The following is a 113,092-nucleotide window of genomic DNA, read 5'->3' as shown; positions in this document are numbered from 1 at the left end:
TATAAACTGTTGTTTCAGCACTAGCTGTATTTGCTACTTCTCCTTCCCAATTAACAAACTGCCAACCTGAAGCTGCTGTCGCTTTTAGATTAGCTGTTGTTTCTTTTTCCATTTCATGACTACCAACTGCTGGTATCACTGCTCCTTCTCCTATTTTTTCTACTGTTAAAGTCTGATATTCAAGATTGGGTTCTAGCTCTTCAAAAACAGCTTTGACTGTCTTATCACCGTCCATATAAACTGTTGTTTCAGCACTAGCTGTATTTGCTACTTCTCCTTCCCAATTAACAAACTGCCAACCTGAAGCTGCTGTCGCTTTTAGATTAGCTATTGTTTCTTTTTCCATTTCATGACTACCGACTACTGGTATCACTGCTCCTTCTCCTATTTTTTCTACTGTTAAAGTCTGGTATTTAGGACTAGATTTTACACTTCCACTACTTCCACAGGCAGAAAGAAGCAAAACAATAAAAATTAAGAGAGAAAAAAACAAATATCTTTTAAGTTTTTTCATAAAAGCATCTCCTTTATCAAGTGCTTGATTTCATTTTATTAATAGGTTGTTGAATAATTAAATTATTAAGTTAATTATACTACAATAATATCTTTTTTTTTTCTAAAACATCTCGTTTTAAACTCTTTTCTACAAAAAAATAAAAAACTCCACTAAATAGTGGAGTGAAATCAAGCTATAGATCAAAATCATCATCTTCTCTATAATTTTGATTAGAAATTTCTTTCCATTCTAACTGATGGTTTTTCCCCACCTCAGTTAGAAATAAAGAGTCTAAAATGCGATGAGAAATTTTAGATTTATTAGCTAGAGGTGTCCTAGCTAATAGAATATAAATAGTATGGTCATCCCATTTAGTAATTACATCTTCTCCTCTTAAACGACTGCTAATTCGAGTAATCAACTCTTCTAATAACTGATACGAAAAGACTTCTTCAAAAATTATTTTTAATAATAAAGACGGTGTATCTTGTCTAGAACTCTTACGTTTTTCTAATTTATAGATTTCTTTAAAAACACTAGATTCACACCTTAAAGCTCCCATTGTAGATAAATTCATTGGAGTATGAACATTACAACCTTGATTATCAATAATTCTATTGTATTCCTCTTTCAATCGCGATGAAGGTGAAATTCCTAGCTCTCTTTCCATAGCTTCTTTACACTTTTTATACAGAAAAGCAACTTTCCAACATCGATCTTCATGGTGCAAAATTTTCATTGCTAATAAATAAAAATCCTCCCGATAAGGCGCTTCCTCAATTCCAAATTCTAAATACTGCAGTACTTTATCATTATTATGTAATTTATAAGACATTTTAGCTAATAACATAATAATATTAAGCATAACTTCTCTATAGTGAATTCGAGGTAATTCAATCCACCGCTCGTACAGATCATTTTCCATAAAATCTCCTTGATAAAGATCAATAGCTGATTCAAGTTCTTCAACAGCTTGGTATAATTGCTTATCAGACAGACCATTAGTGAGATCAAAACTTTTATATTTATTATAAATTGAGGTAAATTCAGCCCAATCCAACCAATAATTTTTCTTATCATTCAAGCTATAACCTTGGGGAGATTTTAAAATATAACTTTCCTCTTGTCCATTATCAAGTACTTTACGCAGCTGATAAATAGTATCATAAACTCTCTTAACCCCTTTAGATAAACTTTGAGTAGGCCATATCTTTTCTACTATTTGCTCAGAATTAATTTCTTTCCCATGTTTAACTAATAATAATTTAAATAATTTAAGGGTCTTTTTTGATTTCCAATGTTTTTCTCTAATCTTTTTAGAATCTAACTTAATATAAAATGATCCTAAAGCATATACTTCTAGTCTATTATCAGCCATTGCACTCCCCCTCCCTAAATAAAAAGTCGAAAATTAAGCCTTTAATTACTTAATTCCCGACCAATGTCAAATAATCCTCTTTTATCTAGAAAATATTTACTTGATTAACTCTTTAAATTCCTCTTCATCTAAAATAGTTGTCCCTAATTCTTGCGCTTTATCATATTTAGAACCAGGATTAGCTCCTACAACTAAATAATCTGTAGCTCCACTAATTGAACTAGTCACACGCCCGCCTAATTTAGAAATCTCTGTTTTAGCTTCCTTACGGGTAAAATCATCTAAACTTCCTGTTAATACAAATTTAGTTCCTTCTAAAGTTGCTTCTCTTTCTTGATTTTCTGATTCAAAATTAATTCCAGCTTCTTTTAACTTAGCAATAATCTCTAAATTCTGTTCTTCAGCAAAGTAGGTGTCGATCATTTCAGCAATCTTAGGGCCAATTTCATCAATAGCTTCTAACTCTTCTTTGCTCGCAGCAATAACCTCATCGATATCAGCAAAATTCTGCGCCAATACCTGCGCTACCCGGCTACCTACATATCTAATACCTAAACCATACAGAACTTGATCTAAACTATTATCTTTACTATTTTCTAATGCATCCAATACATTCTGGCTCGACTTTTCTGCCATCCGATCTAAGGCCATCAACTCTTCTTTTTCTACATAATATAAATCAGCCACATCTTCTACTAATTCTTTTTCTAATAACTGATCTATTAGTGCTGGGCCAATTCCGTCAATATTCATTGCATCTCGCTGCACAAAATGTAGGATTTCTTCCCGTAATTTAGCTGGACAAGCCCCTCCTGTACATCTTTTAGCAGCTTCACCTTCCAAACGAACTGCTTTAGCTCCACAAACCGGGCACTGATCTGGTAAAGTAAACTTTTCTTCACTACCATCTCGCTTATCTGGCAGCACTTCAACTACTTCTGGGATAATATCACCAGCTTTCTGTACTATCGCCTGGTCACCAATTCTTACATCTTTGCGGTCTACTTCATCTTGATTGTGAAGGTTAGCCCGGCTAACAACGGAACCATCCAATAAAATTGGCTCTAAGACAGCAGTAGGCGTTAAAGATCCCGTTCTACCTACTGTTACTTCAATATCTTGAATAGTAGTTTCTTTCTGCTGAGCAGGAAACTTATAAGCTATAGCCCAGCGGGGATGTTTAGCTGTTGAACCTAATACTTCTCTCAAATCTAAGCGATTAACTTTAACTACAATTCCGTCAATTTCATAATTTAAATCTTCACGTTTTTCAGTCCAGCTTTCACAATAATCAATTACTGCTTCAATATCAGCTAAAACTTCTCGTTCTGGATTAACTTTAAAACCTAAATCTGCTAAATAATTTAACCGTTCACTATGTTTTTCAAATCCTCGACCAGCAATATAAGCACTATCATAAATAAAAATATCTAACGGACGATTAGCTGCTACTTTAGGATCTAACTGCCGCAAAGTTCCTGCTGCAGCATTACGAGGGTTAGCAAAGGTAGATTGCTCTTCGTCTTCACGTTGTTGGTTTAATTCCATAAACTTGTCTTTAGGTAAATAAACTTCGCCTCGAACTTCTAAATCAATATCTTGCCCTAAATTAAGCGGAATACTACGTACAGTCTTTAAATTGTGAGTTACATTTTCTCCTATTTCACCATTACCTCTAGTAGCCCCTTGCACTAACTTACCATTCTCATAGAGCAAAGAAGCTGATAAACCATCTATTTTTAGTTCTACAACATATTCAAACTCTTCTGTAATCTCCTTCTTTACCCGCTGGTCGAAATCTCTTAATTCCTCAGCCGAAAAAGACTTATCAAGACTCAATAATGGCACATCATGTTCCACCTTTTCAAACTCATCTATCGCTTCTCCCCCAACTCTTTGTGTAGGAGAGTCTTCTCTTTTTAATTCAGGATATTTTTCTTCTAACTCTACTAATTCCTGCATCAATTGATCATACTTACGGTCACTAATTTGCGGATCATCTTTAACAAAATAATAATAATTATGTTCCCTTAACTGTTCCCGTAATTCCGAAACTCTTTCTTTAACACTATCTTCAATATTACTCATTTATTTCACCTCTGTTTAAATTTTAATCTTCATTTATTATTTTATACTACCACTAATTAATTTAAAGATTAAAATTATAATTCCTCTCTAAACTTAAATATTATCTAGCTATAAAGTTTCACTTTTAGTGAAACTTTATAGCTAGAAGTAAGTAGCTAAGAGCTAGTAGTTAAAAACATAAAATCAAATTCAAAACCTAAAACATTAACCTAGTATTCAATAATTCAAAGCTATGAACTGTTTTTTTGGTTTTGAATTTACTACTAGCTACTAGCTTTTATCTACTAGCTAGTGGCAGATAGTTACACTTTATATAGAAAAAGCACTGGTGAGTCCCAGTACTTTAAACAATTTCTATAAAATTATTACTTTTATTATTTATATTACCCTACTTCAGACAAATTCTTCTTCATTCCTGAGCCCAGCATTTTCATCATTTCATCTGGGGAAATGCAATCAATTTGCTCTTTATCCCCTTGATTATCATTACAATAGCTAAGCTCTTTTAATTTTTCTTCAAATAGTTCTGTAATTACTTCTGCTGCCTCTTCTTCATCAGAGCCTTCTGCTTCTAATACTAATTTATCACCATCTCTTACTTTTAACCACAAAACACCTAAAATACTCTTTACATTTGCTACTTTATCACCTTTAATTAATTTAATAGTAGACGAAAATTCTTCAGCCTTTTGCACTAAAACTGAAGCAGGACGAGCATGTAAACCTAATTTATTATTGAGTCTTATTTCTTTATTTATCATTTTGATCATCCTTTCTAATTAATAATTGTTTTCAATTGGTATATCTATTATAAGTAATTATTACTGATTTGTCAACTATAAATCAGTGCTTATACACTTTCGACCACCTAATTAAAACTGATCTAATTTTTATTTTATTTTAATAAATACTAGATAAATAAAGGAAGATGACATTTTTTAACGAAATATGTAGATAGCATATAAATTTTATAAAACAAGGGGGATTCTATAATGAAAAGTTTAGCATTAATTTTAGCTGGAGGTAGAGGTACGAGGCTAGATATTCTATCAAAACATAGAGCTAAACCCAGTGTTCCATTTGCTGGTAAATTTAGATTAATCGATTTTGCACTTAGTAACTGTGTTAACTCAGGAATTTTTAATGTAGGAGTCATTACGCAATATTTACCATTATCTTTAAACAAACATATAGGTATCGGAAAACCATGGGATTTAGATAGAAAAATGGGTGGCGCAACAGTTTTGCAACCATTCACTGGAAAACCAGAAGCAGGTGGCTGGTATACTGGAACTGCTCATGCAGTTTACAAAAACATCAGTTATATTCGACGTCACAACCCAGACCAAGTAATTATTCTATCTGGTGATCATGTTTATGAAATGGACTATAGTAAAATGATTGACTATCATAGACAAAAAGATGCAAAATTAACAATAGCCGCTCAACCAGTAGATTATGAAGAAGCAAGCCGCTTTGGTATTTTAGACCATGATGATAATATGCAAATTACAGATTTTGTAGAAAAACCAGAAAATCCACCTAGTAATTTAGCTTCAATGGGCATCTATGTTTTTAATACTGAAGAACTTTTAGAAGCTTTAGAGAAACACTGTGATGAAGAGAATTCAGATTTTGGACACCATGTTATTCCTCCAATTATCGATAAAGGAGAAGCATTTGCCTATGAATTTGATGACTATTGGAAGGATGTTGGAACTTTAGAAGCATACTGGAAAACAAATCTAGAACTAACAAGAGCTATTCCAGAATTAAATTTATATGATGAAGATTGGAAGCTATTTACTCGCAGTGAAGAAAAGCCACCAGTAAAATTCGGTAACTCTGGTGATGCAGCACGTAGCTTAGTTTCTAATGGCTCAATTATTAATGGTCATGTTGAAAATTCAGTTATTAGCCCAGGAGTTTATATTGAAGAAGGCGCTATCGTTAGAGATTCAATCATCTTTAATGATACAGTTATTAGAAGTAATACTATCGTTGATCGCTCTATTATTGATAAAGAAGTGGAAATTGGTCATAATTGTAAGATTGGAACTGGTGATGACCTAACTCCTAATCAAGAAAAACCTGAATTGATGTCTAATGGATTAAATGTAATTGCTAAACGAGCTACAATACCAGATAATACTACTATTGGACGAAATTGTAGAATATTCTCTTATGTTAAAGAAGAGAATTTTAAAGATGATTTCATTCCAAGTGGTAGTACTATAACTTCTGAAAGTGGTATGCAAGTATTAGAAGGTGATGAAGAGAAAGTTAAAGATTTAAATATATAATTCTAAAAATTAAATACAATAATCAAGATAAATATAAAAGCCCACTCCAAAATTGGAGTGGGCTTTATATTACTTAAAAAGAAAATACTATTCCATTGGCGTTTATTCTTATTTGTTATTAGATAGACTTGGCACTGCCAAGTCTCTACTTTTCTTTTTTCCTTGTTTTTCTTTACTCATTACTTCTTATTCTTCACTTCTTACTCTTCACTTCTTACTCTTCACTTCTTAGCTCTCTACTGGTTACTAATTCTTATAAATCGGAACCCAGACTGACCATCCTTCAGATGCACTAGCTTTAACTTTAAAGTCGGCCTTTCCTTCACTGTCTGTTATAATAATTCCAGGAAGGTTACAAGTATAATCTACAAAAGCAGTATTAGGTTTATTGGTCTGCACTGTTTTAGTAATTATTTTTTTCTTGTCAGACTGATCATTTTCTTTACCTTCTACAACTAATAAACCATTTTTCCCACCGTAACCATCATCAACATATTCTTCGGCTTCTGGAGGTTCAATCCAGTTATCTCCATCAACTACATATTTATACGGCCATTCTCCTGGAGGTAATTCTAAACTCAACTTATAAATGCCATCATTATTTTCATCTTTCATCGGATTTGCTTCTTTATTCCAACCATTAAATCCACCGGCTAAAGTTACGCTATCTGAATTGCCTTCTGGTTCAAAAGTGAATTCAACTTCGACTGGCTGAGCTGTTTCCCCAGTTACATCCCGCTTAGTAATCAATTCTACTAAACCACTCTGCCAGACATTATCTTTCCCTTCACGTAAATATACAAATGTTTCTTCATCAGTACCAGCACAAACTTTACCGTCTCCATAGGCAAATTTCTGACGTAAAGTAAGCAACTTGTTAATTCCTTGTTTCATGTCCTCTGTATAATAATCTTTCCAATAAACTGTAGGAACGCCGTGCTCATGCATTAGTATATAGGTATAAGCTTGATAAGTCCTAGCAGAAACTGGTCTCGTATAGCCACCTTGTTTACGATCAGTATCATGATTATCCACAAAAGTTACTGCCTGTTCATGATATTGGCCCTGATTAACTAAACCACGCTCAGCTAATTCTCTCATATCTAAAGTACCATCACGTAGTTCTTCAAAAGCTTGTCTCAAAGGAAAATCAAAGACTTTTAAATCGGAATTACCTACAGAATCTAAATAGCTTTTTAGGCGATTAACATTTGTCTCCCAAGCTTCACCAACAAAGAATAAATCCTCCTGGGTATTAGCTTGTACATGTTCAATCCATTCACCAGTAAATTTAGAACTAATATGCTTACTAGCATCCATTCTAAAACCATTAAAGCCAACATCTTCACTGACCCAAGTTCCCCACTCTTTCATTTCATCAATTACCTTTTCATTTTGAAAGTCAACATCTGCAGCCATTAAGAAGTCTTTACCAAAAGATTCATCCCAATGTTTCCCTTTAAATAATATTGGCTCCATTTGACCAGTATCAGCATCATAATCTACTGCATCAAACTGCTTCCAATTCCAATCCCATTCTTTATCTTTACTATAATATTTTTCTCTCCCCTTCATATTAGGCAGATTAGTATAAGAATGAACCTTACTTCCACCCATCAGCGGACTATACTCTAAATTATCATTATCTGGAGCAAAACGATGATTGAATACTACATCATAATAGGCTTTCATTCCTGAATCATGAATTGTAGTTAAAGCCTCTTCTAATTCTTCATGAGTACCATATTTAGTTGCCTGACTTCCAGCTTGGTCAAACTCTCCTAAATCCCATAAATCATAAGGCTTATAACCAACTGATGTTGGCTCACTACATTTATTAGCTGGCGGCAGCCATAAAGAAGTAATTCCGTTTTCAGCTAATTCTGGAACATTATCAGCTAAGTAATTCCAAAAACTAGTCGGCGTCATTAAACTCCAATAAAAAGTCTGCATCATTGTTGGATTAGATTTACTAAGTTCTGCTTGTGTTTCAGTTACAAATTGTACCTGACTAGTAATTTGCTCTCCAGATGTATTTTTAGCTGTAAATTTAACATTATAAACTTTAAAATCTTTTAAGTTAAAATTAGAAACTTCCAGTTTATCTCCCAATTTAACTGCTTTAACATCTGCTAATCCTTTGCCATTTTCTTCGACTACTACTTCTGCTTCTGCTAGTTGTTGATTAAAGTCAAGCATCAAACTATCCATAGTTATTGGGACTTGACTGTTATTATACTGCTCTAAAGTAGATCCTTCCAATACAAATCCAGGTTTACTGAGCTTAGTTTTTTTATTTCCGCCTTTACAACCTACAATAGTTATTAAAAGGAGTACACTAATTACTAACAAAGCCACTATTTTTTTATTCTTTAATTTCAAATTTTTCCCCTCCTCATAATCAATTAAAAAAATAGAGAGCAGAGCATAAAACCCTACTCTCTATTTTATTAAAATATAAATTACTGAGTTATCTTAATTACAGTAGCAGTTAATGGAGCTAAAGTTACAATATCTGTATTTACTTCTACTCCAGAAACTGTAGTAACTGCTGAAACTCCTGCTTCATCATCATCTACAAGTACTGTACCAGCAGTTAAATCAGCTGCAACACTGAAATCTTGCTCTATGGTATCAGCATTAATAAATACATAATAAGCATTACCTGCACTCTGTGTCTTATAAGCTATAATATTATCTTTTACATACTCGCCTGGATAAACTAATTCTACATTACTATCTACTGCTGCTTTAGTTTCTAAAGTAAAGGCATCAGTAGACTTTCTTAATGCAATTAATCCTTTAGTATATTCCATTGTTTTCTTCTGAACCCCAGAATTAGTAACAGCATCCCAATCAAACATGTTGATTGCATCACTAGAATCATAAGAGTTGTGAATATAATAATCTCCAGTAGTATCTACATAAGTGTCTTCTCCTTCAGGACTACCAGAAGCTTTCCACTCTTTAGTTCGACCATATTCTTGCCCACCATGTAAAAAAGCAATTCCTTGACTAGTTAAAATCATTGTATTTCCTAATCTAATTCGCTTTTGAATTCTTTCTTCATCACTAGCAGTTGAAGGGTCTAATTTCATTGCCTTAGCAATTACATCATGTAAAGTTAAGTTATCATGAGCAGCAATATACTGTACCATATCACCAGGGTCATCAGCAGGAGTATTACCAGGCTGAGCTTTAATATTATCGAAGATTGTTGCAATACTCATTTCTCCACCTGTAATAAAGCGGGGGTCTCCTTCTGACTGACCAAATCCTGATTTTATCTTATTTCTCATTTCATCAGAAAAGACTGCTACATCATTAGTTTTATTCATCCAGTCTTGGTCTGCTCCTTGAGTTCCTGAAGGACCAGTATACATTCTCCATCCTTCCCCAATAAATAAAGTATCCGGATTAATATTAGAAACTTTATTATAAGCTTCAGCTATAGTTTGAGTATCAATTAAACCCATTAAATCAAATCTATAACCATCTACTTTATATTCTTCTGTCCAATAAACCAAAGAATCAACAATTAATTTCCGCATCATTTCATGAGTCGAAGCAGTATCATTTCCTACTCCTGAACCATTGGTTCCTCTAAAATAATAATCAGGGTGAATTCTATTTAAAATATCTGTACCGGCCATATGATTATATACTACATCAAGAGTAACTGCCATCCCCTGATCATGAATAGCTTTAATCAATGTCTTCAACTCATTAACCCTAGCCTTTGGATCTTTAGGGCTTTTAGAATACATACCCTCAGGAGCAAAATAACTATGTGGATCATAACCCCAATTATAATTGTTATCTTTAGCAGAATACTGTCCTTCTAGCTCATCTACCTTTCTTTCATCACCGAAGTAATAAGACATAACTGGCAGTAACTGAATATGAGTTACACCTAATTCCTTGATATATTCTAATTTTTCAGTAAATGCTTCATAAGTCCCAAATTGATTACTTAAACCTAAACCAGGCTGAGAAGTAAAGTCTCTCACGTGCATTTCCCAAATAATTGCATCTTCACGTGTTTCATATCCACTGACATTAGCAAAATCTAAATTAGGGCCAATAGAAGATGGGTCAATTATTGCAGCTTTACCAACTGCATCAACTGAACCTCTATTAGTAGCATCAGTATTTATCTTAAATTCTGCCATTGATTTAGCATAAGGATCTAATGCTTTGTTCTCTTTCCCATCAACTGTTACCCTATACTGATAAAAGTAGCCATCTAAATCTGAAATGCCAACATTAGAATCATCTAGCGTAACACTCCAGACTCCATTATCTCCTTTAGTTAAAGCAGTAGAAGCAACTTTACTACTTTGATCATCTTTATCATAAACATCAACCTCAACTGCAGTAGCATCAGGAGACCATAACTTTAATGTCGCACTACCATCACTATTATAAGTAGCTCCTAAATCATCTCCTTGATAAGCAGTTAAAGAATCTTCATATTTAGCTCCCGTATCTGCTTGAACTGTTTTTCCATCATAGCTAATCTTATATGGTGCTTCAGTTTCAACATCTAAGTTAGCGACTATTGTTCCGGCTCTACTATCCATTGCACTATAAGATTCAATAGTAATTTCATTACCATCTTTGTCCGTTAAAATTAAATCTGCTTTACTTATTTTTTCGGCATCAGTGAAAGATAATTTAATTTCAGTAGGAGAAACTACTTCTCCACTTAAGATACCTGAGGCAACTTCCTTATTAGGACTAATATAAACAGTATTATCACCTTCAAAGGTATAAACATTTTTATAGTCTTCTACAAAATTAAATATATGATCGTCACCATCTTTACTTGGATCACCAATTTCTTTATCAACTGGGACAAATCCTATTGTCTGAGCTCCATCTTTTAATGGAATATCATAATAAACTCCGAATTCATCTCTTCCAGCAAAATCTAAACCATTAGGCCAATCTGAGTCAGATGACCAAGTAGTATCTTTCCAAATCCAGAGAGTATAAGCACCATACTCATCATTATTTCTCTGATAATGAACTCTTAAATGACCAGCTGGTACATCAGTATTTCCAGTTGGTGAATATTCTCGACTTTGATCAATCATTAGCTCTTTTATTGTTATTATTTCATTCTCTTCAATAGTTACCGTCTTAGTTCCATAATATTCAATACCATCTTTAACTACTGAAACAGTTAATTCTTGTTCTCCCGCAGTAACTCCTGTAATCTCTTCATTTAATCCAGCAAATTGATTAGCAATTTTAACTTTTGCTGTACTCAGATCTAAATCACTTTCTGTAACACCTAAGTCACTACTAAAGCTAACTGCTCCTTCTTCAACAATTAAACTACCTACTTTTAGATTATCATCTTCATTACCTCCACCACCACTTCCACTTGAACATGCTATTAATCCGAAAGCCAATAGCAAAACCAATAATACACTAAATATTTTTTTCATTAAGATTCCTCCCTGAAATTTGTCAAAATCAAATTCACGCCTTTTCTTTGATAAGTGAATAAACTTAAAACTATGAAAATAAAAAACTATCCACTGATTACTATAATTATACTAAATACATAATTATACATTTATTTTCTAAATCCTTCTTTTTATTTTATTTTTTTATTTTTTATACTTATTTAACTAATAAAAATCTACTAGATAATCCATTAATTTGAATATCATAATTTTTAGAAGCATCAATTATTTCTCCAGTCATAAGATCTTCTAAAGTCAAAGCTTCAACATCTAAATTTGAAACAGTAGTTTGGTTAAGACCAGCATTTAAAATATAAATAATCTCTTCCCCGCTTTCAGGGTCTGTTTTTAATACAGAATAAATATCATCATTTAAGGTTAAAAATTTATAGTCTCCATTCCACAAGGCAGGATGATTCTTTCTTATAGTCATTACTTTACTTAGATAATTCTTTAAATCTTCTTCTTGGCTAGTGAAGCCAGCAACTTCTCCACCATCACGAGAGGCATGGTCATCATAAATCACTTCGCCGTTTACTGAATCTTGATCATTCACATAACCTTCTACTTCCTCTCCAATTTCATCTCCATAATAAAGAGTTATCGGACCCGTATAAGATGCCATAAAACTAAAGGCTGCCTTATGCCGTTTCCAATAGTCATAATTTTCAGGACCATATCCTAAATGAGGTGCTCTCTGGATTAAATCTCCAAAACGTACTAAATCATGATTAGTTAACATTAAATTAGGTTGTGCATAATCAGGATATTGTTGACGGTTATTAATCCCATAATCTCCCGCTAACTTACTGGCAGGTTGATTATAACCCCAACTCACGCTAGCATCTTCTTGGGTTGCTAATACTTGAGTTAAAGAATAACGCACCGGAAAATCAAAAGCAGACTGCAATCCATTTTGTCCGTATCCTTCATTAGCAATCTGATTTCCACTACCATCCCAAATTTCACCAACCATATAACCTAATGTACCCCATTGCTTACCATTCTGTTCCCGCTGCTGAGCAACTTCTTCTACAACTTGACGAATATCACTCCAATAATTATGACCATTTTGATATAATTGATAAGCTTGGTCTAAACGCCATCCGTCAATATTATATTCTTCAATCCAATACGTAGCTACTTCTTTAAAATAATTTAAACTCTCTGGATATTTAACTTTATATCCTAACAATCCTAAAGCATCACTATTGATTTCTTTTGCTGCAACTGTTTTATTTCCTTTAGGAGACACTAATTGTTCATTAGCATGACCATAATGACCAAACACACCATCTAATAAAACATATAACCCATGTTCATGAGCAGTCTCTACTAATTCTCGAAATTCTTCCTCAGTTCCAAACTTAGGGTCAATCGCAAAATAATCATCTGCATAATAACCTGTCGCATCTATTGCATCATTACCCTCAGAATTAAAAACCGGCGTTAACCAAATAGCATTCACATTTAAGGAAGCAATATAGGGCATAGCTTCAGTAATTCCCTTAATATCTCCTCGATGGTCACTAGTACCATAGCCTACACCATAATCAGCACTAGAATCACCATCTTGATATGCTTCAACCATTACTTCATAAATTCGCAATTTATTAAATCTTTTATTTTGACTTAAAGGGTCTGGAGCAGGAAAATCCACATCTAAGATTTTTCTTTGGGCCGGATCAATAGTTTTGTTTTTAATGTAAACTGCCTCTCCACTACTATTTTTAGCAATTAATCTAATCTCATAATCCATCCCATTAGTTAATTTAGCAAACTCAAAAGAAATATTTTGACCAGGATTAGTTACTTGTTTTTCTTGCGCAGATATATTAGAATTATTAGGAAATTGTACTTCTAATTGAGTTACTTCATTATATCCTGGAGCAGTTATATCTACAGTTAAACCCTGGAGCTGATCATCAGTAGTCAGTTTAACATCTAATTCTGTTGTATTAGCTACATCAACCTCTTTCGTAATCCCATAAATAGCTTCATCATTAGAGTTTTTAGCTAATATCTTTACTTCATAAGTTCTAGCAATTCTTAATTTTTTAAATTCAAATCCTATTTTTTCTCCTACTTCACTTACCGTGGCAATTTTAGATGAGATATCATCATGATGAGGAAAGGAAATATCCAATTTAGTTACAGCAGAATCATTAGGCGCAGTGACTTGGACTAATAAATTTTTAACTTTAGTCTCATCTTCACTACTACAACCTACTACAAGCAAAGTTAAAACTAAGCCTAATACTAACAGTTTACTTTTTCTTTTTAAGCACTTCATTTTTCTCCCCCTTGAAATATTCCCAAATTTCTTTAGCAAAATATTAATATATAATTTCAAATTAAATAATCATTCTAAGAGTAAATAAATAAGAGCCCTACCAAGCGGTAGGGCTCTTTCATTTCTTAAATTATTACCACCAAAGTTCAGTTTGAATTCCGTAAGTTATAACATCATCATTACCTTGCTCAAATCCAAAGTTTCCACCGTTATCATCGTTATTACCTTCTCCAGCACCACGATGAATCGGACCTCTCCAAGTATTATTACCATCATCAAAAGTACCATAAGTAGCAAATACTCTTATTTCTGGACGACCCCAGAAAGAATTGTCTAATTTAATAGTAGGTGCTACAGTAAACTTTTGTAAGCTAAGTGCCTCATCATGCCATCCAGCTTCTTGACTTTCATATCCATATTCGAACTGCATAGATAAATTATTACTTAAATATCTAACTGCTCGACCACCAATAGCAATTCTTTTTTCGGCATCTGCTCCACCATTATATTTACTATCGATATCTTCATATACTAATTGAGGCATAACATCCCAATTTTCATTAATATTAGCTAATCCATATGCAATTAAAGCATATCCATTAGCTTCTTCGCTAGTAAAACCAACTGGATTACCTAAATCAGCACCTAAGTCATCACCATATTGTAAAATTACATTACTAGAACCATTAGCAATACCATAAAAATCTGGTCGGCTATAAACAAAATCTAATTGATAACCTGATCTATCAGTAGTTTCATCCTGCCAAGCATATCTAGTTTCAACCTCTAACTGTCCACCTGGAACTTGAATTCCTTTAAATCTCAAGTCAATATTCTTCTGATTTTTTCCACCCTCAATATCAGTATCAACAACTTGAGATGCTCCATCTCCTTGAGAGTTTCTAACAATTAAAGCAGCATCCAATTTAGCAGCACCAAGATCAAGACCTTGAACTCCACCACCAAATCCATCTAATTCTCTCCAACGATTATCAGTGATATGAATATCACTACGTCCGTAGAATCTTTCTCCTGCCCAGAAAGTAACATTTGGAGCAAAGTCAAATCCACTTCCAATTACAAATGCTTCACGTACAGTACTTTCTTCATCATTTTGACTATTATACGTATGATAATCAGTCTTTTTGTTAGCTAATCTAATTTGAGCTTTCATCCAAGAACCATCATCTTGAGTGAATTTCTTTCCAAACACATTTTCTACATAAGTATCCTCTTCGTTACCTAATCTAAATCTAGAAAAGTGATTAGGGAAAAGACCAATATGCCCATTCATTGTTCCACCTTCAGTAGACATTAAAGCTCCAGCACGCATATAACCACTATAAGAGAACCCTTGGTTAACTGTTGCCATTTTTGATTCTAACTCTCTTACACGAGGAGTTAAGTCAACAGAAGTCTTAGCAATTAATACTGAGTTCTGCCCACCAAATCCATCAGCTTCAAAAGTAGCAGCATCTTCATCTTTGATCCACTTCAATTCTCCACCGCCATAAACAGTGAATTTATACTGATACTTTTCACCTTTGTCTAACTTCTTAGTAAGTGTCCAAACTCCATTTTCTTTCTTCATTCTCCAAAAAGGATGGTTTGGAGACCAATTATTAAATTGACCAGCAACAAATACAGCATTTGCACCTAAGTTTTCACCATAAGTAAAAGTAACCTCCACTTTGCCATCTTCATCAGCAGATTTTACTTCAGTTTTAGCAAAAGCAGGTACTGCAACCAACACAACAACTAACGCAACTAACATAGCAAAACTAAATTTTTTCTTCACTATTAATACCCCCTAAATATTTTAATTTAAATAATGATTAAAAGCTGCTAATATAAATCCAACTTAATCGGCTTTAATTGATTCTTAAACCACCTCCTTGATAAAGCCAGCAGTTTATTAGAAATTATAATATAAAAATAATAATTTTTATATTTAATGTATTTTTTGGAAACAAAGTTTAAAAAAATAAACATTCCTCAACATAAATATAACCTAAGTAATGTTATTAGTAATTGCTTATTACCTTTTATTTTATTTTTTTACCTATATTTTATATTATTGTTAAAATATAAAATACCTTCTTTGAAATATTATTTTTTAATTTAACTACCCCAATAAAGAAAAGATAAAATATGGACAGCTAACAAATTACAGACCTTATTTAAATTTATTTATTAATAATAAAAATATGTTTTAAATTTATATTTATCTAATTAAAATTTATCATCTCGAATTTCTATATTAACATCTCTAACTATTAAATTGATTGAACAAAATAAAACCAATCAATACAAATTGATTAGCAACCTTAAACAACTTTATGTTTAACCCTAGTAACAGGGATATATAAATATATCCCTGTTTAATATAAACTTATAATTATAAACTAACATTTATACTGTTAAAGAAAACCTTTAGGGGCAACATTTAATGATATAAAAATGAAAAATATATTTTAATTTAATAAATATTACAATTATGCATCTTTATTTAAATTATACAGCTTTAATCCTTTAATATCAATATAATTATGAATTATTTCTAATTTAAGTCATTTTAAGTCAGTAGATTCCAAAAAATTAGCACTAAAAAAAGAGCAGACAAAATGTCTGCTCTTAGCTAAATCCTTATTTATCATTATTGGCTAATCCATAATAGTGAACCCCTAAGCCAGAAATTTCATGATCAATATCTAAACCTGGAATACCTATTTTCCCATGAATAGCAACTGCTAAATGAACATCTTTTTTAACAATCCCAATTTTAATTCCAGCTCCAGAAATACCACTCATCGGACCATCTAAACCAGTTACTGCCCGTTCAACACAACGAGTTAAAACTCTTCGGTCTTGAATACCATCATTAATTACATTACCTTTCACTGCAGCACCTAGAGCATTACGTAATACCTTATTCTTTAATTCTTCACCTTTACCTCCTGCTCTAGTAATTACTGCATTATATCCTTCATTAATAAAAGTATCTACTATATCATCATCATGTTGGTCATCTACCATTGACAAAATAATAGCCATCTTCCCCAATTTACGTTCATCAGCTACCTTAATAACATCTTCCACTGTAAAATCACTTAATTCCACTTATTTTCACCTCATTATCCTTATTTTTATCCCGTTTGGGAATACTTATATTTATTTATTTAATTCATCTTTTAGCTTAGTAGTAAACTCATTTGCTGCATTATAACCCATATTCTTTAATCTATAATTCATAGCTGCAACTTCTAATACCATTGCTAAATTACGACCTGGCCGTACAGGAATAGTTACTAATGGCAACGTAACCCCTAAGATTTCACGCTGTTCCTCATTTAAACCTAAGCGGTCATATTCCGTCTCATCATCCCATTTTTCCAGTTCTACAATGAAGTCTATACTCTGTTCTTCTCTAACTGCTCCAGCACCAAATAAGGTCTGAACATTAATAATTCCTAAACCTCTTAATTCCATATAATGCTTAGAAATTTCGGGAGACCGCCCAACTAATGTATCCCGCATAGCCCGCCTAATAACAACTGCATCATCAGCAATTAACCGGTGACCTTTCTTAACTAATCCTAAAGCACTCTCACTTTTACCAATACCACTTTTACCTCTAATAAATAATCCAACACCATAAACTTCAACAAGCACTCCATGTTTAGTTACCTCTGGAGCAAACTCTGCTTCTAAATAACCACTCAATAGACTCATAAAATTAGTAGTAGAATAATCAGTGCTAAAAATAGGAACTCCACTATCTTTAGATAAATCAAGTACCGGTTGTGGCGGTTCCATATTCCGAGTAATAATAATACACGGAATATCATAGGAAAAGAACTTGTTTAATCTTTCTTCTAATAATTCTGGTGGTAACTCTTTCAAAAAAGATAGCTCTGTCCGACCCAAAAGTTGAACTCGTTCAGGAGTAAAATAATCAAAAAAGCCAGCTAATTCTAATCCTGGTCTTTTAATATCACTTACTTCTATAAAATTATTTATTTCTTCTTCATTTAACCGTTCTAAACCGAATTTATCAATTAAATTTGTAACTGGTATTTTTTCCATTATTTCACCTCTAAGTAAATTTAAAAAACATTAATTAGCCCTTTTGTAATTTGGAACAAAAGGGCTTCAAAATCAAACAATTTTATTTCTTAATCTATTCTTTGTGTAGTTCAATCATTTCTTCAATTAATGATATTTCAGTATTAGCAGACATTAAATGGTCCATAGCATGAGCTAATAACATATTAGTCATAACTCTCTGTTTTGGGTCATCTTTACTCATATTTTCAGACTGAATATCATGTCCTTTAGCATATTCTTCATGCGCTTCTTCTATTAATTCATCTGCTTTTTGATAATTTCCTTTTTTAGCTTCAGTTAAAGCGTCATGTGCTAACTCCTTAGCATTACCAGCATGTAAAGTGATCTTAAACGAAACTTGTTCCAAATTAACTTCTTTTGGTGCCATCTTTAATCCCTCCTATAGTTTTAATACCCACCTTTTACCTATAATTTTAAATTGTTACTGATAAATTGTCAATTATTTATTTTTTAATATGGGCCAATGCTGCAGCAATAGCCCCTACTACTCCAACATCTGAACCTAATTCTGCAGGAATAATTTCAACCTTCTCAGCCAAAGAATCCATCGCTCGCGCCTCAATAGTTTCCCAAACTTTATCTTCTAACAACGACCAAGAATTTGAAACTCCTCCACCAAAAACAATCCGACTTGGATTGAAAATATTAATTAAGCTAGCTAAACCAGTACCTAATCTTTCAGCTATAGTATTCATTAATTCTAAAGCCACTTCATCTTCTTTAGCAGCAGCTTTAGCAACTACTGCACCATCAACTTCACTAATTTCATCTACTAAATCATCTATCATAGTATCTTCTTCAGCCTTTAATGCCTCTTGACCTAAACGACTCAATGCTGTACCAGAAGCTAAAGCTTCCCAACAACCAAAATTACCGCACCCGCATTTAACAACACTATTAGGGTCTAGAGTCATATGACCAATTTCTCCTGCTCCATCACTAGTACCATGATAAATATCACCATTAATAATGACACCGCCACCAATACCAGTACTAACAGTAATATAAATCATATTTTCCGCGCCTTTACCAGAACCAAACCATTGTTCACCTAAAGCAGCAGCATTAGCATCATTTTCTAAAAAGATTGGCGTATTTAAATCACTTAATTCATCTTTAATATTTACATCATCTAAATTTAAATTAGGTGTATGATGAATTAATCCCTCTTCAATATCTAGCGGTCCAGGACAACCTAAACCAATCCCAGCCACCTGTTCTAAATCAACCTCTGTTTCTTCAATCACTTGCTCAATAGTTTCTTTGATTTTAGTAACTACAGTATCCTTATCCTTCACATCTCCAACTAGAACTCTTGACCTTTTTAAAATATTACCTTCTAAATCAGATAAAGCTGTTAAAATTTTAGTTCCGCCTAAATCAACACCAATTACATATTCTTTTTTCATAACAAACCCCCTCAATATAAATCAGTAAACAGAAATAAGTAAGAAGTAAGGAGTAAAGAGAAGTAAAGAGTAATGAGTAATGAGTAAAAGAATAAAACCAACAAAACTTAAATCTGCTTTTTTCTTGTTTCTTTTTACTATTTTTACTCATCACTATTTTTTCTCATCACTCTTTACTGATTACTACTTTTCTTTCTTTACTGCTCTTTTCTCATTACTCTTTACTGCTTTTTTCTCGTCACTCATCACTTGTTACTCATTACTATTTCCTAAAGCTTTGCGGTCCAGGAATATCATCAATGACATTATGTTTAACTAATAAATTCAAAGTAGAATTATTAGCTAGGATACAAATCCCTCCCATAAATAATGTAGGTAAAGTAATTATCAATCCTATATTCAACATTGCATAAATAATTAATTGAAAGTAAATGAATATAGTGAATGAAATATTCTTAACAGCTAATAACCCTGCATACTTAATTATGTTTTTAATTGAATCGTCCTCATCTAAATTATCCAATTCAATCATCAATGGATAAGCATAAAAACAAACTATACTAACAAAGACTAAACCATATAACCAAATTGCACTAGAAACTTTCATCCAATAACTCTCAGAAGTAGCAAAGAAGTTGAAGTCAAAATAGAGTATTCCCGCTATTATAAAAAATACAAAATTTAAAGCAAGTGACTTAAAGAAATATTCCTTTACTCCTTTAAAAAAATCAGTAATAGAAACATTCCCATATTTAACAATAATATTAGTTACATAACATGCCCCTGCTGTCGCTGGACCTACTACTATTAACTCTAATAAAAGAAAAGGAACAATCCAAATAGGCTGCCCAATTAAAATAGCATTAATAGCAATTAAATTCATTAATAAAACTAGACCAGCCGTTAAAAACCAACCTAGGCTAGCGATCAAGACAGCAGAAATGTTTTGATAAATTTCTTTATAACTCTTTTTAGCTATTTCCCATCCTGTCATACTCTCACCCTTCTTGTCTGTGACTATTTAAAAATAATAAACTTCACTTATTTAACTTCTACAATTATAATTCAACATCCTGCATTTTTACAATTTTCTTTTTAATCTTTTATTTTCAGTTGTACCAGGAATTCTGCCACGTTTAGCTACTGCCTGACCATCAATTTCTTTTAAATCCATAGTCATATTAATAGCACTAGCATTAGAGATATAACTTCCTACTCCATAACCATCAACTTCTAATTGATTTAGTTCTTCAATTCTCTCAGGTGTTAAACCACCAGATACAAAAATATTAACATGCTCATGCCCCGCTTGATCTAATCGAGCTCGCACTTCTTTTACTAGATCTAAAGTTACCCCACCTCGTTCTGAAGGAGTATCTAAACGAATTCCATCTAGGTCTTCCTCTAATTCATTTGCAATTCGCAATGATTCTTCAGCTTCATCTTTAAAAGTATCAACTAAAATAGTTCGCGGTGCTTCTTCAGGCATAATCTCGTGATATGCTTCAGCAACATCTAAAGTATCTCCTACAGTTAATATCAAAGCATGTGGCACTGTACCTGAAGGTTCCTGCCCTGCTAATTTAGCCCCTAAAATACAGCTAGCTCCATCAGCACCACCAATCACAGCTGCTCTTTCCATTACAGGAGCTACTGCAGGATGAATATGACGTGCTCCAAAACATAACATTGGTTTATTCTGAGCTGCCTCTTTACATTCTTTAGCAGCTGTAGCCCAACCACTAGAATTAGACATAGCTCCTAAAATGGCTGTTTCAAAAATGCCAAAATCTTCATAGGAACCTTTAATCTTCATTACTACTTCTTTTCTATCCATTGTACTTCCTTCATCTAAAGCCCAAACTTTTACATCTTTTTGCTCAAGTAAATTTAATGCTTCATCTACACCTGCAAATACTCCAGCTTGACTCGGGAAAATTTCTGCTGTAACTTCTGTATCAGCTAAATCCAATTCAGATAATATCTCTCTTGTCTTAATAAAGTATACATCAGTAGTAGCTCCTTGTTCAATTTCCTCATGCGTCGCAGAAAATAATTTTCTATCACCTTTAATCTTAACTTTCTTTAAATCAGATAATTCTTTTAATTCATCATTCATCTTTATTATCCATCCTTCCCCTTAAAAATCAATTTTTAATCCTCAGACTTCTTTAAATTTATAATATGAATTTCTCAATAACCTCAGCTACACCATCTTCATCATGAGCTTTAGTTATATAATCAGCACTTTCTTTTACTTTTGGCCAAGCATTATCTACTGCTACTCCCAATCCAGCGTATTCTAGCATTTCTTGGTCATTATAACTATCTCCAATAGTAATTACCTCATCAGCTGAAAAACCATATTGTTCTGCCAAATCAGCTACTGCTCGACCTTTATTCACTTCAGGATCCATTAATTCTACAAATACAGATTTTGAAGTTGTAATATGTAGTTGTTCAGCAAATTCCGCTTTCACATCTTCTAAAATACTTGGAATTTCTTCTTCATCATCGACAATGATTAACTTTGTTGACGGTTGATCTATAAAATCTTCTAAATCTTCATTAATTAATACAGCTTTAACCCCAGCTAATTTTTCATAATATCTAGCTTTTGGCCCATCATGATTAATATATAAGATATCATCCATATAAAGATTTAAATTCAAATCATGTTCTTCTACATATCTAGCAACCTGTTTCGTCAGGTCTAAACTAATCGGATTATGTTCCACAACTTCTCCACTACTTACATTTTTAATTAATGCTCCATTATAAGTAATAATTGGCCCATTAATTCCTAACTCTTGTGCATAGGGAAAAGCTGAAGCATGCATTCTACCAGTTGCAATTACAACTTCTACCCCTTTATCTTGAGCTTGCTGAATTACTTTTTTAGTTCGCTCACTAATTTGATTATCAGATCCTAATAAAGTATCATCTAAATCAATTGCTAGCAATTTATATTCCATTAAATTTCCTCCCTGAAATTTGAGATCTTTTCAATAACTTAAACTTTTCTTAATCTTATACTTATTCTTCATCCTCAAACTTAGACTTATACTTATCCTTATTAATTCACAACTTCCTGCATCTCAGCTCGATAATCTTTTTCCTTTTCTTCTCCTACTTTTCTAGCAATCAAAAATGATAGCGCAAATAACAATCCACCTAAAGCAATTCTAGTTACTTCCGTTTGCATTCCTAAATAACCTGCACCTATATATCCTACAATCAAAGCTAATAGCGGCAAGAAATAAACTAATACTGCAGCCCCTAAAATACTACTACCTTTCATTTCAATTGTAACTACATCACCTATATCCACATTTAAAGTATTATCCAAAGTTAAAACTAAATTGTCATCTGAACTACATTTACCACACTTACCACAAGCAGAATGTTTTTGCACCATCACCTTAACTTGCTCAGAATCAGGTTTAGAAATAACACGTGCATACTGTTTCATAATTGCCGCTCCTTTTACAATTAATTTAATTCTATACATAAAGAAATTATAATAAAAATTTAAGCTAATTTAAACATTTTTAATTATTAAAATAAATTTATCATCCTTCATTATATCATAAAATTATAATTTTTAAACAAAATAATGCAAAGATTCTTAAAAGACAATATATATATAAGTATTAACAACAACAAAACAGCAGCCCTAAGGACTGCTGTTCAAAATTATTACTGAGCATTAAGCATAGCTTTTAATTCTGCTGCTGTATATTTCTTTTTAATTTTGCATTCTGAACATTCAATAGTTGCCTCATCTGAGCCTGATAACTTTTTTAAGTCAGTTTTTAACCTCATTTTACGACCACATTCTGAACAGGGATAATTAATATAAGTGCCTGGTTTATAATCTGGGTTCATTTTTAATTATTCACCTCATTTATTTACAGTAATAATTGCTTTAATTACTTATATCATTTATATTTTTAAGTAGAGCAAGAGTTTCCTCTTACCCTTGAAAATCAATATTCACAATTAACAATCCCTTTTAATTCTGTCCTTGAATACTCTTTTTCTTGACTACAAGTTGGACATTCCAGAGTTACTTTAGTACTTTGACTAGTTTGATTCAAATCATCCTTTACCCGCATATGATGACCACATCCATTAACACAAGGATATCCTAGATAATCTCCTTTTTGAGGGGCCATTTTTTCACCTCGTTTGATTTAGATTATTACTTATTATAGTACAACAAGTTAATAATTCATAAAGAAATATTTAAAACAACTAGTTAATAATTACTATTTTACTTTAATTTATTACTAAAGCTCAATTTATAATCTAAGATATTACATTTATAGCAATATTTAATTTAATCATCATCTATAACGCCAGACATTAAACTATTAATAATACTTAATACTACAGATCCTATAATAGCAGCAAACATACCACTTACACTAAATCCCGCTACTAAATTAGCAGCTAATAAAAATAAGATCCCATTTAATATGAACAAAAACAATCCAAAAGTTAAAACAGTTAATGGAAAAGTAAAAATAGTTAATATTGGCTTTAAAAAAGTATTAACTAAACCTAGAATCAAAGCAGCCCACATCCCCGCAGAAATACTATCAATAGCAATTCCCGGCAGCAATTGAGCAGTTAAAAGTAGGGCCAACACAGTAATCGCAAACTTCAGCAATATTTTCATCATCTCACCACCTTTGCCCTTATTAAGGTCTTAAATTCATCTCTAGATACTCTTTTATTTTTTCTGCTAACTTAGGGCCAACTCCTTTTACCTCCGTCAAATCATCAGCACCTGCTTGTTTTATCTTTTGCAGTGAACCGAAGTGATTTAATAAATCCTTTCTTTTCTGCGGCCCCACACCAGAAATATCATCTAACATAGAATGAGTTAAACGGCGCGACCTTAATTTCCGATGATAATTAACAGCAAAACGATGTGCTTCATCCCTAACGCGTTGTACTAAATGCAGTGCTTCGGAATTTTTAGGCAGGACAATCGGCTCACTTTCCCCTGGCACAAAAACTTCTTCTTCTCGTTTAACTAAACTGATAATATTTTGGTCAAACCGACCTAAATCTTCTAAAATACTAAGCGCTGAACTCAACTGTCCTTTACCTCCGTCAATTAAAATCAAATCAGGAAATTCTCTTTCTTCTTCAATTAACTTAGAATAACGGCGAGTAATTACCTCTTTCATCGAAGCAAAATCATCTGGCTGGGATACACTTTCAATTTTGAAACGCCGATAATCACTCTTTTTAGGCTTACCTCCTTCAAAAACTACCAAAGAAGCAACTGTATCTGTGCCTTGAATATGCGATATATCAAAACCTTCAATTCGATACGGCAATTTATCTAAACCTAAATATTGTCCTAAACTTTCTACACCTGGGCCTTTATGCAAAAAATCCATTTTGCTCTGGAAATTATGCTCCTTCAAATTATAATAAGCATTTTTCGCTGCCATATCTACTAAATCTCGTTTGTTACCCTGCTTAGGAACTTTAATTTCAATTTTCTTTTCCTGCTGTTCCGCCAACCATTCTTCAATCACTGCTTGATCTTCAAGTTCAGATTCTAATAAAATCTCCTGCGGTACATAATAAGCAGCATCATAGTACTGCTGTAAAAAAGCAGTAATGGTCAATTCAATACTCTCTTCTTCTTTAAAAATAAAGTTTTCTTTACCAATCAATCTACCATTTCGCACAATCAACAACTGTAAACAAATCTGCTCTTCATTAGCTGTTGTAGCAATTACGTCTTGATTGACTAAATTTTCAGAAACAATCTTTTGCTTCTGAGTTAACTTATTAATAGCTTCAATTTGGTCACGATATTTAGCAGCAGCTTCATAATCTAAATTTTCTGATGCAATTTCCATTTTAGTCTTTAATTCTTGGATTAAGCTTTTCTCTTTACCCTCTAGTAACATAACTATCTCATCTATCATTTCATTATACTCATCTTGGCTAATTTCGTTAATACATGGACCAGCACATTTATCAATATGATAATTAAGACAAGCTCGTTCCTCTCTATCAGAAATTGCTTTTTTACATGTCCGCAGTGGGTATAAATCATGAATTAACTCTAACAGATTATTCACTGCTCGTACATCAGTATACGGGCCAAAGTAACGCGCCCCATCATTTTTTATAACTCGAGTTTTATAGACCCGAGGAAAGTTTTGATTAACACTAACCTTGATATAAGGATAAGTTTTATCATCTTTTAATTGAATATTATACTTTGGATTATGCTTCTTAATTAAATTATTTTCTAAAATCAATGCTTCTACTTCAGTATCTGTCACTATATATTCAAAATCAGAAATATGCTCGACTAAAACTTTAGTCTTAAAACGCTGATGTTTAGCATTTTGAAAATAAGAACTAACTCTATTTTTAAGCGATTTAGCCTTACCCACATAAATTATTGTTCCAGTTTCATCTTTCATTAAATAAACACCAGGTTCTTGAGGTAAGTTATTTGCTTTTTGATTTAAATCCATTTTTATCACCTACAATTGATCTATATACTTTAAGAAATATTATATCAATAATAATTACTTCTTACAAATAATAAACGGCTCCAAGCCGATCAAATGATCGAATTGAAGCCGTAAAAAAGTAACTATTATTCAAATAGAATAGAAATTACTGAACTATCAAATTATTACCTGCTCCATCACCAAAATCATTTCCATTCCATTCTGTACTGTCATAAATAAACTTAAACTCTGCTCCTGCTTCTACATCAGAAAATGTTCCAGTCCAAGTGCCATCATCTTGCTTAGTTAAAGCATAAGTTTTATCTGCTGGTTCCCAACTATTAAGGCTACCTACTAAATGAACTTCATCTTCTACTGTAACTCCATAAGTTTCTGGAACAAAAGTGAACTTCCAACCTCCATCTACTTTTTCTACTGCTTTAATAGTATTTTCATCATCATTATTATCTTCATTATCGTTGTCATCTTCGTTATCGTTGTTATCTTCATTATTTTCATTATCTTCAATTACAAAATTATCACCTTCAGTAGTCCCATCTGTACCAAAGTGCTGCATATCATCCCAAGTATCTGTATCATACATCACTTTAAATTCATCTCCAGCTGCTAAAGCAAAGGTGCCACTCCAAGTTACCCCATCATCACCTTTAGTCAAGGCATAACTCTTATCTGCTGGTGCCCAATCATTAATTGTTCCTACTAAATGCATCTCTCCAATATTTTGAGCTGCTTGGTTATCTTTTAATTTTAACTGTACTTGATATTGTCCATCATCAATTGTTGCTATATCTATTGTATCTAATTCTACTGTTCCTATTTGATCATCATTATCATCATTATCATCATTATCATCATTATCTTCAATTACAAAGTTATCTCCATCAGTAGTTCCATCTATACCAAAGTGCTGCATGTCATCCCAGTTATCTGTATCATACACTACTTTAAACTCATCTCCAGCTGCTAATTCGAATGTTCCTGTCCACGTTACACCATCATCACCTTTAGTTAGAGCATAACTCTTATCTGATGGTGCCCAATCTTGAAATGAACCAACTAAATGCATCTCTTCAATCCCTTGAGTAATTTCATTATCTTTTAGTTTTAACTGTACTTGATACTGACCATCATCAGTTGCTGAAAAATCTACACTTTCTATCTCTATTTCCCCTGGTTGTTCGTCATCTTCATTATCATCTTCATCATCGTCATTACTATCCTCACTTGTTACTGCTGGAGCAGACATTTCTCCGGCTAATCCTTCTTCATTATAAGATTCTACCCAGTAATAGTAAGTACCAGTAGCATTAAGATTATCATTATAATTAGTATTCTCTGCTGCTAAAGATTTCACTCTACTAGCTTCAGAGAAATCTTCTTTTTCAGCTCTATATACCATATAGAAAGCGGCATTATCTACAGCATCCCAAGATAAATTAACCACTCCAGAATCAGTTAAATTAGCTACTACACCTGTTACCTTCGCCGGACCATCTTCTAATTCTACTTTCATCTGTCCTTGATTACCTTCACTAATCATTAAATTATATTCATTAACTCTATCTGGCAATACATAGACTCCTTGTTTCTCTAGACTACTGCCCCCTACTTTAACTCTTATATCCCATTTACGTGCTGAAACTCCTTTTTGAATAAAAGTTGCACTACCATCACTTAAATCAATTTCTTCAACATAGCTTTCATCTCGAAAAGGATAACTAATTTTCACTTGAGAAATTTGAGAAGCAGTAGGCCGCCAATCTCCTTTGATATCAACCTTCACTTTTACAGTAGCAGTATTTAGATTAAGCAAAATTGTCTTTTGATTAACCTCTTCTGCTTTCACTTGTAAATCTGATTCCCCCTTATAGGCAACATATTTTTTATCTCCTACTTCTTCAATAGCCTGAGCTATTAATTTATATTGCCCCGGTTCTAACTTAAAACTAACTTGACTTTTATCTGTGCCAAAAGTTTTTTCCTCTATTACTTTTTCATCTTGTTTGATAATTATTTTATAGTGGTTTAAATTAATTTCTTCACCTATATTTTGAATATTAACTCCTGGTTCATCAACAGAAAAACCTAATTTTACAATTCCTTTCTGCCCTACATTAGTTTCTTCTTTCTGTTCACTACTACAACCAACCATTAAACTTAGACTTAAAATTAACACTAAAATTAACACTATAGCTCGAAAATTAAATTTTCTCATTAAATATGAATACCCCTTTCTAAATAATCCCTTTTTAATAATTAGTAAACAGATAGTTCCTGTCAACAAACCTTCCTTAACTTTTCTTTTTGAAATTACCTTTTTTACCCCTTTTCCCCTCCCTACATTTTGTATTTTTTACAATTATTTCTATTTATAGTATTATACATTATCTGGAAAATACCTTTATTTTATTTCAAAAAAAATAAAAAAGAGGCTGCTAAGCCTCTTTTTTTAGTTACTTCTATTATATTTTAGCCTTATCTTTCGTTAAATTTAGTTAAAAGTCAACTTTCAATCTAGAATAAACTCTATCTTTACTAAACCAAGTCATTGGGTCTCCTTCTTCTTCAGCACCAAGCCAAGTTAATCCCAATTGTAATTGAGAAGATTTATTTAATTGATAATTAAACTGTGGTTCTAATGAGAAGCCATTATTACTGATATCATACATACTAGTCAATATAAATTCGTGCTTATTATTAATTGGATATTCAAAAATCCAATTCAAAGTAATTAGTTCATCATCTCCTTTTAAAATAGGGGCAGCATAAGTTAGTTGATTGGTCAAATACAAATTATTAGCTAATTTCATATCATGACCTATTACATAATAGCCTCCATCTAAATACTCTTCTTCACCAAAAATACTATAATTCATATCTATCCAAACATTTTGTTTTCCTACTTGTCCAATTGCACTAAATCCAATATTAGTTATCTCAGGATAAACATACTTGATTGGAATTTCATAATTTTCAACTACATCTAAAGCTTTACCTAGCATACCTTTAGTTAAATAACCGTTTGTTTTATTTGTTAAATTAGTAAGTTCCTGCGGTAAAGTTTCTTGAAAAAATTTTTTATCTAAAACAATCGTCTTTTCTGTAGTTTGAGATAACATCACAGAATAATCAAAACCTTTAACACCTCGTTTAGTAAATCTTAATCCTACCTGAGGGTTATCTAAAGGTTTATCATATTCAGGAGCCATCCAATTCTGTACTGTATTTTCATCTATATTAATCCCATAATTGCTCCAAGCATCTAGCAAAGCTTTAAAATTTGGATCTTGTATTAGCTGCTGATAAGTTTGAACACCAAATTCAGCTGCAGTACGCTTAGCAACATCATTCTCTTTTTCTAATCCCATCTTCTGTACTTTGCTTTCAGGAGTAACTACCAATGAAATTTCAGAACGATTAGGCAAATAATAATTAGCTTTAACTGCATTAATAGCCATTTTATCAAAAAAAGCTTTATAACCAGTCATATCATTAGGGTTAAATACATCATTAGGTTTAAATCTATATCCTGTTCCCCATCTAATAATTTGTTTTCCTACTCTAAAGTCAACATTTTTTGTGTAATAATCTAAATAACCTTGATCAATTTTAGCAATATTTTCACCATTATATTTCTGCTCCAATTGAGCTTTAACATATATATTTCCACTAAAACCTAATTCCTTTTCTAAAATCAAATTAAAAATATTACCGTTGAGTAAATTATTTTGATCTGAATTATTAAAGTACTCTTTATCTCCAGTATTTTTTTTCTTCTTCTAGAATCAAATCATTAATAAACTCTCCATGAATTTCTAAGTCTCCAGCAAAAGAATGCACAGTAAATGTTAATAATACTGCTACAGTTAATACTACTACATTTATTTTTTTCAACATTTTCAACTCCTCCTCAAATCTTTTTTATCTTTTCAGATATCTAACACTAAACAACATATCATTTAATTCGAGATTATATTTTACATTCGTAAATGTAATTTCAGTTTCCCGATTATTATTTAAATTAAGCAATACGCTCTTTTCTGGATAATATACCCCTTCAGTTTGATTAAATTTTTCAACTTGCCAAACTTTATACTTTTGCTTGCCACGATAAAATTCAATTTTTTCAGGTAGATATTTGTTAGTAATATGTAATAACAAATAATCATACTGATTCAAATCATTTTTAGGTTCTAGCCTTAATACAAAGTCTTTATCACTTTTTGCCTCAATAGCTGCTTGGAATTTCTGCTCATAATGTCCCTCAAACATATCTAATATTTCAAAATAATTATATTCTGTCTGTAAAAAACTACCTTTCTTTTGATTAACTGCTACTTTTCGCGCACCAATAGCTTGAATATAAAAATATAATTCTTCTCTGCTATCTTTATTTAATGCTAAAACTGCTGTACCTTCTTCTTCATTAGGAGCTAATACCTTAAATAAAGTATTAGTCTGCCCTGCAGTCTCTTTGCTGAAATATTCAACAATTTTATCACTACTATCTGTTTTAATCTTCAAATCCATTTCAGCCGTCTTAGGATTAACTTTCTTGTCTAATTTATTTAAAATTTGCTCTACATTTAAAGCATAAGTTAGACTAGAACTAAATACTAATAAGGCAATTAAAAAAACCACTACTTTTTTCTTCATTTTTTCCCCTCCTAAAAATCAAAATTATTAATAGTTTTTTCTAATTTTTCAGCCATTATTGCTAAATCACTAGCTGAACTTTCCATTTTTTCTGAAATTTGATCCACTTTTTTAGATGTTTCTTTAATTTCTTCACTCTCATAGACCAAATCTTGACTAACCTCTGATGAATGCTGTATATTAACTGAAGTTTCTTCGATAGAATTACTGATTTCCACAAAAATCTCTCCAGTTTCTTTTGCTTCTTTTCTTCCTATTTCTGTTTTAGACTTTACTTCATCAATTGCTTCCAAACTATTCTTACTTTGCTTGTAAGTTTCTTCTACTAAATCTTCTATCTTTTCGGTTGCTCCAGTAGTATCTTCAGCCAAACTGCGAATTTCTTGAGCTACAACAGCAAAACCTTGTCCAGCTTCTCTAGCTTTAGCAGCTTCAATACTAGCATTTAAAGCTAATAAATTGGTCTGTTTTGCTATACTATTTATAATTTCTAAAATATTAGAAATTTCACCTGAAATATCATTTAAATTATTTATTTTACTTTGGCTTCTAATAACTGACTTATTTATTTCTTCCATTTTGCTAATAGTTCTATTAATATTCGCTTCCCCAACTTGAGTTTTCGAATTAGTTTCCTGCGCTAAAGCAGTTACTTCCTCATTATTAGAAGAAACTTCTTCTATCCCACTATACAAACTTTCTAAATTTTTTCGTGTATTTTCTACTATATGACCACTTTCTTGCGATACTACTGATAAGTCTTGACTATGATGAGATAACTCTTCAATTTGAGCATACAAGTCACTAACTATATTTTTTAAATCCTGTTTCATTTTATTTAAAGAACTTTCTAATTCTCCAATCTCATCATCACTTTCTTGAGTAATAGAATCAGTATTTAAATTTCCTTTAGCAAGCTCTTTAGCAAAATCAACTACTTTTAATATTCTCTCACTTATATAATTTGAAAGTAGCAAAGAAATAACTACTGCTAAAATAATTACACTGATAATAATTATAATCGAAAAAATCTGAGTCTTTCTTATGTTTTTATAGGCTACTTTGGTAGGCAAATGAACAGCAACTCCCCACCTTGTGTTATTAATTTTTTTATAGTTCACTAATTCAGTAGTTCCATCTATTTCTATCTCTTTGGTCTGTTCTTGCTTATTATTTACTTTAGTAAAAATAGGGTATTTAATATCTATCTTTTCTTCATTTAAATGCAACAATATATCACCCTGAGTTGAGATTAAATAATTCTCCCCATTTTGATTTACATTTTTAAAAATCGACTTAATAAAAGCTAAATTAACTTTAGCCCCCACATAGCCTACTACTTTTTCTTCTTGCCTAATTGGATAAGTCAAAATAGTTATTTGATTATTAAATTTATTATATTTTTTTCCACTGTTATTAAAATATTTGTTTTCTAATCTCCCTTTATTTTCGAGAGTTGAATATATCAGTTTATACTTTTGATTAGTAATAAAAATCTCATCAATACTTTGATAATTAGAAATAATATTTTTAAACATACCGTCCTGCCAAGCAATAGCATTAGGATTAACAGATTTAACAGTATCAATATTTCTAATAGTTTTTAAAATAGTTTCAACTCCATTTAAAGTTGTTTCAATTCTAGCCTTTACATTTTGGGCTATATTCTCATTCTTCTTATAAATATTCCCCCTAGTATTATCTAGAGAATTAGTTGTAAAAAAATAAGAGGCTATTAAAACAGGAATTACAATTGAAATGCCTATTACCAAGCTTAACTTTTTCCATAATTTCATATTTGTTTTCATAATGTTTAAATCCACAAGTCCAACCTCCTCAAGTTGATCATTAGTTCCATCTGCAAATATTTTCATTTTATTTTAAAATAATTTATTTAATATCATTTTCCACCATCAACAACCAAAAAAATTACTACCTTTAGGATAAAGTAGTAATTTTTTATCTTATTTCTAAATATATACTAATATTATATTAAAAAAATCAAAATATGTCAAATATAGTAACAAAAATAATTATTTTATAGTTACTAATGATAAAAAAGTGATTTCTAATTTCTGCATTATCAGACCTCCATTTATATTAAATTTTATTATTAACCTACTTCAAAATTACTATTTATTTATATTATACTAAAATTATACATTTTTATCATTTCTTTTGATTATATAGTGATATCTTCCTGATGTCAACTATTAATAAAAAAAGTCGCCGGGTATCCCAGCGACTTTTTTTAATCTATTTATTTAAAATTTTCTTTAAAAAGGTTCCAGTATATGATTTTTCTACCTCCGTTATTTCTTCAGGGGTTCCAGTAGCTACTACTTCGCCCCCATTATCGCCACCTTCTGGTCCTAAATCAATAATATGGTCGGCTGATTTAATCACATCCAGGTCATGTTCAATGACTAAGACTGTATTACCGCCTTCTTTTAGCTGCTGTAAAACACTTAATAGTTTATTCACATCTTCAAAATGAAGTCCAGTAGTCGGTTCATCTAAAATATAAATGGTATTGCCAGTACTTCTCTTACTCAATTCGGAAGCTAACTTAACTCGCTGAGCTTCTCCTCCTGATAAAGTAGTAGACGGCTGACCTAATTTCATATAACTTAACCCTACATCATATAGTGTCTGTAATCTTCTTTTAATCTTAGGAATATTCTCAAAGAATTCTAGTGCCTCTTCTACTGTCATATCCAATACATCAGCGATTGTTTCTCCTTTATATTTAACATCAAGAGTTTCTTGATTATAACGCTGACCATTACATGCTTCACACGGCACATAAACATCGGCTAAGAAATGCATCTCAATGGTAATCGTTCCTTGCCCTTTACATTCTTCACAGCGTCCCCCTTTAACGTTAAAACTAAAGCGTCCCTTTTGATAACCTCGTTCTCTAGCTAAAGGAGTTTCGGAAAACACTTCTCTAATATAGTCAAATACTTTAGTATAAGTCGCTGGATTAGAACGTGGTGTTTTACCAATCGGCGACTGGTCAATATTAACTATTTTATCTAGATTATCGAGCCCTACTATCTCATCATGCTCACCTGGTCTGCGATTTGAACTATAATATTCATTCATTAATCGCTGGCGTAAAGTCTCCTCAATTAAAGTACTTTTACCTGAACCAGATACTCCCGTCACACAAGTGAAAACACCTAAAGGAATCTTAACATCAATATCTTTAAGGTTATGCTCCCGAGCCCCTTTGATCTCTAAATATTCATCTTTAGGTTCTGTTCTTTCTTCCGGTACTTTAATTTTTTTCTCTCCCGATAGATATTTTCCAGTCAAAGATTCATCAGCGCTTTTAATATTATCTAAGTCACCTTGAGCTATTATTTTGCCACCATGGCGACCAGCTCTTGGGCCAATGTCAACAATATGGTCAGCTGATTTGATGGTCTCCTCATCATGTTCTACTACCAACACAGTATTACCTACATCTCTCAACTCTTCTAAAGTTGCAATTAATCGTTTATTATCACGCTGATGAAGACCAATACTTGGCTCATCAAGAATATAAATTACACCTACTAAGCTCGAACCAATCTGTGTTGCCAATCTAATCCGCTGTGATTCTCCTCCTGATAAGGTTCCAGCAGAACGATTCAAAGTTAAATAACTTAAACCCACATTTAATAGAAATTCAAGCCGCGACCTGATCTCTTTTAAAATCTCTTTTCCAATAATTTTCTTTTGACCTTCTAACTCTAAATCTACAAAAAACTGATGCGAATCTTCAATTGACATATCTACTATTTCAGAAATTGATTTATCTCCTACCGTAACAGCTAAACTTTTAGGGTTTAATCTATGCCCTCCACAATTAGGACAGTGGCGAATTGTCATATACTTTTCTAATTTCTTTTTGGTGCGATCTGAATTACTCTTCCGATAGCGGTCATTAAATATATTGACTAATCCTTCAAACTGTTTTTCATGCATCCTTGTCCGTCCCTTACGATTAGTATATCTGAATTCTACAGTTCCACGATCACCATACAATAAAGCTTCAACAAATTCAGAATCAACATCCTTAAGCGGCTGAGCAGGGTCAACATCATATTTATCTGCTAAACCTTGAACCATTGTTGGATAATACCTACTTTTAGAATTCTGCCAGGGGACAACTGCACCATCATTTAATGGTTTCTCCATATCTAGCAATAAATCGGGATCAAATTCACGTTTACTCCCTAAACCATCACAAGTATCACAAGCACCATAGGGACTATTAAATGAAAACATCCTTGGCGATAATTCTTCTAAGCTAACCCCACAATCTGGGCAAGCAAAATGTTCACTAAATAATAAATCATCTCCATCTATAATATCAACAATTACTAGACCATGCCCTAAGTCCAAAGCAGTTTGAATTGAATCCGCTAACCGAGAACGAATTCCATCTTTCATAATTAAACGGTCAACAACTACTTCTATAGTATGCTTTTTATTCTTATCTAAATTAATCTCTTCTTCAACATCCCTAATTTCTCCATCAATTTTAGCTCTAACATAACCTTCTTTTTGAATTTGAGCTAAAATATCTTCATGTTCTCCTTTACGCCCGCGCACCATCGGTGATAGTACTTGGAATTTAGTTCTTTCTTCTAATTCCAAAACCTGTTCAACTATATCTTGTACCTGCTGCGAGGTTATTTCTCGTCCACATTCAGGACAGTGTGGCGTTCCTACTCGTGCATATAACAAACGCAAATAGTCATATATCTCTGTGACTGTCCCTACTGTAGAACGAGGATTTTTACTCGTCGTTTTTTGGTCAATAGAAATAGAAGGCGATAATCCTTCTATATATTCTACTTTAGGTTTCTCCATTTGTCCTAAAAACTGCCGCGCATAAGAAGAAAGAGATTCTACATACCTCCGTTGTCCTTCTGCATAAATAGTATCAAAAGCTAAGGATGACTTTCCAGAACCACTAACTCCTGTAATTACAACCAATTCATCGCGGGGGATTTCAACATCTAGGTTTTGCAAATTATGCTCTTCAGCACCTTTTACTATAATTTTATCTTGCTTCATTTCAATGGTCACCTCTTATAATTTAAATAGTACTCTAAAATCATTATTAGATCCACGATCCTAAACTCAACTCTACACTTAATACAATGAAATTTCAATCACTAGATAAGCACTAGTTATTATATCAGTAACAATTATCAATTGCAACTACTTAGTATCAAGATCAGCAAATTCTAATTCTATCATTTCAAATAAATCTTCAGGCTGTTTATCTTTAACTTCTGATGTAGCAATTTTTGTAATTGGCAGTTCAATTATAAATTTACTACCTTCTCCAAGTGTACTCTCAACTCTTATTTGCCCCTCATGCATTTCTACTAAAGATTTAACAAGAGACAAGCCAATTCCACTACCTTCATGGCTTCTTGTAAAAGACTTATTGACCTGTCTAAATTGTTGGAAAATAGTTTCCTGTTGTGTTTCTGGAATACCTACTCCAGTATCTGCAACACTAATAATCATCTTATTATCTCTTTTCTTAAGACCAACTGTAATTCTATCTCCTTCATCAGTAAACTTAACTGCATTAGAAATCAAGTTTAACATAATCCGCTCTAAGCTGAAGAAATCACAAGCCATTATTTGAGTTTCTAATTCTGTATTAAAAGACAAGTGACGATTTTTATTCTCTACATAGTCCTGAACTGATAAAGTAATATTTCTTATCAAAGCTACTAGGTCATAATTATTATAATTCAGTTCAAAGGAATTAGCATTTATCCGCGTAAGATCTACTAAGTTATTAACTAATCTCAATAACCGATAACTATTTTGTTTAATCAGTTTAGTATATCTTTTTAAGTTCAAGTTGGAAGAGGATTGAGAATTATTCTCTTCAGCAAATTCTAGCATTTGCAAAGATGATAATATCAAATTTAACGGTGTCTTAAACTCATGCGATAGATTTGCAAAAAACTGTGTCTTTAGTTTATTATATTCTAATTCCTCTTGTAATAATCTTTGTTCTGTAATATCAGTTCCTGAATTAAGAATACCTTGCACTTTACCTTGGTCATCCTTTAGTACTGTACAATTCCAAATAATAATTCTTTCTTCACCTTGAGCATTAACTACAGTAGTTTCAAAATTACTTATTAATTCTTTTTCACCTGTTAATAATTGTTTAGCATGTTCTTTAGCCTCTTCTTTTTCTTCTTCAGAAACAAAATTATCTATTATATTTTGTCCTTTTATCTCTTTTTTGGCTAAACCTAATATTTGAGCTCCTTTATCATTAATTAATTTAACTTGATTATTCCTATCAATTACTACAAACATAACTTCCGTAATGTTTAAATATTTTTCTAATTTATTTTTTTCTTTTTCTAATTCTTTATTACTTTGGTTAATTTTTATTATCTTACTATGCAATTTATCTTTCATTTTATTTAAAGCAGTAGCTAATTGTCCAATTTCATCCTCAGATTCTACATTTAAATACGGAGTATTAAAATTTTCAGCCGCTAAATTTTGAGCAAAGATAGTAGCTTTGGGAATAGGCTTTAATGATTGATAAATCAAATAATAAAGAAAAAGTGATAATAAAATCACTGCTAAAATTCCTAAGCCAATCATATTTTTAGTTAAATCATTCACTTTCGCTAAAGCTTCTTGTTTATCAATGGACATTACAATCTGCCATTGCCCTGTGTCTACTGTCGCTGAAACCCAAAACTTATCGTTTCTTTGCCCTAATGAATTTCCTTGTTCAAAATCAAAGTCAACTGTTAACTGCTCACAATTATGCCCTAAAAATTTTTCTTGCTTCGAAGTAGCAATTATTCTATCATTAGGACTAATTAAATAAAATTCAGATGTAGAAAAAGAATTTAAACTATGCAAGTAATTTTGAATTTGCTCTAAACTACGGTCAATCGCTGCAATTCCTTTAAACTGATTGTCAATAATAATCGGCGCAGAATAGCTAACCATCATTGTCCCTTGATAATTAAAAGGATCAGTAATAGTTAGCTCTTTTGTTTTTTTAGGTTGCTGATAAAATTGCTTATCTAGCCCCATTACTTTAGTAAGTAATACTTCCTGCTGCCCAGTACTTTTACGCACTACATAGGGCATAAAACGCCCTGTGGAATTAAGAGCTTTCTTTATTTTTGCCATATCTTTATTATCTTGACCATCAGCATTCGGCTCATAACAATAAGCCGCTCCTAATACTTGCGAATGTTCATCTAAAATATCAAATAGATAATCTACACTTTCTTTTCGCTTGCCAAAACCAGCTAACTTTTGATAGTTAACCATCATCTGTAGCAATGAGACCATATGATGATTTTGAGCATCAATTTTAAAAGCAATATTATTAATGCTTTTATTCATCTGCTCTTTAACTTTAGTAATTTGAACTGTTCTAAAATTATAAATCAAAAAAGAAAAAATAATAAACAAAATCAATAAAATTGCGCCACCAGTTTTAATAGTTATCTCTCTTTTTATAGTTTTTTTCAATATTAAACACCAATCCTAATCTTTTTTTGTTTTTCCTTTAAATTATATAATCTTATTACTTATTATAAAGGTTAATTCGATTCTTGTCCAAAATTTTCTAACTGAGACATAAAAAAATAACCCGTTAAAAACGGGTTAAAATTTATGTAAGTATTTAATTTATATATTCACGGTACCAATTAAATAGTATCTCTATATCTTTCAAATTATTAGTTAAAATCTGATAAATGACTTTATCATCTACAGTTGCATAGTCATGAACAATCACATTTCTGAATTTAGACATTTTAATATATTGCTCTACATTTCTTTTTATTATATCATTCTCTGCTAAAATTCTGATAATATCTGCATTAGTATCTGCGGTACCTAATCTTTCATCGCTAATAATATGATTTCCAATATCAAGACAAGATTCTATAGCTAATTGTAATGTTCTTTCTACAAAACGTTTGATTAATTTATCATTTTGATATTTAACAAATTTAATGTTTTGATATTCCTTTAAATCATTAATATATTCCTCCAATTTCAATAATCTACTCCTAACCAAATCTTTATCAACCATTTAAAAACCCCTTTCCCAATTCTTCTTCATATTTATCATAAAAGTATTTCATATCCAAATATTCACTAACTGCTTTACTTTCTTCTCTAACTCTTAATTTATTATTTTTTCCTAAAATTAATTCACCTTTAATAATCTGATGTTTTAATCTCAAATCAGCATTAGAAAAAATAATAATATCAACTTCTCTATCTAATAATTCCTCTAAATCAACAGCAACTTCTAATTTTAAATTAAATTTTTCCATTTTATTTAATTCACGATTCACCATCAGTGATAAATCAATATCACTGTTTTTACTAAAAGTTCCTCGGGCTAAAGAACCAAATAAATAAACAGCTATTATATTCTTATTTTTAGCACAATATTCTTTAATAATTTTTTTGACATTACTTTTATCTATCATGAGCTATCACGTCCATAATAATTTAAGTTTAATTATATTATATCATTAAATAAAAAGCTATCCAAATCCAAAGTCACAAATTATAATCCGCTAAATGATAAAAAAGGTGTTAGCTAGAATTGATTCTAACTAACACCTTGCTATAATCACTCTATTTAAAGCTCATTAAGTGCCTCCGATTTTTGCTCACAAAACTCTTCGTGTCGTCCTAGACACTCTGCTTAGAGCTAATTAAGTGCGCAAGCTACATGCTTTGGTTTTCGCTTGGTTGCTGTGGTTCTATTCTAAGTGCTCACTATCTTTTGTCCCTCCGGGTTTTTAAAAGACGAAAAACCCTCCGTGTCGCCCTAGGCACTTATTTTATTGCACATTAAGTGCGCAATCTATATACTCTCATTATTGCTTGGTTGCTGTGGTTCTTCTCCATGCAGCAACTTACGGAAGAATCCGGATACTACTGCTGATAGGTCTTCCATAATATCATAAATAACTGGTACAATTACCAAAGTCAAGAATGTAGCAAGTAATAGACCACCGATTACTACAATCGCCATTGCCTGCTGCATTTCTGCTCCGGCTCCGATTCCTAATGCTAAAGGTACCATAGCAAGCATAGTAGTCGAAGCTGTCATCAATACGGGTCGTAATCGAATGGGACCCGCATTTAGAATTGCTTCTTCACGATCTTCAAACTCACGTCGGGTATTAATGTAATCCACTAATACAATACCATTATTTACAACGATACCGACTAACATAATGATACCAATGAACCCATTAATACTTAGTGGTATTCCAGTTACTACTAAGGCTGTAATTGCTCCGATTAATGAAATAGGTACTGTAAACATAATTACAAAAGGATGAACTAATGATTCAAACTGAGCAGCCATGACCATGTAAACTAATACTATTGCCATTATCATTGCTTGCCCTAGCTCTTGGAATGATTCTCTCATATCACCAGCATCACCTTTGTAATTAATACTATATCCTTCTGGTAAATCCATCTTACCTAGTTTTGTTTTAATATCTTCTAGTACAGCACCTAAACTACGCTGATAAGTATCTGTACCAATAGTAAATTTACGTTCTTGTTCTTCACGTTCAATAGCATTTGGCCCAGTAGCATATCTCATATCAGCTATTTGACTTAGAGGAACGACTCCTCCCTGTGGAGAATTGATTTTAATATTTAATAACTGATTGATGGAATTACTTTCTTCATCAAATAACTTCAATCTAATATCATACTCTTCTCCATCTTCTTTATATTTACTGACATCTGAACCATCAACTGCAGTATCAATAGTAGAGAATAACTGCTGTTTAGTAATCCCCATTTCTTTAGCTAAATTTTCGCGAGGAATAATCTCTAATTCTGGCTTACTAGCTTTAGGTGTAATCGCAATATTTCTTGTGCCCTCTGTATTTTCCACTTTAGTTTCAATTTCATTCGCTAAATTCAATAAAGTATCTAAATCAAGACCTTTAACATTAATAGTAATTGCTCCCCCACCTTTGCCTTGACGTCCCATCATTGAAGTTTGTGGCACAACATTAATCTTGGCCCCTGCTAAATCATTTAATTTAGTTCTAATAACCTCAGCTACTTTAGTGACTCCACGCTCTCTTTTAGCTAAATCTACTAAATCAACCTCTATTTCTCCTTCATAACTATTATTATTGGAACCTACTTCACTAGAAATATCTTTTATTTCAGGAATTTCATTAATATTATCTTTAGCGTTCATAACAAACTGATTAGTCTTATCTAATTGAGTTCCTTGGGCCAATTCAAAGTAGACATTTACTTTCCCCCGGTCTGACTTAGGGAAGAACTCTGTCTGCAGTGGAATATATCCTTTGATCAACCCAAATCCAAATAAGACTAAAATAACAATTAAAGAACCTGCTATTAAATAACGACGATTTAAACACCAACATAAAATACTTTTATAAGTTTTAGTTACTTTACCTTGTTTATTCTTCTCTTCATCAATTTCTACTCGCAGTAGTTTAGATGATAACATTGGAATAAATGTTAAAGCAACTAATAATGACGCTAATAAAGAAAAGGCTATTGTTTTAGACATTGGTGTGAATATTTCACCAGCAATACCATCAACAAAAATCATTGGTAAAAATACAATTACTGTTGTCATCGTCGAAGCAAAAATAGCCATTCCTACTTCTGCTGCTCCTTCTTTAGCAGCTTGGATCCGCCCCAGTCCTTCGTGATGATGACGATAAATATTCTCTAAAACTACCACCGAGTTATCGAGTAACATACCAATACCTAAACTTAATCCACCTAAGGTTAAGTTATTTAGACTTAAATCACCAAAATACATCATTCCTAAAGTAGCAATTACAGATGTCGGTATAGCAGTTGAAATAACTACTGTTGTTCTAACATTTCTTAAGAATAAGAATAAAATTATAACTGCTAAAATACCACCTGTCATAAAGTTTTGCTGCACACTAGCAATTGAATCTTTAATAAACTCTGATGAATCAGAGATCACTTTAACATCAATATTACCAGGGACATTTTGTTTTAATTCTTCAACACGTTTTTTAACTGCATCAGCAACTTCTACAGTATTAGCATCATTCTGCTTTTTAACCCCTAAAGTAATACTTCTTTTTCCATTCAAATAACTATACTGAGCAATTTCTGAATGAGTGTCTCTAACTACAGCTACATCAGATAAATTTATCTGTCTGCCGTTAGCAGTTATTAATTGAATATTTCTAATTTCTTCTACACTATCAAATTCTCCTTTTCCTTTGACAGTTAACTCTTTAACACCATCATTTATTTCTCCTACACTCATATCTAAATTAGAACTTTTAATGCCCGAAGAAATATCATTAAAAGTTAACCCATAAGCATTCATTTTTTCTTGCTTAACTCTAATTTGAATTTCACGACTTAGTTCACCTTTCATATCTACCGAAGCCACACCAGATATAGTTTCTAACTGAGTTTGAAATTTATCTTCAGCTAAATCTTTTAAATAGGTTAAATTAGGACCAGATAAAGCAATTTTAACGACTGGTCGATTAGCCGGGTCAAACTGCATAATTACTGGCTCATCTGCACCATCTGGCAGTGCATCTTTAACCATATCTATTTTATCTCTTACATCAGCTTTAGCATTATCTACATCAATATCCCAATTAAACTCTAAGAAAATTGTAGACATATTTTCTCTACTAGTCGAACTAATTGTATCTAAACCTTCTACAGTAGCAACTGTTTCCTCTAAAGTTTTAGTGACTGAATCCTCTACTTCTTCGGGGGTAGCACCATTATATTGCGTTTGGACTACTACAAATGGCAGTTCTAATTCTGGCATTAACTGCACTCCTAATTCTGTAAAACCTACTGCTCCAATTAATACCACCAATAGTACGAACATTGTAATAGCAATGGGCCGATCAACTGAAAAATCAGAGAGCTTCATTATTGCCCACCTCCTCCAACGACTCTTACATCATATCCATCTGTAACTCTTTCTGCACCAACAGTAATTACTTTATCTCCATTATCTAAACCTGATAAAATTTCTACTTCACTGGCTGTAGTTAATCCAGTAGTAACTTCTTCTTTCACTGCTTTATTAGCTTCTACTTTAAACACATAAGCACTACCATTCTCTCTAAGTAAGGATTGTTTAGGAATTACTAAATTACCGCTACTACGCTGAGTTTCTATTTTGATTTCAGCATACATCCCCGATTTAATTAGCTGTCCACTATTATTAACTTTAATCTTAATTGCAAATCCTTTTTCACGTTGATTTAAAGTCGGACTAATATTTTTAATTCGTCCCTTTAATTTATTAGCTAATGCATTGAAATCAACTTCTACTTGTTGTCCTAATTCTAATTTGTTTACATTGTTTTCACTAACATACGTTTGAATTTCAATTGTACTTAAATCTACAATAGACACTACTGGCTGTGTTCCCACCATTTCTCCTTCTTCAGTATTTACTTCAGCTACTAAACCGGAAAAAGGAGCCGTGATTTTAGTTTTAGCTAAATTTAATTTAGCTGTATCTAACTGTGCTTGAGCTTGCTTAACCTGGGCCCGCTGAGTTTTAATTTGCTCTTTAGTTGGCCCAGCTTGAGCCATTTTTAAAGATTCTTGAACAGATTTATAACTGTTTTTAGCACTAATATATTTAGTCTTAATACCTTCAAACTGCTGCTTAGAAATCACTTCTTTATCATATAATCTTTGATAGCGTTCATAATCACTCTCAGCTTGCTCGTAATTTGCTTTTGCCTGTTCAACTTGCGCTTTTAATTTATCAATTTCCTCTTCGCGTGCTCCTGCCATCATTTCTTCTAACCCTGCTTGAGCTGTTTCTAAACCTGCTCTAGCTACATTTATATTAGCTTTAATATCTTCCTGATCTAGCTGCACTAAAGTTGCTCCCTTTTGAACTCGGTCACCTGTATCTACTAAAACTTTATCTACTGTTTCTTGTAATTGCGGAGTTAATTGAGCTGATTTAATTGCTTCTGAAGTACCAGTTACAGTAATATGATTAACTATCTCTCCAGTATCAGCTTTAATAACTTCTACTGGAATCCCGTTATTTTCTTGCGTTTTTTCTTTTGAGGACTTACTTGCTTCTTCTCCTTTAGAGCCACAGCCTGTGAAAATACCAGCTGTTAATCCAATTACTAAAGCAATTACTATTATGTTCTTATAATATTTATTCATGCTATCTCCTCCCAAATTTTAATTTTTAATTTAGCTCTTCGATCTTTCCCATAGCTTTATTTAATTCAGCCACTGCTAAATTATAGTCATAAATCGCCTGATAATACTGCATCTTAACTTGCTGATAACTAGTCTGCACATTTAATAAATCCAGACTAGTAATTAAACCTTCTTTAAATTTGAATTCATTATCATCTAAATTTTCTTCAGCCTGCTTTAGATTCAATTTGCTTAATTTAATTCTATCTCTTGCTGCTCTAAGATTTAATAAAGAATTTTTTATTGCCAATTTAATATCATCTTTAGTCTGTTTTTCGTCTATTTTTACTTTTTCTAACTCTTTTTCTTTCTGCTTAATCTTATCTTGGTCTCGACCACCATTAAATATATTATAACTAATACTCAATGTAGTCTGCCAATTACCATCCACAGACAAGTGGTCATCTGTTGCTTCATAACCTGCTAGTAAGTTAACATCAGGATAGATATCTCGATTTTTCTTACTCTGTAAATCAAGCTCTGCAGTTTCTTTCTGTAATTTTAATAGTTTAAAAGCAACTTTATTATTCAAAGCATAATCATAAACTTCATCTAATTTGAATTTTTTCTGCTCCCAACTCAAACTATCAGTAATAGTTAAGTTTTTATCATCTGCTAAATTCAAAGTATTCTTCAAAGCTAATTTAGCAGTTTCTAAATTATTCTCTGCTACTAATTTTTCTTGTTGGGCTTGATTATAACTAACCTTAGCTTGCAAAAGATCTGTCTTAGTATGAGTCCCTACTTCCTTATTAGCTCTAGCAACTTCTACATAACGCTTGTTTTGCTTTAACTGTTGTTCTCGCACATTGAGCATCTTCTTAGCTTTTAATACATTATAATACTGCTTTAAAACTTGATAAGTAATTTCTTCCTTCTTTTGTTCTAAATTCAACTTAGTCATCTGTAACCTATTCTTCATCATCTGATAATTGATTCTCAACTCGCCACCTAAAAATAATGGCTGCTTCAAATCCAAACTAACATTATAGCTATCATTAGAAGAAACACCTGCTCCTAACTGACGTTTATTTTCAAAACGAGTATAGGAAGTCCCTAAATCTATAGTAGGATAAAAAGCTCCTTCTGCTTCTTCTAACTGAGCCTGGGTCTTCTCAATTTCTTTTCTCAGTTTTTGAATTTCAGAATTTTGTTTTAATGCTAGTTCAACTGCTTTTTCTTTATTGATTTCTTGATTAGCAAATCCAACAGTAGAAAAACTAATTATTAATATTACTAGCAAAGCATAAATCAATTTCCGCTTCATTAAAACTCCTCCTTTATTAAATTTATTTTACTCTAACTATGCCTTAATCCCATTACATAAAATATCTAATACCAAATCAACTTTTGCCTCTATATCTTTTAACTTATATGCATGAGGATTATAACTACCAAAAATAGAGCCTAAAATAAAGTTAGCTACTTCCTCTTGGTTTATATCTTCTTTAATTTCTCCATTTTTTTGTCCAACTTTAATTATCTCAGCTAAATAGTCAACTGCTTCATTCCTTAATTTATACATTTCATTATAAAAGTATTCACCAGGATTAACTGAACATTCTTGAATCATTTTAGCTGTTTCTTTTCCATTCTTAAAGAATTCTAAATATAATCTAATTACGGATTCAATCTTGTCTATACTACTTTGATGTTCCGCATTTAATTTCTTCTTTAATTGAGTATTAAGAGATTCTAATTCAGAAACTATAATTCCCCAAAACAACTGTTCCTTACTATCAAAGTACCAATAAACCGTGCCTTTGGCTACTTCAGCTTCATCAGCTATCTCAGAGACAGCAGTATCATGATACCCCTGTTCTGAAAATAATTTTATAGCAGCTTGAATAACCTTTTCTTTTTTGCTTTGATTTTTTTGCTCTGTTTTCTGCTCCATAGAAGAAAGCTCCTTTCTGCGCTTATTGTCTGACTAGTCAGTTTGACCGTGTAGTCAATATATTATCAAATCTTTACCTCAAAGTCAACAATTTTACTTTATAACTAGTTATTTTTGTTTACTATCCTAATTGACAGGGGTTTAGCAATCTTATATAATGAAAGTAGAATTAATATTAATGCTTAAATATCATTATAAATTCTCTCAATAAGAAAAGGGTGACCTCTATAAGATGAAACAAAAATTTATCTGTTTAGTAATTTTATTGGCATTAGTATTATTAAATTTTCAATCTGTTTTAGCGGCAGAAACTGTGCATCTCAATGATGAAGCATACTTAATTGAAGATTATCAGAGATTCCAATCTCTTGAATCTCCTACTGTTGCTGTTGCCTTAAGCGGAGGTGGAGCCAGAGCTTTAGTCAATATTGGTGTTCTTAAAGCATTAATTGAAGAACAAGTCCCTATTGATTTAGTGACTGGTACTAGCATGGGCTCTATCATTGGCACAATGTATGGTAGCGGTCTATCCATTGAACAAATTGAAGACATTGCTTCTAAAAATCCTTTTGCTAAATTATTTAATCTAAATTTCACTTCTAATAAGTCTTTATTAAAAACTGCTCAGGTAAATAAATTCATTGAAGAAATTGCTCCTTATAAAAAATTGGAAGATTTTCCTACGCCAACTGCTCTACTGAGTTTTGATTTAACTTCAGGGAATAAATACTTAACTACTACTGGTCAGATTTCAAAAGTAATTCAAAGTTCATATTCTATTCCTCATTATTTCCCTCCCTATCAAAAAGATAATCATTATTTAATTGACCCGGGAATTGTAGAAATGTCACCTGCTAAATCTGCTAAAATATTGGGAGCTGATTTTGTAATTGCTACTACTGCTTTCGATAAATTACCATATAAAAAATATAATACTCCAAGTCGCTCTATCGGCCGCTTTGTTAACTTAATGCAGCAGCAAAATGCTAACAAAATACTAAATCAGTATGCTGATATTGTGATTAATCATGATGTGAGCAACTATTCTTTTATGGATTTCACTCAAGCTCAAAAACTAATTGATATCGGTTATAAAACAACTATGGCTAAAATGCCAACTATTAAAAAGCAGTTGCACGCAAATAAAATCAAGATTAATTATCAAGAAAATCGCAAAATGATAGATTTAACAGACGAATTTGAGCTATTGCGTAATGATCGTTTAATAAATAATTCCTTAGTACTTAATCCTATCTTTCATACAGGAAAAGAGACTAATTTTTTAACTCACAACATATTAACAACTTATTTCAAACAAGCTGAATATGGATTTCAGTTAGAAGATGGTCAGTTAGAAAGCAAAGTCTTAACTACTAATAATGAAGCCCAAGATATTGACATTCAATTAAGATGGAAACAATTATCACCTAGTACCGACTTCTTTTTTAAATCAAAATTTGAAGTTAATAACAACAGTTATAGTGACTTTAGAACTGAAATTAAATACTATCAAAACAAGAATAATTATTCACTAGGGGTAGGAAACATCGGTCACAATCCTTTCTTATATGCAGGTAGTCAGTATGAGTTTGGACCACCACGCGAAAAAACTCAAGGAGAAGTAAATGCTGTGATTTCTAAAGAGAATGACTTAACAGCTATTTTTTCTCAAGAAACCATCTATAACCTTAGTGATATCTGGCAAATAAAACCTAAAGTAGTATTTAATAATACTAAAATAATTCCTTCACCTCTAATCTATCGTGGTGATTCAGTACAAGAAGATACTAAACTACAAGCAGGTATCGACTTTATTTATAATCATGATTTCATTGACCCTATTGAGTTAAATGTCTTACAGTTAACTAATATTCGCATTTATACCTTTATTGATTATAAAGATACATTTGAAAATTCTTATACTTATGGTTTAGGAAATAAAACAGACTTTAACTTATTAGGATTAAAACCAATTGATATCGAAGCATATATTGCTTATGATAATCACACTGAAAATATTAAATCTTTAGTTAAACTCGATTATCAATTTTAATCTATATAAAGTGGCACTATCGTGCCACTAGCTAGTAGATAAAAGCTAGTAGCTAGTAGTAAATTCAAAACTAAAAAACAGTTCATAGCTAGAAATTATTGAATACTAGGTTAATGTTTTAGGTTTTGAATTTAATTTTAGGTTTTTAACTATTAGCTCTTAGCTACTAGCTTCTAACTATGTAATTTAAAAAGAGCTCTTACGAAATCGTAAGAGCTCTTAGCTACAAAATATTATCTTTTAGAAGGCATCTCTCCTAACTCTATTGTGACTGGTGTTAGACTGCCATTTTTATTATTTAATACTAATAACTCAACCTTATCACCTATATCTTTAGAATCGATTATTTCTTTTAATTCCTTCATACTAGTTACTTCTTTATGTCCTGCTTCTACTATAATATCTCCTTTTTCTAAACCGGATTTGTGAGCTGGGCTATCAAGAATTGTTCTAACTATTAAGACACCTTTAGACTGCGGTATATTATAATAATTAGCTAATTTATCTGTTAATTTAGTACCATAAATTCCTAACCATGGTCGTTTAACTTTTCCATATTTAATTAAATCATCAATTACTGTTTTAGCTTTGTTAATTGGAATGGCAAATCCAATTCCTTGCGCATTCCCCATAATAGCAGTATTAATAGCAATTACTTCTCCTTGACTATTTAATAATGGTCCACCACTATTACCCGGATTGATTGAAACATCTGTTTGGATTAATCCCTCTAAAATCCTTTGATTTCCTGGCTGCTTACCAATATTAATACTTCTATTTAAAGCACTTACTACACCTGTAGTTACAGTATTTCTAAATTCTACATCATAAGGACTACCGATGGCTATTGCTAACTGACCAGGCTTTAATTCACTTGAATCTCCTAAGGGGGCTACAGGCAAATCTTCTGCTTCAACTTTTAAAACTGCTAAATCATTTCTCCAATCTTCCCCCATTACTTCTGCTTCTAATTCTCGTCCATCAGATAATAAAACTTTAATTTTATCAGCATTATTAACTACATGATGGTTAGTTAAAATATAACCTTCTTTATCAATAATAATTCCAGAACCTAATCCTTTACGTTGTTGAGGTACAGGGACAAAAAACTGTTGCTCAGAATTTATAACTTGCTTTGTAACTACACTTACTACTGCTGGTCCAACATCTTCTACAACATTTGTAACTGCTTGTTCTTGCGGAACAATTACTTGTTTTTTATTTTCCTTTCTCTGTTGCACTTCTTTATCCTGCTGCCAAAATGCACTAACTGTAGGATTAACCACTAAACTCTCTGCAGCTAAAATAGTCACTAATATCAAAATGCTAGTTAGTACTAATTTTTTCTTATTTCTCATTTTATCCCTCCTCAATTAATAGCAATTAAATAAATTAATCCTCTTATTATTAACTATAAACTATTAGCATTTATTTTTCAACTACCCACTATTAATCGGGTACCACTTTTACTGATCAAAACTATCTTTTGGTCGTTATAAGCCGACTGCCAATATTCAATTTTAAAGATCTGAGCATTTAATAGCTCAGATAAACTACAATTGAAGGGACGTATTTCTATATTAGCACCTTTAGCAATTAGTTTTTGCAAATCTTCTTGTATCTTAGCCTTTGAAATACTAAACTCTACATTTTCATCAAAAAACATACCTGGTTGAAAAAATTCTACTTTCATTTTATTTCCCTTCCTTTCTCATTCTTCAATTAAAATTATACTCTTGATTTGTGAGAAAAGTTTGAGAGAAAAATAAAATCTATATAAAGTGTAATTTCGAGATACCTGAGCAAGCATTTCTTCGTTCAAAAATTTAGAATGATTCGTCTAAAATTCATTCAAGCAAAATCAATTTATCTTAATTTAAATTTAAATTAAGATAACAAAATTATTTTGCATTCATTTCATTAAGACTCATTAACATTCTAAATTTAATGCCACTACGAAAAACTTGCTCAGGTATCTAATGACAGTTTTACTTTAATAGTGTAAGCAGGGACTGTCTTATCAAGTTAGTTTTGTTTTAATTACAAGATTTTAATTGTACTGACTCTTAACTATTACCTTCTAGCTATAATTTTGCGGTATTTTAAAGCTGATTCCTAAATCGATAAATACAGCTAAAATAGCTAAACTAATTAATGCTTCATAAATGTTAAGCCCATGGATTCCTGTTCCAGCTAATAATCTAATAATTCCTACTAATATAATTAATCCCCACGGTAATTTATTTTTAAAATTATAACCAATTATAATTCCTGTGGTGCCGAAAAAAATTAATGATGCTAAAATAGATACAGGTAAATAACTCTTCAATCGTGTAATTAAGATAAAAAAATCAGTTCCCAAACTTAATGCTACTGCTCCTAACAAAAAAACGATTGTCTTTTGCTGAGAACTTGAAAAATTCAGTTCAATCTCCTCCCCTATAATTTTAATATTAAACCTATTACTAACTGTATTATTTAATTACAATAATCGTTAATATATAATTTAATGTAAAATACTTACAATTAAATTATACTATAGATTTACATATAATGGAAGGAGAATTCTGTTTTTATTATAAGAAAACCGCCAGTTTTAATTAAAACTGGCGGTGGCAAAAATTAATATTTTTTTGGTAAATAAAACCCAAAGGTAGATCCTTCACCTAACTGACTATTAACAAATACTTTTCCTTGATGCTGCTCTATAATCTGTTTAACAATTGACAATCCCAAACCACTTCCTTTTTTCTTGCCGGGAGTTCTTGCTTTATCGACTTTATAAAATCTCTTCCAAATATCCTGCAATTCATCTTGAGGAATCCCAGGACCTTCATCACTAACCCAAATTTTAATGCTATCACTCTCTTCAGTAACCCCTAACGTCACCAAAGTATCTGGTGGTGAATACTTATAGGCATTATCTAATAGATTCAATAGTACTTGTTTAATCTTTTCGCGGTCTAAACTATAATTAAAATCAGTACTTAAAAATTCCAAATTCAACCGTTCATCTTCTTTCGAAAACTGCTTAGTGAAAATATTTTTTACTTCAATTAAAAATCCCTTTAAACTTACTTCTTCTCTATTTAAATTAACTCCATTAGTATTTAACTCTGCTAAATCAAGAATTTCTTCTACCATATTTGATAAGCGTTCTGTTTCATCTAAAATTATATCTAAATATTCATCTTCTCTTTCTTTATCTTGAACAACTCCATCTACTAAAACTTCAGCCGAACCTTTAATCGAAGATAAAGGAGATTTTAACTCATGAGACACATTAGCCACAAAATTTTGCTGCAGTTTTTCAAATCTCCATCTTTCGCTGATATCATTGAATAAAGCTACTACTGCCCATAATTGATCATTATCTAAATAGATTGGAGCATAATTAATTAGTATTCGACGCTCTAAACCATTATTAGTTACAGTAAATTCACCATGTTCTGCTTCTCCTGTCTGTAGTACTTTTTTAAATCCATCTTTAATTTCTTGATTTGGCACTGCTGCTGTCAATTTCTTTTCACTTAAGTTATTTTCTAAATTTAAAAGATTTTGTAAGGATTGATTAAATAAAATAATTTTTTCTTCTTCATCAACTACTAAGACTCCTTCTTCCATACCTGTTAAAACATATTTTAATTTATTACGTTCTTGGGTTAAGTCATCAATAGTCACTTTCAACTTTTTAGCTAAATAATTCATACTTTCAGATAAACTACCTATTTCACTGTCATCTTCTATATTAATTCGTTTATCAAAATTACCTTCACTCATCTGTATAGCAATATCACTCATCTTTTTTAACTTACTTGAAAGATCTTTGGCCCAGGTATAAGAAACTATTAACGCTAATATAATTGCTAATAATAAAGAATAAGCCATTATTTTTTGAATTTGAGCAATGGTCGAATTAATTCCTGAAACAGAGCTAAAAATTAATAACCCAGCTTCTACTTTATTAGAACCTGAATAATTCATTGGTAACCCTACTAACATCATTGCTTCATCAAAACGGGAGCTTTCTACTCGTTTAGAAATTGTATAGCCATTTAATACTTTTTCTACTTCAAAAGAAGTTATCTGTTCTTCTTTTGAAATTGAACTAGAAGGGTCAGATAAGATAACATAACCATTATTAGTTACTAACCAGGCATGACCTGAATTCAATTCGGCTATTAATTTAATCCATTTCTGGGTTGTCTTTAGATCACCTTGGGCCAAAGCTTGAGCTAAAGAACGAGCTAAAACCTGGCTCTCATTAATTATTTCTTGAGTCTTCTCTTTAAAATAAAAATTCTTAACAAAGTACGTTATTGCAAAGCCAGAAATGATTACAATAATTAACACAATCGCTAAAAACCTAAATAATAATCGATTAAATAGCACATTATCTCCTAAGTTAAACTTCAAATTTATAGCCTACCCCCCACACTGTCTCAATATAATTCCTTACAGGATCTCCCAACTTTTGACGCAGTGATTTAATGTGAGTATCTACTGTCCGATCATCACCATAATAATCATAACCCCACACTTTATTTAATAATTTTTCACGGGAAAAGACCTGCCGTGGAGATGAAGCAAGTGTTAATAGTAAATCAAATTCTTTAGGAGTTAGAGAAATTTCTTCTCCTTTAACTTCTACACTTCTATAACTTTTACTTATCTCTAATTCTGGAAAACTTAATATTTTTTGCTCACTACTCTCTTTTTCTTCTGAACTACTACGCCTTAAAACAGCTTTAACTCGCGATACAACTTCTTTAGGACTAAAGGGTTTAGTTACATAATCATCTGCTCCTAACTCCAAGCCCATAATCTTATCTGTATCTTTAGTTTTAGCACTCAGCATAATAATTGGTATATCATTTTCTGGTCTTAATTCTTGGCAAATTTCCCATCCATCCATCTCTGGTAACATAATATCTAAAATAATTAAATCAGGTACTTCGGATTCAATTTTCTTTAATCCATCTTGCCCACTATTAGCTGTTACAACATCAAAGTCTTCATAGACTAAATATTCTTTTAAAATTTTACAAATATTTTGATCATCATCTATAATCAATACTTTTCTACTAGCCATATTTTTCCTCCTAAAAAGTAATGAAATGAAGTTCACTCTTTATATTGTGTAAATTCTTTTACTTGTAGTATATCATACTTTTAAATTTTTCTACAACTAAAAAATTGGAGTACTAAATTTCTAGATAGACTATTTAAAAAATGATTCACTTGACAATATCGTAAATATACAATATAATTTAATTAAAGAATACCCCTAGGGGGTATAATGCAAGGAGGAGATAATTATGAAATTTCTTTATTTAACAGCTGGCATAGCATTAGTTTTATCAACAATTTTTGACTATAAAAAAACCATTAAAGCATTAAAGGTCGCTTGGAAAAAATTCAGTAAAATATTACCTGGCTATATCAAAATTCTAATTATAATTTCGATTGTATTATTGATTTCTGAAGATACTATTGTCTACTATTTAGGAGGAAATTCGCAATGGTTAGGATTGCTTTCAGGATTAATCTTAGGTTCAGTAACAATGATGCCTGGTTTCATTTCTTATCCTTTAGCTGGAATTTTAGTAGAGAAAGGTGTTAGTTACATGGTAGTAGCTGCTTTCGTAACCACTCTTATGATGGTTGGCGTAGCTACTTATCCTGTTGAGAAAGAATACTATGGACATAAAGCAACTATTATCAGAAATGTAGCTAGTTTTATTATCGCTGCTATAATTGCTATAGCTATGGGACTATTTTATGGGGAGGTTCTTTAAAAATGACTAATAAAAATAAAATTAATTTAGGAGTCTTTATAATCTTTACTCTATTTATTGCTAGTTCTTTTATTTTGGATATTTCAATTGGACTTAAGATGTGGGGTAATTTTAAAATCTTTGCCTGGGATATGATTAAATTACTACCTCCAGCTTTCATATTAATTGGACTATTCAATGTCTGGGTTAAAAGAGAGACTATAGAAGACAATTTTGGTCACAGTTCAGGCATAGAAAAATACTTTTGGTCAATTTTACTTGCTGCTACCACAGTCGGAGGTACTTTTGTAGCCTTCCCTGTTGGTAATGAATTATATCATAAAGGAGCACAGTATAAATCAATCTTTGCTTATGTAACTTCAGCTTCTTTAGTCATGATTCCGATGAGTATTATAGAAGCTTCAATTTTAGGTCTTAAATTTACCTTGATTAGATTAGGAGTTTCACTACCTTTAGTCATTATTAGTTCAGTTTTATTAGGTAATTATTTTGAAGGAATAGAGTATAAACTACCAAAACAAAAATAATCTATATAAAGTGTAGCTTTCGGATTGAGATAAAAATGGTTTCTTCGCTCCTAAATCTAGTTTGATTCGTCTAAATTCGTATAATAAAAAATGATTTAGTTTTGACGAACAGGAAGTTTTAATGTCCCGAATATCACAGGACGTGATTGTTATGAGGGACGAATTAAATTAGAAATTAAACTTTCAAAATTACAGCTTATTATACCTCATTAAGACTCATTGAAAAACTAGATTTAAAGACGCTGCGAAACAATTTTATCTCAATCCAAGGCAGTCTTACTTTAAGTGTGGGAGCAGGGATATACCATTTTGAGGTTGCTTATTTTTTGATTGTGCCTCTTGCTTTTGATTTTATGTTTTTAACTACTAGCTCCTAGCTATTTACTTCTAGCTATAAAGTTTCACTTTCAGTGAAACTTTATATAGATTAAGTGCAGGATAATATCTTTTCCTCTAGAATTACTATTAATTGGATACTATATTAGGAGGAGAGATTTTATGAACTCTATCAAAATTGTAACTGATAGTGGAGCAGATTTAAGCACAGAATTAATTAAACACTATAATATTGAATTAATTCCTATTCCGGTTGAAATAAATAATCAACAATATAAAGATTCCGTTGATATTACTCCGGATGAGTTTTATCAGAAATTAGACGATGTTTCTGACAAACCAACTACTTCTAGAATCACACCTCATCAATTTAATGATATTTTTTCAGATTTGCTTGAAAAATATGAAGAGGTAATTTATATTAGTTTTTCATCACAGCTAAGTGGAATCTATGAATCAGCAGTGATGGCTCAAAAAAAGATTGACTCAGATAACTTAACTATTATTGATTCTAAAGCTGCTTCATTGGGCCAAGGGCTGATAGCTATCAAAGCAGCTAAATTGGCACAAGAAGGAAAGAGGAAAAAAGAAATTATTAATTCTATCAATAATTTAATAACTACTATTGAACATATTTTTGCCGTAGGTTCATTAAAGATGCTTAAACAAGGCGGCCGCATTTCCTCTACTAAAGCCTTTATCGGAAAATTATTGAGTATTACGCCAATTGCTGAAATAACTCCAAAAGGCAAGATAGTTTCACTTAGTAAGGTGCGCGGAAAGAGAAAATTTATTCGCTTCATGATTAAAAAGATGAAAGAGCGAGGTAATGATTTATCAGAGCAAGTAATTGGTATTAGCCACGCTCAAAATCAAGAACTAGCTCAAACTTTGGAGCAAAAAATCAAAGATGAATTTCAAGTTGAAGATATTATTATTACAAAAATAGGGGCTGCCATCGGTAGTCATGCTGGACCAGGTACAGTAGCATTATTTTTTTATAATTGATAAAATAGGATAAACCTATTTAGTAACTAATAAACACTTTAATCACAAAGGAACCTGCCGTGAAGCAGGTTCCTTACTTTAGAGCAATCATCATTTAAAATAACAATAAACTAAGTGCCATAACTCCCATTCCAGCTATAAAACCATAAATAACTTGGTGTCCTTTCCCATATTTCCTCGATGTAGGTAATAATTCATCAATAGAAATAAAGACCATAATTCCTGCTACACTAGCAAATAAAATTCCAAAAGTTAAATCATTAAATACAGTTCGAAAAATAAAATATCCTACTAATGCTCCTAATGGTTCTGCTAAACCTGAAAGCATAGAATATAAAAATGCTTTTTTTCTATTTCCAGTTGCATGAAAGATAGGTACTGAAACTGAGATACCTTCTGGAATATTGTGAATTGCAATCGCAATTGCAATTGATAGCCCCACTGTCGGATCTCTTAAAGCTGAAGCAAAAGTAGCTAATCCCTCTGGAAAGTTATGAATAGCAATTGCTAAAGCAGAAAACATACCCATTCTTAATAGTTGAGATTTATCTTCAATTACTTCTTCATTATGTAACTCTTCTAATTCTGATTTATCTCTAGCTTCATGAGGATTTTCGAATTCTGGTACTAACTTATCAATAACTGCAATAAAGATAACTCCCCCAAAAAATGAAGCGACAGTAATCCACTCTCCTAACCCTGCTCCCAGAGCAGCAGTTAAAGATTCTCGTGCTTTAACTATAATCTCTACAAAAGAAACATAAATCATAACTCCTGCTGAAAATCCTAAGGCTGTAGCTAAAAATGAAGTATTAGTTCGTTTACTATAAAAAGCTATTGCACTTCCTATTCCTGTAGATAGACCAGCAAATAGAGTTAATAAAAATGCTATCACTAAATTACTCATAAATTTCACCTCTTTATTAATTATCATTACTATTTATAATAACATACTTTTATTTTCAAATAAAGATTTTTTAATATTTCCCTGTTCTTAATTAATCCCATAAAGAATAAATATCTATATAAAGTTTCACTAAAAGTGAAACTTTATAGTTAGAAGTAAATAGCTAGGAGCTAGTAGTTAAAAAATAAAAGCAAATTCAAAACCTAAAACATTAACCTAGTATTCAATAATTTCTAGCTATGAACTGTTTTTTGGTTTTGAATTTACTACTAGCTACTAGCTTTTATCTACTAGCTAGTGGCACGATAGTGCCACTTTATATAGATAAGGAGTAATAAAATATGTTGTCCCCTAGTTTAGAAGATTATTTAGAAGAAATTTATCGCTTTGCAAGTCAACAGCAAGTCGTTAGAACCACTGATATTGCTCAAAAGCTAAATGTATCTTTGCCTTCAGTTACTAAAGCAGTTAAGAAACTAAGTCAGAAAGGCTATTTGCAGTATGAACGCTATAAGAATATTGAATTAACTTCTCAAGGAAAACATCTAGGCAAATTTCTTGTCACTAGAAATCGGACTCTGCAAGAATTTCTAGCTGTAATTAATAGTAATTGTAATAAAGAAAATGAAGCAGAAGCTATGGAACATTATTTATCAGATACAACAGTAGAAGCCATTACTATATTAGTTGCCTTTTTTAAACGATATCCCCAATTACAACAAAAATTACTTGAATTTAAAAATAAAAAAACTAGCCCCTTATCTAAGGACTAGCAAATCAAATAAAACTAGCAATCATTCATAGTTAACGGCAAATAGTTGTGGCGGAATAATTTAAAATTTCTTAAGATTATTTATGACTCCTTTTAATAATATATTCTAAAAAAACAAATTAATACTTTGGGTAAATAAAAAGCAAACTACTACAGCTACTGCTAAAGGCATTAATCCAGCAAAAATAGTCCATTTTAAACTATCAGTTTCTTTTTTTATCGTTAATAATGTTGTACCACAAGGAAAATGTAATAGAGAAAATAGCATTGTTGAAAGAGCAGTAACCCAAGTCCAACCATTATCTACTAAAATAGTTTTAAGCGATTCACTGCTACTTGGTTCTAACATTGCTCCTGCCGATAAGTAACTCATTACTAATATCGGTAGCACAATTTCATTAGCCGGCAGTCCCAGAATAAACGCTAATAAAATAATTCCATCTAGGCCAATTAAAAGAGCAAAAGGATCTAAAATATTAGCTACATACTGAATCAAACTTAACTCACCAATACTCATATTGGCAAAAATCCAGACTATTAAACCAGCTGGAGCTGCTACAACTATTGCCCGCCATAATACAAACAATGTATGATCAATAAAAGAACGAAGTAATACTTCTTTGATTTTGGGTTTCCGGTAAGGTGGCAATTCTAAAGAAAATGAAGAAGGCACTCCCTTTAATAAAGTTTTAGATAGTAACCAAGAGATAAATAAAGTAACAGCTATCCCCACTAAAACTAAAGCAACTACTACTGCTGCAGCGATGAAAGAATTATAGACTCCACCTAAGATACTCCCCATAAAAAGACTTGCTAAGATAATCAAAGTCGGAAACCGCCCATTACACGGCACAAAATTATTAGTTAAAATAGCAATCAATTTTTCCCGCGGTGATTCAATTATCCGAGCAGCAATTACTCCGGCTGCATTACAGCCAAACCCCATACTCATTGTCAGCGACTGTTTACCATTGGCCCCCCGCTTTTTTAAAGAAATTATCAAGATTAAATGCTACCCGTGGTAATAAACCCAAATCTTCTAACAAAGTAAAAATAGGAAAAAAAATAGCCATCGGCGGTAGCATAACAGATATTACCCAAGCTAAAGTTCGATACACACCTTTAATTAACATCCCATGCAGCCATTCTGGAGCTTGAAGTGCTACAAACAAGTTACTCAAATGTCCTTCTATCCAAAATAAAAACTTAGCCAACATAGCCGAAGGATAATTAGCCCCTACAATAGTAACCCAAAATACTATCCCTAACATCAAGAGCATCATTGGAAATCCTAAGCACTTAGAAGTCAAAAGAGTATCAAACTTTTCTCCCCAACTTTCTTTTTCAACCTCACTGGAAGCAATATTTCTCTCTGCTATTTCTTCTGCTGTATCATAAATATCTTTAACCATTTCATCACGTATTTGCTCATGATTTATATCTAAATTATCTATTTTACTAAAAATTGTAGATTGTTGCTGCCTACTCATTTTTACTGCCTCCTTTCAACAACTTTTTTGTTTTTTAAATTAACATCATAACACTCCTCCAAAGTTTCAAAAATCGTTCTATCTCCTTCTAATAATCTTAAAGCTAGCCATCTTATATTAATATTCTTTCTTAAATTGGGAAATTGTTTATTTAATTCCGGGACAATTTTTTCCACCTTTTCTTCTATTTTAGATGAATATTTAATTTTAATTGGATCTAGTTGAACTTCTTGATTAACTATTTTATCTATAACCTTTTTTAAATCACTTAAACCCTTTTCATCCCTCGCTATAGTAGGTACAATCGGAACTTGCAAATCAGTTGCTAAACCATTTAAATCAATTTTGATATTTTTTCTTTCCGCCTCATCCATCAAATTTAAGCAAAGTACTACCCGTTCACTTAATTCTGTTACTTGTAAAAGCAAATTAAGATTTCTTTCTAAGTTTGTTGCATCTGCAATCACCACTGTTACTTCTGGCTGGGCAAAACAAATAAAATCACGAGCAATCTGCTCTTCAATAGAACTAGCTAATAAAGAGTATGTACCGGGTAAATCGACTACAGTGTATTCTTGCGACAAATAAGTATAGTACCCCTTAGCTTGAGTAACAGTTTTACCAGGCCAATTTCCAGTATGTTGCTTCAAACCAGTTAATCCGTTAAAAACAGTACTTTTGCCTGTGTTTGGATTTCCAGCTAAAGCGACTACTGGATTATTTTTGTCTCCATCAATATTGAAAGACTCTCTTAACAAATTAACACCACTAGATTGAGCTGTTAACCCCATCTAATCCCTCCCCTTTTTATTATTCTAATTTATTCTTACTTCTTAGCAACACTTGCAGCAAATGACTAATTCCACTTCTCTTTTTAATCCTTATTTTTTCATTTTTAAATTTTCATCTTTCACTTTTTTTCTACTTCTATTAAGTCAGTCTCTTCACTTCTTAAAGCAATAATAGTCCCCCTGATCAAAAACGCTGTAGGATCTCCCGAAGGACTTCTCCGTTTTGGGATAACCTCAGTCCCTTCAGTTAAACCCAAATCCAGCAGCCTTCTTTTTTTATTAGGGTCTGCCATAATATCAACCACTTCCCCTATTTTTTTTAAAGGTAATTCCGTCAATTTCAATTCCACCCCTCCTTTTGTTAACTTAACTAAAGTTAAGATTGTTAACCGCAGTTAACTTTTACCTATTATAAGATATTCAATTAAAAATAATCTGTGAAAATATTATGCGTTAAATTTAATTTATCTTCTAAAAAAGTACAAAAAAATAAATAAAGTCCTCAATTAATGAGGACTCAAAATAAAAAGCGTTATTTAAAAATTAGAATCTACAACCACTAAATCATTAGCTTCTAATAAATTAATATTGTGAGGATTATCTAATTTATTTCCCTGAGCATTCTCAATAACTTTAACTTCAGGTCGTTCAGGAAAATATTCATTATGTCCACTTACTAAAGCCTTACGCCCATTATTTAAAGTTACTTTAGTACCGATAGGATATAATGCTACTACATCCTTAAATGCTTTGACTACTTCGCGATCAAAAGTAACTCCTCCATGAGAAATAATAAAATCTAAAGCTTTATTATTCGGCCATCTCAATCTAAAAGGACGATCACTAGTTAAGGCATCAAAGACATCACACACAGAAACAATCTTAACAACCTGATGTAATTCTTCTTCTTTTCTTCCCTCAGGATATCCACTACCATCAGTTTTTTCATGATGAAATCTAACAATATATTTAGCTAAACTAGGTATATCAAACTCTTTTCTTAACCACTCATAACCATACTCCACATGTTTTTGAACTTCTTGATATTCTTTTTCGCTTAACTCGTCCTTCTTTTCTAGTACAGTAGAGCGAATATTCATTTTACCTACATCATGCAGCATAGTTCCTAAAGCTAATTCTTTAACTAACTTACGATTCATATTCATATTCAAAGCAGTTTTAACACTTAAAATAGTAGTATTCACACTATGAGCAAAAACATATTCATCATTATTTCTAACACTTTGCACATGAATAAGTTTATCTTTATTTATAACTATACTTTCAATGATTTTTTTAATCTGCTGTTTAAGTTTTGTTAAATCAATCCGCTGGCCTTCCTTTAAATCATCAGCTATAGTTTTCAACGAATTTTTAGTTTGATGTCTCAACTTCTGTTTTACAATATAATCAATATCAATATTTTCAGAAATTTCATCTCGGACATAAACATAATAAATACCCAATTTTTTAATATGATTCACATACTTATCTAAATTTTTAGTATTCTTCTTTAAAACTGGTATATCGTTTTTGTCATAAATAGTTTTAGCTAATTCCATATTTGGCTCTAGCTCATCAACACTAACTAGCCGCACAATAATCACTCCCACTTTTAATTTCACTGTGAAATTCAAATAAATAAATATAACTAATAATTATTTATTTCAACAAAAACAACAATTATCCTTTTTTATTATCAAAGTATAAGAAAAGAGACCTACTAAGGCCCCTTAGTCCTTTAAATTTTATTTATCCTTTTTTCTAATCCCTGCTTAATAACCTGATAGCAGCCGGCAAATTCAATTGCAGATTTTTTTATAATATCTACAATTTCTTTCTGCTTTTCACTAAATTTAATTGCAATCCCACAATCAGCAGAAATCTCTGGTGGAACTGGAACCACCTTAATTTGATAATCTTTATTCTTTAATTCTTCTTCTGCTGCTAAAGCATGATGTGTTGAATTAAATACTATTAGATTATATTTCTTTTTTTCTTCCATAGTCTATCCCTTTCCTTAAGTCACTTTAATCTGAGGTTCTCCTGCTACTACTTCTCCAACTACTGCAGCATCATCTACTCCTAATCCATATAACTCAATTAATAAATCAGACACCTGCTCTTGAGGAACAGAAATTAATAGACCACCTGAAGTTTGAGGGTCAAATAATATATCAATCATACTATCAGCAACTTCAGGGCCAAATTCAACATGTTGCTCTAAATACTGCTGATTATTATAAGCACCTCCCGGCACTAATCCCATTTCAGCATAATCAATCACGCCACCAAAAACCGGCACTTCTGCTGCAGAAATTTCAATTTTCTGATTACTACCTTCCGCCATCTCCCAGGCGTGTCCTAAGAGACCAAAACCAGTGATATCAGTACAAGCATTAACTCCATAATCATGCATCACCTTAACAGCTTGATTATTTAATCTAGCCATAGCTGATATAACTCTTTCTGCAACTTCCTCGTCAGCCATATCTCCTTTAATAGCAGTCGATACTATGCCCATGCCTAAGGGCTTAGTTAGAATTAATTTATCACCTGCTTGAGCATTATCATTAGTTAAAAGCTGACCGGGTTTAGTTTGTCCTGTGACAGATAAACCATATTTAGGTTCATCATCTTCAACTGTATGACCGCCTGCTATAATTGCTCCAGCTTCAGCAACTTTATCTGCTCCTCCCTGCAAAATTTCACTTAATATCTCTCCCTCAAGACAAGAAGGAAAGCCAACTACATTCATTGCAGTTAGCGGCTGACCGCCCATAGCATAAATATCACTTAATGCATTCGCAGCAGCAATCTGTCCAAACAAATAAGGATCATCTACAATTGGAGTGAAAAAATCTAAGGATTGAATCATTATCTGCTCGGGATTGATTTGATAAGCAATTGCATCATCAGCACTATCTAATCCCACTATTAAATTCTCGTCATCACAACTAAAATCAACTTGTCGCAAAACTTGCGACAGGGCATGAGGGCCCATTTTAGCTGCTCAGCCAGATGTCGAACTATATTGCGTTAGTTTAATTTTTTCTGTCATCATCTTCCTCCTTAATCATTCGATTTAAAATCAATTATCTCCTCTAAAGCATCTAAAAATTCTTCTACCTCGACTAGTGTATTAAAATAACTAAAGCTAACTCTAACCGTCCCTGTCTCATAACTGCCAATACTTTGGTGAGCCAAAGGCGCACAGTGAAGTCCCGTTCTAACAGCAATTTGATATTCACTATTCAATAATTGGCCCACGGTAACAGCATCAATGCCCTGCACTCTAAACGAAGTAACTCCTACTCGTTCTTCACTAATCTGAGAAGTCAATAATTCTATTTCAGAAATTTGCTGTAATCCTGCTGTTAATTTCTCTAATAATCTCATTTCATGTTTTCTAATCTGAGTTAAAGTAGTTTGATTAATAAAATCTATACCCGCACCTAATCCTGCAATGCCGGCCGTATTTAAAGTACCACTCTCATACTGATCGGGATATAAATCAGGATTTAATTTCTCTTTAGAACTACCACCAGTTCCTCCTTCTAATAGCGGTTCTAAATCAAAATCATCATTAAAATAAAAACCCCCTACACCTTGAGGACCAAACAAAGCTTTATGTCCAGTAAAGACAAGAAAATCGACTTTCAATTGCTCTATATCAATTGGAACTACCCCCGCCGTTTGAGCAGCATCAACTAATAAAGCAGTATCTTTATCTGCTAAAAGGTCTCCTACTTCTGCAACTGGTAGAATATTACCCGTCACATTAGAGGCATGAGTCAAAGCTACTAATTTAGTTTGAGGAGTAATTGCCTCTTTAATTCTCGTCAAAAATTCAGCTGAGCCCTGTTCTGTATCAACTACAGTTAAATCAATTACTCCTTCTTCCTCTAAACGATGTAAAGGACGAGTAATAGCATTATGTTCTAAACTACTAATAATTACATGATCACCTGAATTTAAGAATCCTTTAAAAATTAAATTACTAGACTCTGTTGCATTTTTAGTAAAGGCAAGTTGACTACTATCTTGAATATTAAAAAAATCAGCTAACTTCTTTCGCACCTTAAAAATAACCCGACTAGCATCTAAAGAAATTTGATGGCTACCGCGGCTGGGATTACCACTTTTATTACGCAGCACATCATCGACGGTTTGGTATACTTGTTCTGGCTTCTGCCAGGTAGTTGCTGCATTATCAAAATAAATCAAATCATTTTCACCTCTTTTTGACTACAATGTTTCAAAAATAAGTTTATCCTCATCTATTACACTCAATAACGAATCTTTTATATTATCTACATAAGAACATTTATCTTCTCTACAGCTTCCTTTAGTTAAACAAGAAGTCAAAATTATTTTTTCTGCACCTTCGTCAATTAAATTCTGAGCTCTAATACTAACTTTCTTTCCCGGACAATCACCACAAGTAATTAATCCTACTAATTCTATCTCTCCTAATTCTGAAAACTGATTCTTTCGCTGTTTAATTAATTCTAAACAAGGTTTAGCAATACAGGTCTCTTCTTTCTTGAAACAACGAATAATTGCTACTTTCATTATTTCTTCAACTCCTTAAATGAACACTGCTTTAAAATATCAACTACCTTTAAAGTTTAAATCCTTTAGTAAAAAATCTGTCTATATTATTTAAATTGGTAGTTTTAATCCGATCCACTAAAACCTCTTTAAAAGTCTCATAGTGAGTCCAGTCAATAATTTTAATATCTTCATCAACTGCTTTTATCTGCTGCTTAATCTTTTCAAAATTAGGACAAGTATAGTCAATAGGAGTCCCTAATTTAATGCAGGAACCCAAAATTACAGCATCAACATTACTCTCAACCATTAATTTTACTTTTTTCTCTACATTATCCCCAGGACAACCGCCGCAAGTGGTGACTCCTACTAATTCTATCTCTTCCTCAATCTCTTTAAAAGCACCTTCATTATTCTCTATAGTCTGAAAACAATGCCGCCCGCCGCATTCTCCTTCGGTTTCTAAGCATCTAATTAAGGCTACTTTCATTAAACTTCTACTACTTTTCCTGAATTTAAAGCAGATAAAATTTCATACATATTACTAATTTCACCAACTGCTAACTCTTCAGTGATCTCATAATAATCTAAACAAGTCCCACAGGATAAAATATTAACTCCCTGCTCTTCTAATTCTTTTAAATCATCTATAGCTTGCTGATTTAAAGTTGGTATTTTCACACCACTATTCATAAAAATTATCTTATCTGGTAGTGGTCTAACATCTAAAAGCGTACTAATAAATCCTTTGGTTAAAATAGTACCTAATTTCTCTTCCCCTTCACCTAGGGGATCACTAGTTAGAAAATAGACTTTACCTGACTGCTCTTCTTCAGTCCCTTCCTGCTCATCACCTTGCTGTTCAATCGTTAATTGATAATGGTCTTCTTGTTCTACAATAGCTACTTCAGCATTCAACTTTTTAGCTAATTTTGCTACATTATCTGCTTGAACTTGGTCATCCACACTAACTACTACTTTATCTGCTTCTCCTAAAGCCTGCTTTGTCTTAACTACAGGCTCGGGACAGTCTAAGCCTCGAGCATCTAATTCCTTCATTTTATCTCCCCCATTTTAGTCTTGAAACAAAATAATGTTTTTATATTTTTTTCTCTTCACTTCTTTATTTGTTTCTTTTTTACTTGTTACTGCTTTTACCTTACAACTAGTGACTTGGCAATGCCAAGTCACTACATACAACATTACCTTCCTGAAACTAAAATCACTATCTTACTTGTTTTTATTCTTATCACTACTTTTTCCTGTCTCCTCCGTGTTTTTAAAATTCGAAAAACACTCCGTACAGCCCTATTCGCTCTACTTTTCGCATTATTAGCTGCCCAATCTATATACAGCAATTATTGCTTAACTCACTACTAGTTACTGATTAAGCTCTAATATATCTTTAATCTCATCCTTAATATCACTACTAGTACAGTTTCTTTGATGTCTAATCTTTCTTTCATCTAACCCTTGTAATGCTCGATGTGCTTCCTGACCTGTTAAATCTTGTAGTTCTTCTAAAACAGCAAAGTCATCTTTATCCTCTCTTTTTTCTCCTGTCAAGGCCTCTAATACTGCTCGACTAAATTTATAAGGGTTAGCTGTAGAATCAATCACCGTTACTTCTTCTTCAGATAATTCCTCTAAAGCTTTACGATAAGATTCAACACCAACAGCAGTATGAGGATCTAATAAATAATCATTATTTTCATACACTTCTTTAATCGTCTCTTTGGTTTCTGCTTCAGTTGCATATGCTCCCGTAAATAAACTCTTAATCTTCTCTTTCGTTCTTTGATCAATCTCGAATTTACCTTCTTCCTGCAACTGCTGATACCATTCGTTTATCTTCTCAGCATCATGATCTGTCATCTCAAATAAGAAACGCTCCAAATTAGATGAAATCAAAATATCCATCGAAGGACTAATTGTCTTCTTAAATTCACGGTTAATATCATAGACTCCTGTGGCTAAGAAATCAGTCAATACTTTATTATCATTAGATGCGCAAACAAATTTATTGACTGGTAATCCCATTGAATGAGCATAATAGCCAGCTAAGATATTACCAAAATTACCTGTTGGCACTGAAATGTTGATCTCTTCGCCTGGCTCTATTTTATTATCTTTTAATAAATAAGCATAGGCAGCAAAATAATAAATAATCTGCGGTACTAAGCGCCCCCAATTAATTGAATTAGCTGAAGAAAAACGATAACCTGACTGCTCTAACAGTTCTTTGAAGTCTTGGTCTCCAAACACTTCTTTAACAGTACTTTGACAGTCATCAAAATTTCCTTCTACTGCTACTACAGCAGTATTATCTCCCTCAGTTGTAATCATCTGATACTCTTGAATCTTACTAACTCCGTCTTGGGGATAAAAAACAATAATATCAATCCCGTCTAAATCTTTAAATCCTTCTAGAGCAGCTTTACCTGTATCGCCAGATGTTGCTACTAAAATTACAACATCTTCTTCTAACTCTACTTTATCAATTGCTGACTGCAGTAAATAAGGCATTAACTGCAGAGCCATATCCTTAAAGGCAGCAGTTGGCCCATGCCATAATTCTAAAATATACTGTTCTTCTTCTAAATTAACTAATGGAGCAATTTCTTCAGTAGCAAAATTATCTCCATTATAAGCTTGATTTACTATTTCCTCTAATTCTTGAGCATTATAATCACTCAAAAATTTAGCTAAAACTTTTTTAGCTATAGTTTGATAACTATCTGATTGAAATTGATAAATTTCCTCTTCCTTTAATTGTGGTACTTCTTGCGGCACAAATAATCCACCACTAGGAACCATCCCTAGTTGAATTGCTTCTGCTGATGATACTTGATCATAGTTTCCACGCGTACTTATATATTCCATATTACTACTCCATCCTTTCTACTCTACAATAGTTTGTTTCATTATACCAAAGTATTTAGGAGTTTTAAACTACTAAAATAATTCTAAATCAAAAATAGAAAAATGAACTAACATCCATTTAGTTGAGTATGACTTTTACAAGGTGCAATTTTTCTCGATTTTCTCAAGAATTATTATTGACAATTAAAGTAGTCATCACCTACACTATAATTAGAGCTTTACAAATATCATATTAGGAGGGAAAAAAATGAGCCAAGATTATAATTTTGTGCATGCTTGTATTCGAGTGATGGACTTAGAAGAATCTATTGAATTTTATCAGAAAGCATTAAATCTAGAAGTAGCAAGAAAAAGAGACTTCCCAGAATATGAATTTACTTTAGTCTATATGAAGAGCCCTGAAGGAGATTTTGAAATTGAGCTAACATATAATTACGACCGTGAAGAGCCATATACTATCGGCAATGGCTTTAGCCATTTTGCTGCTACAGTGGATAATTTAGAAGAATCTTATCAAAGACATAAAGAGTTAGGTTATGAAGTGAGTGAACTAAAAAGTTTAGATGAAGAAGCAAGTGGAGGATACTATTTCTTAACTGACCCTGATGGTTACCGAACAGAGATTATTCAAAAATAGTTATAAAGCGGCACCTGCGTGCCGCTTTATAGTAACAAGTAAAAAGTAAAGAGTAATAAGTAAAAACCATAAAATCAAAACCTTTTTACTTTTCTACTCATCACTCTCTTAAAATACTCCCTATTCTTGACTATAAGCGAAATATATTCTAGTCTTAATTAACTATATTAATAGGATCACCATCTAAAAATTGTACTAAATTATTAACAGCAATATCCATCAACCGCTGTCTTGACTCTTGGGCTGCCCAAGCAATATGAGGCGTCACAATTGTATTATCTGCATTCAATAGTGGATTATCCATTTGAGCTGGCTCTTTAGCTAACACATCAACGGCGGCTCCGGCTACGCGACCTTGATTTAAAGCAGCCGCTAAATCTTGTTCATTAATTAATTTTCCTCGCGCTGTGTTAATAATTAACACATCATCTTTCATCTGTGAGATAGTCTCCTCATTTATAATCTTTTTAGTTTCATCAAATAATGGACAGTGCAGAGTAATTACATCTGCCTTGGCCCATAGTTCTTCTAAGGTCACAGCTTCTACTTCTTCCGGCGTTTCTTCTTGTGTTAATCCCGGTTCATAAGCTAAAACATTCATTCCAAAGGCTTGTGCTAACTCGCCACTTTTTTGACCAATACTACCATAACCTATAATACCTATATTTTTATCCACTAATTCAGTCACAGGAGAGGTCCAAAAACAAAAGTCCGGCGCTTGACTCCATTCTCCAGATTTAACTGCCTGATTATGTTCTGCTACATGATTACACATTTCTAATAGGAGCGCAAAAGTATGTTGAGCTACAGCAGTCGTCCCATATCCTGGAACATTAGTCACTACCACATCATGTTCTCGAGCTGCCTCTACATCTACCACATTATACCCTGTTGCTAAGACTCCCACATATTTAAGGTGAGGGCAATCTCTAAAAACTTCTGCACTCAAGGGCGTTTTATTAGTAAAAATTATTTCTGCCTCAGCTATTCTTTCTTTAATTTTATCTTTAGGAGTTCTATCGTAAACTGTTAAATCACCAAGTTCCGCTAAATCTTGCCAACTTAAATCACCAGGATTTAAAGCATGTCCATCTAATACTACTATTTGCATTTTGACACTCCTCTCTTATAATTATATCTTTTCTTCCAATTCATTTATCTGATCGCGAATTTCTGCTGCTTTCTCGAAATTAAGTTCATCCGCCGCTTCTTTCATTTCTATTTCTAACTCTTTAATCTTATCTTCTAACTCTTGTTGTGACATTTCTTCTTGTTCTTCCTCATCAACACTATAGTCACCAGAAGATTCTGCTACCATATCTACTGGCCGCAGCACATCGCGAACTTCTTTGCTAATTGTCTCTGGGGTGATATCATGTTCTTGATTAAATTCAACCTGTAATTCACGACGGCGATTTGTCTCATCAATAGCTTCTTTCATTGAATCTGTCATTTTATCAGCATACATTACCACTCGTCCATTGACATTTCTCGCAGCTCGTCCAATGGTTTGAATTAAAGAACGAGTTGAACGTAAGAACCCTTCTTTATCAGCATCTAAGATAGCTACTAAGGACACTTCTGGAATATCTAATCCCTCTCGCAGTAAGTTAATTCCGACTAAAACATCAAATTTACCTAAGCGTAAATCTCTAATTATTTCTAAGCGTTCTATAGTCTTGATATCAGAGTGTAAATATCTAACCTTCACTCCTGCTTCTGCCAAATAATCAGTCAAATCTTCGGCCATATTTTTGGTTAAAGTTGTGACTAAAACTCGTTCATCACGGGCTACAACTGCTTCAATTTCTCCTAATAGATCATCAATTTGATTTTCAATTGGCTTCACATCAATTTTCGGATCAACTAATCCCGTTGGTCTAACTATCTGTTCTACTACTTGCCCACTTGTCTCTCGTTCATAATCACCTGGAGTAGCAGAAACATAAACTGCTTGATTGATTAAATTATCAAATTCATCATACTGTAATGGTCGATTATCCATCGCTGAGGGTAACCTAAACCCATGCTCAACTAATCTTTCCTTACGTGATCTATCTCCAGCATACATTCCTCCAATTTGGGGAATGGTTTTATGAGACTCGTCAATCATAATTAAGAAATCATCAGGAAAATAATCAATTAATGTCTGAGGTCTTGAACCAGGTGGACGTCCTTGCAAATGGCGAGAGTAATTTTCAATTCCTTTACAGGTCCCTAACTCTTCTAGCATTTCCATATCATATCTAGTTCTTTCTTCTAATCTCTGCGCCTCTACTAATTTATCTTTATCTCTTAATTCTTTAAGTCTCTCTTCTAACTCAGATTTTATTTGATCAAGAGCTCGCTCAATCTTATCTTGAGGAGTTACAAAGTGACTGGCAGGATAAATAGTTAATTCTTTTAATTCACCTAGCACTTCACCAGTAACCGTGTCCACTTCTCTAATCCGATCTATTTCATCCCCAAATAGTTCAACTCGATAAGCCCGCTCTTCATAGGCGGGAATAATTTCTATTGTATCACCTCGGACTCGGAAAGTACCACGAGTAAAATCAACATCATTTCTTTGATACTGAATATTAATCAATTCTCTAATAATATCTTGCCTATCTTTAATCATACCTCGTTCTAACTCACAAGTTAAATCTAAGTAATCAGAGGGATTACCTAAACCATAAATACAAGAGACACTAGCCACAATAATTACATCACGGCGTTCAAATAACGAACTAGTAGCAGCTAATCTAAGTTTCTCTACTTCTTCATTAATTGAAGCATCTTTTTCTATATAGGTATCATTTTGCGGTACATAAGCCTCAGGTTGATAATAATCATAATAACTCACAAAGTATTCTACTCTATTCTCGGGAAAAAATTCTTTAAATTCGCTACATAATTGCGCAGCTAAGGTCTTATTATGAGCAATTACTAAAGTTGGCTTCTGCACGTCCTCAATTACATTAGCCATAGTAAATGTCTTCCCTGAGCCTGTTACTCCTAACAGTGTTTGTTCTTTCATCCCTTCTTTAATCCCTGATGCTAACTGGTCGATGGCTTCTGGCTGATCACCTTTAGGTGTATATTTAGAATGCAATTCGAATTCTGGCATTTTGACACCTCCATAATATAAAACAGTTAAACAGTAGTTGGTAATAAAATGAGCAAAAATTGTTGTATATAGATTGGTCATAAAACCTAGCTGAAAGTATAGAGGGAGAGTCTTTGTACTTTAAGACTCGTAAGAGACAGTGGAACATTTTAAAATCAAAATCTAAAAAGCCTCTTTATAAGATATTATATTCTAAAATCAATTAAAATAAAGCACCTATAGTAGGTGCTTTACTTTTTTATTAAAAGATATAGTTCATTTTTAGCAAAATTTTAGTTTTTAAAGTTTTAACTACAAGTTGAATTCTGAATGCTTATAGTTAATTCACGATTTGTGAGGCATAAACTAATTTAATGCCCTTTTCTTCTAATTCCGGAATCATTTTTTTAATAGCTTGAGCGGTATTCTTTTTGACATGACCCACAATTATTAATTCTCCTTTGGCTAATGCTACCTCAGACAAGCGTGAAATCATTTTTTCAATTTCTTGCTGCTTGTCTACGTTATCAATAAATAAATGATTCTCTTTAGTTGGGATATTCTTCTGACGAGCTATTTTAGCTCCGACAGTATGCTGGCTAGTACTACTATCAACATAAAATAAATCTTTATCTTTAACTACACTCAATAATTGCTTCATTACCCTAGGGTCTGCTGAAGCTTTAGAACCCATATGATGGTTAATCCCTGATACCTTAGGTAAGCTATTTAAATTCTTTAAAAAAGTCTGCTTAATCTCTTCTTCTTCCATATCAGTATAAATTGCTCCCTGCCCTGGATTAGCCTGGGGACTAATTGGTTCTAATGGTTGATGTAAGATCACCTCTAAGCCAGCTGCTTTAGCTAATTTAGCGTCTTTTTCAGAATAAGGTCTAAAAGGTAATACTGCAGCTGTCAAAGGACGATTAATACTTAACATGCCCTGAGTCCCTTGGCGATTAAAACCAAAATCATCAATAATGATTGCCATTTTGGCCTTAGGATGCGGCTGAGTAAATACTAATTGATGAGTGATTAATTTAAATTCATCCTGGGCTTTAAAACCTATATTTAGTACTAGACGTTGTTGCTGTTGATTATCCCATTCTAGGTCAACTACTTCAAATTGCTCTTTAAACTTGTTTATCACTTCTGTTCTATACTCTGATAACAACCTTCCTGCAGCACCAAATAACGGCACCTGCAGGTGATAGGTATTATAGCTCCAATCAAATTGATACTGTTCTGTTTTCTTTATTTTAGTTACAGATTTATCTTTGCCTAACTTTTGTTTTTTTAAGCGGATATTCTTTAATATCTTGTGCACATCTTCATCTATTGCTTCAACTTTAGTTTGATAATCTATCTTTTTGATTTTAGTTTGTGGTTCTTCCTGCGGTTTCATTGCTTCTTCTTCCTCAGTTCCACAGGAAGTTAGCACCATCAATATACTTAAAAGAATTGTAATGATGACTATTTCTTTAGATTTAAACATTTATTTATTCCTTCCTAATTAAATTTCTTTTTTAGGATTTCAATTGCTTTATTTAACTGTTTATCTTCAGTTTTAATCTTATCTTGAACATTCTTTCGGCTTGCTACTTGGGCCAACTTCTTTTCTGTAGCACTATCTATTACTCCAGTTAGCTCTATATCATATTCTTGTTGTAATTTTAACACTGCTTGAGCTGTTTTAGGACCATAAATCCCGTCTATTGCTCCTTGATAGTAATTAATAGCTTTGAGTATCTTTTGAGCATTTTTGGTCTTAATCAAATTAGAATTGTCTGGTGTATCTGAAACTGCAACTTTAACATCAGGTTTAATTCCTTCATGATGAATAAACGTCCCATTAGGTGTATAATAACGAGCTGTTGTCATTTTCACTGCTGAACCATCCGTTAGTGGAATCAAACTCTGAACTACACCTTTACCAAAGGTCTTAGTTCCTACTATCGTACCACGCTTATTATCCTTCACAGCTCCAGTTACTATTTCTGAAGCACTCGCACTACCACCATTAACTAAAATTACTAACGGCTTATCTGTTGCTTCAAATCCTCTAGATAGCGGAACTGGCTGTTTGTTCTTACCTCGTTCTTTAACATAGACTACTGGACCTTCATCAAGAAAGTTACTAGCCACTCGAGAGGCTTGACGTAATAATCCACCTGGATTATTTCTTAAATCAAGCACATATCCTTCAGCACCTTGTTTATCTAACTCAGAAATGGCCTCTTTTATTTTTTGACCAGAGTTTTCAATAAATCTCGTCAATTCTATATAACCAACATTATCTTCTTTTAATTCTGAAGTAACATATGGAACTTCAATTTGAGCTCGGGTAATATCTATTTCCATTGTTTCATAGTTTTGGTCTTCAGGGTCAACTATGTTCTCTTTCAAACCACGTTTAATAGTCAAAGTAACTTTAGTACCCGGTTCCCCGCGCATTAAGTCAACAGCCTGTTGTAGCTGCATTCCTTTAGTTTTCTTGCCCTCAACCTTGTGAATGATATCGCCTGCTTCTAAGCCGGCCTTGGCCCCGGGCGTACCTTTAAATGGAGAAACAATTGTTATTTTTCCGTTCCGGAGGGTGATCATAATTCCAATTCCGCCATACTTCCCCTCAAAATCTTTCTTCATACCTTCATATTCTTTCGGCGGCAGATAACCTGTATACGGATCATCTAAAGCATTTAACATACCATCAATTGCACCAGTCACCAAGGGCTTTACCCCCATATCTTCGACATAACTTTGTTCAATAATATCATAAATAACGAATAATTTTTCGAATTTATTCGCATGCTCATAATTAGAACCATTAGAAGAATTAGCATAACTATCATGAATAAAAAATCCAACTGTACTCAGTACAGTTATTATAAAAATAGTTATTCCAATTAATAATTTTTTCTTATTATTTGTAATCATATATTTTTATCCCTACCTTTATTAAGGTGTTTAATACTATCTTAAATTGTATCACTATTACTCGAGTTTCGCAAACCAAATTAATTGTCAATTATCCAAAAAACATACAAAGGCGATTAGAAAGAATTATACTATATGTAGTAGTCACATCTTGGATATACACTATATTTTGTGGTTGCTTTAGTCTTGACACAAATCAATGTGTGGGTTAAAATAATCTTTGTCGCACTGTTTACCAAAATGAGGAGGCTTTCAACAGTGATTAATTATATCAAAAAAAGAAATGGAGACAAGGTTAAATTCAAGAAAGACAAAATCAAAACAGCAGTTCTAAAAGCTGCGAAAGCAGTTGAAATGGAAAATGAACAAATGGCAGAAGAAGTAACTAATGAAGTTGTATCATATTTAAAGATATTCTATAAGGAAGAAGGAACTCCTTCTGTCGAACAAGTACAAGATTTAGTAGAAAAAACTTTAATTGAAGATGGTTATTCTGATATTGCTAAGGCTTATATTTTATACCGAGATCAACACTCTAAAATAAGAAATACAAAACAATTATTTGATGATGCTCTTGATGCAGTCAGTAGTTATCTAGACCGTAGCGACTGGAAAGTTAAAGAAAATAGTAATATGGGTTATTCCCTACAAGGTCTTAATAATCATATTTCATCCGAAGTTACAGCTCAATACTGGTTACAAGAGATCTATCCTCAAGAAATTCGAGAGAAACATTCGGCTGGGGATTTGCATATTCATGATTTAGGTAATTTATCAGTATACTGCTGCGGTTGGGATTTAAAAGATTTATTACTTAATGGTTTTGGTGGCGTGTCTACTAAAGTAGAAAGTAAACCACCTAAACACTTCCGCACAGCATTAATGCAGTCAGTTAATTTCTTATATACATTACAAGGAGAAGCTGCAGGTGCAATGGCTTTTTCTAATTTTGATACATATTTAGCTCCGTTTATTGCTTATGATGATTTGAGTTATGAAGAAGTTAAACAAGGCATGCAAGAATTTATTTATAATCTAAATGTGCCTACACGCGTGGGTTTTCAATGTATGTCAGAAGATACAGAAATACTAACCCCCAATGGATGGAAAAAATATAATGAAGTAGAAGTCGGGGAAACAATTAAGACTTTTAATATTGAAGAAAATAAAATTGAAAATAGTAAAGTAAACAAAGTATTTAGAAGACATTATGAAGGTAAAATGTATAACCTAACTAACAGAATCCAAGACCAATTAATTTCTCCAAAACATAGAGTGGTAAGAAAAATAAATAACACTAATAGATATAGACTACAAACAATAGAAGAAGTTGCTAAGATGAAAAGTCCTGCTATTACCCCTATTACTGCTCCTAACGATAATCAAGAAATTAAATTATCGGATGAAGAAATTAAATTAATTGCTTGGATTGTAACTGAAGGTAGTTTAGAACAAAAAGGAAATTGGAGAAGATTAACTATTTATCAATCTAGAAATAAAAACAGAGCCAAGTTTGATGAGATTATTGCTCTATTAGATAAATTAGGATATAAATATACTATAAATGAAGGTGGTAAATCTTTAGGAGATACAGTTACCCAAATTAGATTTAATGCTGAAACTAGCAGGGCTATATTAGAATTATTTGATAGAAATAATAGTATAAATTGTATTCCCCAACAATTATTGAATATGAGCCAAAGACAAAGTGAATTATTTATTAAAACTTATATTAAAGGTGATGGTCATGAAGGTTGTAAAATAACAACAACTGATAAAAATATCTCTAATGAATTACAACAAATTATAATAAATTCTGGTAATGGGTTTACTGTAAATACTAGAGAAGCAACTGAAATAGGAAATAAAAAAAGATATATCATAAGAATAATAGAACACCAAGACACTTATATAAGTGATATTAAAGAAGTAAACTATGATGGAATCATTTGGTGTCCTAATACAGATAATGAAACAGTTATTGCTAGAAGAAATGGTAAAGTATTTATTACAGGTAATACTCCATTCACTAACATTACTATGGACTTAAATGTCCCTGACAATATGAAAGATGAACCAATTATCGTTGAGGGAGAACCACAGGATGAAACTTATCAAGAGTTTCAAGATGAGATGGACATGCTCAATCGAGCTTTTGCAGAAGTAATGCTCGAAGGGGATAAAAAAGGTAGAGTCTTTAGTTTCCCGATTCCAACTTATAATATTACACCTGATTTTGACTGGGATAATGAAGTACTTGATCCAGTTTGGGAAATGACAGCCAAATACGGTCTGCCTTATTTTTCAAATTTTGTCAACTCTGATATGGATCCCCAAGATATTAGAAGTATGTGCTGCCGCTTAAGAATTCAAAACGATGAATTACGTAAACGAGGTGGCGGTCTATTTGGCTCGAATCCGTTAACTGGATGTTATGACGAAAAAACCGAAGTCATGACTAAGGACGGTTGGAAATACTTTTCTGAATTAACTTATGAAGATAAATTATTTACTCTCGCCGAAGATAATCAAATAGAATTGCATAAACCTAAAAATATTTTTGAATATGATTGGGAGGGAGAATTATATAGGTTTGATCATAAATCTTTAGACTTATTAGTTACTCCAAATCATAAGATGGTTTATGACGATGCTAATACTAAAGAACGAGGATTCGTTAGAGCAGACGAATTTAACGGTAATGTACATCGCATTCCTAAACAAGGAGAATGGCAAGGGATTGAAAGGGAACATTTTATATTACCTAAAATAGAAAATAATTGGATCGCGGGGAATTATAATTCAAAATTACACTATAAAAAAGAAGCACTAAAGATTAATATGGATCTATGGCTTAAATTTCTAGGTATTTTTATCTCTGAAGGTTGTACAGATAATGAAAACATTGCTAAATCTCACGGCTATAGAGTTACTATATCTCAAACTAAAAAGAAGGTTAGAATGAAGATAAAAAAATTACTAGATGAAATGCCCTTTAATTATCGTATTGAAGGAAAGGAATATATAATATGTAGTAAGCAATTATGGTCTTATCTTAAGCAATTTGGTAATTGTTATAATAAATATATTCCAAAAGAAATAAAAGCACTATCTTCTCGTCAATTAAAAATATTATTTAAATGGCTAATGCATGGTGATGGTCATATTAGACCTTTACGAGGGCAAGCCAAAAAAAGACAGATGACATATTATACTGCTTCAAAGCAACTAGCAGATGATTTACAAGAAATAATTATGAAAATTGGCTACATCTCTACTATTTCACAAAGAAATAGAGGGGCTATGAAAATAAGAGGGAGCACAGTTAATACTACTACTCAATATACAGTAGGTATACAACAGTCTAAACATTACAGATTAAGAAACAGAAATATAGATACAGAGAATTATAATGGTAAAGTATATTGTTGTGAAGTTGAAAATCATACTTTAATGGTCAGAAGAAATGGAAAAACTACTTGGTGTGGTAACTCTGTAGGAGTGGTAACATTAAATATGCCTCGTATTGGCTACAAAGCTGATTCTAAAGAAGAGTTTATTGAACAGACATATAAACTAATGGATATTGCTCAAGAGAGTCTAGAAATCAAACGAGAAGTACTTGAAAACTTAACTGAACAAGGTCTTTACCCTTATAGTAAATTCTATCTGCGCAATATTAAAGAACGCTTCGACGAGTATTGGAAGAACCACTTTAATACTATTGGACTCAACGGTATGAATGAAGCCCTAGAGAATTTTATGGATCAAGATATTTCTACGCCAGAAGGGCGAGAATTTGCTGTAGAAGTTTTGAAATCTATGCGCGATAAGTTGCGGGAATATCAAGAAGAAACAGGTAATATTTACAATTTAGAAGCTACTCCTGCTGAAGGTACATCCTATCGTTTTGCTAAGCTAGATAGAGAAAGATTTGGCAACGATATTATTTGTGCTAATCAAGAACGGGTAGTTGAAAATGATGCTGATCCGTATTATACAAATTCAAGTCAATTACCTGTGGATCATACTAGAGATATTTTCGAAGCTTTCCAATTACAGGATCCAATTCAAAAATTATTCACGGGGGGCACGGTTTTACACGGCTTTATCGGTGAAAAAATGCCGTCAATTGAGAGTACAAAGAAATTAGTTAAGCGTTTAGCGCACAATTTTGAATTACCTTATTATTCTCTAACGCCTACTTTCAGCATCTGTCCTAAACACGGCTATATTGCTGGGGAACATGAGTACTGTCCAAAATGTGATGCTGAAATTGGTTATGAGGAAGGCGAAGAATAATGAAAATTTCTGGCATTCAAAAGACAAGCTTAATGGATTATCCAGATCATCTTGCAGCTATAATTTTTACTCAAGGTTGTAATTTTGCTTGTCCTTATTGTCATAACCCACATCTTATACCTAATTCAAGTTCAGATAATAGCTATTATTCTGAAAATAAGGTATTAGAATTCCTTAAATCTAGAAAAGGTTTGATTGATGGAGTAGTAATTACAGGTGGTGAACCTACTCTACAATCAGATCTATTAGCTTTTATCGAAAAAATCAAAGTTATAGGTCTAAAAGTAAAATTGGACACTAATGGAAGTAATCCAGAATTATTAGCTCAACTAATTAATGAAGATCTATTAGATTACATTGCCATGGATGTTAAAGCTCCATTAGAAAAAGAAAAGGCTATCTTAGGTAAAACAGGTTTTAAGGAATCTATAGTAGAAAGTATTCAATTAATTAAAAATTCAAATATAGATTATGAATTTCGGACTACTGTAGTACCTACTCTACATGATAAAGAAAAAATGGGGGAAATAGGAAAGTTGATTCAAGGTAGTAAATGTCACTATATTCAAAATTTCAGACCTAAAAATACTTTAGATCCTGAACTATCTAAAGTTAAAGAATTTCCACCAAGCAAACTTGAAAAATTTAAGAATATATTAAAAAAATACGTAGAACATGTAACCATCAGAAATTAAAGGAGGTGACTATAATGGCTGCTCAAGAAAGTGAAAGAACTAAGTGTCAGGTATACTCCCGAGTTGTCGGGTTCATTACTCCTACAGAAAACTGGAATAAAGGCAAGTTAGAAGAATTTAAAGATAGAGTTACTTATGACCAAGTTTTAGAACAAGCAGAATAAATACTATAAATTTACTCCCTTGGTAAGATAGATAAGCTCCCAATTTTTAAAACTTGGGAGCTTTATTTTTTTAATTAGTAGCTATTTTTATATAGTATTAAAATAATAATGATGGGTATAATATCTATTAGAGGTGGTGATATGGAAACAGGTTATATATATAAAATTGAAAGAAAAAAGACTCATCAAATTTACATAGGACAAACAATTGATTTTAAGAAAAGAATGTTAGAACATAAAAAAGGTCTAATACAACATATTGATAGAGCTATACAAAAGTATGGTTCAGAAGCTTTTTCATATGAAATTTTAGAAGAAGTTCCTCTTAATGAATTAAACAAACGTGAAATATATTATATTAAAAAATATAATACTTATAATAATAAAAAACATTATAATAAACACCCGGGTGGAGATGCTTTAGGTAAATTAACTGAAGAACATAAAAATAAATTAAGCGAAACATTAAAAGATTTTTTTAGCAAAAATCCTCACAAACATCCCCAATTAGAGATTACTAAAAGTGACGTTTCAAAAATCACTTATGAATATATGAAGAATGACCTAAATAGTCAAGAAATCTCAACCAAATATAATATATGTGATAGAACTATCAGAAAAATAATAAATGGAAATCACATTTTAAACAAAACAAACTTAAAATATCTAAAATTAAGATATATGGCTAAAACTATAATTTATTATTATGAAGAAATGAATTTATCATATAATGATATCAGTCAAAAATTAAATAGAAGTCGTCAATTCATCGGTAAAATAGTAAATCGAAAACATCCTATATCTAAAGATTTAGGAGTTCCTAAACCAAAATCTCCTTACAAACTATCTAAAAAGGATTATCTTAAAATATTTAATGATTATTATGATGGGAAATATAATCAAGATGAACTTGCTGAAAAATATAATATCAGCGATGGAATGGTATCTAAAATAATTAATGGCAAACACTCCATCACCAAAAATCTAGAGATACCAACTAATATTAATAAAAAACATAATAATTCACCCCTATCCAAAAAAGAATATTTAGGAATCTATAATAAATATAAAAGCGGAGAGTATACTCAACAAGAATTAATGACTGAATATAAAATTGGTCAAAAAACAGTTTATAATATCATCAAAGGAAAACACTGGTCTACTCAACACCTTAAAGCAATAAAAACAACAGGAGAAAATCATTGTGATACTAAGATCACTAAAAGCGAAGGTATAAAAATATATGAAGAATATAAAACTGGAAATTATACACAAACTGAATTAGGAGAAAAATATAATACTAGTCAAAAAGTAGTCTCTAGAATAGTAAATGGGAAGCATTGGTCTACCAAACATTTAAAAAGTCCAGTTAAAGATAAGAAATGTCAAATATCTAAAGAGTCATGTCTAGAAATTTATAATAAATATAAAAATAATAATTATTCCCAACAAAAACTAGCTGATGAATATAACATTAGTCGTAATACTGTTTCTAAAATTATTAATGCCAAACATCCTTCAACTAAAAAACTAAAAAAATTAAATAAAAATAATAATAGAAAATTAACAAAAAAGAAATGTCTAGAAATTTATAATGAATATAATAACAATAAATGTACCCAAAAAGAGTTAGGAGAAAAATATGAAATTAGCCCTAGGACAATATCTAGGATTATCAATCACAAACATTGGTCAACAAAAAAACTCGATAAATGATTTTGAATAATTCACCATTAAAATAGGCCAACCTTTTATGGCTGGCCTATAATAATTTATACATTATATTTTAATTCACTTTAATAATCTCCATCGCCTTCAGGCTCTACACCTTCTACAATCTCTACACCTGAACTCGCACCAATTCTAGTCGCACCAGCATCAAGCATTTCAACTGCTTCTTCTAAACTATGAATTCCACCGGAAGCTTTAATCCCCATTTCTTCATCTACAGACTCTTTCATCAATTCTACATCTTCAACTCTAGCTCCATGAGTACCAAAGCCAGTTGAAGTCTTCACAAAATCAGCTCCTGCACTTTGTGCAGCTTTGCACGCTTGCTTAATCTCATTATCATCTAAATAACAAGTCTCTAAAATAACTTTAACTAAAGTATTTCTATTAACAGCTTTAACTACAGACTTAATATCTGCTTCTACAACATCCCAAGCAGCTGATTTAACTGCACCGATGTTAATCACCATATCTACTTCATCTGCACCATTTTTAACTGCGTTTTTAGCAGCAAAAGATTTTGTTTCAGAAGTGCTCTCTCCTAACGGAAAACCAATTACTGTACAAGTTTTAACGTTACTTCCTTTTAACTGATCTGCTACAAACTCTACATAACTAGGATTCACACAAACTGAAGCAAAATTATATTCTTTAGCCTCTTGGCATTTAATTTCTACATCTTTCTTCGTTATGTCTGGACTTAAAATAGTATGGTCAATTAATACAGCTACTTCACTACCTTCCATATATAATCCCCCTTAATAATTTATAATGAATAATTTTCCAGTTTTCTTTTAAATTAGTTACTAGAACCCAAATAATGAACTTAACTTTTAACTATAGCTATTAAACTTTACCTTGTAATAAGTTTCTTTAACTAGAATTAAATTTCCTGTTTTTTTATCAATTTTTTTATCATTTTTTTAAATTTCTTTTTCTTTCAACTGTGTTTCATCGAAACCTTCTCCTAATACTTCGTGAGCTTCTGTAATAATCACAAACGCATCATCATCAATTTCTTGGACTATTCTTTTAATATCAGAAATTTCTGATCTGTTAATAATAGATAATAATATCTCTTTATTATGGCAAGTAAAACCGCCTCTACCTTCTAAAATTGTAACTCCACGATTTAGTTGATTAATAATAGTTTTTCTAATTTCATCTGACTCATCCGAAATTATAAACGTAGCTTTAGATATGTTAAATCCTTCTTGGACCAAATCAATCACACGACTAGTGATAAATAAAGAAATTAAGGCATATAAAGCAATTTCAGCATTAAAAGCAATTCCTGCAATTGCAATTACACAAAAGTCAACTACTAATAGTCCTTTCCCTACACTAATTCTAGTATACTTATTAACAATCTGAGCTACTAAGTCTGTTCCTCCAGTCGTTCCTTCAGCTCTAATCACTAAACCTAAGCCTAATCCAACAATCCCCCCACCGTAAATAGAAGCCAATAAGGGATCAGTAGTTAAGGTTGGTAATCCTGAACAATATCCTTCTAATAAATCAGTACTAAGTGATAAAGCTAAAATCCCATATAAAGTTCTAATTCCAAATTTAGTCCCTAAAGACCGTAAACCAATCAAAAATAATGGAATATTAATAATTAAAATAGTTCTTCCGACTCGCCAATCAAAAATATAATGTAAGATAGTAGCTAAACCACTAATTCCTCCTGATGCTATCTTATTAGGAATTAAAAATACTACTAAACCAACTGCTGTTAGTAATGAACCAATAGTAATTGCAATGTAGTTATAAACTGTTTGTTTTGACATTTTCAACACCTAAACCCTTATACTTATTTTTTGATTTTTTGCCATAATACTTGCTGTATAAATTTTGGTAACTGTGCTACACGTACTATTCTTTCTGGTTCCTGCAGCACTCGATATAACCACTCTAAATTTAAGTTCTGCATCCAATGGGGAGCTCTTTTTTTAACTCCAGCTATAATATCAAAGGCTCCACCAACACCTATCCCCGTGACATTAGAAAACTGATCTAGATATTCAGCTAACCATTTTTCTTGCAATGGAACTCCCATGCCCACTAATAAAATATCAGGCGACTTTTTTATTATATCATTAATTACCTTTTCTTCCAACACTCTAGTTAAATATCCATGATGAACATTAATTTCTAAATTACAATATTGATTTACTACCTGCTCTTTAGCTTGCTCAGCTATTTTAGGTGCCCCTCCCAAAAAATAAAAACTATAATTTCTCTGACAGCCAATCTCAAATAGTTTTTTTACTACATCAACTCCTGCTACCCGCTCTGGAATAGCAGTTCCTAATATCTTAGAAGCAATTACTACTCCCGCTCCATCCGGCAGGGCCAAATCAGCCCGGTTAATAATCCGTTTTAACCTCATATCCTGCTGCGCCTGCATAATCATCTCTGCATTAGGAGTCACCACTAATTGATTACTGCCACTATTTATGAATTCAGTTAGCTTAGTTAAAGCTTCTGCACTATCAACTCTATCTACTAATACATCTAATATTTCTACCTGCTCCCGCATGCTAATCACCCAGCTCTTCGAGCAATAATTTGAAATTCATTTTAGATATTTTTTTTAATTCAGCTAGCTGCTCTTGAATGTTCTCAAGCTGTTTATCCTTTTCCTTCGCCAGCGCAATCAATTTTTCTTCCACTACTCCAACTTCAAGGTCAGCAATTTCAGCTACAGGCTCTAGGTTTAATTGTTCTAAAAAATTATTTATTTTAGGATCATAAGAAATTCCTGCCACAGGTATTCCAGCTAAAGCAGCAAAAATTAGCGAATGTAATCTCACTCCTAAGAAAAAATCACAGCTTTCTACTAATGCCAAAATTTCTCTAGGAGTATAATCTCCCGTAATCAAATCAACCTGCTGCTTCATCTTTTGTTTTAATAATTGACTTACTTCCCTATCACCTGGATTATGAAAGGGAAGCAATACAATATTGACTCCCAATTTTAAAATTAAAGTATCTAAAACTCCAGCTAATTGATTTAAATAGCTGTTATCTGCCCAAGGTCTAACTGCAACTCCCATAGTAGGAGATTGAAAGCTAATCTGTTCTTGTTTTACAATATTATTAATCATTCCTTCATTACCAAGTTCTAGACTGAAAACCAAATCAGCCGTTACTGTTATCTTGTTCTTAACTCCCCAATTTTCTAATAACTGCTTTGATTTCTGATCTCTAACTGTAATCAAAGCAACCTTATTTAATACACCGCTAATTAGTTTTTGATTCAATCTATTATTGACGGGGCCAACTCCTTGGGCACAGAAAAAAACTGGCGTCTTCATCACTTTAGCCAACACAATAACCCCTAAATAATAGGGTATAGTTTTTAAACTTGTTACATCCTGCAGTAAACTACCGCCACCACTAATTAATAAATCTGCCTTCTTTAACTCCTGCGCTATCCTTTTAAAGTTCATCCTATTAACAGCTTCCACTTGATGTAATTGAGTTGTAAATTGAGGGTCTGCAGATAAAACTATAATTTCTAGCTCATCGATTCTTGCTTCCAAACCTGCAATCAAAGCAGCTAAAATAGCTTCATCACCAGTATTATTAAATCCATAATAACCTGACAGTATTATTTTTTTCATAATCATAACCCCCAATTTTTTGCTTAAACTCTCAATCTTGCTCTACTCCTTTGCTAGTTAATATGTTCAATCTATACACTGGGATTATTGCTAATTGCATAGCGACTCCAATTACTACTCTCAGCAGAGAAATCTTTAAGGGCATATGTAGATGAACCAAAGTATTAATTATATTAATCTGTCCGATTAAACCGCCTAACAGCAGCCATTGATAGTATTTCTTTGGCCCTCTAAAAAGTCCTAATAATAATAAAGGATGTCCAATTAAAAAAGATTTAAACCGAGGTCGGACTACAAAAAATTCTGCTAAGTACTTTCTAATTAATACTTCTATGCTACTGACACCGATAAAAAACTGATTTCCTGTCCGACCTAAATAGAATACTCCTAAGACCAAAGCACTACTTAAGAGTAGTAACTGCCGCCAAGATACGGGTTCTGCTAAGAAGATCTCAATTTCCTCTTTAATATCTTTAGTTTTGCTTTCTTGCCCTAAATAATAACCAGCCCCCAACAATAAAGGTAGAGCAAAAGCGACTTTGACTCCTCTAAATTCTTTAATCTGTAGCAAATAACTGTTATCAAACAATAGAGCAGTAATTACTAATCCTGCTGTAATACTGATTAGGGTTATAGCTAAAAAAGTTAAATAAACTTCCTTTAAAGATCTCTCTCTAATAGTAGATAATAAATATATATACTCTAGCCAAGGCACTATCACAGCTATTAGCAAAGAAACTAAAACTATCAGCGCGCTCCAAGCTAAAAGATAAAAGATTAGAATTAAACTCAGCCCACTAACTAAAGATATAACTGCTAGTTTTGTATTAAATTCTTTGAGGTATAAACAAGTTAAAAGTAGTAATAAAAGAATCAACCCTACTTTTAGTTGTTGATAATCTTTTGCTTTTTCAAAGGGCTGCGCTACTGCTAAATCATAATTAGCTTCGCTTAATTTCTCCTGCAGAGAAGTTATAAATTGACTAGTCTGTACCTCATTTGCAAAGGGCTTTAGATAGAGCAAACGTACATTTCTTTGCTGCACTGCTTTAAAATATCTATTTACTGCAGCCTGCACTCCTAACTGTTCTAATTCCCGCTGTTTAATGCTATGCACCCGCAGGGCTTGATAGCTCATTTGCGCGGCCAACTCTTTAGCACCCCGTTGTGGGGCCAAAAAAGGCTCAATCAACCCTAACTTTAAATCTAACTCCTCTAACTTTTTCGCTGTCTGAATTAAATTATCAGCATAGCCTACAACTTCTTGTCCACTAAAGATTATTGTAGTTAGATCTTTTAAACTAGCTGCCACTGATGATAACTCTTGATAACTACTATCTGCTTTAAAACGAGGAATTAAATTGAGATTAGTTCTTTGACTTAAACTAAGAGCTCGGCTAGCAAAGTAGACCGGCTTAGTTAGTAATTCAGACCTCGATTGAGGAATAATTAATCTATTCTTCTCTTTGTCATATTCTAGGTCATTTAACTTCCGCCACCGTTTTACAACTTGTCCTAAGATAGCGGGGGGACCACTAATATATATCTGATTAGAATTAATCTCATCTTGAGCAGCACTTGCCCCCTTAAATCCCCAAGCACTTTCAATACTAATCTTATTTTCTCTAGCTAATTCTCTTAGACTTTCTTCACCTACAGCTAGAGAACTAAGTCCCTGCTCACTAAATTTAGTTAACAAATTCAACTGCTCAAACTCATTAAATAATTCATAATCAGCCGTTAACTCTACCTGCCGATTACTGCTTTCAATTTTATCTTTATCTATTAGAATTACGCTATTAACAATTAAAATTAACACTAAAATCAAGCTCTTTATTTTGAGCATCACTACTGCTCCTTTTTTAGCTATAAGTTATTGGGGTTAATCTATCTAATAGCTTATTTATAGTATATTCTAAAGCATTTTAATTATTCTCAGAACTGGGCCCAATAATTTCTAGCTCATCTGACTTCAACTTAACTTGGCGTACATCTAAAGGTAGCGGTAGTTCTCTTAAATCCAATTCAAACTGCAATTTGTCCTTTAACTGCTCAATTGAGCTAGTAGAAATTAAAAAATTCTCTACGGCTAATTTATCAGACTGAAAAACTATCTTTTTATCTTTAACTACTACAAAGTCTCCCGTTAATTGTAAATTTACTTCTGCATCTAAAATACTAATTGCTCCATTTAAAATTACTTGCTGAGGAGTAATATCAACTTTAATTCTGTTAAAGATATCTAATTCTTCTTTAGTCCGCAAATAATCATTGAGAGCCTTTTCGCGCAGTAAAATATAGAGCTTTGTATTCTCTCCTGCTATCACTTGCCGTTCTTGTTCTTCTTGCACTTTCAAATTCTTAAAGTGAGCCTGTAAAGAAGCTAACTGCAGCCGGTCAATTACTATATTTTGGCCCTGCACCTGTACCTCATCAGCAGACTTTAATAATAACTTCAGAGCAGGAACAGACTTGACTTTTACATCTACTGTCTGATAGTTATCTACTTCTGCTTTAATAGAGTTAGCTATTTGCTCAGCCGTATAAGAAGGTAGAAAAAACTGAGTACCTAATAAAATAACTAAAATTAAGATTAAAATTATTTTTTTCATCATTATCCTCCATTCTCAAATCATAAATACAAACAATGTTCCTAAAGCAATCCCTAAAATAATTCCCCCACTAGCCTCTAACCCATAATCAAAGCTATAGGCTCCAGGAATTAATTCAAATAAAGTAATATATAACATTCCTCCCCCAGCTAATCCTAAGGTGATTGCTAAGGCAAATTGTGATACAGTGCCTAAAGACGCTCCTAGAAAAGCACCTAAGCCCATTGGAATCCCCGGCAGAGCAGTATAGAGTAATATTTTTTGTGGTGCTATCCCACCGATATTTAAAGGAGTGGCCATTGATAGTCCTTCCGGGAAATTATGCAGCGCCATCACTACTGCCAGACCTAAACCTAAATCAGCCGTAGCCACATAACCTGCTCCAATTGCTAACCCCTCGGGAAAATTATGCAGAGCAATGCCAATCCCTAATAACAGACCAGTTTGAATATATCCTGCCCGAAATCGAGTTTGAAAATAATAGGAAATAATTTTTAGGATTAATATTCCGCCTAAAGCTCCGACTAATGTATAAACAACATTACCATAATGAGTTGCTTCCGGGAATAAATCTATGAGCACAATTGCTAACATAATCCCAGCAGCTAACCCCCATAAACTACTGACCGCTTTATCACTCGGGCGCCGCCACAGGAATGTAACTGCTCCCCCTAGTCCAGTGCCTAAAATCCCAGCTAAAAAACCTATGCTAGTTACTTTTAAAAGAAAATCCATCTTTTCACCTTCATTTCTACCAAGATTATCAGAAATCTAAATTGCCTTTTTATACTATAGTTATTATTTCTCTGCCTGATTAATAACTGCTTTTTACTTTATTTCTTCTCTCTCCATAACTATTAATAACTGATAATTAATTAGAAAATAATGGAAAAAATAAAGGTGTAGGGGGTTCGGTCTGCAATTAATAAAGTAGTGATGGAAAAAATTACTAGCTAGAAAGGAGCTAGGACCATGAACAATTTATTTTCGAATAACTCATTTGTTGTCGCCAGGCACAGTTTCATTATTCTTATTGCCCTTAGCTTATTAATTACAGGATGTAGCAAGGAACCTGAAACCACAACTAGTAATTTAACTGCTACAGTAATTGATAATGCCACAGGAAAACCTTTAGCCAATTGTATAGTTTCTCTAAAAGATGAAATGACACAGACTGATCAAAATGGGCTTTTTACAATCAAAGATTTGCAGGCAGGTAACTACCAAATTAATGTTACAAAATTAGACTCTGAAATACTTTATGAAGAACATCAAGCCGCCATAACTATTAATAATAATCAAGATAGCAAAGTAAATATCAAATTAAAGAGAATGACTCAGATGAATACTCAGAGCTTTTGGGATTCTAACAGATCTAATAGCGGTAGTTTTGAAGTGAAAAGCTCTAACAGAACTGGTCCCAATAACAATTTTGCCTTGCTGTACCCTAGTAATTTGGAGCAAGGACCATATCCAGTAATCACATGGGGCAATGGCACAGGAGCTATTCCCGAATTTTATTGGGGACTTCTTAAAAATTTGGCTTCACATGGCTTTATAGTCATTGCTTCTCGTAGTACTAACACTGGCAGTGGAGCAGAAATGATAGAAGGAGTTAACTGGTTACTCGAAGAAAATAATAATCCTACTAGCAAATTTCACGCCACTATTGATAGCAATAATATTAGTGCAGCAGGACATTCTCAAGGAGGTGGGGGAGCTCTAAATGCTGGAGCTAACAGCAAAATAAAGACTACTATTTTAATCGAACCCGGTCTTTTTGGCGGTAGTACTAGATAATTAAGAGGAGCAACTTTCATTATCTCTGGTGGCAGAGATTTTATAGTACCTTCATACTATGTTAGACTGCTATGTTATAGACCATCACAAGTCCCAACAATCTATGGGCATATGCATAGTGCTAGCCACTTCACTCCTGTAGGAGATGGTGGTCAAATGGCAAGCTATATTGTAGCATGGTTTAAGGCCCAATTACAAAACAAGCAACAAGCACAGAGCTTATTCAAAGAAGGACAAGGGATTTTTAATGACAATGATTGGGAGGTTTCAACTAAAGAAAATAATTATCTATTTTAAAAAAACAAAAGATCCAGGGAGCAGTTTACTGTCCCCTGGATCTTTGACTCTTATTTTTCATTCTTTAAGTAATCTTCAATTAACGGTTCTAGTTTACCATCCATTACCCGCTCAACTTTGTTCACTTCTAAATTAGTCCGGTGGTCTTTAATCATCTGATAAGGATGGAAGACATAAGACCGGATCTGATTACCCCAAGCAATCTCTTTATGTTCACCGCGAATTTCTTCTAACTTTTCTGCCTTTTTTTCTTCTAAGTACTCAAATAACTTCGATTGTAAAACTTTCATAGCAGTTTGTTTATTCTTATGCTGCGAACGTTCATTTTGGCACTGCGCTACAATTCCTGTCGGCAAGTGAGTAATTCGCACTGCTGAATCAGTAGTATTCACATGCTGACCACCAGCTCCACTAGCCCGATAAGTTTCAATCTTTAAATCATTTTCATTGATATCAACTTCAATATCATCATCCAATTCAGGCATTACATCTACCGAAGCAAAAGAAGTATGACGACGGCTAGAAGAATCAAAAGGAGAAATCCTAACTAAACGATGTACTCCCTTTTCAGACTGCAAATAACCATAAGCATAATCTCCTTCTACTTGAATAGTCGCACTTTTAATACCTGCTTCTTCCCCGGGCATCAATTCTAAAGTGTTTAACTTATAGCCATTACTTTCAGCCCATCTAGTATACATTCTCATTAACATTTCAGCCCAATCCTGCGAGTCTACTCCACCTGCGCCAGGATTAATAGATAATAAAGCATTATTATGGTCATAATCCCCATCTAATAAAGTTTTTAATTCTAAATCATCTACATCTTTCTCCAATTGATTAATCCGCTCTTTAACTTCATTAATAGTAGCTTCATCTTCTTCTTCTTGACCTAATTCTAATAATACTTCTAACTCTTCTCGCTCTGCTACTAAACTATCATAGCTATTAATCTTATCTTTAATTGCACTTTCTTTTTTAGCTATCTTTTGAGCCTTGTCACTATCATCCCAAAAACCTGGTTGGCTCATCTCTTCTTTTAGTTCCTGCTGTTTTTCTTTTAAACTCTCATAGTCAAAGAGATTCCCTCAAATCGAGCAGTGTCGCTTCAAGTTCTTCTAGCTTTTGTTCTAATTCGGTCATTAAAACTCCCCCTTCATCATACCCAAATAGCAAAAATATTCTTGCCTTCTCTTTGGATTTCTTTCTGTTGATAATTTTTATTTTTATTAAAATTAAAACTAATTAAATATCCTTGATCAACATTCTGTTTATTTAAATAATCAGTTAACTGAGCTAATCCTTTTTGATGATACTTTTCTCCTCGCCATATTTTTAATTCTACTACATACTTTCTATCTAAATAGGTAATAACTACATCTAATCTTTTTTCTTCTGAAATTTGTACCTCTTTAAAATCAAAACCTTTTCCATTTATAATTGGCTTTATAAATGCTAAAAAAATGAGTCTTCCATTTCTCTCTAAAAATTCTTTATCCTTTTTACTATATTGTTCCTTGAAAAACAATTGAAATTTATTTAATATCTTTTCAAAATCTAAATACCCTTCTTTAGTAATAAAACTATCTCGGTAATTGTAAGTAGACATATCTACACTAGTTTCTAATTTGGAACTTAAATAATTATATATGCGTTGTTCATAGATCCTATTATGAATTTTTATTAGTCCATTATCATTCTTTAAAATACCATATAATTGACCCTGTTCAATAATTGGGTTATCTAAATTATAAGTTATCTTTTCACCTTCCATAATTATTTTATAAATAAGTTGATATAAGTCCTCATTATTCTCTATATTTTTTATTAAAGTAGAAAAATTAGTATTCTGTTCAGTTAATAAAAATTTAACTGCATTTCTAATAGTCCCTTTGGTCCACTTCAATTGTTCTAATTCTTCATCTATTATTTTAGCTAATTTACTAACCAGAAATGGATGCCCAGAAGTATAATAATAAATTTCTTCTGCTATTTCTTTAATGTTCATTTGAGCAGATTTATCATTTTTATACTCTTTTAGCATAGTAGAAATTTCTCTAATATTAAAGTGCATATCTATTTTAAAATCAACTGCTATATTCCAAGGACTATTGTATTTTCTTTCTTCATCAGTTCTAAATTTCAATTTGAGATTTTTAATATCATGGACACCAGCTAAGATTACACTATGAAATGCATAATCTTCTCCTTCTTTTGCTAATAAATATTTATTACGCAACACACCTAGAAAATCTAAAAACAATTGATTATTACTACTTTTATCCACTTCATCTATCATCATTACTACCTTTTTATCAGCTTCCATTATAAAATCAGTTATAAAATAATTCAAATCATTTATAGTATCTAAATCATCGTTAGCTTCTATAAACTTAAGTAATTTTTCCTTCTGTCGCAGTTTTAAATTCCGTTTAATTTCTCTTAAAAAACTATTTATAAATAAAGTTTCATCTGAAAAAACTTTGCTACTAATTCCTTCAAAACTCATTTTGATTACTAAATAATCTTTTTTTCTTAATTCTTTAGCTAATAAATACATTGCTGTTGTTTTTCCATATTGCCTCGGCTTATTTATTGTGAAATAGTTACCCTTATTTACTAGTTCAATCAATTGCTCTAACTTACTATCTATATTCACCATATAATGTTTTTCTGGAATACAAACTCCTGTAACATTAAATTCTTTCACCCTTATCCCCCCTTCCCTATCCTTTCTAAATATTATATGAGTATGGCAAAACCATACTCATATATCTTTTGATTTTCTAAACTATCTACTAAATTAATATTTTTTAATTTAAACAACACAGTTCATGACCTATAATTAAACCTACAATCTAGACTAAGCAATGCCTAGTCTCTACATTTTTCACTCTCTCCTCAGAGTTTTAAAAAACAAAAACTCTTCGTGCAGCCCCATTTTCTCTACTTCTCGCTTTATTAACTGCCCAATCTATATGCAGCAATCTTCACTTAGCTCACTACCAGCTACTGCTTTCTTCTTTTCCTCTTTACTCTTTTTCTCTTTACTCATCACTGATTACTAATTACTGTTTTTATTCGTAACCACCATATTTATCTTTATCAATACAGCATTTCTTATACTTCTTACCACTACCACAAGGACACGGATCATTGCGGCCTGGTTCTTCTTTCTTTCTTAGCGGAGTTCGTTCAATCTCTTCTTCTTCTCCGCCGCTATTAGTCTGGGCCTGCTCTTTTCTCTGTTGTTGTTCTTCTTGCATTTGCTCTAAATCATAAGCAGATACGCCATCTTCATGAGTGAAGTTTAAGTCACGCTGTTCTTCCATTTCTTCTCCCTCATGCACAATTTCAATTGCAAATAGATACTGAATGATATCTTCTCTAATCCGACCTAACATTTCTTTATACATATCGAAGGCTTCATACTGATATTCTACTAATGGATCCTTTTGACCATAAGCTCTTAAACCGATTCCTTGACGCAGTTCGTTCATCGCCTGTAAATGATCCATCCACTTTTGGTCGACAGTCTTTAACATTACTGTTTTTTCTAACTCTTCAATGCTATCATCACCTAAATCTGCTCTCTTATCTTCATAAGCAGATTCGATTTCTGCCATTAATTTATCTTTGATTTCCTCTTCAGTATTCCGTTCAACATCTGCTAACTCTAAATTGATTTCTCCCACAAAATCTTCAACATGACTTAACAGTCCTTCTAAATCCCATTGATCAGGTGCTTTACTATTATCAATATAGATCTCTAAAGTATCATCTAACCATTTTTCTGCCATCTCAAATAGCATCTCATTTAAGTCTTCACCTAATAAAATCTTACGCCGTCTCTCATATATATTTTGCCGCTGTTTATGCAGTACTTCATCATAGTCTAAGATACTCTTTCGAATTCCAAAGTTACGGCTCTCTACTTTCTTTTGGGCTCTGGAAATAGAACTAGTAATCCAATCATGTTCAATTGGTTGGTCTTCATCTAAACCTAAACCATCCATAATACTTGTAATTTTATCGGAACCAAATAAACGCATTAAATCATCTTCTAATGACACATAAAAACGAGATGAACCTGGGTCTCCTTGACGACCAGAACGTCCCCTCAGCTGATTATCAATTCTTCTACTTTCATGACGTTCAGTACCAATTACATGTAAACCGCCTAATTCAACTACACCGTCTCCAAGTACAATATCTGTACCTCGACCAGCCATATTAGTAGCAATGGTAACTGAACCTTTTTGACCAGCATTCTTAATGATTTCAGCTTCTCGTTCATGATATTTAGCATTTAAGACTTCATGAGGAATACCTTCTCTTTTTAACATCCGGCTTAATTGCTCAGACTTTTCAATAGCCACTGTACCTACTAACACCGGCTGTCCTCGTTCATATTTTTCTTTAATATCTCTCACTACGGCTCTAAATTTAGCCTGTTCATTTTTATAAATAACATCTGGGAAATCTTCTCTAATTACTGGTTCATTCGTTGGAACTGCTACTACATCTAACTCATAAATCTCTTCAAATTCTTCTGCTTCAGTGACAGCAGTACCCGTCATCCCTGATAATTTATCATACATTCTAAAGAAGTTCTGGAAGGTAACACTAGCCATCGTCTGTGTTTCTTCTTGAATATCAACATTCTCTTTTGCTTCAATGGCTTGGTGTAAACCTTCACTATAACGACGTCCTGACATTAAACGTCCTGTAAATTCATCCACAATATGGACTTCATTATCTTTAACAATGTAGTCTTTATCACGCTCCATTAACTCTTTAGCCTTAATCGCTTGATTCATATGATGCAGTTCATCCATATGCTGATTATCATATAAGTTATTAATGCCTAAACTATCTTCTACTCGGTCTATCCCTTCATCAGTTAAAATCACCGAATTAGCTTTTTCATCTACTTCATAATCTCTATCTAAAACTAATTTCCGTGCTAAACGAGCAAATTTATAGTACATTTTCGGCGAGTTTTCCGTAGGTCCCGAAATAATTAGTGGAGTTCTTGCTTCATCAATTAAAATACTATCTATCTCATCTAAAATAGCAAAGTTAAGTTCACCCTGTACTAATTCTTCTTCTCTAGTAGCCATATTATCACGTAAATAATCAAAACCAAATTGATTATTGGTACCATAAACAATATCTGCTTCATAAGCTTCTTTACGTGATTCATAGTCCATATCTTCTAAAATTACCCCTACTTCTAAGCCAAGAAATTCATAAACTTGACCCATCCATTCACTATCACGCTCTGCTAAATAATCATTAACTGTCACAATATGCACACCTTCACCAGTTAAAGCATTCAAATAAGCAGGCATAGTTGCTACTAAAGTCTTACCTTCACCAGTCTTCATTTCCGCAATTCGACCTTGATGAAGTACAATAGCACCTAAAACCTGTACATCATAAGGTCTCATTTCTGTAACTCTAGCTGCCGCCTCTCTGACCACAGCAAATACTTCTACCAATAAATCATCTAAAGTCTCTCCATTTTGATATCGTTCTTTAAATTCTTCCGTTTTATCCTGCAGTTCTTTATCACTTAAAGACTTCATTTCGTCTTCTAATTCATTGACTTTTTCTACCATTGGCCACAATTCATTTAACTTCTTGTCATTAGGATGAGGAACAATCTTCCTAAACATTTTCTTTAAAAAATCTAACATTAGATAAATCTCCCCTATATTTAAGTTTAATTTTAAACAAAACAACTATTCTTGAGTTTATATCTAAGCTCAAGTTTGATTATATCATTTCTAGGGCAAGTAGGCAACCACATTAGAATTTAAGTAATCAGTAAAGAGTAAGAAGTGATGAGTTAAAACCTAAGCAAAAAAACTAAAAAACATTAATTATTTATAATCTCTTAAGAAACATAATTTTCAATTGAAAAGCCAGCTGAATAAATCAGCTGGCTAGAAAAGTTTTATTTATTTTAAAGTCGGTTCGATTAAACCGTAATTCCCATCGTTTCGTTTATAAACAACATTAACTTCTTCAGTTTCAGCATTAGAGAAAACAAAGAAATCATGATCTAATAAGTCCATCTGCATTGCTGCTTCTTGAACCCCCATTGGCTTCATTGCAAAGCGCTTAGTCCTTACTATTTGAGGTTCTTCCTCATCATCTTCATAATCCTCATGTCTCGATTCAACTATTTCTTCTTCAAATTCTAATTTTTCTTCGCGCAGTTTTCTTCTGATTTTGCTTTTATACTTACGTACTTGACGTGCTAACTTATCAGACACCTCATCAATTGAAGCATACATATCGCCTGTTTCTGTTTCGGCTCTTAAAGTTAATCCATCAACAAACATTGTTACCTCTACCATATGTCTTTGATTTTCTACATGCAGAGAGATTTGTGCTTCAATTACAGTATCATCATCAAAATATTTTGATATTTTACCCACTTTTTCTTTAGCATAATCCTTAAGTGCTTCCGTTACTTTAATATCTCGACCACTGATCATGAATTTCATACGCCGATCATCTCCTTCCCAAAATAAAAAATCTATTTATAACTTCATACGATATTAATTCTTTATCGCTTATTTAAATTCCTTCATTTTTATTAAATTAATATTAATTAACTCTAAGTCATCAACTATCAATCTTCAGTTGAAAAAAATTTGGAACAAAAATTAAAAAAAGCTCTGGATAAAATCCAGAGCTTTTTGGTCTCAAAGTCAACTATGCTTTAGTTACATTTTCAGCTTGTGGTCCTCTTTCGCCTTCAACGATCTCAAATTCTACTTCTTGTCCTTCTTCTAAAGACTTAAAGCCTTCTTCTTCAATTGCACTATAATGAACAAACACATCGTCGCCTTCTTCCTGCTCAATAAATCCATAACCTTTTTTGTTGTCAAACCATTTTACATTTCCTGTTAATCTCATTCTAAATTCCTCCTAAGTACTTTCTTATTCACGTGATGCAAGTAATATATTTTTTCGCATTCACTACCTGGAATTATAACACACTACCTATATTCTGTCAACAAAAAACTCTCCGTATAGTACTCGTCTCTCTACATACATTACATTTGCAATATACTGTTGTTCTGCACAATCTATATGCAGGGCAATAAAACTAATTTAAGTAGTATGACTCAGTTGCTTCCTCCGAGTTTTTCAAAAACATAAAAACTCTCCGTATAGTACTCGTCTCTCTACTATTTGCTAATTAGGTGCGCAATCTATATGCATTGCTTTTTGCTTAATTAGTATACTTTTTTCAAAAACTCCTGCGTTCTCTTTTCTTGAGGATTATTAAATAACTCTTCTGGGGGAGCTGATTCAACTATTACTCCTCCATCCATAAATAGGACTCTATCTCCTGCTTCGCGAGCAAAGCCCATTTCATGAGTTACAACAACCATCGTCATTCCTTCATCAGCCAAATCTTCCATAACATCTAATACTTCTCCGACCATTTCTGGATCAAGGGCTGAAGTTGGCTCATCAAAGAGCATGACCTTAGGCTGCATTGCTAAAGCTCGGGCAATAGCAATTCGCTGCTTTTGGCCCCCTGATAGTTGACTTGGATAGGTATCTGCTTTATCTTTTAAACCTACTTTATCTAATAAATCATAAGCTATCTGTTTAGCTTCTTCTTCAGCGATACCTTTTATTTTCATAGGAGCTAAGGTAATATTCCCTAAAGAAGTTTTATGAGGAAAAAGATTAAAGTGTTGAAAGACCATTCCCGTTTCCTGCCGTAATTGATTAATATCTATTTCAGGAGAATTAATCTGCTGACCATCGATAAAGATTCTCCCTGCTGTAGGTTCTTCTAATCTATTTAAACAGCGTAAAAAAGTACTTTTACCGGAACCACTTGGTCCAACAACTACAATTACTTCTCCTTGTTCAACTGTTTCATCTATTCCTTTTAGTACTTCTAAATCTCCGAAATACTTGTGTAAGTCTTCAACTCTAATCACTGACGCTCAGTCTCCTTTCTACATAATTAACTAGACGAGTTAGTACAAAAGTCATACAAAAATAGATTACTGCTGCAGAAATATAAATTAAAAATGTTTGATAAGTTCTACTATTCACTAACCTACTCTGTCTAGTTAAGTCTTTAACTGAAATTACAGAAACTAGTGATGAATTCTTTAGTAAAGCAATAAATTCATTTCCTAACGGTGGAATCACTCGCTTAATTGCTTGTGGTAAAACAACATACCTCATCGCCTGCGGATAAGACATTCCTAATGACCGCGCAGCTTCCATTTGTCCTTTATTAATCGAATTAATACCTGAGCGGACAATTTCTCCTACATAAGCCCCACTGTTTAAGCCTAATCCTAATACAGCAGCAAAATAAGGACTTAATTTAATTCCTAAATTAGGTAGTCCAAAATATAAAATAAATAATTGAATTAAAAGCGGAGTCCCGCGGAAAAATTCAATATAAGCTTTAGATATACTCTTTAACCACTTACTTTTAGAAACTCGAGCTAAGCCCAAAATAGTTCCTAGTGCTATACCCATTAAGACAGCTAAACTAGTTACTTTAATTGTTACTACCGCACCTTTTAATAAAAAAGGTAAAATAGCTTTAATATCTGCAATTTTTTCCATAATTAATCCTATATTTAACACGTTTATTGCTCCTTCCGATTTCTAAATTGTCTATCATAATTATACAGAAGAATGTTTATTTATTCAAGAGGTAATATTACTTTTGTCTCATTAATAAACCCAGCGAAATAATCCGCTGGGCAATTAATCAATTATTGTTTAAACCATTTATTATATACTTCATCATAAGTACCATCTTCTTTTAATTCTTTTAAAGCACCATTAACTTTCTTCAATAGTTCTTCATCTCCTGGACGAGTTGCAATACCATAATGTTCGCTGGTAAATGGTTCTCCTACCATCTTTACTTCAGGATGTTTCATAATATATGCTGCTGTAACTGGTAAATCATTAACTATAGCATCAATTCGACCATTTCTTAAATCAATAAATGCCTGTGGTATCTTTTCATAACGCTTAATCTGCTCTATGTTGTCCATATCACTAACTTCTAAGTCACCTGTAGTTCCTAACTGAACTCCAACTTTCTTTCCTTCTAAATCTTTAACACCTTGAATACTGTTATTATCATCCATCACTGCTACCACTTGGCCCGCATTAAAATACTGATTTGTGAAATCTACAGCTTTCTCCCGCTTTTCAGTAATTGTCATCGCCGACATAATTAAGTCATATTTATTAGATTTTAAGCCTGGAATCAAACCAGAAAATGCAGTATCAACAAATTCTACTTCTACGCCTAACTTTTCTCCAATTGCTTGAGCAATGTCAGCATCAAAACCAACAATCTCACCATTTTCATCTGTATATTCAAATGGTTTATAATCTGCACTCATACCAATCGTTAATTTCCCTTCATCCTGCACCTTGTCCCATGTCGTCTGATCTCCAGCACAACCAACAGCAAATACTAATGTAAATACTAAAACTGATAAAATTAATTTTTTCATTTTGAATATCTCCCTCCAAAAATTTAATTTAAAAATATTAAAGCTTTTAATTACAAGTTCATTTTAAGTAATTATACACTATAATTAATAAATATTCAAGAGTGATTCATTTTTATTCCTAAAATGAAAAAACCCAGGACAATAGATATCCTAAGGTTAAAAAATTAAATATTTTTTATTTTAATTATGTACATCATTAAATATGTACTTACTTAGCTGACCTGGTTTTTGCCCCCACACTCGCCCACTGGAACTTTGCAGAAACATTTTGCTTCTACTCTTATTCTCTCTAGTATATCTAGGTAGGTCTCACTTCTAAGCCGCACCATGATCAGTAGCCTTTGCTACCTTACGTGGATCGCTTTGCCTGCGACTAGCATCGACTTTCAACCACAGACCTAAGTAAATACATACTAATTATATTTATTTTTTTCTTTAAAATCAAGAGTTATCAGCTAATTTTTGATTTTTTTGTTCTAAATTATATATTTCTTTCAATAACGGTTTAAATTGATTTAGTTCTTCTACATCATTCTCGCTAATCAATCTTAACTTTTCTCCTTGTTTTAAATTATACTCAGTATCTAAATCAGCAATTTCATCTCTCAGTTCACGCTGTTTTTCTTTTACTTCTGTAGTATCTTCTCCCTTTTCTAATAATTCATATTCTTGTTCTAAAAAAGCTAATAGGTCTTCATACAGTTCTATCTGTTTTAATAGTCCTTCTAGTTTATCTTTGATAAATATCACTCCCTAATATATAGTTTACAGTAAGACAGTAACACAGACTACAGTTAAAATCAAAAAATAAAACCTTTTTCAACCCAAGATTAAGAAAAATTATGATTGCAGTAGACTTGGCATGCCAAGTCTCTACATTTATATTTTTATTATCGGTTGTTATTCTATTATCCATTCTCAATTTTCAATTATCAATTGTTTTATAACCCTCGCCCTTTCCCTGAATCTTTAATTTCAACTAAGCCCTGGGGATAAGGCGTAAAGAATGTCTGCTGTTTTAAATAATCTACATCACATCTTAAAATCCAAGCACTTAAAATACTATTAGGTACGCTTAAAGGTACTGTCCCATTACGATACTGTTCTAATTTATCAAAGAAAAAATCTTTCTCACTTGCCATTAAATCATCTGAAACATAACCAAAAGCATGAGTTAAAACATTAATATTAGCCGTATACTCTGGTGGCTCAGAGAAAAGATCATTTAAGTGCTCTTCATATTCTTCTACCACTTGCTCTAATTCTTTATGTTCATGATTGGCTACAATTTGACCCATCTTTCTCATTTCTGCTTCATTATAGGATAAAAATAATAATTTGTTTTTGGCCTGGAAATTAACTAACTTTGCCATAGCAGGCTCAGCTTTAAGTTGGCGAAACTCAGATAAGGTATATAATTTAGCCAAAAAATGTTCTCGTAACTTAAAATTTTTCAATCGGCCTTCATTAGTTATTGCTTTCTTAGGATATTTTTCTTTGACTAATCCACCAAAAATACCACTACCTTTCATTGATGGCACACCATTGACATCATACACTTTACTATCTCTAGTGCCACAGGAAGGCGATCGATTTTTTAAAATAAATCCATCTACTTCTTCTAGTGAATCCAAATATTCGTGGGTGAATTCTTTCATTTCTGTAGTTACATCTCTATCATTAACAGGTTGGACTAGTCTAGTTTCATCATCTTTTTTGACTAATCTCAAAGCCTTACGTGGGACTCCCAAAGCGATTTCTACTTCCGGACAGATTGGGGTAAAATCGACGAAAGATTTAAGCTGTTCTATGAAATCATCATTGATTACAGCTCCATTATATCTGCAGGCATCAAAAGTGAGACACTTACTGACTACTACTTTTGGTTTGACGAATTCTCGTTTCATTACTGCACCTCCTGAACTAACTACTACCTAAAAAAACAATAAATAATTACAATTCACTTTTTTACAATACGTTATATTAAACAATATTACATACATTTAAAATTATTTCTATAATTCTTTAACTTGTCCTGCCTCATAATAGAAATAATTCTCGATTATTCTTAGCTATAAAATTTCTTTTGGCACAGGAAATTGTAAATCATGTATTTGCCACTTCAATCTAACCCAATCCATAGAGTTAACAACATAATCACTCTGCCAAAATTCTTGGTCATACTCCCGCGGGGTTATTTTACATTTCTCTGGTTCTCCCTCTGCATCATGCCGCGCAAAAAAATCATATAAAAACTGATCCATTTGCGGACCGAATAGCACCGGTTCAATTTGGCCCTGCGGGACACCATCCCTAACTATTTCTTGATAAACATTCTGCCATAAATAAAGAGTGCGATTAGCTTCTTTTTGAAAATCATCATCTACTTCTCCTGTAGCACCTGTTTCTATACGTGAAGCATTAATAGCTCCTGGATGACGCAAGGTTACTATATAATTGGCCTGCTCTCCAAAAATATGATCAATTAACTGCATACACTTACTAAAACGAGTTTTTTTAACTATCTTTTTCTGCTCCGGAAATTCTCTTTTAAGATAAACTAAAAATTGCGTCACTTGAAACAAAATATGATAATAATGCTTCGGCTTTCTCCAGCCCATAGTATAAGGCTCTTCTATATCAAAATCCGGCATGGCTTCGTGCAGCAGAGACATATAAGCACTTTCATAAGGCCACTCTAAGGCTCGGCTCAGTTCTTTTAACATAAAAGTTCCACCTGTACGGGCGGCACCTAGAATAAAATAAAAATCTTTATTTGTATACTGCTTAATAGTCTCTTCTTTTTCATCTAAAATCGCATGAAACAAAGATAAAGCTTCCTCTACAAAGTCATCTAGCTTTATCTGCAATTGTTGGTCACTTTCTAATTGTTGTTTTAAGTTCTCTATTTTTTTCTGCCGATATTTGAAATATTTTTGTGAACTTCCACCACGACCTGAAATACCACGCACTCGCCAAGCTTCTTGCGGATCATAACCTGCTAAATACTCAACTATGCCGTAATGTATTTCTAAATCATTTGTTATTTCCTCTTTAATATTCGTAACATTTAAAGAATTAGTGTACAAATTCTTACCCCCTTCTTATTCTACTGATAATAAAAAGTTCGGGAACAAGTCCCGAAAAAGATAAATTATATCTTAAATTTTTTCATCAATAATTAAACCCACCATTTTTTTAATCTGACCTAACATATCTAACATATCTTTAGGTGGCATTTCTTTAATAGTTTCATGCTTTTTAGTATTCACTAATTTAGCCATCATAATGTCAGTCTCTTCATGAATTTGGAACTGTAAATCTTCATGAAAAGTCTGTACAGTTTCATTCAATTTTTCAGTAACTTTCTTAAATTCTTTTTGACTTAATTCCTCGGCTTTTTCTTCATTTCTTTTTTCCACTTTATCTTTTTCTTTTTGCAATTGTTCTTGAGCTACCGTTTTTTCACTTTGACTCACATTAGACTGTTGACTGTCTACATTATTAACGGCTTGACTGCTGAGTTCAGAAATATTCATAAAAGCTCACCCCTAGATTTATTTTTGGATATCACTTTAAATCCTAAACTTGGCCCTCCTAATTATTTACTATTCAATATAATATATAGTTGGCAACTCTCTCGGCACCTTGACCATCAACTATTTTCTGACCTTGTTGAGACATTTCTTTTCTTAAAGCAAAATCATTTATTACTTTTTCTATATTATCTTTTAACTTACTTTTACTAATCATATGTCCAAATCCCAAATTAATTATAGCCCCTTTTTCTTCCATTGCTTCAGCTACTTTAACTTGATTCTCAGCTTGAAGTAATGTTATAGTTGGAGTTCCTGTAGCAGCTAATTCATATAGAGTACTTCCCCCTGCTGAAATTGCTAAATCATTATTTAACATCAATTCACTCATTTTATTTACATTAAAATAGAGAGCTATTTCTAAATCAACTTTTTGAACTATTTTAATTATTTTATCAATATTTTTAAAACTAGGACAGATTACAACATCTAAATGTAATTCCTGATTCAATTGATTTATAGACTTAATTATTTTAGGAGTCAAATTAAGTTTATCACTACCTCCTACGGTTACTAAAATTGAATTAGTTTCATTACTTATATTACTTCTAGATATACCTTGAAATTCCTCTCTCATCAATGTATATTCTGTTCCCAATAAGAAATCAGTTCCTCGAGTAGTAGATTGATAATTTAATTCTGATAATTATATTTATAAAGCAATCATTTAACTAAACATTTTAAATATTGTCCATAATCTGTTTTTAATAAGGGATTGGCTAACTCTAATAACTCTTCTTCACTTATATATCCTAGTCGATAAGCAATCTCTTCTATACAAGCAATATATAATCCTTGGCGTTTTTGAATTGCTTCTACAAAATTAGCTGCATTTAATAACCCATCATGAGTTCCTGTATCAAGCCAAGCCATCCCTCTTCCAAGTAATTCAACTTTTAATTTGTTTCTTTTAAGATAATCTTTATTAATATCTGTTATCTCTAATTCTCCTCTAGCAGAAGGGCTTAATTTTTTTGCAATCTCTACTACTTTATTATCATAAAAATAAAGACCTGGCACAGCATAATTAGATTTAGGATTCTCTGGTTTTTCATCTAAAGAAGTTACATTTCCCTCACTATCAAAATCTACTACTCCAAAAGAAGTAGGATTATTAACTTCATAACCAAAAATAACTGCACCTTTATCTAATGAAGCAGCTTCTGTTAATAAGCCTGATAAACCTTGACCATAAATAATATTATCTCCTAACATAAGGGCTACTTTACTATCATCAATAAATTCTTCCCCTACAATAAAAGCATCAGCTACTCCGCGCGGTTCTTCTTGTACTTCATAAGAAAAAGAAATTCCTAATTGACTACCATCTCCTAATAAATCTTTATATAAAGGTAAAGATTTGGGAGTGGAAATAATCAAAATTTCTTTGATTCCCGCTAGCATTAGAACAGATAAAGGATAATAAATCATAGGTTTATCATATACTGGAAGTAACTGTTTAGACACACTCTGCGTAATTGGATATAATCTAGTTCCAGATCCACCTGCTAAAATTATTCCTTTCATTATTCCCCCCCTAGATATCAAAATTACAAAAATTCACTATGCACTACATCTAAATCTAATAAATTCAAAGTACGATTGAAATTATCATTACGACAAAAATAAGGACAGTCATTAAAATCAATATTTTCAAAAACTTCCTGTTTTCTAGCTGAACGCCATATCTGTGGAATAGTCTTTTCTTTTATATCCCCTAGTAAATATTCAGATTCTTGGCGATGGTGAATACAAGCATACATTTTTGCATCAGCCGTTACTACTGTAGAGAAAAACATACCATGGCATTTGTCATAAGGTCGTTTATTGTCATCATTAAATTTTTCATATTTATGTTCAGACCAAGCTACTTTAAAATCATTACTTTCATATTGTTCTTTCAGTTTATGATATTCATCTGTAATATCAGTAAAATCACCAAGAAATGGCCGGAATTGAGCAAAATCAACTTCACATTCTTTTGAAACTTCTATAAAATTTTCCATATCGTTTTTTGTTAATTCACTCGTTAAAAATCCAGTTCCAATTGAGGTATGATTTTCTAAATCTAAATCTTCTCGCAAATTGATTATCATCTTTAAGTTAGTTAATACTTGGTTGAAACTTGATTTTTTCATCCCATGCGTTTCTTCATACATTTCTGAACTTCCCGCATCAAGACTAACTCTAAAATATTCACAATTTTTTAGTATAGCTTTTGCTTTTTCTTTATTTAATGCTAAACCATTACTATTAACTCCTATTTTCATACCTTCTCTTTTAATCAAATCTAAAATTTCACTAAATCGAGGATGTAATAATGGTTCACCACCTCCACTTACTATAACTCCTTCATTTTCTAGTTCTGATAAACCATTAACTATTTTTTTTATTTCAGTCCATGATAACTCAGCATTATTTTTATTTTTTCCTACACAATGAGGACAATTATTATTACATCTATTAGTCAAATCTAATTCTGTCACTACTAATGTCTTATGTCCATTAAAATAATAATCAAGTTTATCTAAATGCTGTAATATTTTTTCTTGAGAGTTAAACTCATTTACTTCAGCCATTTCATCACTCCTCTTAGCTTAAATAAAATCTTTCTATTTCTTTTACTACTTTATCAATATCATCTTTAGCTAAATTATAATAAAGAGGCAATCTTATTAATCGTTCACTCTCTTTAGTCGTATATTTATCTTCTCCTACAAATCTACCAAATTTTTGACCAGCAGGAGATGTATGAAGAGGAACATAATGAAATTTACTTTCAATTCCTTTTTCCTTTAAATAATCTATTAATTCAGTTCTTTCCTCTAAATTTTTAACTTTAATATAAAATATATGTGCATTATGATAACACTTCTCAGGAATAAAAGGTAAATCAATATAATCTTTATCAGCTAAAGGCTTTAATTTCTTATAATATCTGTACCAACTTTCTCGTCTGTTTTGGTTAATTTCTTCAGCTTGTTCTAATTGTGGATATAAATAAGCGGCATTTAATTCACTTGGGATATAAGAAGAACCTATATCAACCCAAGTATACTTATCAACTTGTCCACGAAAAAATTTAGAGCGATTAGTTCCTTTTTCTCTAATTATTTCAGCTCGTTCAATAAATTTTTCGTTATTAATTACAATTGCTCCACCTTCTCCACTAGTATAATTCTTTGTTTCATGGAAACTATAACAACCTATATCACCAATAGTACCTAAATACTTATCATCATACTTAGCCATAACCCCTTGTGCTGCATCTTCAATTACTAATAAATCATATTTGTCAGCTATTTGCATAATTTTATCCATATTACAACCTACTCCAGCATAATGGACTGGTACTATTGCTTTAGTCTTTTTAGTAATTGCCTCTTCAATTAAATTCTCATTGATATTCATTGTATCTGGTCTAATATCTACAAATACTGGAGTAGCTCCACGCAATACAAAAGCATTAGCTGTAGATACAAATGTATAAGAAGGCATAATTACTTCATCACCAGATTCAATACCAGCTAAGATAGCAGCCATTTCTAAGGCATGAGTACATGAAGTAATAAGCAATGATTTTTTACAATCAAATTTTTCTTCAAACCATTGATTACATTTTTTATTAAAATCTACTCCACCAGAAAGTTTATTATTAGTAATAGCTTGTTTTATATACTCTTCTCCTTTACCAATATTTGGAGGAACATTAAATGATATCATTCAACCCCTCCTTAACAAATCTAAAATATCAATTACAACTTCAACATTTTCAAAATCACTTTCCACCTGTTTTTCAATGATATTAACTATCGAAAGAATTGGAACTACCACAAGTTCAATATTTTGCTCTCTTACTGTTTCAGGCGAATGAATCACTTTTCCATCAATTTTGCTTCCTTGCTTCATTTTAGTAGCATCAATATAATAAATATTATCATTATCGGTCGAGTTTAAATGTCTAGAAAAATTACTAAAATAATTATTAATTCCCCAAAACGCAATTTTATCATATTCCTTAAGTAAATTCTCAATATTATTATCAATTATATTAGTTATTTCATCTAGTGCAGGCTTACTATGTCTATGTCCACATTCATTGCAAGTTAATACATTACTAGTAAATAATTTGATATCCTCCCAATGATTTTTATTATTACAAGCAACACACTCTCCTTTTAAACTAAACACTTCATTCTCATAATCTATTTCAATATCTTTCAAATTATTTGGTTCCTCTTCTGCTAATACCGCCATTTGCTTAGCTAACCAAGCTCTCTCTTCCTCAGACATCTTTGAAACATTAATTGACAAACATCCTTCTTTTATATATTGAACTTCGTCTTCTATAACGCCCTGTTCACATGCATACTCATATAATTCAGTTCCTGGATATACAGTAATAAATTTTAAGTTTATCCCATAGTGTCTATGTTCTTTCCACCATTCAAGAGTATTAGTGGCTGTTTCTAAAGTTTCTTCTACATCTCCAAATATAAAATTGCCTTGAATAGTTATTCCCTCTTCATATACTATCTCTAATGCATTTTCAATCTCTTCAATAGTAATATTCTTGTTCATACTCTCCAATATACGATCATCTGCACTTTCAAGTCCAAATGACATAATTTCACAATTGCTATCTTTAAGGGTCTTTACTAACTCTCGATTAACATCTGAAACCCGAAACTGAGCCCACCACTTAATATCATAATCCTTAATCCTATGACAAAAATTCTTAAGCCTTTCTTTATTATATGAAAAAAGCTCATCCGCAATAAAAATATATTTTACATTATATTTGTCTACCAAATAATCTAACTCTTTGAAAAAATTATTAAGCGAACGTTTTCTGTATTTACTTCCACTGGATTTAAAGCAAAACGTACATTGAAATGGACAGGAACGACTTGATAACATAGTTACTACATTTTTCTCATTAATCCCTTCATAACTAGCAACTAAATCCATTATTTTTCCAAAGCCAAACCCCTCATAGTCTGGAAAAGGAATAGAATCCAAATCATGGATTTCCTGTCTAGAGTTCGTTATATGATATCCATCATTTTTTTTGTATATAATCCCATCAACTTCCTCTACATCTTCATTATCTTCAAGTGCATAAGCTAATTCACAAGTTGTAATCTCCCCCTCCCCAATAACTCCATAATCAGCATATTCAAGAGCTTCCATTGCGACCTTAGGAGCACTAGTGATTATCCCTCCACCAACTATTGTTACAATATCTTCGTTTATACTTTTTACTGCTTCCACTATAGCTCTTATAAGGTAATACTGATAAGTGAGTCCACCAGTAGCTACAATGTCAATATCTTTTTCTTCAATTTCTCGTTCTAAAATATCTTTTATAGGGTCTTCCACATTATTTAAGTTTAAGGTATATACATTAAATCCTTCTTTTTTAAGGCTAGCGGAAACATAAGGCAAACCCAAAGGGAAATTATACCATTCCCCCACCTTATTTACAAATCTTGGCATAACTAGTAATTGATTCTTTCTGCCCATTTTAATCACCACCTTATCAATTTTTTATAGTAAATATATAAATTTATAATATATTATTTAACTTGAACTTTAATTAATTTGTTAAGTCGTTTCGTTTTATCAATCATTTCTTCTGCTGAATCAAACTCAAGAAAAACTATTCCCAATTTTGTAGTCATTACATCTTCTATTAAATCTCCTTTTTCCCACCACATAAACTTTTCAATAATCTTATCTTTAATAGATTTATCAAAAATGATATCAGTAACTTTACCTGGTTCAGGGCTCATAACACAATGTCGAATAAAATAACCTTTCCTTTTAGAAGGAGAATAATTTAATTCACTACAATCCATTCCTGCAGCAGCTTTTACAATCCATTTAGCATAATCTATTCCAGTTGAATAATTAACTGGATAAGTATATAAATCTCCTGGACATCTTCTTGTAATTTCAATAATTTTTGGCCCATTATCTGTTAAAAAATACTGAATATGAAAAATTCCTGTGCTCAAAGATAATAAAGTCGATATCTTTTCAGAAATTTCAATAAGTCTTTTATTTACTTTTTCTGAAACTAAAGCAGGGGTCGAAGAGGTTGAAACAAGATAAGGATTCCAATGAGAATATTCATTATCACCGTAATGAAAAACAACTTTCCCATCTCTAAGAAAAGCAGAAAAACTATGTTGAGTTCCTTCCACATATTCTTCTATCACAATTCGATTGGCCCTTGAAATAGAAAAAGCATCTTTTACAGCTTTTTCATATTCAGTTTTAGAGGTTATTTTTGAAACTCCTTTTCCACCTGACATATCAATTGGCTTTACTATTAAAGGGAATTCATATTTATTAATTGATTTTAAAGCATTCTTGACATTATTATAACTTTTTGCAAAAGGACTAGGGATATTATTTTCTAAAGCAAATTGACGAAATTGATCTTTATGATGAAGTTTTAAAGTAGTTTCATAAGAATCATGTCCTGGCAAATCTAATTTTTCTGCTACATAAGCAGTTGATATTGCAGAAAAATCATTAGTACAAGGACAAATTGCATCAATCTCCAATTTTTTTGCTAATTCAAGCATTTTTTCTTTATTAGAATAATCTTCACAATGATATTCATCAGAATATTCAATACCAAGCCCATTAGGGCCATCCGGTTGATTACCAGTAGTAATAACATAAAAACCTAGATTTTGGGCTGCTACTATTAAAGGGATATCTCCATGACCGCTACCCGCAATTAACATCTTCTTTTTTTCTTCCATTTGATTAAATCACCTTTCTATTTATACAAATTTATCTATAATTTTATAATGATTCAGAATGTAACCATGTAGTTTTAGTATTTGTATATTCATCAAATGCATAGATTGATTTATCTTTTCCTAAACCTGATTCTTTTACTCCACCAAAAGGTACAGTATTATCATCTTCTCCATAACTATTAATATGAACTATGCCAGCTTCTAGTGCTTTAGATACTTGATAAGCTTCATCAATATCTCCCGTCCAAATTGAAGCAGCTAATCCATACTTAGAATTATTAGCAACATCTATTGCTTCCTTTATAGAATCAACTTTTAATACTGTAAGTACTGGCCCAAAAATTTCTTCTTGTGCAATAGTAGAATTAGGATCAACACCATCAAAAATAGTAGGTAAAAAGAAAGATCCATCTTTAATAAATTCAGATTTTTTTCCACATTTTATTACTTGTTTAGCTGATTCCATTCCTATGGAAAGATAATCTTCGATTTTTTCTTTCTGTTTCTTACTAACGACTGCTCCTACTTCATTTTCTATATCAAAAGGATTTCCAGGGACATACTTTTCCCCTTCTTTCTTTAAAATATTAAGAAATTCTTCTTTTATAGATGAGTCAATAATTAAGCGAGAAGGAGCAGAACATATCTGTCCTTGATTATAAAAAATATTTTTTGCTAATATCTTAGCGGCTCTATTTAAATCTTTACATTGTTTTGAAACAATAAATGGGCTTTTTCCACCACATTCTAATCCGACTTTTTTCATATTAGATTGTCCAGAATATTGCAATATTTTTTTTCCTATTTCAGTAGAGCCAGTAAATGAAACTCCTCTTACTTCATTATGTAAAGCAAGGGCTTTACCGGATGTTTCTCCTAATCCAGGAACTACATTAAATACCCCTTCTGGTACTCCAGCTTCAATAGCCAACTTTGCTACTTTTAAAATCGAGAAAGATGATTGTTCCGCCGGTTTTAATACAACAGAGTTTCCCATTAATAATGCTGGAGCAAATTTCCAGGCAGCAACCACCAAGGGATCATTCCAAGGAGTAATAGCTCCCACTACTCCTAAAGGTTCTTTAGTTATTGTAGCAAATGAAGTTTTTTTAGGAGGTGTAGCATGATCATAGTATTTATCAACACTTTCAGCAAACCATCTTATTGCTTTAATTGATTTAGGGATAGAATCATAATAGTAATTTTTTAAAGCCCTCCCTGTTTCTAATGTATCTAACAAAGCAAGTTCTTCTTTATTATTCTCCATTAAATCTGCTAAATTTAATAATACTTTTTTTCTTTCTTCAACAGATTTATCAGACCAAATACCTTCTTCAAAACATTTTTTAGCAGTTCTAACCGCAATATCAACATCTTCTTTTTTACAAGAACTTAATCCCGAAATATCTCTTCCATCAGCAGTACTAGTTTTTTCTATTATTTCTCCATCAATAGCTTCTCTATATTCACCACCAATAAATGCACGTTTCTCTATTTTTAAATTATCAATTTTTTCTTTAGCATTTTTAATCACATTATCACCTCAATAAATTATTGATTTTATTTCTACTACTTATTTAACTTTAAATAAACAAATTAAAATCATCTATAGCTTCTATATTTTCCATTGATTTCTGCATCTTGAATAAAATCAAATTAGATTTATGTCTAATACAATGCATCTTACAATCTTCTTTTGGATCTAACTCTTTCATAACTTCTTCCCTTTGCCCACCATTCCACATATCACTAAAAGAAGTATTATTTACTCTTCCAATACATTTATCTTTTCTTCCCCGAAAATATGGACAAACGTATGCTCCAGAAGGGGTGACTAATGTTCTTAATTCAGAAATAGGACATTCATGGTAATCTTTAAGTTGAATATTTAATTCATTATCTATAGCATACTCTAAATTCACAGATTCTAAGATTTTAAAACCATCTTCTTCTAGTTTATATCCCTCTTTTATTTCAGTTTTTAATTGTTTCATTTTTTCTTCATCATGCATAATTAAAAAATGATCCATATTATAACTCGGCTTTATTTCAAAATAATCACACCCAATATCTTTCGCTAATTTTGCTGCCTTTTTAACTTCAGAAATGTTTGATCTTTCAAAGTTGGGACCATCCTCTGATGTTCTTATTAAAAATGAATATCCTAATATTCCATTTTTCTTTTCAGCTAGCATTTCCATATTAGAAATAACTTTATTAAATTTTGAATTGCCATTTTTATCTGGTCTTAAATATTGATACATTTCATCAGTAGCTGCATCTACAGAAACTCTGGTCCAACTACAATATTTTGCAATAACATCTATATACTTATCGATCAATATACCATTTGTAGTAAGACCAATCTTCACATCATTCTCACCAAAAAATTCAATCAAATCTCCGATTTTAGGATGAGACAATGGTTCCCCACCCCCTATTAAAACTATTGCTTTTACTCCTGCTTTAACTAATTCTCTTCCTAATTCCATTAATCTTTCAGAAGAAAAACGATTATTATCTAAAATATCTTCACTTATACATCCTAAACAGTCTAAATTACATTGAGTTGTAGGGTCTAATTCAACTACAAATGGTGCTTCCGAACCCTCCTCAAAATCTATTTTTTTTATTCTGTCTATTACTGATTTTTGATATAATTTCGATTTTAAATCTAGTTCAGATTTTTCCATATTAATTACCTCCAATATATATTAATTTAGTCTTTTAAGAAAATTGTTTTTAGTTATTTCAAATAATTGTTTTAATTCCTTTATTGAATTTTCAAAACTAAAGTTATTTTGAATCCTTTTCTTCATAGATAATCCTTTTTCTTTCCTATAATCTAAGTTATTAAATAATTTCTTTATTTCTTGAATATAATCCTGCATTTTATCCACTCCATTTTCTTTGCCTACCCAATTAATTCCATCAGAAGCCCTATTAAATATAACTATGGGAAGAGCTTCATTCATAGCCATTGCTATACTATATCCTCCACCATTTCTATCTGGATTAATATAGACATCACATATTTTGTACAATGCAAGTAAATCTTCTTTATAATTTATTCTAATAATACTATTACCATATAAATGATTATAATTTTTTTGTAAATATTCTAATTTTTTTGGGCCTACAATTATCCATTTGATTTTCTCATTTTTTATTAATATATCACATATAGAATCAATAAATCTTGTATCCGAATCTAATTCTTTATCTAATCTATTACCTACTGTTACTAATACAAAATCATTACTACTAATATTATACTCTACTCGGTCAATATTTTTGTCTGTTTCTATAAATTCAATCCCCGCTTTAAATTCATAAATTTCATCTGGATTTAACAACTTATACTTTTTATTATTTTTTAAAAATCCATTTTTATCACCAACAGCATAAACATCAGCAGAATTATAAGTGTAATTACCTCCATTACTCAAATATAACACAGGATAAAAATCATACAAAATTTCTGGTATAAGCGAAATTTCCCGCATAGACCAAATAACGTTTGGAGCAAAATTATCTATCTTCTTAATTAAATCTTTAATTCTCTCGTTTCTGGAAACATTCTTTTTAGAATAATAAATTTCAACATCTACTCCTTGAATGTATTGCTGATGGTAATCTTTAAATTTGCTAGAATGATTAGATTCATAAATAAATGGTAAAATTTTATTCATTTCACCATAATTAATCACATCTTCAACAAATATTTTAATATTATACTTGGGATATATTTTTTTTAAGTTTTTAGCATAATCTAAAATTAATTTAGTAGCAGAATGATTTATTACTTTTAATTGATGAACAACAAAAGCTATATTTTTCTCCTTTCTTTTTCCAATATTCATTAAATTTAAATTAGATATAAAATAATCCGCTATTCTATTAAACTCTTTCTTATAATCAGAATAAAAATCATCATAAATTGGCAAATTATCTTTCCCTCTATAAAATGACAAATTCACCCATACTTGATAATGATAGTTCATATTTTTTTCATCATCTAATAAAGTTTCTAAAAATTTCTTAGATAATACAGATTTATCTAATCTTAATAAAACTAATAATGATAACATATAGACTTTTTTCTTAAAATCAAGCTTAGTCTTTTTTTCATTTATATTTCGCATAATTTCTTTAAATTTTTATTGTTTCATGACAACTTTTAATTTTTTTTTGAATTTACTAATTTTTTTTTTAAGATATTGCTAAT

The 113,092-nt window shown here is 32.0% G+C and carries 94 protein-coding genes and 1 pseudogene; 13 read left to right on the top strand and 82 right to left on the bottom strand.

The genetic code is table 11. The features are described 5' to 3' along the window. The 4 genes from JOC47_RS10980 to JOC47_RS10965 form a co-directional block, all read right to left on the bottom strand. The coding region (locus tag JOC47_RS10980) for an InlB B-repeat-containing protein (protein WP_204702121.1) at nucleotides 1-514 on the bottom strand (514 nt) is incomplete at its 3' end. 175 nt (nucleotides 515-689) lie between these two features. After that, nucleotides 690-1,874 (bottom strand): bacterial transcriptional activator domain-containing protein, encoded by a 1,185-nt coding sequence (locus tag JOC47_RS10975; protein ID WP_204702120.1) that lies wholly within the window; start codon nucleotides 1,872-1,874, stop codon nucleotides 690-692. Nucleotides 1,875-1,970: 96 nt separating this feature from the next. Then, the gene (ligA, locus tag JOC47_RS10970; RefSeq protein WP_204702119.1) at nucleotides 1,971-3,962 is read right to left on the bottom strand and encodes an NAD-dependent DNA ligase LigA; all 1,992 of its coding nucleotides are present in this window, start codon (nucleotides 3,960-3,962) and stop codon (nucleotides 1,971-1,973) included. A gap of 383 nt (nucleotides 3,963-4,345) precedes the next feature. After that, nucleotides 4,346-4,723, bottom strand: a complete 378-nt coding sequence (locus JOC47_RS10965; protein ID WP_204702118.1) for an HPr family phosphocarrier protein — start codon at nucleotides 4,721-4,723, stop codon at nucleotides 4,346-4,348. Between the two features lie 231 nt (nucleotides 4,724-4,954). Here JOC47_RS10965 and JOC47_RS10960 point away from each other — a divergent pair, with 231 nt between their 5' ends. Beyond that, on the top strand, nucleotides 4,955-6,265 hold the full coding sequence (locus JOC47_RS10960) for a glucose-1-phosphate adenylyltransferase (RefSeq protein WP_204702117.1): 1,311 nt from the start codon (nucleotides 4,955-4,957) through the stop codon (nucleotides 6,263-6,265). A gap of 246 nt (nucleotides 6,266-6,511) precedes the next feature. Here JOC47_RS10960 and JOC47_RS10955 read toward each other — a convergent pair whose 3' ends face one another. The 29 genes from JOC47_RS10955 to JOC47_RS10815 all read right to left on the bottom strand — a co-directional run bounded on the left by JOC47_RS10955 (nucleotide 6,512) and on the right by JOC47_RS10815 (nucleotide 45,939). Next, nucleotides 6,512-8,647: an alpha-amylase family glycosyl hydrolase gene (locus JOC47_RS10955; RefSeq protein ID WP_204702116.1), complete on the bottom strand. Its 2,136-nt coding sequence runs from the start codon at nucleotides 8,645-8,647 to the stop codon at nucleotides 6,512-6,514. Between the two features lie 80 nt (nucleotides 8,648-8,727). After that, nucleotides 8,728-11,721 (bottom strand): pullulanase-associated domain-containing protein, encoded by a 2,994-nt coding sequence (locus tag JOC47_RS10950; protein WP_204702115.1) that lies wholly within the window; start codon nucleotides 11,719-11,721, stop codon nucleotides 8,728-8,730. A 178-nt stretch (nucleotides 11,722-11,899) separates the two neighbouring features. Continuing rightward, complete coding sequence (locus tag JOC47_RS10945) at nucleotides 11,900-14,035, bottom strand: alpha-amylase family glycosyl hydrolase (RefSeq protein ID WP_239551128.1); 2,136 nt, start codon at nucleotides 14,033-14,035, stop codon at nucleotides 11,900-11,902. A gap of 133 nt (nucleotides 14,036-14,168) precedes the next feature. Continuing rightward, a complete protein-coding gene (locus JOC47_RS10940; RefSeq protein WP_204702114.1) occupies nucleotides 14,169-15,833 on the bottom strand; it encodes a carbohydrate porin in 1,665 nt (554 codons plus the stop codon). An 848-nt stretch (nucleotides 15,834-16,681) separates the two neighbouring features. Continuing rightward, on the bottom strand, nucleotides 16,682-17,155 hold the full coding sequence (locus JOC47_RS10935) for a HutP family protein (RefSeq protein ID WP_204702113.1): 474 nt from the start codon (nucleotides 17,153-17,155) through the stop codon (nucleotides 16,682-16,684). Nucleotides 17,156-17,206: 51 nt separating this feature from the next. After that, a complete protein-coding gene (gene hprK / locus JOC47_RS10930) occupies nucleotides 17,207-18,121 on the bottom strand; it encodes an HPr(Ser) kinase/phosphatase (protein WP_204702112.1) in 915 nt (304 codons plus the stop codon). 94 nt (nucleotides 18,122-18,215) lie between these two features. Continuing rightward, complete coding sequence (locus tag JOC47_RS10925) at nucleotides 18,216-18,530, bottom strand: PTS lactose/cellobiose transporter subunit IIA (protein WP_204702111.1); 315 nt, start codon at nucleotides 18,528-18,530, stop codon at nucleotides 18,216-18,218. 76 nt (nucleotides 18,531-18,606) lie between these two features. Next, nucleotides 18,607-19,572, bottom strand: a complete 966-nt coding sequence (locus JOC47_RS10920; protein ID WP_204702110.1) for an ROK family protein — start codon at nucleotides 19,570-19,572, stop codon at nucleotides 18,607-18,609. 262 nt (nucleotides 19,573-19,834) lie between these two features. Further along, complete coding sequence (locus JOC47_RS10915; protein ID WP_204702109.1) at nucleotides 19,835-20,566, bottom strand: DUF624 domain-containing protein; 732 nt, start codon at nucleotides 20,564-20,566, stop codon at nucleotides 19,835-19,837. Between the two features lie 87 nt (nucleotides 20,567-20,653). Then, a complete protein-coding gene (locus JOC47_RS10910; protein WP_204702108.1) occupies nucleotides 20,654-21,691 on the bottom strand; it encodes a nicotinate phosphoribosyltransferase in 1,038 nt (345 codons plus the stop codon). Nucleotides 21,692-21,749: 58 nt separating this feature from the next. Then, the gene (locus JOC47_RS10905; protein ID WP_204702107.1) at nucleotides 21,750-22,547 is read right to left on the bottom strand and encodes a Cof-type HAD-IIB family hydrolase; all 798 of its coding nucleotides are present in this window, start codon (nucleotides 22,545-22,547) and stop codon (nucleotides 21,750-21,752) included. Nucleotides 22,548-22,648: 101 nt separating this feature from the next. After that, complete coding sequence (locus JOC47_RS10900) at nucleotides 22,649-23,044, bottom strand: SoxR reducing system RseC family protein (RefSeq protein WP_204702106.1); 396 nt, start codon at nucleotides 23,042-23,044, stop codon at nucleotides 22,649-22,651. A gap of 227 nt (nucleotides 23,045-23,271) precedes the next feature. Next, the gene (locus tag JOC47_RS10895; RefSeq protein WP_204702105.1) at nucleotides 23,272-23,460 is read right to left on the bottom strand and encodes a hypothetical protein; all 189 of its coding nucleotides are present in this window, start codon (nucleotides 23,458-23,460) and stop codon (nucleotides 23,272-23,274) included. A gap of 101 nt (nucleotides 23,461-23,561) precedes the next feature. Further along, on the bottom strand, nucleotides 23,562-23,750 hold the full coding sequence (locus JOC47_RS10890) for a hypothetical protein (RefSeq protein WP_204702104.1): 189 nt from the start codon (nucleotides 23,748-23,750) through the stop codon (nucleotides 23,562-23,564). Between the two features lie 164 nt (nucleotides 23,751-23,914). Then, entirely contained in the window at nucleotides 23,915-24,256 is a 342-nt protein-coding gene (locus tag JOC47_RS10885) for a phage holin family protein (protein ID WP_204702103.1), read from the bottom strand. Nucleotides 24,257-24,278: 22 nt separating this feature from the next. Beyond that, a complete protein-coding gene (gene uvrC / locus JOC47_RS10880) occupies nucleotides 24,279-26,090 on the bottom strand; it encodes an excinuclease ABC subunit UvrC (RefSeq protein ID WP_204702102.1) in 1,812 nt (603 codons plus the stop codon). 145 nt (nucleotides 26,091-26,235) lie between these two features. After that, entirely contained in the window at nucleotides 26,236-28,305 is a 2,070-nt protein-coding gene (locus JOC47_RS10875; RefSeq protein WP_204702101.1) for a hypothetical protein, read from the bottom strand. 280 nt (nucleotides 28,306-28,585) lie between these two features. After that, nucleotides 28,586-29,788, bottom strand: coding sequence for a hypothetical protein (locus tag JOC47_RS10870; protein WP_204702100.1), 1,203 nt, complete (start codon nucleotides 29,786-29,788; stop codon nucleotides 28,586-28,588). A gap of 55 nt (nucleotides 29,789-29,843) precedes the next feature. Next, entirely contained in the window at nucleotides 29,844-29,987 is a 144-nt protein-coding gene (locus JOC47_RS10865; RefSeq protein ID WP_204702099.1) for a hypothetical protein, read from the bottom strand. A 24-nt stretch (nucleotides 29,988-30,011) separates the two neighbouring features. After that, nucleotides 30,012-30,746 carry an outer membrane lipoprotein-sorting protein gene (locus tag JOC47_RS10860; RefSeq protein ID WP_204702098.1) on the bottom strand — a complete coding sequence of 245 codons (735 nt, stop codon included), beginning with the start codon at nucleotides 30,744-30,746 and terminating at the stop codon, nucleotides 30,012-30,014. Nucleotides 30,747-30,757: 11 nt separating this feature from the next. Then, nucleotides 30,758-32,569 (bottom strand): methyl-accepting chemotaxis protein, encoded by a 1,812-nt coding sequence (locus JOC47_RS10855; protein ID WP_204702097.1) that lies wholly within the window; start codon nucleotides 32,567-32,569, stop codon nucleotides 30,758-30,760. Between the two features lie 433 nt (nucleotides 32,570-33,002). Continuing rightward, complete coding sequence (gene uvrA, locus JOC47_RS10850; RefSeq protein ID WP_204702096.1) at nucleotides 33,003-35,819, bottom strand: excinuclease ABC subunit UvrA; 2,817 nt, start codon at nucleotides 35,817-35,819, stop codon at nucleotides 33,003-33,005. A 147-nt stretch (nucleotides 35,820-35,966) separates the two neighbouring features. After that, nucleotides 35,967-38,285 carry an ATP-binding protein gene (locus JOC47_RS10845; RefSeq protein ID WP_204702095.1) on the bottom strand — a complete coding sequence of 773 codons (2,319 nt, stop codon included), beginning with the start codon at nucleotides 38,283-38,285 and terminating at the stop codon, nucleotides 35,967-35,969. A 154-nt stretch (nucleotides 38,286-38,439) separates the two neighbouring features. After that, a complete protein-coding gene (gene hepT, locus JOC47_RS10840) occupies nucleotides 38,440-38,853 on the bottom strand; it encodes a type VII toxin-antitoxin system HepT family RNase toxin (RefSeq protein WP_204702094.1) in 414 nt (137 codons plus the stop codon). After that, entirely contained in the window at nucleotides 38,846-39,259 is a 414-nt protein-coding gene (mntA, locus tag JOC47_RS10835; RefSeq protein ID WP_204702093.1) for a type VII toxin-antitoxin system MntA family adenylyltransferase antitoxin, read from the bottom strand. Before mntA ends, hepT begins: the two co-directional genes overlap by 8 nt. A gap of 383 nt (nucleotides 39,260-39,642) precedes the next feature. Then, on the bottom strand, nucleotides 39,643-42,732 hold the full coding sequence (locus JOC47_RS10830; protein ID WP_204702092.1) for an efflux RND transporter permease subunit: 3,090 nt from the start codon (nucleotides 42,730-42,732) through the stop codon (nucleotides 39,643-39,645). After that, nucleotides 42,732-44,003 (bottom strand): efflux RND transporter periplasmic adaptor subunit, encoded by a 1,272-nt coding sequence (locus JOC47_RS10825; protein ID WP_204702091.1) that lies wholly within the window; start codon nucleotides 44,001-44,003, stop codon nucleotides 42,732-42,734. The genes JOC47_RS10830 and JOC47_RS10825 overlap by 1 nt, the downstream gene beginning before the upstream one ends. A 25-nt stretch (nucleotides 44,004-44,028) precedes the next feature. Next, nucleotides 44,029-45,309: a TolC family protein gene (locus tag JOC47_RS10820; RefSeq protein ID WP_204702090.1), complete on the bottom strand. Its 1,281-nt coding sequence runs from the start codon at nucleotides 45,307-45,309 to the stop codon at nucleotides 44,029-44,031. Nucleotides 45,310-45,345: 36 nt separating this feature from the next. After that, on the bottom strand, nucleotides 45,346-45,939 hold the full coding sequence (locus tag JOC47_RS10815) for a TetR/AcrR family transcriptional regulator (protein ID WP_204702089.1): 594 nt from the start codon (nucleotides 45,937-45,939) through the stop codon (nucleotides 45,346-45,348). Between the two features lie 232 nt (nucleotides 45,940-46,171). On the opposite strand from JOC47_RS10815, the gene JOC47_RS10810 reads away from it, so the two are divergent. Continuing rightward, nucleotides 46,172-47,992: a patatin-like phospholipase family protein gene (locus JOC47_RS10810; protein ID WP_204702088.1), complete on the top strand. Its 1,821-nt coding sequence runs from the start codon at nucleotides 46,172-46,174 to the stop codon at nucleotides 47,990-47,992. A 233-nt stretch (nucleotides 47,993-48,225) separates the two neighbouring features. Here JOC47_RS10810 and JOC47_RS10805 read toward each other — a convergent pair whose 3' ends face one another. From JOC47_RS10805 to JOC47_RS10785, 5 genes are all read right to left on the bottom strand, one after another. Continuing rightward, nucleotides 48,226-49,350: a S1C family serine protease gene (locus JOC47_RS10805; RefSeq protein WP_204702087.1), complete on the bottom strand. Its 1,125-nt coding sequence runs from the start codon at nucleotides 49,348-49,350 to the stop codon at nucleotides 48,226-48,228. 77 nt (nucleotides 49,351-49,427) lie between these two features. Continuing rightward, nucleotides 49,428-49,685: a hypothetical protein gene (locus JOC47_RS10800; RefSeq protein WP_204702086.1), complete on the bottom strand. Its 258-nt coding sequence runs from the start codon at nucleotides 49,683-49,685 to the stop codon at nucleotides 49,428-49,430. A 387-nt stretch (nucleotides 49,686-50,072) separates the two neighbouring features. Beyond that, complete coding sequence (locus JOC47_RS10795; protein ID WP_204702085.1) at nucleotides 50,073-50,354, bottom strand: hypothetical protein; 282 nt, start codon at nucleotides 50,352-50,354, stop codon at nucleotides 50,073-50,075. A gap of 260 nt (nucleotides 50,355-50,614) precedes the next feature. Beyond that, a complete protein-coding gene (locus JOC47_RS10790) occupies nucleotides 50,615-52,408 on the bottom strand; it encodes an ATP-binding protein (RefSeq protein ID WP_204702084.1) in 1,794 nt (597 codons plus the stop codon). Next, entirely contained in the window at nucleotides 52,398-53,084 is a 687-nt protein-coding gene (locus tag JOC47_RS10785) for a response regulator transcription factor (RefSeq protein WP_204702083.1), read from the bottom strand. The genes JOC47_RS10790 and JOC47_RS10785 overlap by 11 nt, the downstream gene beginning before the upstream one ends. 226 nt (nucleotides 53,085-53,310) lie before the next feature. Between JOC47_RS10785 and JOC47_RS10780 the strand changes: the two genes are divergently transcribed. The 3 genes from JOC47_RS10780 to JOC47_RS10770 all read left to right on the top strand — a co-directional run bounded on the left by JOC47_RS10780 (nucleotide 53,311) and on the right by JOC47_RS10770 (nucleotide 55,661). Continuing rightward, nucleotides 53,311-53,790 carry a hypothetical protein gene (locus tag JOC47_RS10780; RefSeq protein ID WP_204702082.1) on the top strand — a complete coding sequence of 160 codons (480 nt, stop codon included), beginning with the start codon at nucleotides 53,311-53,313 and terminating at the stop codon, nucleotides 53,788-53,790. A gap of 2 nt (nucleotides 53,791-53,792) precedes the next feature. Further along, complete coding sequence (locus JOC47_RS10775) at nucleotides 53,793-54,317, top strand: permease (RefSeq protein ID WP_204702081.1); 525 nt, start codon at nucleotides 53,793-53,795, stop codon at nucleotides 54,315-54,317. Between the two features lie 498 nt (nucleotides 54,318-54,815). After that, nucleotides 54,816-55,661 (top strand): DegV family protein, encoded by an 846-nt coding sequence (locus JOC47_RS10770; protein ID WP_204702080.1) that lies wholly within the window; start codon nucleotides 54,816-54,818, stop codon nucleotides 55,659-55,661. A 94-nt stretch (nucleotides 55,662-55,755) separates the two neighbouring features. On the opposite strand, the gene zupT is transcribed toward JOC47_RS10770, so the two are convergent. Then, nucleotides 55,756-56,568 carry a zinc transporter ZupT gene (gene zupT, locus JOC47_RS10765; protein WP_204702079.1) on the bottom strand — a complete coding sequence of 271 codons (813 nt, stop codon included), beginning with the start codon at nucleotides 56,566-56,568 and terminating at the stop codon, nucleotides 55,756-55,758. 341 nt (nucleotides 56,569-56,909) lie between these two features. Here zupT and JOC47_RS10760 point away from each other — a divergent pair, with 341 nt between their 5' ends. Beyond that, nucleotides 56,910-57,341, top strand: a complete 432-nt coding sequence (locus JOC47_RS10760) for a metal-dependent transcriptional regulator (RefSeq protein ID WP_204702078.1) — start codon at nucleotides 56,910-56,912, stop codon at nucleotides 57,339-57,341. A gap of 105 nt (nucleotides 57,342-57,446) precedes the next feature. On the opposite strand, the pseudogene JOC47_RS15975 reads toward JOC47_RS10760, so the two are convergent. The 11 genes and pseudogenes from JOC47_RS15975 to thrC form a co-directional block, all read right to left on the bottom strand. Continuing rightward, nucleotides 57,447-58,830 (bottom strand): annotated as a pseudogene (locus JOC47_RS15975) (nucleoside recognition domain-containing protein). 2 nt (nucleotides 58,831-58,832) lie between these two features. Continuing rightward, nucleotides 58,833-59,621, bottom strand: a complete 789-nt coding sequence (locus tag JOC47_RS10750; protein WP_204702077.1) for a FeoB small GTPase domain-containing protein — start codon at nucleotides 59,619-59,621, stop codon at nucleotides 58,833-58,835. A 119-nt stretch (nucleotides 59,622-59,740) separates the two neighbouring features. Then, on the bottom strand, nucleotides 59,741-59,971 hold the full coding sequence (locus tag JOC47_RS10745; protein ID WP_439109075.1) for a FeoA family protein: 231 nt from the start codon (nucleotides 59,969-59,971) through the stop codon (nucleotides 59,741-59,743). Between the two features lie 186 nt (nucleotides 59,972-60,157). Then, nucleotides 60,158-61,219 (bottom strand): HD domain-containing phosphohydrolase, encoded by a 1,062-nt coding sequence (locus tag JOC47_RS15745; RefSeq protein WP_204702075.1) that lies wholly within the window; start codon nucleotides 61,217-61,219, stop codon nucleotides 60,158-60,160. A gap of 143 nt (nucleotides 61,220-61,362) precedes the next feature. Continuing rightward, entirely contained in the window at nucleotides 61,363-61,626 is a 264-nt protein-coding gene (locus tag JOC47_RS10735) for a putative Se/S carrier protein (RefSeq protein WP_204702074.1), read from the bottom strand. Between the two features lie 15 nt (nucleotides 61,627-61,641). Continuing rightward, entirely contained in the window at nucleotides 61,642-62,682 is a 1,041-nt protein-coding gene (gene selD / locus JOC47_RS10730; RefSeq protein WP_204702073.1) for a selenide, water dikinase SelD, read from the bottom strand. 11 nt (nucleotides 62,683-62,693) lie between these two features. Then, a complete protein-coding gene (locus JOC47_RS10725; RefSeq protein ID WP_204702072.1) occupies nucleotides 62,694-63,848 on the bottom strand; it encodes an aminotransferase class V-fold PLP-dependent enzyme in 1,155 nt (384 codons plus the stop codon). Nucleotides 63,849-63,869: 21 nt separating this feature from the next. Further along, nucleotides 63,870-64,196, bottom strand: a complete 327-nt coding sequence (locus tag JOC47_RS10720) for a CGGC domain-containing protein (RefSeq protein WP_204702071.1) — start codon at nucleotides 64,194-64,196, stop codon at nucleotides 63,870-63,872. 49 nt (nucleotides 64,197-64,245) lie between these two features. After that, complete coding sequence (locus tag JOC47_RS10715; RefSeq protein ID WP_204702070.1) at nucleotides 64,246-64,665, bottom strand: CGGC domain-containing protein; 420 nt, start codon at nucleotides 64,663-64,665, stop codon at nucleotides 64,246-64,248. Then, a complete protein-coding gene (gene yedF, locus JOC47_RS10710) occupies nucleotides 64,665-65,234 on the bottom strand; it encodes a sulfurtransferase-like selenium metabolism protein YedF (RefSeq protein ID WP_204702069.1) in 570 nt (189 codons plus the stop codon). Before yedF ends, JOC47_RS10715 begins: the two co-directional genes overlap by 1 nt. Before the next feature lie 321 nt (nucleotides 65,235-65,555). After that, nucleotides 65,556-67,058, bottom strand: coding sequence for a threonine synthase (thrC, locus tag JOC47_RS10705; protein WP_204702068.1), 1,503 nt, complete (start codon nucleotides 67,056-67,058; stop codon nucleotides 65,556-65,558). Nucleotides 67,059-67,305: 247 nt separating this feature from the next. Here thrC and gloA point away from each other — a divergent pair, with 247 nt between their 5' ends. Continuing rightward, the gene (gene gloA / locus JOC47_RS10700) at nucleotides 67,306-67,695 is read left to right on the top strand and encodes a lactoylglutathione lyase (RefSeq protein WP_204702067.1); all 390 of its coding nucleotides are present in this window, start codon (nucleotides 67,306-67,308) and stop codon (nucleotides 67,693-67,695) included. A gap of 154 nt (nucleotides 67,696-67,849) precedes the next feature. On the opposite strand, the gene JOC47_RS10695 is transcribed toward gloA, so the two are convergent. From JOC47_RS10695 to JOC47_RS10680, 4 genes are all read right to left on the bottom strand, one after another. Next, a complete protein-coding gene (locus JOC47_RS10695) occupies nucleotides 67,850-68,806 on the bottom strand; it encodes a D-2-hydroxyacid dehydrogenase (protein WP_204702066.1) in 957 nt (318 codons plus the stop codon). A 21-nt stretch (nucleotides 68,807-68,827) separates the two neighbouring features. After that, entirely contained in the window at nucleotides 68,828-70,807 is a 1,980-nt protein-coding gene (gene uvrB, locus JOC47_RS10690) for an excinuclease ABC subunit UvrB (protein WP_204702065.1), read from the bottom strand. Nucleotides 70,808-71,126: 319 nt separating this feature from the next. Further along, nucleotides 71,127-72,281, bottom strand: a complete 1,155-nt coding sequence (locus JOC47_RS10685) for a divergent polysaccharide deacetylase family protein (protein ID WP_204702064.1) — start codon at nucleotides 72,279-72,281, stop codon at nucleotides 71,127-71,129. A 14-nt stretch (nucleotides 72,282-72,295) separates the two neighbouring features. Then, nucleotides 72,296-73,723 (bottom strand): S41 family peptidase, encoded by a 1,428-nt coding sequence (locus tag JOC47_RS10680; RefSeq protein WP_204702063.1) that lies wholly within the window; start codon nucleotides 73,721-73,723, stop codon nucleotides 72,296-72,298. A gap of 258 nt (nucleotides 73,724-73,981) precedes the next feature. On the opposite strand from JOC47_RS10680, the gene nrdD (JOC47_RS15500) reads away from it, so the two are divergent. From nrdD (JOC47_RS15500) to JOC47_RS10650, 4 genes are all read left to right on the top strand, one after another. After that, complete coding sequence (nrdD, locus tag JOC47_RS15500) at nucleotides 73,982-78,025, top strand: anaerobic ribonucleoside-triphosphate reductase (RefSeq protein WP_338035346.1); 4,044 nt, start codon at nucleotides 73,982-73,984, stop codon at nucleotides 78,023-78,025. Continuing rightward, nucleotides 78,025-78,720, top strand: a complete 696-nt coding sequence (locus JOC47_RS10660) for an anaerobic ribonucleoside-triphosphate reductase activating protein (protein WP_204702062.1) — start codon at nucleotides 78,025-78,027, stop codon at nucleotides 78,718-78,720. Before nrdD (JOC47_RS15500) ends, JOC47_RS10660 begins: the two co-directional genes overlap by 1 nt. Nucleotides 78,721-78,734: 14 nt before the next feature. After that, the gene (gene nrdD, locus JOC47_RS10655; protein ID WP_204702061.1) at nucleotides 78,735-78,884 is read left to right on the top strand and encodes an anaerobic ribonucleoside-triphosphate reductase; all 150 of its coding nucleotides are present in this window, start codon (nucleotides 78,735-78,737) and stop codon (nucleotides 78,882-78,884) included. Between the two features lie 141 nt (nucleotides 78,885-79,025). After that, nucleotides 79,026-80,600, top strand: a complete 1,575-nt coding sequence (locus tag JOC47_RS10650; protein ID WP_204702060.1) for a helix-turn-helix domain-containing protein — start codon at nucleotides 79,026-79,028, stop codon at nucleotides 80,598-80,600. A gap of 80 nt (nucleotides 80,601-80,680) precedes the next feature. On the opposite strand, the gene deoC is transcribed toward JOC47_RS10650, so the two are convergent. The 7 genes from deoC to JOC47_RS10615 form a co-directional block, all read right to left on the bottom strand. Further along, nucleotides 80,681-81,361 (bottom strand): deoxyribose-phosphate aldolase, encoded by a 681-nt coding sequence (gene deoC, locus JOC47_RS10645; RefSeq protein ID WP_204702059.1) that lies wholly within the window; start codon nucleotides 81,359-81,361, stop codon nucleotides 80,681-80,683. A 177-nt stretch (nucleotides 81,362-81,538) separates the two neighbouring features. Beyond that, complete coding sequence (locus tag JOC47_RS10640) at nucleotides 81,539-82,405, bottom strand: YitT family protein (protein ID WP_204702058.1); 867 nt, start codon at nucleotides 82,403-82,405, stop codon at nucleotides 81,539-81,541. A gap of 23 nt (nucleotides 82,406-82,428) precedes the next feature. Next, nucleotides 82,429-83,157 carry a WecB/TagA/CpsF family glycosyltransferase gene (locus JOC47_RS10635; protein ID WP_204702057.1) on the bottom strand — a complete coding sequence of 243 codons (729 nt, stop codon included), beginning with the start codon at nucleotides 83,155-83,157 and terminating at the stop codon, nucleotides 82,429-82,431. Nucleotide 83,158: 1 nt separating this feature from the next. Then, on the bottom strand, nucleotides 83,159-84,244 hold the full coding sequence (gene csaB / locus JOC47_RS10630; protein ID WP_204702056.1) for a polysaccharide pyruvyl transferase CsaB: 1,086 nt from the start codon (nucleotides 84,242-84,244) through the stop codon (nucleotides 83,159-83,161). A gap of 31 nt (nucleotides 84,245-84,275) precedes the next feature. Then, nucleotides 84,276-86,090 carry a DUF5693 family protein gene (locus JOC47_RS10625; RefSeq protein WP_204702055.1) on the bottom strand — a complete coding sequence of 605 codons (1,815 nt, stop codon included), beginning with the start codon at nucleotides 86,088-86,090 and terminating at the stop codon, nucleotides 84,276-84,278. 79 nt (nucleotides 86,091-86,169) lie between these two features. Further along, nucleotides 86,170-86,856 carry an LmeA family phospholipid-binding protein gene (locus JOC47_RS10620; protein WP_204702054.1) on the bottom strand — a complete coding sequence of 229 codons (687 nt, stop codon included), beginning with the start codon at nucleotides 86,854-86,856 and terminating at the stop codon, nucleotides 86,170-86,172. A 15-nt stretch (nucleotides 86,857-86,871) separates the two neighbouring features. After that, on the bottom strand, nucleotides 86,872-87,591 hold the full coding sequence (locus tag JOC47_RS10615) for a ZIP family metal transporter (RefSeq protein WP_204702053.1): 720 nt from the start codon (nucleotides 87,589-87,591) through the stop codon (nucleotides 86,872-86,874). 237 nt (nucleotides 87,592-87,828) lie between these two features. Between JOC47_RS10615 and JOC47_RS10610 the strand changes: the two genes are divergently transcribed. Next, entirely contained in the window at nucleotides 87,829-88,656 is an 828-nt protein-coding gene (locus JOC47_RS10610; protein ID WP_204702052.1) for a carboxypeptidase regulatory-like domain-containing protein, read from the top strand. Between the two features lie 156 nt (nucleotides 88,657-88,812). Then, the gene (locus tag JOC47_RS10605; protein WP_204702051.1) at nucleotides 88,813-88,953 is read left to right on the top strand and encodes a hypothetical protein; all 141 of its coding nucleotides are present in this window, start codon (nucleotides 88,813-88,815) and stop codon (nucleotides 88,951-88,953) included. A 50-nt stretch (nucleotides 88,954-89,003) separates the two neighbouring features. On the opposite strand, the gene prfB is transcribed toward JOC47_RS10605, so the two are convergent. The 21 genes from prfB to JOC47_RS10500 form a co-directional block, all read right to left on the bottom strand. Continuing rightward, a protein-coding gene (prfB, locus tag JOC47_RS10600) for a peptide chain release factor 2 (protein ID WP_239551123.1) occupies nucleotides 89,004-90,096 on the bottom strand; the annotation gives its coding sequence in 2 pieces (ribosomal slippage) (nucleotides 89,004-90,029 and nucleotides 90,031-90,096; 1,092 coding nt in all). 16 nt (nucleotides 90,097-90,112) lie between these two features. Further along, nucleotides 90,113-91,663 carry an AAA-like domain-containing protein gene (locus JOC47_RS10595; RefSeq protein ID WP_204702050.1) on the bottom strand — a complete coding sequence of 517 codons (1,551 nt, stop codon included), beginning with the start codon at nucleotides 91,661-91,663 and terminating at the stop codon, nucleotides 90,113-90,115. Nucleotides 91,664-92,030: 367 nt separating this feature from the next. Then, entirely contained in the window at nucleotides 92,031-94,655 is a 2,625-nt protein-coding gene (gene secA, locus JOC47_RS10590) for a preprotein translocase subunit SecA (RefSeq protein ID WP_204702049.1), read from the bottom strand. 264 nt (nucleotides 94,656-94,919) lie between these two features. Next, nucleotides 94,920-95,471 carry a ribosome hibernation-promoting factor, HPF/YfiA family gene (gene hpf, locus JOC47_RS10585; protein ID WP_204702048.1) on the bottom strand — a complete coding sequence of 184 codons (552 nt, stop codon included), beginning with the start codon at nucleotides 95,469-95,471 and terminating at the stop codon, nucleotides 94,920-94,922. Between the two features lie 211 nt (nucleotides 95,472-95,682). Beyond that, nucleotides 95,683-95,886: a cold shock domain-containing protein gene (locus tag JOC47_RS10580; protein WP_204702047.1), complete on the bottom strand. Its 204-nt coding sequence runs from the start codon at nucleotides 95,884-95,886 to the stop codon at nucleotides 95,683-95,685. 323 nt (nucleotides 95,887-96,209) lie between these two features. Further along, on the bottom strand, nucleotides 96,210-96,932 hold the full coding sequence (locus JOC47_RS10575) for an ATP-binding cassette domain-containing protein (RefSeq protein WP_204702046.1): 723 nt from the start codon (nucleotides 96,930-96,932) through the stop codon (nucleotides 96,210-96,212). Further along, complete coding sequence (gene ehuC / locus JOC47_RS10570; RefSeq protein WP_204702122.1) at nucleotides 96,925-97,578, bottom strand: ectoine/hydroxyectoine ABC transporter permease subunit EhuC; 654 nt, start codon at nucleotides 97,576-97,578, stop codon at nucleotides 96,925-96,927. The genes JOC47_RS10575 and ehuC overlap by 8 nt, the downstream gene beginning before the upstream one ends. A gap of 152 nt (nucleotides 97,579-97,730) precedes the next feature. Next, nucleotides 97,731-98,489, bottom strand: coding sequence for a basic amino acid ABC transporter substrate-binding protein (locus JOC47_RS10565; protein WP_204702045.1), 759 nt, complete (start codon nucleotides 98,487-98,489; stop codon nucleotides 97,731-97,733). A 441-nt stretch (nucleotides 98,490-98,930) separates the two neighbouring features. Further along, complete coding sequence (locus tag JOC47_RS10560; protein WP_204702044.1) at nucleotides 98,931-99,239, bottom strand: flagellar biosynthesis protein FlgN; 309 nt, start codon at nucleotides 99,237-99,239, stop codon at nucleotides 98,931-98,933. A gap of 191 nt (nucleotides 99,240-99,430) precedes the next feature. Next, nucleotides 99,431-100,396 (bottom strand): YbgA family protein, encoded by a 966-nt coding sequence (locus tag JOC47_RS10555; protein WP_204702043.1) that lies wholly within the window; start codon nucleotides 100,394-100,396, stop codon nucleotides 99,431-99,433. A gap of 165 nt (nucleotides 100,397-100,561) precedes the next feature. After that, nucleotides 100,562-101,578: a hypothetical protein gene (locus JOC47_RS10550; RefSeq protein WP_204702042.1), complete on the bottom strand. Its 1,017-nt coding sequence runs from the start codon at nucleotides 101,576-101,578 to the stop codon at nucleotides 100,562-100,564. Between the two features lie 72 nt (nucleotides 101,579-101,650). Further along, the gene (locus JOC47_RS10545; RefSeq protein ID WP_204702041.1) at nucleotides 101,651-102,028 is read right to left on the bottom strand and encodes a flagellar protein FlaG; all 378 of its coding nucleotides are present in this window, start codon (nucleotides 102,026-102,028) and stop codon (nucleotides 101,651-101,653) included. Nucleotides 102,029-102,101: 73 nt separating this feature from the next. After that, on the bottom strand, nucleotides 102,102-102,683 hold the full coding sequence (locus JOC47_RS10540) for a PseG/SpsG family protein (protein ID WP_204702040.1): 582 nt from the start codon (nucleotides 102,681-102,683) through the stop codon (nucleotides 102,102-102,104). A gap of 65 nt (nucleotides 102,684-102,748) precedes the next feature. Continuing rightward, on the bottom strand, nucleotides 102,749-103,612 hold the full coding sequence (gene rfbA / locus JOC47_RS10535; protein WP_204702039.1) for a glucose-1-phosphate thymidylyltransferase RfbA: 864 nt from the start codon (nucleotides 103,610-103,612) through the stop codon (nucleotides 102,749-102,751). Nucleotides 103,613-103,635: 23 nt separating this feature from the next. Continuing rightward, nucleotides 103,636-104,664 (bottom strand): radical SAM protein, encoded by a 1,029-nt coding sequence (locus JOC47_RS10530; RefSeq protein ID WP_204702038.1) that lies wholly within the window; start codon nucleotides 104,662-104,664, stop codon nucleotides 103,636-103,638. A gap of 13 nt (nucleotides 104,665-104,677) precedes the next feature. Then, complete coding sequence (rffA, locus tag JOC47_RS10525) at nucleotides 104,678-105,808, bottom strand: dTDP-4-amino-4,6-dideoxygalactose transaminase (RefSeq protein ID WP_204702037.1); 1,131 nt, start codon at nucleotides 105,806-105,808, stop codon at nucleotides 104,678-104,680. Next, nucleotides 105,809-107,611: a B12-binding domain-containing radical SAM protein gene (locus tag JOC47_RS10520; protein WP_204702036.1), complete on the bottom strand. Its 1,803-nt coding sequence runs from the start codon at nucleotides 107,609-107,611 to the stop codon at nucleotides 105,809-105,811. Nucleotides 107,612-107,664: 53 nt separating this feature from the next. Continuing rightward, complete coding sequence (locus JOC47_RS10515) at nucleotides 107,665-108,864, bottom strand: ATP-grasp domain-containing protein (protein ID WP_204702035.1); 1,200 nt, start codon at nucleotides 108,862-108,864, stop codon at nucleotides 107,665-107,667. Between the two features lie 43 nt (nucleotides 108,865-108,907). Then, nucleotides 108,908-110,398: an aldehyde dehydrogenase family protein gene (locus JOC47_RS10510; RefSeq protein WP_204702034.1), complete on the bottom strand. Its 1,491-nt coding sequence runs from the start codon at nucleotides 110,396-110,398 to the stop codon at nucleotides 108,908-108,910. 49 nt (nucleotides 110,399-110,447) lie between these two features. Next, nucleotides 110,448-111,557: a radical SAM protein gene (locus JOC47_RS10505; RefSeq protein ID WP_204702033.1), complete on the bottom strand. Its 1,110-nt coding sequence runs from the start codon at nucleotides 111,555-111,557 to the stop codon at nucleotides 110,448-110,450. A gap of 21 nt (nucleotides 111,558-111,578) precedes the next feature. Then, on the bottom strand, nucleotides 111,579-113,009 hold the full coding sequence (locus JOC47_RS10500) for a glycosyltransferase (protein ID WP_204702032.1): 1,431 nt from the start codon (nucleotides 113,007-113,009) through the stop codon (nucleotides 111,579-111,581). Nucleotides 113,010-113,092: the final 83 nt, after the last annotated feature.

Source organism: Halanaerobacter jeridensis, from assembly GCF_016908315.1.
Classification (GTDB): domain Bacteria; phylum Bacillota; class Halanaerobiia; order Halobacteroidales; family Halobacteroidaceae; genus Halanaerobacter; species Halanaerobacter jeridensis.
Note: the sequence above shows the minus strand (reverse complement) of the source record. Positions and strands in the feature narration are given on the sequence as shown.

Coding starts and splice junctions, on each gene's coding strand:
- JOC47_RS10975 (WP_204702120.1), bottom strand. CDS start 1,874: ATGGCTGATAATAGACTAGAAGTATATGCTTTAGGATCATTTTATATT.
- ligA (WP_204702119.1), bottom strand. CDS start 3,962: ATGAGTAATATTGAAGATAGTGTTAAAGAAAGAGTTTCGGAATTACGG.
- JOC47_RS10965 (WP_204702118.1), bottom strand. CDS start 4,723: ATGATAAATAAAGAAATAAGACTCAATAATAAATTAGGTTTACATGCT.
- JOC47_RS10960 (WP_204702117.1), top strand. CDS start 4,955: ATGAAAAGTTTAGCATTAATTTTAGCTGGAGGTAGAGGTACGAGGCTA.
- JOC47_RS10950 (WP_204702115.1), bottom strand. CDS start 11,721: ATGAAAAAAATATTTAGTGTATTATTGGTTTTGCTATTGGCTTTCGGA.
- JOC47_RS10945 (WP_239551128.1), bottom strand. CDS start 14,035: ATGAAGTGCTTAAAAAGAAAAAGTAAACTGTTAGTATTAGGCTTAGTT.
- hprK (WP_204702112.1), bottom strand. CDS start 18,121: ATGGAAAAAATACCAGTTACAAATTTAATTGATAAATTCGGTTTAGAA.
- JOC47_RS10925 (WP_204702111.1), bottom strand. CDS start 18,530: ATGGCACCAAAAGAAGTTAATTTGGAACAAGTTTCGTTTAAGATCACT.
- JOC47_RS10920 (WP_204702110.1), bottom strand. CDS start 19,572: ATGAAAAAAGAATATGTAATTGGTGTTGATTTAGGCGGAACTAAAATT.
- JOC47_RS10915 (WP_204702109.1), bottom strand. CDS start 20,566: ATGACAGGATGGGAAATAGCTAAAAAGAGTTATAAAGAAATTTATCAA.
- JOC47_RS10910 (WP_204702108.1), bottom strand. CDS start 21,691: ATGAATGATGAATTAAAAGAATTATCTGATTTAAAGAAAGTTAAGATT.
- JOC47_RS10905 (WP_204702107.1), bottom strand. CDS start 22,547: ATGGAATATAAATTGCTAGCAATTGATTTAGATGATACTTTATTAGGA.
- JOC47_RS10900 (WP_204702106.1), bottom strand. CDS start 23,044: ATGAAACAGTATGCACGTGTTATTTCTAAACCTGATTCTGAGCAAGTT.
- JOC47_RS10895 (WP_204702105.1), bottom strand. CDS start 23,460: ATGAACCCAGATTATAAACCAGGCACTTATATTAATTATCCCTGTTCA.
- JOC47_RS10890 (WP_204702104.1), bottom strand. CDS start 23,750: ATGGCCCCTCAAAAAGGAGATTATCTAGGATATCCTTGTGTTAATGGA.
- JOC47_RS10885 (WP_204702103.1), bottom strand. CDS start 24,256: ATGAAAATATTGCTGAAGTTTGCGATTACTGTGTTGGCCCTACTTTTA.
- uvrC (WP_204702102.1), bottom strand. CDS start 26,090: ATGGATTTAAATCAAAAAGCAAATAACTTACCTCAAGAACCTGGTGTT.
- JOC47_RS10875 (WP_204702101.1), bottom strand. CDS start 28,305: ATGAGAAAATTTAATTTTCGAGCTATAGTGTTAATTTTAGTGTTAATT.
- JOC47_RS10865 (WP_204702099.1), bottom strand. CDS start 29,987: ATGTTGAAAAAAATAAATGTAGTAGTATTAACTGTAGCAGTATTATTA.
- JOC47_RS10860 (WP_204702098.1), bottom strand. CDS start 30,746: ATGAAGAAAAAAGTAGTGGTTTTTTTAATTGCCTTATTAGTATTTAGT.
- uvrA (WP_204702096.1), bottom strand. CDS start 35,819: ATGAAGCAAGATAAAATTATAGTAAAAGGTGCTGAAGAGCATAATTTG.
- hepT (WP_204702094.1), bottom strand. CDS start 38,853: ATGGTTGATAAAGATTTGGTTAGGAGTAGATTATTGAAATTGGAGGAA.
- mntA (WP_204702093.1), bottom strand. CDS start 39,259: ATGATAGATAAAAGTAATGTCAAAAAAATTATTAAAGAATATTGTGCT.
- JOC47_RS10830 (WP_204702092.1), bottom strand. CDS start 42,732: ATGAAGCTCTCTGATTTTTCAGTTGATCGGCCCATTGCTATTACAATG.
- JOC47_RS10825 (WP_204702091.1), bottom strand. CDS start 44,003: ATGAATAAATATTATAAGAACATAATAGTAATTGCTTTAGTAATTGGA.
- JOC47_RS10820 (WP_204702090.1), bottom strand. CDS start 45,309: ATGAAGCGGAAATTGATTTATGCTTTGCTAGTAATATTAATAATTAGT.
- JOC47_RS10815 (WP_204702089.1), bottom strand. CDS start 45,939: ATGGAGCAGAAAACAGAGCAAAAAAATCAAAGCAAAAAAGAAAAGGTT.
- JOC47_RS10810 (WP_204702088.1), top strand. CDS start 46,172: ATGAAACAAAAATTTATCTGTTTAGTAATTTTATTGGCATTAGTATTA.
- JOC47_RS10805 (WP_204702087.1), bottom strand. CDS start 49,350: ATGAGAAATAAGAAAAAATTAGTACTAACTAGCATTTTGATATTAGTG.
- JOC47_RS10800 (WP_204702086.1), bottom strand. CDS start 49,685: ATGAAAGTAGAATTTTTTCAACCAGGTATGTTTTTTGATGAAAATGTA.
- JOC47_RS10785 (WP_204702083.1), bottom strand. CDS start 53,084: ATGGCTAGTAGAAAAGTATTGATTATAGATGATGATCAAAATATTTGT.
- JOC47_RS10780 (WP_204702082.1), top strand. CDS start 53,311: ATGAAATTTCTTTATTTAACAGCTGGCATAGCATTAGTTTTATCAACA.
- JOC47_RS10775 (WP_204702081.1), top strand. CDS start 53,793: ATGACTAATAAAAATAAAATTAATTTAGGAGTCTTTATAATCTTTACT.
- JOC47_RS10770 (WP_204702080.1), top strand. CDS start 54,816: ATGAACTCTATCAAAATTGTAACTGATAGTGGAGCAGATTTAAGCACA.
- zupT (WP_204702079.1), bottom strand. CDS start 56,568: ATGAGTAATTTAGTGATAGCATTTTTATTAACTCTATTTGCTGGTCTA.
- JOC47_RS10760 (WP_204702078.1), top strand. CDS start 56,910: ATGTTGTCCCCTAGTTTAGAAGATTATTTAGAAGAAATTTATCGCTTT.
- JOC47_RS10750 (WP_204702077.1), bottom strand. CDS start 59,621: ATGGGGTTAACAGCTCAATCTAGTGGTGTTAATTTGTTAAGAGAGTCT.
- JOC47_RS10735 (WP_204702074.1), bottom strand. CDS start 61,626: ATGGAAGAAAAAAAGAAATATAATCTAATAGTATTTAATTCAACACAT.
- JOC47_RS10720 (WP_204702071.1), bottom strand. CDS start 64,196: ATGAAAGTAGCAATTATTCGTTGTTTCAAGAAAGAAGAGACCTGTATT.
- JOC47_RS10715 (WP_204702070.1), bottom strand. CDS start 64,665: ATGAAAGTAGCCTTAATTAGATGCTTAGAAACCGAAGGAGAATGCGGC.
- yedF (WP_204702069.1), bottom strand. CDS start 65,234: ATGAAGGAATTAGATGCTCGAGGCTTAGACTGTCCCGAGCCTGTAGTT.
- thrC (WP_204702068.1), bottom strand. CDS start 67,058: ATGGAATATATAAGTACGCGTGGAAACTATGATCAAGTATCATCAGCA.
- gloA (WP_204702067.1), top strand. CDS start 67,306: ATGAGCCAAGATTATAATTTTGTGCATGCTTGTATTCGAGTGATGGAC.
- JOC47_RS10695 (WP_204702066.1), bottom strand. CDS start 68,806: ATGCAAATAGTAGTATTAGATGGACATGCTTTAAATCCTGGTGATTTA.
- uvrB (WP_204702065.1), bottom strand. CDS start 70,807: ATGCCAGAATTCGAATTGCATTCTAAATATACACCTAAAGGTGATCAG.
- JOC47_RS10685 (WP_204702064.1), bottom strand. CDS start 72,281: ATGTTTAAATCTAAAGAAATAGTCATCATTACAATTCTTTTAAGTATA.
- JOC47_RS10680 (WP_204702063.1), bottom strand. CDS start 73,723: ATGATTACAAATAATAAGAAAAAATTATTAATTGGAATAACTATTTTT.
- JOC47_RS10660 (WP_204702062.1), top strand. CDS start 78,025: ATGAAAATTTCTGGCATTCAAAAGACAAGCTTAATGGATTATCCAGAT.
- nrdD (WP_204702061.1), top strand. CDS start 78,735: ATGGCTGCTCAAGAAAGTGAAAGAACTAAGTGTCAGGTATACTCCCGA.
- JOC47_RS10650 (WP_204702060.1), top strand. CDS start 79,026: ATGGAAACAGGTTATATATATAAAATTGAAAGAAAAAAGACTCATCAA.
- deoC (WP_204702059.1), bottom strand. CDS start 81,361: ATGGAAGGTAGTGAAGTAGCTGTATTAATTGACCATACTATTTTAAGT.
- JOC47_RS10640 (WP_204702058.1), bottom strand. CDS start 82,405: ATGTCAAAACAAACAGTTTATAACTACATTGCAATTACTATTGGTTCA.
- JOC47_RS10635 (WP_204702057.1), bottom strand. CDS start 83,157: ATGCGGGAGCAGGTAGAAATATTAGATGTATTAGTAGATAGAGTTGAT.
- csaB (WP_204702056.1), bottom strand. CDS start 84,244: ATGAAAAAAATAATACTGTCAGGTTATTATGGATTTAATAATACTGGT.
- JOC47_RS10625 (WP_204702055.1), bottom strand. CDS start 86,090: ATGCTCAAAATAAAGAGCTTGATTTTAGTGTTAATTTTAATTGTTAAT.
- JOC47_RS10620 (WP_204702054.1), bottom strand. CDS start 86,856: ATGAAAAAAATAATTTTAATCTTAATTTTAGTTATTTTATTAGGTACT.
- JOC47_RS10615 (WP_204702053.1), bottom strand. CDS start 87,591: ATGGATTTTCTTTTAAAAGTAACTAGCATAGGTTTTTTAGCTGGGATT.
- JOC47_RS10610 (WP_204702052.1), top strand. CDS start 87,829: ATGAACAATTTATTTTCGAATAACTCATTTGTTGTCGCCAGGCACAGT.
- JOC47_RS10605 (WP_204702051.1), top strand. CDS start 88,813: ATGGCAAGCTATATTGTAGCATGGTTTAAGGCCCAATTACAAAACAAG.
- secA (WP_204702049.1), bottom strand. CDS start 94,655: ATGTTAGATTTTTTAAAGAAAATGTTTAGGAAGATTGTTCCTCATCCT.
- hpf (WP_204702048.1), bottom strand. CDS start 95,471: ATGAAATTCATGATCAGTGGTCGAGATATTAAAGTAACGGAAGCACTT.
- JOC47_RS10580 (WP_204702047.1), bottom strand. CDS start 95,886: ATGAGATTAACAGGAAATGTAAAATGGTTTGACAACAAAAAAGGTTAT.
- ehuC (WP_204702122.1), bottom strand. CDS start 97,578: ATGGAAAAAATTGCAGATATTAAAGCTATTTTACCTTTTTTATTAAAA.
- JOC47_RS10565 (WP_204702045.1), bottom strand. CDS start 98,489: ATGAAAAAATTAATTTTATCAGTTTTAGTATTTACATTAGTATTTGCT.
- JOC47_RS10555 (WP_204702043.1), bottom strand. CDS start 100,396: ATGAAACGAGAATTCGTCAAACCAAAAGTAGTAGTCAGTAAGTGTCTC.
- JOC47_RS10545 (WP_204702041.1), bottom strand. CDS start 102,028: ATGAATATTTCTGAACTCAGCAGTCAAGCCGTTAATAATGTAGACAGT.
- rfbA (WP_204702039.1), bottom strand. CDS start 103,612: ATGAAAGGAATAATTTTAGCAGGTGGATCTGGAACTAGATTATATCCA.
- JOC47_RS10530 (WP_204702038.1), bottom strand. CDS start 104,664: ATGGCTGAAGTAAATGAGTTTAACTCTCAAGAAAAAATATTACAGCAT.
- rffA (WP_204702037.1), bottom strand. CDS start 105,808: ATGATATCATTTAATGTTCCTCCAAATATTGGTAAAGGAGAAGAGTAT.
- JOC47_RS10520 (WP_204702036.1), bottom strand. CDS start 107,611: ATGGGCAGAAAGAATCAATTACTAGTTATGCCAAGATTTGTAAATAAG.
- JOC47_RS10515 (WP_204702035.1), bottom strand. CDS start 108,864: ATGGAAGAAAAAAAGAAGATGTTAATTGCGGGTAGCGGTCATGGAGAT.
- JOC47_RS10505 (WP_204702033.1), bottom strand. CDS start 111,557: ATGGAAAAATCTGAACTAGATTTAAAATCGAAATTATATCAAAAATCA.
- JOC47_RS10500 (WP_204702032.1), bottom strand. CDS start 113,009: ATGCGAAATATAAATGAAAAAAAGACTAAGCTTGATTTTAAGAAAAAA.